This window comes from Candidatus Woesearchaeota archaeon (assembly GCA_016187565.1).
GTDB lineage: Archaea > Nanobdellota > Nanobdellia > Woesearchaeales > JACPJR01 > JACPJR01.
This window is the reverse complement of the sequence record JACPJR010000031.1, coordinates 57,672-173,014: the sequence shown is the minus strand read 5'-3', so window position 1 is coordinate 173,014 and position 115,343 is coordinate 57,672. Positions and strand designations below refer to the sequence as shown.

Annotated in this window: 111 protein-coding genes and 2 pseudogenes (2 of these 113 cut by a window edge); 52 read left to right on the top strand and 61 right to left on the bottom strand. The window is 39.3% G+C overall.

Translation table 11 applies throughout. The features are described from left to right. From HYW21_08550 to HYW21_08540, 3 genes are all read right to left on the bottom strand, one after another. A protein-coding gene (locus tag HYW21_08550) for a S8 family serine peptidase (protein ID MBI2549373.1) crosses the window boundary here: on the bottom strand, positions 1 to 6,406 show its 5' portion. It extends 4,970 nt beyond the left edge of the window; only the first 6,406 of its 11,376 coding nucleotides appear in the window; it begins with the start codon at positions 6,404 to 6,406; its stop codon lies beyond the left edge, outside the window. A gap of 10 nt (positions 6,407 to 6,416) precedes the next feature. Then, the gene (locus HYW21_08545) at positions 6,417 to 7,046 is read right to left on the bottom strand and encodes a hypothetical protein (protein ID MBI2549372.1); all 630 of its coding nucleotides are present in this window, start codon (positions 7,044 to 7,046) and stop codon (positions 6,417 to 6,419) included. Between the two features lie 108 nt (positions 7,047 to 7,154). Next, on the bottom strand, positions 7,155 to 8,330 hold the full coding sequence (locus HYW21_08540) for a methionine adenosyltransferase (GenBank protein MBI2549371.1): 1,176 nt from the start codon (positions 8,328 to 8,330) through the stop codon (positions 7,155 to 7,157). Between the two features lie 243 nt (positions 8,331 to 8,573). Here HYW21_08540 and HYW21_08535 point away from each other — a divergent pair, with 243 nt between their 5' ends. After that, positions 8,574 to 9,713 carry a hypothetical protein gene (locus HYW21_08535; protein MBI2549370.1) on the top strand — a complete coding sequence of 380 codons (1,140 nt, stop codon included), beginning with the start codon at positions 8,574 to 8,576 and terminating at the stop codon, positions 9,711 to 9,713. Position 9,714: 1 nt separating this feature from the next. Here HYW21_08535 and HYW21_08530 read toward each other — a convergent pair whose 3' ends face one another. Further along, positions 9,715 to 11,022 carry an AIR carboxylase family protein gene (locus HYW21_08530; protein ID MBI2549369.1) on the bottom strand — a complete coding sequence of 436 codons (1,308 nt, stop codon included), beginning with the start codon at positions 11,020 to 11,022 and terminating at the stop codon, positions 9,715 to 9,717. Between the two features lie 254 nt (positions 11,023 to 11,276). On the opposite strand from HYW21_08530, the gene HYW21_08525 reads away from it, so the two are divergent. Next, positions 11,277 to 11,990 carry a hypothetical protein gene (locus HYW21_08525; GenBank protein MBI2549368.1) on the top strand — a complete coding sequence of 238 codons (714 nt, stop codon included), beginning with the start codon at positions 11,277 to 11,279 and terminating at the stop codon, positions 11,988 to 11,990. A gap of 1 nt (position 11,991) precedes the next feature. Here HYW21_08525 and HYW21_08520 read toward each other — a convergent pair whose 3' ends face one another. Next, entirely contained in the window at positions 11,992 to 12,885 is an 894-nt protein-coding gene (locus HYW21_08520) for a tRNA-dihydrouridine synthase family protein (GenBank protein MBI2549367.1), read from the bottom strand. A 191-nt stretch (positions 12,886 to 13,076) separates the two neighbouring features. On the opposite strand from HYW21_08520, the gene HYW21_08515 reads away from it, so the two are divergent. Then, positions 13,077 to 13,346, top strand: coding sequence for a hypothetical protein (locus tag HYW21_08515; protein MBI2549366.1), 270 nt, complete (start codon positions 13,077 to 13,079; stop codon positions 13,344 to 13,346). Then, positions 13,328 to 13,732 carry a putative toxin-antitoxin system toxin component, PIN family gene (locus HYW21_08510; protein ID MBI2549365.1) on the top strand — a complete coding sequence of 135 codons (405 nt, stop codon included), beginning with the start codon at positions 13,328 to 13,330 and terminating at the stop codon, positions 13,730 to 13,732. Before HYW21_08515 ends, HYW21_08510 begins: the two co-directional genes overlap by 19 nt. A gap of 187 nt (positions 13,733 to 13,919) precedes the next feature. Here HYW21_08510 and HYW21_08505 read toward each other — a convergent pair whose 3' ends face one another. Beyond that, positions 13,920 to 14,741 carry a hypothetical protein gene (locus tag HYW21_08505; protein ID MBI2549364.1) on the bottom strand — a complete coding sequence of 274 codons (822 nt, stop codon included), beginning with the start codon at positions 14,739 to 14,741 and terminating at the stop codon, positions 13,920 to 13,922. A 154-nt stretch (positions 14,742 to 14,895) separates the two neighbouring features. Beyond that, positions 14,896 to 15,660: a hypothetical protein gene (locus HYW21_08500; GenBank protein MBI2549363.1), complete on the bottom strand. Its 765-nt coding sequence runs from the start codon at positions 15,658 to 15,660 to the stop codon at positions 14,896 to 14,898. A gap of 99 nt (positions 15,661 to 15,759) precedes the next feature. Between HYW21_08500 and HYW21_08495 the strand changes: the two genes are divergently transcribed. The 4 genes from HYW21_08495 to HYW21_08480 are packed head-to-tail and all read left to right on the top strand — an operon-like array spanning position 15,760 to position 19,078. Next, on the top strand, positions 15,760 to 16,746 hold the full coding sequence (locus HYW21_08495; GenBank protein MBI2549362.1) for a hypothetical protein: 987 nt from the start codon (positions 15,760 to 15,762) through the stop codon (positions 16,744 to 16,746). After that, a complete protein-coding gene (locus HYW21_08490; GenBank protein MBI2549361.1) occupies positions 16,743 to 17,219 on the top strand; it encodes a hypothetical protein in 477 nt (158 codons plus the stop codon). Before HYW21_08495 ends, HYW21_08490 begins: the two co-directional genes overlap by 4 nt. Then, positions 17,204 to 17,977 carry a dihydrodipicolinate synthase family protein gene (locus HYW21_08485; GenBank protein ID MBI2549360.1) on the top strand — a complete coding sequence of 258 codons (774 nt, stop codon included), beginning with the start codon at positions 17,204 to 17,206 and terminating at the stop codon, positions 17,975 to 17,977. Before HYW21_08490 ends, HYW21_08485 begins: the two co-directional genes overlap by 16 nt. Then, positions 17,978 to 19,078 carry a Glu/Leu/Phe/Val dehydrogenase gene (locus HYW21_08480; GenBank protein MBI2549359.1) on the top strand — a complete coding sequence of 367 codons (1,101 nt, stop codon included), beginning with the start codon at positions 17,978 to 17,980 and terminating at the stop codon, positions 19,076 to 19,078. Here HYW21_08480 and mutS read toward each other — a convergent pair. From mutS to speB, 5 genes are all read right to left on the bottom strand, one after another. Continuing rightward, positions 19,057 to 21,627 (bottom strand): DNA mismatch repair protein MutS, encoded by a 2,571-nt coding sequence (gene mutS / locus HYW21_08475; GenBank protein MBI2549358.1) that lies wholly within the window; start codon positions 21,625 to 21,627, stop codon positions 19,057 to 19,059. The two genes, HYW21_08480 and mutS, sit on opposite strands and share 22 nt — an antisense overlap. Next, the gene (locus HYW21_08470; GenBank protein MBI2549357.1) at positions 21,624 to 22,127 is read right to left on the bottom strand and encodes a hypothetical protein; all 504 of its coding nucleotides are present in this window, start codon (positions 22,125 to 22,127) and stop codon (positions 21,624 to 21,626) included. Before HYW21_08470 ends, mutS begins: the two co-directional genes overlap by 4 nt. Positions 22,128 to 22,527: 400 nt before the next feature. Next, positions 22,528 to 23,826 (bottom strand): guanine deaminase, encoded by a 1,299-nt coding sequence (gene guaD / locus HYW21_08465; protein MBI2549356.1) that lies wholly within the window; start codon positions 23,824 to 23,826, stop codon positions 22,528 to 22,530. 43 nt (positions 23,827 to 23,869) lie between these two features. Continuing rightward, positions 23,870 to 24,877 carry a quinolinate synthase NadA gene (gene nadA, locus HYW21_08460; GenBank protein MBI2549355.1) on the bottom strand — a complete coding sequence of 336 codons (1,008 nt, stop codon included), beginning with the start codon at positions 24,875 to 24,877 and terminating at the stop codon, positions 23,870 to 23,872. A gap of 21 nt (positions 24,878 to 24,898) precedes the next feature. Further along, positions 24,899 to 25,786 (bottom strand): agmatinase, encoded by an 888-nt coding sequence (gene speB / locus HYW21_08455; GenBank protein ID MBI2549354.1) that lies wholly within the window; start codon positions 25,784 to 25,786, stop codon positions 24,899 to 24,901. Between the two features lie 110 nt (positions 25,787 to 25,896). On the opposite strand from speB, the gene HYW21_08450 reads away from it, so the two are divergent. The 7 genes and pseudogenes from HYW21_08450 (at position 25,897) to HYW21_08420 (ending at position 32,539) form a co-directional block, all read left to right on the top strand. After that, positions 25,897 to 26,727, top strand: a complete 831-nt coding sequence (locus tag HYW21_08450; protein ID MBI2549353.1) for a hypothetical protein — start codon at positions 25,897 to 25,899, stop codon at positions 26,725 to 26,727. Next, on the top strand, positions 26,711 to 27,466 hold the full coding sequence (locus HYW21_08445; GenBank protein ID MBI2549352.1) for a thymidylate kinase: 756 nt from the start codon (positions 26,711 to 26,713) through the stop codon (positions 27,464 to 27,466). The genes HYW21_08450 and HYW21_08445 overlap by 17 nt, the downstream gene beginning before the upstream one ends. Then, positions 27,418 to 27,861 carry a hypothetical protein gene (locus tag HYW21_08440; protein ID MBI2549351.1) on the top strand — a complete coding sequence of 148 codons (444 nt, stop codon included), beginning with the start codon at positions 27,418 to 27,420 and terminating at the stop codon, positions 27,859 to 27,861. The genes HYW21_08445 and HYW21_08440 overlap by 49 nt, the downstream gene beginning before the upstream one ends. An 85-nt stretch (positions 27,862 to 27,946) precedes the next feature. After that, positions 27,947 to 28,369: a hypothetical protein gene (locus HYW21_08435; GenBank protein ID MBI2549350.1), complete on the top strand. Its 423-nt coding sequence runs from the start codon at positions 27,947 to 27,949 to the stop codon at positions 28,367 to 28,369. Positions 28,370 to 28,372: 3 nt separating this feature from the next. Beyond that, positions 28,373 to 29,227 (top strand): annotated as a pseudogene (locus tag HYW21_08430) (AAA family ATPase). Next, positions 29,204 to 31,087 (top strand): annotated as a pseudogene (locus HYW21_08425) (AAA family ATPase). The pseudogenes HYW21_08430 and HYW21_08425 overlap by 24 nt, the downstream one beginning before the upstream one ends. A 78-nt stretch (positions 31,088 to 31,165) precedes the next feature. Beyond that, entirely contained in the window at positions 31,166 to 32,539 is a 1,374-nt protein-coding gene (locus HYW21_08420) for an AAA family ATPase (GenBank protein ID MBI2549349.1), read from the top strand. Positions 32,540 to 32,552: 13 nt separating this feature from the next. Here HYW21_08420 and HYW21_08415 read toward each other — a convergent pair whose 3' ends face one another. Continuing rightward, entirely contained in the window at positions 32,553 to 33,767 is a 1,215-nt protein-coding gene (locus tag HYW21_08415) for a radical SAM protein (GenBank protein ID MBI2549348.1), read from the bottom strand. A 236-nt stretch (positions 33,768 to 34,003) separates the two neighbouring features. On the opposite strand from HYW21_08415, the gene HYW21_08410 reads away from it, so the two are divergent. Both HYW21_08410 and HYW21_08405 read left to right on the top strand, forming a co-directional pair. Then, entirely contained in the window at positions 34,004 to 34,942 is a 939-nt protein-coding gene (locus HYW21_08410; GenBank protein ID MBI2549347.1) for a MoxR family ATPase, read from the top strand. A 4-nt stretch (positions 34,943 to 34,946) separates the two neighbouring features. After that, on the top strand, positions 34,947 to 36,338 hold the full coding sequence (locus tag HYW21_08405; GenBank protein ID MBI2549346.1) for a hypothetical protein: 1,392 nt from the start codon (positions 34,947 to 34,949) through the stop codon (positions 36,336 to 36,338). A gap of 13 nt (positions 36,339 to 36,351) precedes the next feature. On the opposite strand, the gene HYW21_08400 is transcribed toward HYW21_08405, so the two are convergent. Further along, the gene (locus HYW21_08400) at positions 36,352 to 37,146 is read right to left on the bottom strand and encodes a segregation/condensation protein A (protein ID MBI2549345.1); all 795 of its coding nucleotides are present in this window, start codon (positions 37,144 to 37,146) and stop codon (positions 36,352 to 36,354) included. 187 nt (positions 37,147 to 37,333) lie between these two features. Here HYW21_08400 and HYW21_08395 point away from each other — a divergent pair, with 187 nt between their 5' ends. From HYW21_08395 to HYW21_08385, 3 genes are all read left to right on the top strand, one after another. Beyond that, entirely contained in the window at positions 37,334 to 39,871 is a 2,538-nt protein-coding gene (locus tag HYW21_08395; GenBank protein MBI2549344.1) for a M1 family metallopeptidase, read from the top strand. A 54-nt stretch (positions 39,872 to 39,925) separates the two neighbouring features. Beyond that, positions 39,926 to 40,621, top strand: coding sequence for a hypothetical protein (locus HYW21_08390; protein ID MBI2549343.1), 696 nt, complete (start codon positions 39,926 to 39,928; stop codon positions 40,619 to 40,621). Between the two features lie 77 nt (positions 40,622 to 40,698). Continuing rightward, the gene (locus tag HYW21_08385; GenBank protein MBI2549342.1) at positions 40,699 to 41,352 is read left to right on the top strand and encodes a DedA family protein; all 654 of its coding nucleotides are present in this window, start codon (positions 40,699 to 40,701) and stop codon (positions 41,350 to 41,352) included. 80 nt (positions 41,353 to 41,432) lie between these two features. On the opposite strand, the gene HYW21_08380 is transcribed toward HYW21_08385, so the two are convergent. The 3 genes from HYW21_08380 to HYW21_08370 all read right to left on the bottom strand — a co-directional run bounded on the left by HYW21_08380 (position 41,433) and on the right by HYW21_08370 (position 45,085). Continuing rightward, complete coding sequence (locus HYW21_08380; protein ID MBI2549341.1) at positions 41,433 to 43,052, bottom strand: TCP-1/cpn60 chaperonin family protein; 1,620 nt, start codon at positions 43,050 to 43,052, stop codon at positions 41,433 to 41,435. A gap of 122 nt (positions 43,053 to 43,174) precedes the next feature. Next, positions 43,175 to 43,411: a hypothetical protein gene (locus tag HYW21_08375; GenBank protein MBI2549340.1), complete on the bottom strand. Its 237-nt coding sequence runs from the start codon at positions 43,409 to 43,411 to the stop codon at positions 43,175 to 43,177. Positions 43,412 to 43,798: 387 nt separating this feature from the next. After that, the gene (locus HYW21_08370) at positions 43,799 to 45,085 is read right to left on the bottom strand and encodes an ATP-binding protein (GenBank protein ID MBI2549339.1); all 1,287 of its coding nucleotides are present in this window, start codon (positions 45,083 to 45,085) and stop codon (positions 43,799 to 43,801) included. A gap of 119 nt (positions 45,086 to 45,204) precedes the next feature. Between HYW21_08370 and HYW21_08365 the strand changes: the two genes are divergently transcribed. The 3 genes from HYW21_08365 to HYW21_08355 all read left to right on the top strand — a co-directional run bounded on the left by HYW21_08365 (position 45,205) and on the right by HYW21_08355 (position 46,647). Beyond that, complete coding sequence (locus HYW21_08365) at positions 45,205 to 45,423, top strand: hypothetical protein (protein ID MBI2549338.1); 219 nt, start codon at positions 45,205 to 45,207, stop codon at positions 45,421 to 45,423. Next, on the top strand, positions 45,424 to 45,672 hold the full coding sequence (locus tag HYW21_08360) for a type II toxin-antitoxin system RelE/ParE family toxin (GenBank protein ID MBI2549337.1): 249 nt from the start codon (positions 45,424 to 45,426) through the stop codon (positions 45,670 to 45,672). Between the two features lie 168 nt (positions 45,673 to 45,840). After that, a complete protein-coding gene (locus HYW21_08355; GenBank protein MBI2549336.1) occupies positions 45,841 to 46,647 on the top strand; it encodes an NAD-dependent epimerase/dehydratase family protein in 807 nt (268 codons plus the stop codon). Positions 46,648 to 46,814: 167 nt separating this feature from the next. On the opposite strand, the gene HYW21_08350 is transcribed toward HYW21_08355, so the two are convergent. Both HYW21_08350 and HYW21_08345 read right to left on the bottom strand, forming a co-directional pair. Further along, a complete protein-coding gene (locus tag HYW21_08350; protein ID MBI2549335.1) occupies positions 46,815 to 47,276 on the bottom strand; it encodes an IS1 family transposase in 462 nt (153 codons plus the stop codon). A 26-nt stretch (positions 47,277 to 47,302) separates the two neighbouring features. Beyond that, entirely contained in the window at positions 47,303 to 47,794 is a 492-nt protein-coding gene (locus tag HYW21_08345) for an IS1 family transposase (protein MBI2549334.1), read from the bottom strand. A gap of 148 nt (positions 47,795 to 47,942) precedes the next feature. Between HYW21_08345 and HYW21_08340 the strand changes: the two genes are divergently transcribed. Continuing rightward, the gene (locus HYW21_08340) at positions 47,943 to 48,590 is read left to right on the top strand and encodes a hypothetical protein (protein ID MBI2549333.1); all 648 of its coding nucleotides are present in this window, start codon (positions 47,943 to 47,945) and stop codon (positions 48,588 to 48,590) included. A gap of 85 nt (positions 48,591 to 48,675) precedes the next feature. Here the strand turns inward: HYW21_08340 and HYW21_08335 are convergent, their stop codons facing one another. Beyond that, a complete protein-coding gene (locus HYW21_08335) occupies positions 48,676 to 49,851 on the bottom strand; it encodes a phosphoglycerate kinase (GenBank protein MBI2549332.1) in 1,176 nt (391 codons plus the stop codon). Positions 49,852 to 49,947: 96 nt separating this feature from the next. Beyond that, positions 49,948 to 51,429: a hypothetical protein gene (locus tag HYW21_08330; GenBank protein ID MBI2549331.1), complete on the bottom strand. Its 1,482-nt coding sequence runs from the start codon at positions 51,427 to 51,429 to the stop codon at positions 49,948 to 49,950. Between the two features lie 127 nt (positions 51,430 to 51,556). Here HYW21_08330 and HYW21_08325 point away from each other — a divergent pair, with 127 nt between their 5' ends. Further along, a complete protein-coding gene (locus tag HYW21_08325; protein ID MBI2549330.1) occupies positions 51,557 to 51,715 on the top strand; it encodes a hypothetical protein in 159 nt (52 codons plus the stop codon). 3 nt (positions 51,716 to 51,718) lie between these two features. Continuing rightward, positions 51,719 to 52,792, top strand: a complete 1,074-nt coding sequence (locus HYW21_08320) for an AAA family ATPase (protein MBI2549329.1) — start codon at positions 51,719 to 51,721, stop codon at positions 52,790 to 52,792. A gap of 49 nt (positions 52,793 to 52,841) precedes the next feature. On the opposite strand, the gene HYW21_08315 is transcribed toward HYW21_08320, so the two are convergent. Next, positions 52,842 to 53,132, bottom strand: a complete 291-nt coding sequence (locus HYW21_08315; protein MBI2549328.1) for an STAS-like domain-containing protein — start codon at positions 53,130 to 53,132, stop codon at positions 52,842 to 52,844. Next, the gene (locus tag HYW21_08310) at positions 53,129 to 54,094 is read right to left on the bottom strand and encodes an ATP-binding protein (GenBank protein MBI2549327.1); all 966 of its coding nucleotides are present in this window, start codon (positions 54,092 to 54,094) and stop codon (positions 53,129 to 53,131) included. The genes HYW21_08315 and HYW21_08310 overlap by 4 nt, the downstream gene beginning before the upstream one ends. Before the next feature lie 384 nt (positions 54,095 to 54,478). Here HYW21_08310 and HYW21_08305 point away from each other — a divergent pair, with 384 nt between their 5' ends. From HYW21_08305 to HYW21_08295, 3 genes are all read left to right on the top strand, one after another. Beyond that, entirely contained in the window at positions 54,479 to 54,646 is a 168-nt protein-coding gene (locus HYW21_08305; GenBank protein MBI2549326.1) for a hypothetical protein, read from the top strand. A gap of 89 nt (positions 54,647 to 54,735) precedes the next feature. Beyond that, positions 54,736 to 55,308: a threonylcarbamoyl-AMP synthase gene (locus tag HYW21_08300; GenBank protein MBI2549325.1), complete on the top strand. Its 573-nt coding sequence runs from the start codon at positions 54,736 to 54,738 to the stop codon at positions 55,306 to 55,308. 4 nt (positions 55,309 to 55,312) lie between these two features. After that, a complete protein-coding gene (locus tag HYW21_08295) occupies positions 55,313 to 55,915 on the top strand; it encodes a metallophosphoesterase (GenBank protein MBI2549324.1) in 603 nt (200 codons plus the stop codon). On the opposite strand, the gene HYW21_08290 is transcribed toward HYW21_08295, so the two are convergent. After that, complete coding sequence (locus HYW21_08290) at positions 55,902 to 56,240, bottom strand: hypothetical protein (protein ID MBI2549323.1); 339 nt, start codon at positions 56,238 to 56,240, stop codon at positions 55,902 to 55,904. The two genes, HYW21_08295 and HYW21_08290, sit on opposite strands and share 14 nt — an antisense overlap. A 354-nt stretch (positions 56,241 to 56,594) precedes the next feature. Between HYW21_08290 and HYW21_08285 the strand changes: the two genes are divergently transcribed. Further along, complete coding sequence (locus HYW21_08285; GenBank protein ID MBI2549322.1) at positions 56,595 to 57,056, top strand: class III signal peptide-containing protein; 462 nt, start codon at positions 56,595 to 56,597, stop codon at positions 57,054 to 57,056. A gap of 351 nt (positions 57,057 to 57,407) precedes the next feature. After that, positions 57,408 to 57,944 carry a CBS domain-containing protein gene (locus tag HYW21_08280; GenBank protein ID MBI2549321.1) on the top strand — a complete coding sequence of 179 codons (537 nt, stop codon included), beginning with the start codon at positions 57,408 to 57,410 and terminating at the stop codon, positions 57,942 to 57,944. 55 nt (positions 57,945 to 57,999) lie between these two features. On the opposite strand, the gene HYW21_08275 is transcribed toward HYW21_08280, so the two are convergent. From HYW21_08275 to HYW21_08265, 3 genes are all read right to left on the bottom strand, one after another. Continuing rightward, complete coding sequence (locus HYW21_08275; GenBank protein MBI2549320.1) at positions 58,000 to 58,227, bottom strand: hypothetical protein; 228 nt, start codon at positions 58,225 to 58,227, stop codon at positions 58,000 to 58,002. Between the two features lie 27 nt (positions 58,228 to 58,254). Beyond that, positions 58,255 to 58,428, bottom strand: a complete 174-nt coding sequence (locus tag HYW21_08270; protein MBI2549319.1) for a hypothetical protein — start codon at positions 58,426 to 58,428, stop codon at positions 58,255 to 58,257. A 196-nt stretch (positions 58,429 to 58,624) separates the two neighbouring features. Next, a complete protein-coding gene (locus tag HYW21_08265) occupies positions 58,625 to 58,975 on the bottom strand; it encodes a hypothetical protein (protein ID MBI2549318.1) in 351 nt (116 codons plus the stop codon). A gap of 235 nt (positions 58,976 to 59,210) precedes the next feature. Between HYW21_08265 and HYW21_08260 the strand changes: the two genes are divergently transcribed. Beyond that, positions 59,211 to 59,474: a co-chaperone GroES gene (locus HYW21_08260; protein MBI2549317.1), complete on the top strand. Its 264-nt coding sequence runs from the start codon at positions 59,211 to 59,213 to the stop codon at positions 59,472 to 59,474. 9 nt (positions 59,475 to 59,483) lie between these two features. Next, positions 59,484 to 61,115: a chaperonin GroEL gene (gene groL, locus HYW21_08255; protein ID MBI2549316.1), complete on the top strand. Its 1,632-nt coding sequence runs from the start codon at positions 59,484 to 59,486 to the stop codon at positions 61,113 to 61,115. A 96-nt stretch (positions 61,116 to 61,211) separates the two neighbouring features. Here groL and HYW21_08250 read toward each other — a convergent pair whose 3' ends face one another. Continuing rightward, entirely contained in the window at positions 61,212 to 62,618 is a 1,407-nt protein-coding gene (locus tag HYW21_08250; protein ID MBI2549315.1) for a sigma-54-dependent Fis family transcriptional regulator, read from the bottom strand. Positions 62,619 to 62,713: 95 nt separating this feature from the next. Here HYW21_08250 and HYW21_08245 point away from each other — a divergent pair, with 95 nt between their 5' ends. Further along, positions 62,714 to 65,209, top strand: coding sequence for an SMC family ATPase (locus HYW21_08245; protein MBI2549314.1), 2,496 nt, complete (start codon positions 62,714 to 62,716; stop codon positions 65,207 to 65,209). Positions 65,210 to 65,294: 85 nt separating this feature from the next. On the opposite strand, the gene HYW21_08240 is transcribed toward HYW21_08245, so the two are convergent. Continuing rightward, positions 65,295 to 66,281 carry an Lrp/AsnC family transcriptional regulator gene (locus tag HYW21_08240; protein ID MBI2549313.1) on the bottom strand — a complete coding sequence of 329 codons (987 nt, stop codon included), beginning with the start codon at positions 66,279 to 66,281 and terminating at the stop codon, positions 65,295 to 65,297. 173 nt (positions 66,282 to 66,454) lie between these two features. Here HYW21_08240 and HYW21_08235 point away from each other — a divergent pair, with 173 nt between their 5' ends. After that, entirely contained in the window at positions 66,455 to 67,531 is a 1,077-nt protein-coding gene (locus HYW21_08235; GenBank protein MBI2549312.1) for a hypothetical protein, read from the top strand. A gap of 28 nt (positions 67,532 to 67,559) precedes the next feature. Here the strand turns inward: HYW21_08235 and HYW21_08230 are convergent, their stop codons facing one another. Next, a complete protein-coding gene (locus HYW21_08230) occupies positions 67,560 to 68,372 on the bottom strand; it encodes a hypothetical protein (protein MBI2549311.1) in 813 nt (270 codons plus the stop codon). 251 nt (positions 68,373 to 68,623) lie between these two features. On the opposite strand from HYW21_08230, the gene HYW21_08225 reads away from it, so the two are divergent. Next, positions 68,624 to 69,205: a nucleotidyltransferase domain-containing protein gene (locus tag HYW21_08225; GenBank protein ID MBI2549310.1), complete on the top strand. Its 582-nt coding sequence runs from the start codon at positions 68,624 to 68,626 to the stop codon at positions 69,203 to 69,205. Continuing rightward, positions 69,202 to 69,597: a hypothetical protein gene (locus HYW21_08220; protein MBI2549309.1), complete on the top strand. Its 396-nt coding sequence runs from the start codon at positions 69,202 to 69,204 to the stop codon at positions 69,595 to 69,597. The genes HYW21_08225 and HYW21_08220 overlap by 4 nt, the downstream gene beginning before the upstream one ends. Before the next feature lie 44 nt (positions 69,598 to 69,641). On the opposite strand, the gene HYW21_08215 is transcribed toward HYW21_08220, so the two are convergent. Together HYW21_08215 and HYW21_08210 are read right to left on the bottom strand one after the other, a co-directional pair. After that, positions 69,642 to 70,127 carry a flavin reductase family protein gene (locus tag HYW21_08215; protein ID MBI2549308.1) on the bottom strand — a complete coding sequence of 162 codons (486 nt, stop codon included), beginning with the start codon at positions 70,125 to 70,127 and terminating at the stop codon, positions 69,642 to 69,644. Positions 70,128 to 70,131: 4 nt separating this feature from the next. Further along, positions 70,132 to 70,539, bottom strand: a complete 408-nt coding sequence (locus HYW21_08210) for a class I SAM-dependent methyltransferase (GenBank protein MBI2549307.1) — start codon at positions 70,537 to 70,539, stop codon at positions 70,132 to 70,134. A gap of 401 nt (positions 70,540 to 70,940) precedes the next feature. Here HYW21_08210 and HYW21_08205 point away from each other — a divergent pair, with 401 nt between their 5' ends. Both HYW21_08205 and HYW21_08200 read left to right on the top strand, forming a co-directional pair. After that, on the top strand, positions 70,941 to 71,213 hold the full coding sequence (locus HYW21_08205; protein MBI2549306.1) for a hypothetical protein: 273 nt from the start codon (positions 70,941 to 70,943) through the stop codon (positions 71,211 to 71,213). Between the two features lie 18 nt (positions 71,214 to 71,231). After that, positions 71,232 to 71,633, top strand: a complete 402-nt coding sequence (locus tag HYW21_08200; protein MBI2549305.1) for a hypothetical protein — start codon at positions 71,232 to 71,234, stop codon at positions 71,631 to 71,633. 32 nt (positions 71,634 to 71,665) lie between these two features. Here the strand turns inward: HYW21_08200 and HYW21_08195 are convergent, their stop codons facing one another. Further along, complete coding sequence (locus HYW21_08195; GenBank protein MBI2549304.1) at positions 71,666 to 72,724, bottom strand: hypothetical protein; 1,059 nt, start codon at positions 72,722 to 72,724, stop codon at positions 71,666 to 71,668. Between the two features lie 225 nt (positions 72,725 to 72,949). Between HYW21_08195 and HYW21_08190 the strand changes: the two genes are divergently transcribed. After that, complete coding sequence (locus HYW21_08190; protein ID MBI2549303.1) at positions 72,950 to 73,726, top strand: hypothetical protein; 777 nt, start codon at positions 72,950 to 72,952, stop codon at positions 73,724 to 73,726. 59 nt (positions 73,727 to 73,785) lie between these two features. Here the strand turns inward: HYW21_08190 and pyrG are convergent, their stop codons facing one another. Both pyrG and HYW21_08180 read right to left on the bottom strand, forming a co-directional pair. Next, on the bottom strand, positions 73,786 to 75,504 hold the full coding sequence (pyrG, locus tag HYW21_08185) for a CTP synthase (glutamine hydrolyzing) (GenBank protein MBI2549302.1): 1,719 nt from the start codon (positions 75,502 to 75,504) through the stop codon (positions 73,786 to 73,788). 134 nt (positions 75,505 to 75,638) lie between these two features. Beyond that, positions 75,639 to 76,421: a helix-turn-helix domain-containing protein gene (locus HYW21_08180; GenBank protein ID MBI2549301.1), complete on the bottom strand. Its 783-nt coding sequence runs from the start codon at positions 76,419 to 76,421 to the stop codon at positions 75,639 to 75,641. A 94-nt stretch (positions 76,422 to 76,515) separates the two neighbouring features. Between HYW21_08180 and HYW21_08175 the strand changes: the two genes are divergently transcribed. After that, complete coding sequence (locus HYW21_08175) at positions 76,516 to 77,169, top strand: hypothetical protein (GenBank protein MBI2549300.1); 654 nt, start codon at positions 76,516 to 76,518, stop codon at positions 77,167 to 77,169. Between the two features lie 49 nt (positions 77,170 to 77,218). On the opposite strand, the gene HYW21_08170 is transcribed toward HYW21_08175, so the two are convergent. The 6 genes from HYW21_08170 to HYW21_08145 all read right to left on the bottom strand — a co-directional run bounded on the left by HYW21_08170 (position 77,219) and on the right by HYW21_08145 (position 83,270). Next, the gene (locus HYW21_08170) at positions 77,219 to 78,010 is read right to left on the bottom strand and encodes a hypothetical protein (GenBank protein ID MBI2549299.1); all 792 of its coding nucleotides are present in this window, start codon (positions 78,008 to 78,010) and stop codon (positions 77,219 to 77,221) included. 77 nt (positions 78,011 to 78,087) lie between these two features. Next, positions 78,088 to 79,302, bottom strand: coding sequence for an ABC transporter permease (locus tag HYW21_08165; GenBank protein ID MBI2549298.1), 1,215 nt, complete (start codon positions 79,300 to 79,302; stop codon positions 78,088 to 78,090). Then, positions 79,299 to 80,516: an ABC transporter permease gene (locus tag HYW21_08160; GenBank protein MBI2549297.1), complete on the bottom strand. Its 1,218-nt coding sequence runs from the start codon at positions 80,514 to 80,516 to the stop codon at positions 79,299 to 79,301. Before HYW21_08160 ends, HYW21_08165 begins: the two co-directional genes overlap by 4 nt. A 63-nt stretch (positions 80,517 to 80,579) precedes the next feature. Next, a complete protein-coding gene (locus HYW21_08155; GenBank protein MBI2549296.1) occupies positions 80,580 to 81,317 on the bottom strand; it encodes an AAA family ATPase in 738 nt (245 codons plus the stop codon). A 17-nt stretch (positions 81,318 to 81,334) separates the two neighbouring features. Next, positions 81,335 to 81,931 (bottom strand): rhomboid family intramembrane serine protease, encoded by a 597-nt coding sequence (locus HYW21_08150; protein MBI2549295.1) that lies wholly within the window; start codon positions 81,929 to 81,931, stop codon positions 81,335 to 81,337. A 148-nt stretch (positions 81,932 to 82,079) separates the two neighbouring features. After that, positions 82,080 to 83,270 carry a hypothetical protein gene (locus HYW21_08145; protein ID MBI2549294.1) on the bottom strand — a complete coding sequence of 397 codons (1,191 nt, stop codon included), beginning with the start codon at positions 83,268 to 83,270 and terminating at the stop codon, positions 82,080 to 82,082. Positions 83,271 to 83,350: 80 nt separating this feature from the next. On the opposite strand from HYW21_08145, the gene HYW21_08140 reads away from it, so the two are divergent. Further along, on the top strand, positions 83,351 to 83,989 hold the full coding sequence (locus HYW21_08140) for a PIG-L family deacetylase (GenBank protein ID MBI2549293.1): 639 nt from the start codon (positions 83,351 to 83,353) through the stop codon (positions 83,987 to 83,989). A gap of 49 nt (positions 83,990 to 84,038) precedes the next feature. Continuing rightward, positions 84,039 to 85,157 carry a glycosyltransferase family 4 protein gene (locus tag HYW21_08135; protein MBI2549292.1) on the top strand — a complete coding sequence of 373 codons (1,119 nt, stop codon included), beginning with the start codon at positions 84,039 to 84,041 and terminating at the stop codon, positions 85,155 to 85,157. 42 nt (positions 85,158 to 85,199) lie between these two features. On the opposite strand, the gene HYW21_08130 is transcribed toward HYW21_08135, so the two are convergent. Continuing rightward, entirely contained in the window at positions 85,200 to 85,685 is a 486-nt protein-coding gene (locus HYW21_08130) for a hypothetical protein (GenBank protein MBI2549291.1), read from the bottom strand. Between the two features lie 105 nt (positions 85,686 to 85,790). Then, entirely contained in the window at positions 85,791 to 87,143 is a 1,353-nt protein-coding gene (locus tag HYW21_08125; protein MBI2549290.1) for a PGF-pre-PGF domain-containing protein, read from the bottom strand. Positions 87,144 to 87,365: 222 nt separating this feature from the next. On the opposite strand from HYW21_08125, the gene vanZ reads away from it, so the two are divergent. Beyond that, positions 87,366 to 87,857 carry a VanZ family protein gene (vanZ, locus tag HYW21_08120; GenBank protein MBI2549289.1) on the top strand — a complete coding sequence of 164 codons (492 nt, stop codon included), beginning with the start codon at positions 87,366 to 87,368 and terminating at the stop codon, positions 87,855 to 87,857. A 44-nt stretch (positions 87,858 to 87,901) separates the two neighbouring features. On the opposite strand, the gene HYW21_08115 is transcribed toward vanZ, so the two are convergent. The 3 genes from HYW21_08115 to HYW21_08105 form a co-directional block, all read right to left on the bottom strand. Further along, positions 87,902 to 88,315, bottom strand: coding sequence for a hypothetical protein (locus HYW21_08115; protein MBI2549288.1), 414 nt, complete (start codon positions 88,313 to 88,315; stop codon positions 87,902 to 87,904). 10 nt (positions 88,316 to 88,325) lie between these two features. Continuing rightward, entirely contained in the window at positions 88,326 to 89,627 is a 1,302-nt protein-coding gene (locus HYW21_08110) for a sugar transferase (GenBank protein MBI2549287.1), read from the bottom strand. 117 nt (positions 89,628 to 89,744) lie between these two features. Beyond that, complete coding sequence (locus HYW21_08105; GenBank protein MBI2549286.1) at positions 89,745 to 91,283, bottom strand: hypothetical protein; 1,539 nt, start codon at positions 91,281 to 91,283, stop codon at positions 89,745 to 89,747. Between the two features lie 73 nt (positions 91,284 to 91,356). Here HYW21_08105 and HYW21_08100 point away from each other — a divergent pair, with 73 nt between their 5' ends. Then, positions 91,357 to 92,754 (top strand): DUF4330 family protein, encoded by a 1,398-nt coding sequence (locus tag HYW21_08100; protein MBI2549285.1) that lies wholly within the window; start codon positions 91,357 to 91,359, stop codon positions 92,752 to 92,754. 9 nt (positions 92,755 to 92,763) lie between these two features. Here HYW21_08100 and HYW21_08095 read toward each other — a convergent pair whose 3' ends face one another. Genes HYW21_08095 through HYW21_08070 form a run of 6 tightly spaced genes read right to left on the bottom strand, consistent with a single transcriptional unit; the run spans position 92,764 to position 98,597 of the window. Beyond that, entirely contained in the window at positions 92,764 to 93,669 is a 906-nt protein-coding gene (locus HYW21_08095) for a glycosyltransferase family 2 protein (protein ID MBI2549284.1), read from the bottom strand. After that, on the bottom strand, positions 93,656 to 95,005 hold the full coding sequence (locus tag HYW21_08090; GenBank protein ID MBI2549283.1) for a hypothetical protein: 1,350 nt from the start codon (positions 95,003 to 95,005) through the stop codon (positions 93,656 to 93,658). The genes HYW21_08095 and HYW21_08090 overlap by 14 nt, the downstream gene beginning before the upstream one ends. After that, positions 95,002 to 95,820, bottom strand: a complete 819-nt coding sequence (locus tag HYW21_08085; GenBank protein ID MBI2549282.1) for a DUF3473 domain-containing protein — start codon at positions 95,818 to 95,820, stop codon at positions 95,002 to 95,004. Before HYW21_08085 ends, HYW21_08090 begins: the two co-directional genes overlap by 4 nt. 39 nt (positions 95,821 to 95,859) lie before the next feature. Continuing rightward, complete coding sequence (locus HYW21_08080; protein MBI2549281.1) at positions 95,860 to 96,879, bottom strand: FemAB family PEP-CTERM system-associated protein; 1,020 nt, start codon at positions 96,877 to 96,879, stop codon at positions 95,860 to 95,862. Positions 96,880 to 96,885: 6 nt separating this feature from the next. Beyond that, complete coding sequence (locus HYW21_08075; GenBank protein ID MBI2549280.1) at positions 96,886 to 97,683, bottom strand: class I SAM-dependent methyltransferase; 798 nt, start codon at positions 97,681 to 97,683, stop codon at positions 96,886 to 96,888. Between the two features lie 23 nt (positions 97,684 to 97,706). Further along, the gene (locus HYW21_08070) at positions 97,707 to 98,597 is read right to left on the bottom strand and encodes a glycosyltransferase family 2 protein (protein MBI2549279.1); all 891 of its coding nucleotides are present in this window, start codon (positions 98,595 to 98,597) and stop codon (positions 97,707 to 97,709) included. Between the two features lie 164 nt (positions 98,598 to 98,761). Here HYW21_08070 and HYW21_08065 point away from each other — a divergent pair, with 164 nt between their 5' ends. Genes HYW21_08065 through HYW21_08050 form a run of 4 tightly spaced genes read left to right on the top strand, consistent with a single transcriptional unit; the run spans position 98,762 to position 102,214 of the window. Then, the gene (locus HYW21_08065) at positions 98,762 to 99,568 is read left to right on the top strand and encodes a class I SAM-dependent methyltransferase (GenBank protein MBI2549278.1); all 807 of its coding nucleotides are present in this window, start codon (positions 98,762 to 98,764) and stop codon (positions 99,566 to 99,568) included. 20 nt (positions 99,569 to 99,588) lie between these two features. Next, positions 99,589 to 100,446: a glycosyltransferase family 2 protein gene (locus HYW21_08060; GenBank protein MBI2549277.1), complete on the top strand. Its 858-nt coding sequence runs from the start codon at positions 99,589 to 99,591 to the stop codon at positions 100,444 to 100,446. A 3-nt stretch (positions 100,447 to 100,449) separates the two neighbouring features. Continuing rightward, a complete protein-coding gene (locus tag HYW21_08055; protein MBI2549276.1) occupies positions 100,450 to 101,529 on the top strand; it encodes a peptidoglycan bridge formation glycyltransferase FemA/FemB family protein in 1,080 nt (359 codons plus the stop codon). A gap of 1 nt (position 101,530) precedes the next feature. Next, a complete protein-coding gene (locus tag HYW21_08050; protein ID MBI2549275.1) occupies positions 101,531 to 102,214 on the top strand; it encodes a class I SAM-dependent methyltransferase in 684 nt (227 codons plus the stop codon). On the opposite strand, the gene HYW21_08045 is transcribed toward HYW21_08050, so the two are convergent. The 5 genes from HYW21_08045 to HYW21_08025 all read right to left on the bottom strand — a co-directional run bounded on the left by HYW21_08045 (position 102,208) and on the right by HYW21_08025 (position 107,309). Then, positions 102,208 to 104,181: a hypothetical protein gene (locus HYW21_08045; GenBank protein MBI2549274.1), complete on the bottom strand. Its 1,974-nt coding sequence runs from the start codon at positions 104,179 to 104,181 to the stop codon at positions 102,208 to 102,210. The two genes, HYW21_08050 and HYW21_08045, sit on opposite strands and share 7 nt — an antisense overlap. Continuing rightward, the gene (locus HYW21_08040) at positions 104,178 to 105,158 is read right to left on the bottom strand and encodes a flippase-like domain-containing protein (protein MBI2549273.1); all 981 of its coding nucleotides are present in this window, start codon (positions 105,156 to 105,158) and stop codon (positions 104,178 to 104,180) included. The genes HYW21_08045 and HYW21_08040 overlap by 4 nt, the downstream gene beginning before the upstream one ends. An 81-nt stretch (positions 105,159 to 105,239) precedes the next feature. After that, positions 105,240 to 105,746, bottom strand: coding sequence for a hypothetical protein (locus tag HYW21_08035; protein MBI2549272.1), 507 nt, complete (start codon positions 105,744 to 105,746; stop codon positions 105,240 to 105,242). After that, the gene (locus HYW21_08030; protein ID MBI2549271.1) at positions 105,737 to 106,195 is read right to left on the bottom strand and encodes a glycosyltransferase; all 459 of its coding nucleotides are present in this window, start codon (positions 106,193 to 106,195) and stop codon (positions 105,737 to 105,739) included. Before HYW21_08030 ends, HYW21_08035 begins: the two co-directional genes overlap by 10 nt. Before the next feature lie 106 nt (positions 106,196 to 106,301). Next, entirely contained in the window at positions 106,302 to 107,309 is a 1,008-nt protein-coding gene (locus HYW21_08025; GenBank protein ID MBI2549270.1) for an NAD-dependent epimerase/dehydratase family protein, read from the bottom strand. A 193-nt stretch (positions 107,310 to 107,502) separates the two neighbouring features. Between HYW21_08025 and HYW21_08020 the strand changes: the two genes are divergently transcribed. Next, positions 107,503 to 108,372 carry a UbiA family prenyltransferase gene (locus HYW21_08020; GenBank protein MBI2549269.1) on the top strand — a complete coding sequence of 290 codons (870 nt, stop codon included), beginning with the start codon at positions 107,503 to 107,505 and terminating at the stop codon, positions 108,370 to 108,372. Between the two features lie 20 nt (positions 108,373 to 108,392). On the opposite strand, the gene HYW21_08015 is transcribed toward HYW21_08020, so the two are convergent. Further along, positions 108,393 to 109,439: an NAD-dependent epimerase/dehydratase family protein gene (locus tag HYW21_08015; GenBank protein MBI2549268.1), complete on the bottom strand. Its 1,047-nt coding sequence runs from the start codon at positions 109,437 to 109,439 to the stop codon at positions 108,393 to 108,395. 55 nt (positions 109,440 to 109,494) lie between these two features. Between HYW21_08015 and HYW21_08010 the strand changes: the two genes are divergently transcribed. Beyond that, a complete protein-coding gene (locus tag HYW21_08010; protein MBI2549267.1) occupies positions 109,495 to 109,962 on the top strand; it encodes a phosphatase PAP2 family protein in 468 nt (155 codons plus the stop codon). A 94-nt stretch (positions 109,963 to 110,056) separates the two neighbouring features. Continuing rightward, a complete protein-coding gene (locus tag HYW21_08005) occupies positions 110,057 to 112,108 on the top strand; it encodes a glycosyltransferase family 39 protein (protein ID MBI2549266.1) in 2,052 nt (683 codons plus the stop codon). Positions 112,109 to 112,123: 15 nt separating this feature from the next. Here the strand turns inward: HYW21_08005 and HYW21_08000 are convergent, their stop codons facing one another. The 3 genes in view from HYW21_08000 to HYW21_07990 are tightly spaced (at most 24 nt apart) and all read right to left on the bottom strand, a layout consistent with a single transcriptional unit that may run on beyond the window. After that, positions 112,124 to 113,527 (bottom strand): hypothetical protein, encoded by a 1,404-nt coding sequence (locus HYW21_08000; protein MBI2549265.1) that lies wholly within the window; start codon positions 113,525 to 113,527, stop codon positions 112,124 to 112,126. A 13-nt stretch (positions 113,528 to 113,540) separates the two neighbouring features. After that, the gene (locus tag HYW21_07995; GenBank protein ID MBI2549264.1) at positions 113,541 to 114,143 is read right to left on the bottom strand and encodes an acyltransferase; all 603 of its coding nucleotides are present in this window, start codon (positions 114,141 to 114,143) and stop codon (positions 113,541 to 113,543) included. A 24-nt stretch (positions 114,144 to 114,167) separates the two neighbouring features. After that, a protein-coding gene (locus tag HYW21_07990) for a UDP-N-acetylglucosamine 2-epimerase (protein MBI2549263.1) crosses the window boundary here: on the bottom strand, positions 114,168 to 115,343 show its 3' portion. 714 nt of this gene lie beyond the right edge of the window; 1,176 of the gene's 1,890 nt are visible here — the last part of the coding sequence; its start codon lies beyond the right edge, outside the window; the stop codon is at positions 114,168 to 114,170.

Below are 115,343 nucleotides of genomic sequence, written 5' to 3'. Positions count from 1 at the left end.
AGGTTACTTTGTCTTCTTTCTGCTGTCCTTTGATGTACTCTAATGAGTATTCATCATAGCGATCATTGTCTTTGCTCCTCACATACGCTATGTGCAGAATATCTTGTGCGTCAACACCGAGCTGTGGCTTTGCAAGGGTGAATGGATACTGCGGTCTTTTCTCTAAAGAGGTAACAAGACGTTGCTTGCCAACTTTTTCGGAGGTTACCTCATTATAAAACACCTTATCCTCACTCTCCCAAACCGTGTGAACCGTTCTTTTATCATCAATGTCCATACCAGGAACCCATGGCTCAGGAACATTCTCTGAAACCTTCTGCTGGAGATAAGGGTAATCACCACTCAGTTGTTTGTAGAACAATCGTTGAGGTGTATTTTGATTAAAAGTCCCTTCCGAAGTATCTTCGTATCGTCTATAGAGAACATGGGGCGTTCCTTCATTATCCAGTAACGCATTTGAGAAATCAAAGGTAACGCCGAGCGTAGAAGTCTCATCAATTGTTGTCCACTGCCAGTTCGGTGGACTTTTTTTTATAAGAGGTGCACCGGCACAGGTAGTAACACCAACAAGTGCACCGCTGTAGAGAGATGCTGACTCAGGAAATTTGTTTATATCACCTGGCCATTCTGGAAACCCCGAATATCCCTCACTACGTTTAATCAATTGAAGAGACTGTCCAGTAAATTTAGTCGATTTTGGTATTAATCCACTAAAAGAAGGATAGATGAAAAAGCCTCCAAAATAACCCATCAAAGCACTCGACATGGATCTTAAACCACTCTCGGTAAGACACACAGGATAAACATAACCAAAGTAAAAATTATCAGGATACTGCATGGCAACCCGCGCAGAGATAACTGGCTCATTGGTAAGAGGATCAATGGTAATGGTTGGATAGTTAAGACGGGTTTCCATATAGTCTTGCCATTTGTAGTAAATAGGCTCTCGCTTTGCTATACTGACGACTTCTTTGTCATCGACAATGTCAAATTTGAGCTTGAGATAGATCAAAAAACTGAATGCAATGTTCTTGCTTTCCTTCATATAAACAAGATGGGGGATATCGTTTGCATCTACTGCGATATCAACATAACGAGTAAGATAATAGAAAGATTCATCAACCGTGGTAAAGACAATAGACTTATCCTTACTCCAAGCAAACAAATCAGGATGTTCAAGATCGATTGTTGCTCGCTGTTCCTTAGGTATCTTGGCATAGAGAACCTGGGTGACAAACATACCCGATTCATCCTCTTTTACTACTTGACGACCTGCAACATGGAGATTTCCTTTGCTATCAACGGCAATTTTTTGTTCACGCACCGCATTGGTAACAACAAAACCATCGGGATCGTAGATATCTAATTCTGGATCAAAGATACCATATCCCGGTGTTTCTTTTTCATCCACATCAATAACAATTTCATATCCTCCCAATTCCTTTTTTGTTTGTGCCTTCCAAAGGTCGAGGGTTTTGGTAAAATCAGTTGATGGAGGAACTACCAAGGTTTCAACACTCTCAGAAACATCTTCAAGGGGTATTCCCGCTCTAATCACCGTAAATTGTTTAACAGTATAGACACGAACTTCTCCAGTATGTTTTTTGAATAGATGTAAATTCGCTGCAACTGCATTTGATTCTGCAAAGGCGTCGGTAGGTTCACCACCAGTAAAGGAGGATGCAATTGCTCCGCATATCTCTTCTTCAGGTTGGCACGTTATCTTAAATCCAGGATCAGAGCGTCCATCAATAACATCCATTTTTGGATCATAAATACCATTCTGATTCACATCAACAATAAGATCATAAAAGCCAACCTCTTTCCGGTCAATATCATCCCAGATTTCCACACCTAACTCTCCCTCATCTCCTATCGAAGCATCATCCACGAACCGAATCGAACCTTGGAGTGAGTCACCATTCTCCCAATTGCGATCTTTCATGACATAGAGATCAACCTTTGTTTTTGGCTCAAAGCCAACACCCATGGCAAAAATCTCTGATGATGTCCCCCATGAGAACTCATCATCAAAGTCATTAAAACCTCCATTTGGAGAGTGTGATGCACCTGCATAGCCAATACGAAAACCAACTGTTTTGTGATAATCAACCACATCCTCGTATCTCTTCCATGAATCTTTTTTCGTTACCTCATGGGTACGAGGATCTTTTTCCTTGACATCATAGGTAATAGAACCAAAATCAGGCTCAACAACCCCTTTTTTCTCACCAAAGTCAACAAAAACATTGAAATGTCCTTTTGCATCAAAAATTGCCTTTTGAAGTTTTGTGAGATCAGGAAAGATTCCAGGTGTATTGGGATCCCAAAGTAAGGTTTTTTTGGGAAGAGTTCCATTAACATTATCAGTTGTTGCTGTTTCTTCGTAGGTAAAAAGGGTAAAGCCATTCACCGCTTCATTCTTGTTTGACGATTCTGAAATAGTTTGAGTAGAATCCCACGCAAAATCATGACGGTTGGCGACAACAACCAACTGAAGAGGTGTTTCACTGGGAAGTCCCTGACCATAAGCATAAATCAGATTACCATACGGAAAGAAATTAGTGGCATTGTCAGTTTCATTTGCTGCATCAATCCCTCTCACACCACTGACGACAAGTGCAAAGTTCTGGCCATTGGGAGTAAAGGAAGGATTAACTGATTTTCCTTTAATAGTAATATTCCAGAATCCATCTTCTGGTTCTTTGAGGATTAACCGTTTGACATTACTTTTTACTTTTTCTGGCTCGTTACATCTTAATCTAAGTGGAGATGACGCAGATGCTTTGATGTTAAACATAACATGATCCTCATCAGTAATAGTGTCTTGATCTACATAAATGAGACGACAATAATCCTTAGCGGACTCATCAACTGACTCACCTTCCTCATTAAAGTTATTGAATGTGCTTTTGTACTTGATTCCTGTCGGAGAAGTCATCTCAAGCTCAAGTTCATTAACAAGACTCCTGGAGGTCAAAGAGGAATCTGGAGGGTCCATCCACGTAAACGTAATTCCCATGGCACGATCAGAAGAAAACCGGTAGGGAAAAATAACTTTTGTTTCAACAATCTCATTATCTTTATACCGTAAACACTGGTACGGCCAACACGGTTTGATAGAATTCGAGAAATTCACTTTCCCCCAACCTTCACGGAAATTAGGAATTGACCCTGTTTGACTATACAAATCCTGATAATCTGCCCCAAAAATGGGTCCTATCCCAATGAGTCTATTTGGTACATCTTGTGCTCCATTAATCACCGTTGCTTTCAAGAGCGCAGCACTTGGTTTTTCAACTGTTTGTTCCTTCTGATAGTATTCCCTAATCAGAGCACCAACTGCAGCAGCCGCAGGAGTCGCAAAACTGGTCCCATACGAAACACGATATTGTGGCCCAAAATGGTACTGAGCTGCTAAGTAGTAAGGGTCACCACCAAGTGTAGAAACATAATGCTTGCTAACCTCATCGTCCATTTGGCTAGATCTTACAATAAATCTTCCCGATGCTACAGTAACAACATCAGGTTTTAATCGCAAATCTGGAGTAGGTCCTCTGCTTGAGCCACCCCAGAGATCTGTGTCACTATCAACACGATGACAACTCTCAGCATCGTACATATCATCTCTCTCAAAAGCATTCTCTTTCTTAAACCACCTTACACCATCACACCCTTTTAATTCCTGCTCTAAGCCACCAACCGTCAGAACATTCTTCGCGACCCCAGGATTTGCAAGGTTTCCCCATCCAAATTCTTGAGAAGTTTCGTATACTGAACATTTAAATGCATTAAATAATAAAATATCGGTAAGAGGAATATAACTTAATGTGTCTTCAAAGTCTCTTCCTGTGTTTGAGGCTGCAAAAAATGGAAGAAAATCTTGTTTTTCAAAAACAAAACGATTTATCCGTACATCATAATTTCTAGGTTCAGTAAGTTTTTGCACACGTCTACAATAATAAAAGGTCGAAGGGCCAGTGGCAGTACCCCAACTATTCGTGTAAACTCTTGCTCCTCGTTCGTAAGAATTGTCAAATGCATAGATCACATCATCCTCAGGAAAACGCCCGGTAAATAATGTTCTTTGAAGTTCTTTGAGGACGTTTGCATTACAAACTTTTGTTGAATAGAGACTGGCAAGAGGTGCAATTCCTCTAATGGACTCCTGCTTATAATTCATTCCAGACACTCCTGCTCCGACAGCAACTCCTGCTGTAGCCGTTCCATGCCCAATAGGATCCTCACCATTATTCTTTTCCAAACCTCTTGGCTCCATATTCTTAGGTGCATTACAATCCCTTGAAAAAGGGATATCCTCGTTAGGAATAACACTCGCACCTAACTCAGCATGACTGGTGTCTGTTCCTGTATCTAAATGGCCAATGACTTGTCCATCACCTTCGTATCCATAAAAATTCTGATTCTTACCAATAACAGCACTCTTTCGGACACCAAGGGTAAGAGGGGTCTTAAATCCAAAGAACTCAATGGCGGGTAAAATGGTAACCGATGAAACATCAGGGATAAAGGAGATGTTCAAAATGTTCTTCACCTCAGTTTCAACACCAAGTGAATCATTGAGAACGTACTGAACCGTTGCTCCAAGCCCAGTGATGCTTTCATTAACTTCCTGAACATGCTGGAAGGTAAAGATGGTTAAATTAAGCGTCTCATTATCTTCAAGTAATGCCTCATTGATAATTCGGTAAAGTCCTGAACTCAACCGATCGGCAGGCTGGAAAATACCAAGGAAACGAACATAGGAAAGATTCTGGATTTGAGTTTTGATGAGCGGATCAAAAAACACAATATACCCATTGTCAGGAATATATTCTAAAAATTCTACACCAATTCCCTCAAGTTCTTCGCTCTGATTCTGCGTCAGAAAACCATAGAACTGAATAACATAATACCCGGTGTCCTCAGCTGTTAGAAACTGAGAAGAGATATTTGCTTCCTCAGTGAGCGGATCATACACAGAGTTCAATAAAAATAAATTCTGATCACACGCATCTCCTTTGTCATCAAGGTCTGCATCATCCTGGTCAGGATTATCATCAAAAGGACAATTGTCACATTCGTTACCTCTGCCATCATCATCACTATCGTTCTGATCAGGATTTGCTATGGTGGGACAAACGTCTTCTTCTTGTTGACCGCCTCGACATAAGAGCAAAGAGCTGTACAACTCAATCTCATTGATTCGCACATCATCATCATCAAAGTCATAATCAAGAAGAGTAAGTCGAAAAAACCGTGCAGGAGTGAGATTAAAGAAGATATCATTTCGTACATCCTCATTTTTAGAGACTGCTATGACCATGCTAAAGTTGCTGCCATCTTCACTAAGCGCAACCGTATAGTCATACAAGCGTGACAAAGAATCATTAAACACAATGACAAAACGGTCAAGAGGAATGATCTGACCAAGATCAATGGTTACATACTGAGGAGGCTCCCCAACGAGCGCAAGGAATGTGGTGTTATCCCCATCAACAGCAAACAGCGGAACATAAGGGTCTACAAAGGCTGAGGCATTAATCATTTTATCACGAGCAACATTCTCCGGGAGTGGCTCAGTAAGCGAGGGGCCAAAATCACAAATGCTATCATCATCTGCATCATAATCACAAACATCACCAATAGTGTCATTATCAAGGTCTCCTTGAAAGGGGTTGTAGTCCATGATACAATTATCGCAGACATCGCCAAGCCCATCATAATCACTATCAGACTGATTGGGATTAGCAACATTACAATTATCTACAAAGTCAAAAACAGCATCAAGGTCATTATCAGAGAACGGATCTTCTTCAAGCCAAAAAGGAATGCTCACATTTCCAGAAACAGATGCATTAATTACTGCAGAATCATTCGACCCAAACCAATTGTTTTGAGCCTCCAAGAGCACGCTTTCATTCGTATTCTCGATGTTAAAGGTATTATTGCGAAATGAGTTTAACTCAGCGTCAACATAAAAATAGCCACGGGTAAGTATACCGCGATTGGATTTTTCAAGTAATGTCGTTTCAACGCGGATAAACGACTCATAGACATCCAATCCTGTATCAAATTGCTCAAAAACACAGTTTTTGATGGTAACCAGAGAATTATTAAAAAATGAGACGCCCGTTCCAGTCCCATTTCCGGTAATTCTATGCAACTGACAATCCAAGGTAAGGTCATCGGCTGTTACGGTAAAACACGTTCCAGAAACAGTCATATCCTCCTCAAGGACATAGACCGTTGATTCATTCAGTACCTGACAGCCAGAAATAACGCTGTCACTACCCGCAGGATTACTCAACACTAAAAGCAAAAGAACCATCAGCATGACGTAGAGCGGTGTCACTATTCTGGGTACAAAAAATCTTCGCGATTCCCCCCTGCCAACCATAGTCACGTAGTAAAACCTACTCCAATGTTTTAAGATACTCCTGAACCAGTTTCTCTTGTTTCTCTCTGGTCAGTGTTCGTTGAACACGACCCTGAAGATATTCCTCCATATCAGGATCTATTTCGAGGATTTCAGCAAACTCACCTTGATGCTCTTCCATAAACTTATCAACGTCATGATCAGATGCCTTGACATCTGACAAATGCAACTCCTGCTCAAGCAACTGAGAAATGGCCAGGGCATCACTCAGTTCCTTACGATATCCTTCTAAGGTATAACCGTTATCAGTAAGAAATTGGCTGAACCCACGATCATCAAGTCCACTCATGGTTTTGATGTTGGTGACAAAACTATCAACCGTATCATTCGTCATAGTAATCTCCTGCTGTGCCACTTCATGAAGCAACAGCTCTCGACGCTCCTCTGGAGAATAAGATTCCTGAAGCTGAGATTCCTGGTTTAGTGTAGCTGTTCTGTCCGGCGTTGTCACGAGATTACTCTCAGGATTGGTAGAGGAAAGAGATTTTGTTTGGGTAACCAACGCAGAAGGCAAGGACTCTTTATGGTGATAAATATTATAGAAAACCCCAACGGTAAATAAAGCTAAGAATAGTACACAGACCACTATAACACTGTGCCGCTTCATAACACCCCCCACATTTCCTCTGTTACCTAGAAATATATAAAGATTTGGCTGCTGAAAAATATATCTTTAAAAGATACTGTTCAATCCAAAGGAACTCAACACCCCTTTTTAGGGTTCCTCAGATTGACCTGCATCTGCCTGTAACGCAGCAACCTTGTCTAATTTTTCCCAAGTAAAATCGGGATCATCTCTGCCAAAGTGGCCGTAAGCAGCAGTTTTTTTATAGATCGGTCGTAGCAAGTCAAGCGTTTCTATAATCCATCTCGGCGTCAGTTTAAAGTGCTTTTTTATAGCGTTAATAATCTTCTCTTCAGGAACCTTATTTGTACTAAACGTATCGATATTTATTGATGTCGGCTGCGCAACCCCAATTGCATAGCTTAACTGGACTTCACATTTGTCAGCCAATCCAGCAGCAACAACATTCTTTGCAACCCATCTTGCAGCATAAGCTCCTGATCTGTCAACCTTGCTAGGATCTTTCCCAGAAAAAGCCCCGCCGCCATGCCTGCCAATACCTCCATAGGTGTCAACAATTATTTTTCTGCCAGTAACACCAGTATCGCCTTGAGGGCCTCCAATAACAAATTTCCCTGTTGCATTAATGTATATTTTTGTGCTTTCATCCAGATAATCACTACACACCGGCTTTATGACCTTTTTTATGATTTCCTCTTTTAGCTTATCTTCAGATATATCATCCATATGTTGCTGGGCAATAACCACCGCGCTTAATCTTTTTGGCTTCCCATTATGGTATTCAACAGAAACCTGACTTTTTCCATCTGGGCCAAGCCCTTCGACAATGCCCTGCTTTCTAACATAAGCCAGTTTTCTTGTTAATTTATGTGCCAGCATAATAGGCAATGGCATTAGCTCCGGTGTCTCATTTGTAGCAAAGCCATACATCATTCCTTGGTCGCCGGCGCCTTGTTCCTTGAAAAGCCCCTGCCCTTCTGTCACACCTTGCGAAATGTCAGGGCTTTGGCCATGTACAGAAACCATAACTCCTGCATCTTCGCAGTCAATTCCGAATTCAGGATTTGTATATCCAATCTCCCTCAAGGTCTTTCTTACAACATCTTGTATCTCAACATATCCTTTTGTTGTTATTTCTCCTGCGACAACAACAAGCCCCGTTGTTGTCAGTGTCTCAACAGCGCATCGTGAATGAGGGTCTTGTTTCAGCAGTTCATCTAAAATTCCATCTGAAATCTGATCTGCGATTTTATCTGGGTGACCCTCAGTCACACTTTCCGATGTAAAGTATTCTATCTTTGTCATTTTGTTTTACCTCTAATTATATTTTTATATGGCACCTATTTTATAAATTGTCCTTCAGTAACACTTTCAGAAGTAAACAGGTATCGTTCTTCCATTATCATAACCTCCTTAACTCAGATGTTGTTCTGCAAAAACACAATAGATGCCGAACCTTTTTAGGCCTATTTAAAGGTTCATGCATAAATTATTCCAAAGAGAATTTTATGCCAAATCTTTTTAAAACCAATAGCATTTCCCAGCCATATGCGAGTTTGGCGAGTCATTGATAATACAAACAGCAACGGAAACCATACTGATGAACAAAGGAAATCACTGGAAAGGTTACTAAGACTATATACCAGTGACCGTGAATCAACAGTAGTACTTCCTACAACAAGCGTCGGAGAACAAGAAGAGATCATCAGGGATCTGTTAAAAGACTATGGAGATGATCTTTATCTTGTTTTTCATACCGGCGATGGGGGTGTGATGCAGGGCATTAATGTCATTGCGCAATCTGATGCACAACCGACAATCGTCCCACTCCATGCAGGGAGTTATAACATTATTTATGCACGGTACGCTGGATTCCATGGACATCCATTGAGAGATCTCCAGAAGGTACTTATGTCTATTGACACATTGCCCAGAAGGAATCTGCCGCTGCTCTGTATTGAGGATGACCAAAGAAAAAAAAGGTATGGTGGTGTGTTCGCCAATGGTAGTGTTGTCCGCCTGATTGATGATTATGAAAACGGTACAAGAGCTGATGCAGGAACGTTCAGATTAGGGGTAAAATTAGGAGTGGGCATACTGACACTGAACGAGTACCATCGACAATTATTCCAAAAAACACCCATGGGAATTAGCATGATTGCTGCACCTAATCACGAGCAGGGTGAAGCATTTCCACGGGAATATTCCTTCAATACATCCTTCTATGCTATTCTCGCTGGTATGTATCCGTATCTGATGAATAGCCAGTTTGTCCCGTTTTATCGAAAAAAGAGTCCTGAAAGGAAAGGCCAGCGTAATGGAGCGATTTGTCCACCTCAGGAAGAAGAAGATCGCTACAGTCATGTTATTTTAGAGGATATTGATCTTTCTCATCCATCACTCTCCACACGACTAAGAACAGTCTACGAAATGATTCAAGGGTTTCGACATGCACGAGCCATACCCAATCGTTTCGACGGGCTTTGTGAACGTATCTCGATTCATACAACCGAACCCTTTCCTTATACCCTTGATGGAGAGCGATCCGTGCCTCAAGAAACTTCTGGAAAAGCAACACCACTAGCAGCACGCTCAGTCACCATTTCAACAAGGGCGTTTATCCCTTGTGTTATGCTCAACAGAGCAAATACTGAGGAGTTAAAACAAAGATATCCACTGAGACTCTAAGTCAACAGTTCTCAGGCCTTGTTTTTATTTCTGGCTCTTCCACGGATTGTAATTCGTTGTACCGTTGTCGTAATCGTTCCTCATGAATGCCAAACATCTCTAATACTAAATAACCTGCCTTTTCTAGCCCTTGTTTACCGATTCCGGATAGAATAAGCGGACGCTCACCTGGCGTACTTGCTGAAGCGAGTAAGATATCCCTTGGCTCATACCCTTCTCCTGGTAATGGAACTGAAATAACAGGAATTTCTGGTCTCCAGGATTTAACAGCAAGCGGAAGATTTGGGACTAACCCAGCAACTGTAATAATAACACGTACATCATCCAGTCCTTTGCAGTAATCTCTTAAGGCTTCTGGATTTCGATCTGAGGAAATAATTGAATATTCATAGGTTATTCCTACAGTATCAAATAATTGCAGCAATCCTGAATCAACAACCATAGATTCGTCTTTTCTGCTTCCAAGAATTATAGCGACTCTTGTCTGATGAACTTCATTCTCAAGAGTTTTCTCTATTTCAGATAAATGTCTTGATTTTCTCACAGCTCGTCCAGAAATAGTATACATTTCTCCTCTTTCAACAACGTAATGCCGTAGATCTCCTTGAAAGTTCAGATTCTCAGCAACCTCCTCAGCCACGGTGTGAAGTTGCACATCATGGGGAGAACCATCTTTTGTTAAGACAGACAACGCTTTTACCTTCCCTAATCGCAACATTGTTGGAAGTTTCTGCGCCAATTCATGAATGTGAGATTTTTCAGCGCAAAAATAATACACATTTACTTTACCCTCGATATCACTCAGTAATCTATGAAGGTAGTGTGGTGCAACTTCATGAATATCAGATCCATAAAGAACCACGGTCCCTTGGACATTATTGGTGTGTGCTGTTGTGAAATATTCGCCAGGCGGAGATAAAAATGTTCCTAATACTCTTCTGAGCTCGCTAAAATCAGTAAACCAAGCATCTATATATTGTCTTGCTTCTTGAGAAAGTGGGTTTCCTTTATCCGTGAAGGCGTAAACCAAAATTTTGTTTTCTTTTGCTCGTCGTATTTCACGCAAGCTTCCATCAGAAGACCGAGGAAGATAAGCAACAAGAATATGACTCTGGTCTATAAGTGCTAAATCTTGTGCTATAAGCTCGTCAAGAGGAATACTCTCAATATCTTTTCCCAAGGTTGGATCAAGAACATGAAAACCTAAATGAGTAAATGCTTCACCGTAGGTCGTTCTCCATCTCAGAATCTCTTCTCTGCTTTGATGTACTTCTGCTCCTGCAAAAAAGAGTGATTTATATCTGTCCATGGATTTGAGATTCTCCTATGACTCCGCTGCTAAATATAATAGAAAACCTAAATTTTTAATATTATTTGTTAGGTTTTCTAGTATATACTAGAGGAAAAAACATATTAAATACTATTGTCCTCTATTATATCATGTTATCACTTAAGAAAAGTCTTAAGAGAAGGTTTAAATAATTTTGTTGTAGTATCACCACAACATTTAAATAAATCAGGATAATTAATCATTTTATTAGAGCATTCCTCAGAGAGAATAGCGTGAAAAACACAAGAACATTAGAGAGAATAGGATTGAGCAAAAAAGAAGCAAAGGTGTATATTTCTCTCCTGAAATTAAAATTAGCCCCAGTAACCAAAATCTCTGAAGACAGTGAAGTCGATAGAACGCAAACCTATGATCTTCTTCAAGGGTTGGTTAAAAGAGGACTTGCCGCTTATGTACTCAAAAACAACACCAAACATTTCAGCCCTGCAAATCCTGAGGTGATATTGCATGATCTTGAGGAAAGAGAAAAAGAATTTCGTGCAGCACTTCCAACTTTAAAGCAACTGTTTGCTCAACAATCTGAGAGAACATCAGTTGAGATATTTAGAGGAATTCAGGGGCTAAAAGCAGTTTACAAAAATCTTTTGAAAAGTAACAATGATTATCTTCTTCTGGGAACGCCACAACGATTCGAGAAAATTTTGCCCATTTTTTCAAAGCAGTTTCTTATGCAGGCAGAGAAAGCAGGTATTCAAGAAAAGATTATTTTCAGCAGTAAAGAAAAATTTACAAAACTCAAAAAGGGAAAATATAAGTACCTGAAGCAGGACATTTTTAATCCAACTGATGCATTAATCTATAATGGCCATGTTATTCTCTTTGTCTGGTTAGAACCTTACTATGCTATCATGATACAAAGCAAAGCTGTTGAAAAGACTTATCGAAAGTATTTTGATTTCTTGTGGCAGCATGCAAAATCATTGTAACTCAGTTTAATATGCTTGATGGAGAATGATATCCTCTATCACCCTGCATGCGTAACGTAAATATCTTTTGATGATAGTCGTAGATTTTTTTTTTAGTTCTATATTTGCTGGCAATTGCCACATAGATATTCCAGGCTTCCTTATAATCAGCTACTGTTCTCTCATCTTGAAGTTGTTTTCCAGTTTTCAAATAAGCATCAATCTCTTCAAAAATCCAAGGATTACCAACGGTGGCCCTGGCTAACATTACTGCACTGCATCCTAAATCTATCATTCGCTTCGCACTTGGCCCGTCAACCACTAGTCCATTTCCGATGATGGGAATTCTTGCCTTAGCAATAATCTCTTGTAAAGCCTTCGAGTCTATGGGGGCAGTAGAGGCATCTGCAGCGGTCTTAGGATGAACCGTCACATAATCTAAGCCAACTTCATTTACAATCTCAATTACTCGTAGATAGACTTTCTGATTTTTCTCTGCTTTGTTTAAACCCAGTCTTATTTTTATCCCGCAGGGAAGTGGAGATTCCTTTCGCAAGGTTGTTAATAATTCTTTCATCTTCACTGTTCGTTTGAGCAACGCTGGACCATGACCCTTATTGATAATCTCCGGAGAAGGACAACCAAAATTTAAGTCGATAACAGAAAGATGGGAAAATCGTCCATCTTTTTTCTCTATCCCTTCCCTGATCATAGCCAAGGCTTTTTGAAGAATCTCTTTTTTGCTCACCAAAAGCTGAATCCCAGTCTTGACGAAAGGAGTATAGCTATCTACCAAGCTTATCGTAGCTTTATTTCCTTGCACCAGAGCTGATGCTTGAATCATTTCCGTGAACGTCAGCGAAGCACCATGGTGATAACAAAGAGTTCTAAATCCAAGATCCGAAACGCTTTCCATAGGGGAAAGCCACAATCGGCCGAGAGGGAATGAATTCATGCTAGGAAGAAATTAGAAGTATTCTTAAATGTTATTATGAACAAAACTAGATTCCATGAAAACTGCCTGTGTCATAGTGTCGCTTAATCGCATAAGTTAAAAAACAGTAAGTTTATATAGTTTAACTGTTTAACTGTTCAACAGGTGATATTATGGAAACAGAATCTTTAGATCTTGTCAAGATGTCAGTGAAGGGACAGTTAGTTGTACCTCAGAATATTCGTGAAGCTGCACAACTACACCCAGGAGAACGATTTATTGCCTTTCCTGTTGATGAAGGTGTGTTATTTAAGAAGGTTGACATACCAAGAGTTAAACTTAACTTCAAGTCTCTTGCGACTGAAATTGAGGGCCAGTTTAAAAAGAATCGCTTGAGAAGAAGTGACCTTAAAGAGGCAATTAAATGGGCAAGAAAAAGATAGTTATTGATACTAATAATTATATTGCCGCTCTTGGATGGAAGGGAAAATCTCGGGAGCTTCTTGAACGGGTTATTGATGGGGAATATGAATTATACCTCTCTGTAAAGCAACTTCAAGAGATTAAAAGAGTAATCGAGTATCCTAAGTTTACGTTTAGTCTTGATCAGAAAAAGAGATTTCTGAAGCTTCTCGAGGAGTTTACAAGACTCATTGATACGAGGTTAAAGCTAAATGTTGTAAAGGATGATCCGGATGATAATATAATCATTGAATGTGCAATTGAAGCGAATGTTGATTATATTATCTCTGGTGATGTTCACCTAAAAAAATTAGCACACTACAAACATATTCCCATTATTCCAGTCAGTGAATTCTTACGGATGTGAAACGCTGTTAAGTCTCTTTTTCTGATTTTATGATATCGGTCGACAACTACACATGAAATTAAATGAAATAAGATTAAGACACAAAAACATTTTTATTTAGAAGAATGGAGCAAAAAAAGAGTTTGCTTACTTTTGATGATTGCATTGAGGAAGCAGAAGAAAATTGTAATAAAATTGTAGAATTATTTCAATGAGAGCGTTCTCTTGCATACAGTCGACTCTCTTTCCTATCAAATGTATCGTAACCTGTTTTATCATGCAATAAATGAAAAAAACCCAAGTAATTCCCTCGAGTATTGTATTTAACTAAATAAGCAATTCTTTCTCTTGGAAAAGATACAAAAACTTTAGCATGAGCATCTCCCCAATCTGAATCTCCATGTTGTAGAACATTCAGTGCATGCTCATCTAGGCCATCAGCCCTCAAGTCAGCAAATAAACGATCACGCTCTTCTTCTTTTTTAACTCTAAATAATTCTCTCCATCTTTCATGCCACTGTGTCTTCCAATCATAAGAATGACAAACAGAATCACAAATTATTCCTACTGCTTCTTCTAAAATAGGTTGCTGTGACCAATAGGGCTCAAGGTCAGCTTCACACTTTTCCTTTATTCTCCCCAAATTAGTTTTTATTCCATTTGAAGAACCATCTACTAAAACATCACCTTCACCTATTGACCTGATTCCTGTAGAAGAGATATAATGGTCAAACAATAAGTTAACCACATCAATAACTGTAGGCTTCCCTGTTGCTTTTACCCTAATGTACGCTTCCAAACCAATGAACATATCAACGGATACCACAGAAACAGTTACGTATCTCATATCCTCTCTTAATTGATAACTAGCTTCATAAAATTTCCATGTGTCTTCTTCTGTTCCTTTAATTGGCTCAGATCCATTAATAATTAAATCACCTAATTCTCTAACTTTGGCAAAAGCCTCTACATAAGTTCCATGTCTAATCAAATCTCTGTTTCCACTTAAAATACCGATAAATCTTTGCATCGATATTAAGAATGGAGGGTTATTTAACTATTTATACGAAAAAACATTAATTTTCGTAATAATTTGTATGTCTTTTCCTAATAAGCAAAGGACATAAAGTTACGGTTATTAGTGTCCTTTGCTATAATTGAAAATGTTGCAAGAGAACGCCCTTCTATTTTTTGTTAGTAAGTTTCTCCGATGCAATATTCCATAAATGTTCAAAATGATTTCTATAAGTCTCAGCAATGTCTTTATTTTTTATCATGACTGCTGTAACAGGAGTTCCCCATGTAACGATAACTACTTTGTTACCATAAACGAAGGTGTTTGTAGGATTAAATTGTTTTTCTTCAAGAAATCTGTAATTTGTAGTTCGGGCTAGTTCTTTTTCAAATAAAAAAACACCGAATGTTTTCATGGTAATAACTCTTTCTTTAATATTATTTTTTCTAAGATCCCTAAAATATTGTTTCATAAATATTGGAAGAGTATCTTGATATTTTTGGTCATCAATACCGGTAATGAGGACTTCTTGTTTTGTTTTAATGATATCTTTGAGGAAATATTTTAATCCCTCTTTTCCTTTAAAGACTTCCACAAAAGTGTCTTCTTTAGGGATTTTGGTCATAGCTTCTAATTCAGGAAGAATAGAATCTACCTCTTGTTCTTGTACTTCTAACGCTCTTTTTTTATCTTCAAGATAATGTTTAATTTTACTAGGAGGGGTGGCTTGGAAGTATTTTTTAGCTCCTCTATAGATATGAGTAACCAAGCCCTTGTCCATTAATTGTTCTAGCTTATCATAGACATGTACTCGATATATTCCTGTTTGCTTACCTATTTCATAGGCCGTACTTGAGCCTGATTTGAGCAGATTGAGGTATATCTTAATCTCGTTTGCTGTTAAGCCGATTTTTCGTAGTATAGCTGCATCCATTCTTTTAATTGAGATTAGCTACTATTTAAATATTTCGTACCAGATTAGTACGACATAAATTAATATATTTCTGGTATGACTACTCATTAGGGATAAATAATGCTAGACGGAAATGATAGTATTGCTTACAAAGTAAAATCAGCAATAAATCAAGATGGAGAGCAAACGAATAGGTTACTGTTAGTTCTGAGAACGCCTCCATGTGAGTACAATAAGTGTACTATGTGTGGTTTTGATAATAATGCTGGTTACAATATTAAGTTACAGAATATCCAGCGACAATATCAACAGGGTATTGAAGGAGTGGATTTCTCAGATGTCAGAAGGATAGATTTTCCAACAGCTGGCTCTTTTTACAATGATAGGGAGTTACCTCCAGAATCAAGAAATTATCTTTTTTCTCAAATAAGTAAGCTTCCTGTTGGATCCGTGATGGTTGAAACGAGAGTTAACTATCTTACCGAAGAAAAAGTCAGAGAATCTAAAAGCCATCTGAGAGATGATCAAACCCTCGAGCTAGCAATAGGACTAGAAAGTGCTGATAATACCATCAGGAACAGAGTACTTCGCAAGGGGTTAAGCAAAAAAGGTTTTGAACGTTTTGCAGATATTTGTAGAAATACTGATTCACGACTTCTGGCTTATATTTTGATTAAAGCTCCAACGTTGACTGAAGCAGAAGCAATAGAAGATGCTGTTCAGACTGCTGATTATGTCTACCGAGTTGCAAACGAAAGGGGAATAAAAGCAAGAGTAGCATTTAAGCCAATGTTCATTCCTAAAGGCACTGAACTTGAGGAGCAATTTCTTAGTGAAGAATACCAATTGCCTAAATTATGGACTACCGTTGAAGCAGTTAGGAGAACCACTCAATTAGCAAATTATCAGCCAAACTCAATTTTTGTAGGCATGTTTGATGAAGACTTATCAGAAGGCAGATTCTCGAGCAATTGTCATGAATGCAATGCAGAGGTAGTTGAAGCACTTAAGCGATTCAATGGAACTCAAGATCTTTCTGAACTTGAAAGATTAAGCTGTGAATGTAAAACAGAATGGGAACAAGAAGTAAGGGGTGAAACAAAATGAAGGAATACATAGACGCTTCTGTATTCTTAGGAATGCATAGCACTGATGAAAGAATAAGAGTTGCTTGTAAAAATTACTTTGTTAACCGGTTGAATGATCAAGTTGGAATGAGTTTAGAACAGGTAGGAAAATGCGATGACGTTATTTGGGAATATTCTAGAGAAGAACAAGACGCGTACTATCCGTTTATGGATAATCTTCATACAGTAATGGATATTCAAAGAATAGCTTATGATGAAAAAGATATCCGAGAAGCAACAACTAATCCAGATTTACAAGATTTGAGTATTGCAGACAGATTGACTGCTGGAATGGCAATTGCCAGAGGAGCAGAATTATATTCTGTGAATCCAAAATTAGCAGGAAGAGATTATGTTCGTTCTCCAGAAGCTGGTGAGGAACTTTCATTTCCACAGGAATTGGAAAAAATGTATCAGAAGTCTTTGGAGGTGAGAGTATGTACTCTGGAATAATTCCTCCATTAATCACTCCCGTAGATTATAAGGGACATGTATGTGAAAAAAGTGTAAAGAATCTCGTTGATTTTGTTGGACCATACGCCACTGCATTAATGCCAACACTTAGTTCAGGAGAGGGTTGGAGATTAAGCGATGAACAATGGGAAGCTATGGTTAAGTTGACTCTTAAGCATTCTTTAGGTTTGCCTGTTTTAGCAGGTGTAGAGTATAAAACAACTGAAGAAGCTGTAGAAAAGGCTAGAACGGCACAGCGATTAGGGGTTGATGCTGTTGTCGTTACCACACCATTTGGAAAAGAAACCACCCAAGGGGAAATCTACCAACACTTTGAACAAATAAAAAAAGTTGGTGTTCCTGTATTTATTTATAACGAAGAAGCAATCTCAGGAAATTCAATAGGATATGAAACAATCGAACGGATTTGTAGATTAGGAAACATTGTAGGAATAAAAGAAGCGAGTTGTTCTGCTGAATTTACAAAGAGATTAGTTGATTCAGGCCTCGAAGTTCCTGTATTTCAAGGATGGGAACATCTTTGCTATCAATCTAAAGGAGTTGCTGGGTATATTTTGCCGTTAGCTAATCTAGAGCCGAACGTATGCTCAGAGATGTTAAAAAATCCGACTGTTGAAAAGCAGAATGAAATTGATTTTCTTTGTAAGAGATACAATCTTCTAGGAGATTATTGGTATGTTTTTCTAAAAAAGGAACTGCACCGAAGAGGAATAATAGCAACCGAGAGAGCGATCTAAATGATAGAACAGCTTATGCAGCAAAATAATTGTAATGAATTGCATATTCACTATAATGCTGGCTCTGGTTGCACTTTTGTTATTGCTCTTAACACCAGTTATCGCAACAGAGGAAATGGCGGAACCAGAATGAAGAACTATTCTTCGGTAGATGAGGGAATAGCAGATGCTTTGAGATCTGCCAATGCTATGACTAAAAAATGCATCATCATTGGAGATAAAGACAATGGTGGTTATAGTGGAGCAAAAGGAGTAATCATTGGTGATCCAATAACCCAAAAAACTCCTGGAATGCTTAGGAATTATGGAAGATTTGTTCAATCTCTTAATGGCAGATTTCAAACCGGTTGTGATGTGAATATCTATCCGAGTGATCTGGAATATGTAGCAGAAGAAACTGATTTTGTTGATGGACTTTTATCTACTGGTTTGGGTAATGGGGGGGCTGCTACTGCATACGGAGTAGTTGTTGCGATGAAAACACTTTGTGAACAGAAGTATGGAACTGATAGCTTGAAAGATAGAGTTGTTGCTGTGCAAGGTGTTGGAAGTGTTGGATCTGATTTGGTTAGAAGATTAAAAGAAGAAGATGCTGATATTGTTATAACTGATCTCGATTCTGCGAAACTAGCGTGCATTGCTCAAAAGTATAAGGTAAGAACGATTAGCCCTGAGGATATATATGGAACAGAATGCGAAATCTTCTCACCTAACGCTTGCGGAGATATTTTAACACCAGAGAACATCGGGAAGTTGCATGGTAAACTGGTCATTGGTGCAGCTAATAATCCCCTAACCAATGCTTTGCAATCTGCAAAAGAAATGCAAGAGAGAGGAATTATTTTTGCTCCAGATTATGTGGTAAATATAGGTGCACTGGTTTTTTCTATATGCGAAGGAGAAGGAAAAAGTTTCCAATATGCCATCAATAAGATTCAAGAGATTGTTCGGAAAAGACTTCATCAAGTTGTTTTAGACGCTGACAAACATGGTGAAACATGGTATGAAGCTTCTGAGAAAATAGTACATCAAGAACTATGGAGGCTTTTGAAAGAGCACCAAGAGAGATCAAGAAAAAATTATTCCGAAGAGAAGAAATGAAGCAGATCGTTGTTTGGGATTTTCTGTGGAGCTGGTTTCTTCTTTTGAGATGGGGATGATAATTTTTCTTGCGCTTTGTCTGGTAAATTCTCCACATTCTTCTCCAACTTCAAGGGTTGATGAATGCGTTCAGCAATCTGGTCATTCATATCTAGTCTTCCCATAATTTCTTTTGCACGCTGAATAACCGCTAAAGGAATGCCTGCCAGTTTTGCCGCATGAATGCCGTAACTTTTATCCGTCCCTCCTTCGACAATTTTACGCAGAAAAATAATGTCATCCTCTTTTTCCTGGACAGCAATATTGTAATTCTTTATGTTTGCACATTTCTCTTCCAGGCTATTGAGCTGATGAAAATGTGTGGCAAAGAGCGTCTTTGCCTGAAGATGGCCATGGATATACTCGACGATTGCCCAGGCTAGACTAATACCATCGAAAGTGCTCGTCCCTCGACCGATTTCATCAAGAATAATCAAACTATTGCTGGTTGCATTATTCAGGATGTTCGCTGTTTCCGTCATTTCCATCATAAATGTGCTCTGACCAGAACTCACATCATCAGAAGCGCCAACTCTGGTAAAAATACGATCGACAATGCCAAGAGAGGCTGTTCGTGCAGGAACAAAACTTCCTATTTGGGCCATCAGAACAATAAGGCAAACCTGTCGCATAAAAACACTTTTCCCTGCCATGTTTGGCCCAGTAATGATATGAATCTGTTTCTCTCGATCAAACAAAACATCATTGGGAACAAAGTGTGGTTCGACATCCTCAACCATAGGGTGCCTTCCTCCGGTTATGGTAAGGTTATATCCTTCGTGAATAACAGGTTTAACATAATTACGAGTTGCAGCAACTTCAGCAAGCGCGATGAGCACATCAAGAAGGGCAATTTTCTGGGCAGCTTCCTGCATCGGTTGCGTAAAGGGCTTAATCTGTTCAAGAACAGCAACAAAAAGTTCATACTCAAGCTGGATTATTTTTTCCTCTGCACCTAATACTTGTTGCTCATATTCCTTGAGCTCTTCGGTAATATAACGCTCTGCATTGACCTGGGTTTGTTTTCTCAAATAATGGGAAGGAACTAATTGGAGATTTGCTTTAGTAACCTCAATATAATACCCAAAAACTCTATTAAATCCTACTTTCAATGATTTTATGCCTGTACGTTCTCGCTCCTGTTGTTCAAGCTTCGCAATAAATTCCTTACCTCCTGAAGCAAGTGATCGTAAATTATCCAGCTCCTGATGATACCCTTTCTTGATCACATTTCCCTCCCTTACCGTAGCCGGTGGATCGTCTTGAATGGCTCGCTGGATAAGATCAACAACCTCTGGAGAGGGAGTCATCTCATGGATGTGCCTGAGTAGTGAAGCATGACTATTCGTTAAGGTCTTGCAGAGTTCAGGAATAACCAGTAAGGATTTTTGGAGTGCAAGAAGATCTCGTGCATGAGCATTCCCACAATGTATTCTACTGACCAAGCGTTCAATGTCTGAAACCTGATCAAGCATACTGCGAAGTTCATGACGGAGCAGAATATTACTAAAAAGTTCTTCTACACCCTCAAGTCGCTCATCAATCGTAACCTTACCACGAAGTGGCTTTACCAGCCATTGCCGCAACAATCGTGCACCTAACGAGGTTACGGTCTTATCAAGAATATGGAGCAAGGTATGTTCAGCACTTCCATGACGAATATTAGAGAGAATCTCAAGGTTTTTTCGCGTTGTTTCATCCATCAGCATGAATCCATGAGGATTATAGACCATGACTTTGGTGATATGAGCAATATTTGTTCTCTGTGTTTCTTTCAAATAACAGAGCAAGGCTCCGCTGGCCATGATCATAAGCTCCTCTTCCTGATGTTTTTCTCCAAGACCAAAACTTCCCAATGAATGTACCTGAAAGTGGTTCTGTAAGCTCTGATTGGCCGTCTCAGAGAGAAAAAATCGGTCATCATACGGGCTAAGGAACATATACTTCTTCAGAAGCGTCATCAAAGCATTATTCTCCAGAGAAGAAGATGGAATAATCACTTCTGCTGGAGTAAATCGAGTAATTTCATCGATGAGTTCTTCGTTAGTTGCACAGGTAGTGGTAAGAAATTCACCAGTAGAAATGTCAACAAAACTAACGCCAAACATGGATTTATAGGGAAGAATTGCCATGAGATAGTTGTTCGTTCGTTCCTGGAGAAGTGCAGACTCAATAACTGTTCCCGGAGTAACAATGCGGGTAACGCCTCTTTTCACCAGCCCCTTGGCTTGTTTTGGATCCTCTAGTTGCTCAACAATGCAGACTTTATACCCTTTTTTAACCAGCTTTGCAAGATAGGGCTCAAGGGCATGATAAGGAATTCCTGCTAACGGAGCCTTTTTTTCTCCCTTTCCTCGTGAGGTTAAGGTAATTTCCAATTCACGTGCTGCAGTCTTTGCATCTTCATAAAAGGTCTCATAGAAATCTCCCATACGAAACAAAACTAAGCAATCAGGATGTTGGTTCTTAACCTGTACATACTGACGCATACCAGGAGTAAGATCAGTCATAGCAGCGTGCCTCCGAAGAGAACATACCCCAAAAGGGCAACAAGGACATAGCATCCAAGAGGAACAAGAAGAGAATGGAACAAGGGAGCATACTGTTTTGGTTGATGTTCTTTCTGTGTTCTCTTGAACCGTACAACAATTATTGTTCCTGTGGGCAATCCATACACAAAAATAAGGGAAGAGGTGAGCAGAAAGAGTTGAACATCTCGGGAACTAAGCGACAACAAAAGTCCGAGGAAAGAAAAAAGTACCTTGGAGGAAAACGCTACAGGATAGAAACGGAGCAGCAATAATGGTAAAAGTACTAAGAGCACTCCGACAATGCTATGCAATCTTAATCCAAGAATAAAGAGAATAATAGCAAGTAGAAAAGCCTGGAAGAGTACAAAAAACTTATACCCTTGTTTGAGCTCGTATGGTGTGATGAATGCTAAAGCAGCACCACATCCAAAACCAAGTACGGTTATAGCTAACGAGAGGAAATAGACAGGAAAGGACATAAGTAAAGAGAATAACTACTATTATTTAAATGTCACTTTAGAAAAACGGAGGGAACACGTAACGAAAGGTTTATATATAAGTTGTATATTAGTATAATAAAGAGTATATCAGTAGTATAATCCAGTTACTTGTCACCTCACCACAAGGTAAGCCGAGGGATAGCTATGGACGACACAAAACAAACCTGTTATTGGTGTGGAACTGAGCATGATTTAGTCACAAAGTACCTTGTGGTGTGTTGTCATTCATGCCTCAAACGGGTTACTGCCAAAGGAGTATCATAATCCTCTTCCGCCAAATCTCTTTACAGAATTTTCTGAGGAAAGTTCTGTCAATTTCTCCATACCAACAGCATGGATGCGTATTCATCGTTATTCATGCTGATTGGTCTTGGTTAATTCATACTTCATTCTTACGATTGTTACGATTATAGACTTGTCTTCCCCTCACATATGTCTGATCGACAAATCCGTTTCCTTTTGAAGCAACTAATGTATCAAGAAATCTCGTACCTAATCCTCTCGATAAATCACCTCCAATAATACTCGAATCTATAACAATAAAATCTGCTTCTTTTCCTGATTGAAGATTACCGGTAACATCATCAATACCTAAAACCTTTGCTCCTCCGAGTGTTGCAAGATAAAATGCCTCTGTTGCGCTCATACGTCTACCTTCACGGTGTTGTTCGTGAGAAAAGGTTATAGCCTTACCCATTTGCTCTGGCATGGAAAGAGAAGGACCACCAGCGATGTCTGTTCCCAATCCAATGGTTAAGCCTTGATCCTTCCATCGAAAATAAGGCATGATACCACTTCTCAAGTTTTCATTTGAATAGGGACAATAAGCAACCCTTGTGTCGGTCTCAGTCATTAACCTTACTTCGCTGTTACCAAGATGGATACAATGTGCCATAATAACCCTTTTACCCAAGATACCAAAGCGTTCATAGACTTGTGTATAATTCAGACCAGGATACAAGCTCTCCATCCACGTAATCTCGCCTCTATTTTCACTGAGGTGTGTCTGTGCATAAACACCATCTGAACGAACTAATCTTCCAACTTCTCTGAGTAAGTCATCGGTACAGGTAGGAGCAAATCTTGGGGTGAAAACGTATCGTAATCTTCCCTTATCTCTCTTATCCCATGTAGTTAATAATCGCAAGCTCGCATCTACTGATTGGGATGTGTCTTCAGTAAGTGCTGGAGGCGAATTTCTATCCATCATGACCTTACCGATAAATGCCCTTATGCCTATGTCATCTGCTACTTCAAATGCTTTGTCAGTAGCCTTCTCATGGATAGTTACATAAACGCTTGCTGTCGTTGTACCATGGGCAAGAAGATCACCAAAGAAAGCACGTGCTACTGCTTCGGCTAGTTGAACGTCACTAAATTGTGATTCAGCAGGAAAGGTATATGTTTCTAACCAGGGTAACAATTCAACTCCTAAACCCTTCCCTAAGAATTGATACTGAGGTAAATGAAGATGGACGTCAATAAAACCAGGTGTTATGACCTTATCCTCTAAAGATATCAAGCGGTCACCATCATGTATCTCGGGTTGGTTTTGCTGTAATGCAACAATCATTCCAGAATGGTTAACACGAAGATACCCACCTTCGACTGTTTCAGCACGATCTTCTGAGACAGGATTCACAAAGTTGGATTTAATAATGGTAGTCGCTGTATTCATGTTTCGTTAGAAATGTTAAGCGTAGAATGTTTTTTCACCAATGTCACACGGTTAAAGAAAACATACGCTGCAGCGAGCGTTCTGCACGCTGACGGATTGCTTCAGGGATGATGATCTCGGGCTTTTCTTCCTGTAATGCCTTCAGGGTATTTTGAAGCGAATTTTTCTTCATGTATGGACAGACATTACATGGCCCGATAATAGTACTCTCAGGAAATTCTGCCTTGATAGTAGAGGCAAGACCACATTCAGTGGCAATAAAATAGGCAGGTGCAGGATGTTCTCGGACATACTTTCTCATATCACTCGTGGCACCGTGCATGTCTGCCTGAGCAAGAACAGATTCATCACATTCGTAATGGGCTAAGATCTTTATTCCCGGATACTGGGTACGGTATTCGGCAAAATGGAGTGGCGCAAAAACCTCATGAACAACACAAGCACCATCCCAGATAATAATTTCCTTTTCGGGTAACTCATTCTGTAAGTTTTTTCCCATGTACTTGTCAGGCATAAACACAATTTGCTTTTCCGGAAGTCGGGCAACAACTTTAGGTGCATTTGCAGAAGTTACACAAACATCACATTCTGCCTTGATATCTGCCAAGGTATTCACATAGGTTACAAAAGCAGCATGAGGATACTGTTTACGGAGAGCCTTAACATCCTCAACATTAATGCTCTCTGCCAATGAGCAGCCAGCCTCAAGATCAGGAAGCAGGACTTTCTTTTGGGGATTTACAATTTTTGCTGTTTCTGCCATAAACAAGACGCCACAGAAAACAATGATATCTGCCGTTGTTTCCACTGCTGCTTTACTCAGATCAAGAGAATCTCCAATATAATCTGCAATCCCGAATTTAATCGCATCACGCATGTAGTAATGGGCTAAAATAACGGCATTCTTTTGTTTCTTGAGTTCATTGATCTGCTGAATAAGTGCAATAGTTTGGTCTATCTCTGCTGTACCCATCCCCTGTTCGTCAAAAAAATGGCGAAGCTGATCTGCAGAAAGAAGTGTATTTTTTATGGCTATGGTTATCCACCCCAACACAGAAAGCGAAAGTGCTATTTAAACTTTTTTAATATAACCAAAGAGTTTATAGCAAAGCCGTGTAACCGTGAAATCAGATGCTCGACTATAAGGATGAGGAGTTAACTCCACAAGGTCAAAACCAACAATATGTTTGTGCCGGGCAACTTCACGGAGGATGGTCAACACCTGTTCCCAATATAACCCGCCTGGCTCTGGCGTCCCTGTTGCAGGGATAATGCTTGGATCAAAAACATCCACATCTATGCTTAGGTAAACCGTATCTGAAAGCGAAGCAAGCATTGATTGGAGTAAGTGGTTCTCTTTTCCTGAACGAAAGGATCCAAGAACCTGAGAGGCAGAAAATACCGGAGAGGAATGAGAGGTCAAAAATTCATGTTCTGTAGCAGAGAGGCTACGGATGCCAACCGCAACAACAGGAACGTGCTCGCGAACGCGACGCATGACGCAGAAATGACTCTGAGGAGTACCATCATAACTATCCTCGACATCTGCATGTGCATCCAGTTGCAGAACACTCAGTTTCGGAAAAAGTGGAGCAAATCCCCGAATAAGAGGGGCAGTAATGGCATGATTCCCCCCAAAACTACAGAACACTGTTCCTTGGTTGATTCGAGGCGCATGTTCTGAAACCGTAGATGTTATCCTAGAGAAAATAGTATCTGTATCATCATCAATTTCCAAAGAAGGCAGGGTAAAAATTCCCTCACTAATAGGACTCTGGAGAAGTTCCTCATCAAAATGTTGGAGCTGTTGTGATGCTTCAAGAATAGCTTTCGGAGCACGGTATGCCCCGAGTCCATAACTACTATGTCCTTCATAAGGAAGTGGTAAAATAAGCAGTTTTGCTTTCTCATAAGCCACATTACAGGACATAAAGGACAGTTCATTTGGTTTGAAGGTCATCGGAAACAAGAAAAAGAGTTCCTTTTTAAAGGTTTGTGCTCGTTTGTGCTTATCATGGAAGAGAAAAAATCGTTAAGTATTTAAGTCATGAGTATGATAAAGGAAACAGTATGAAATTTACCGTTGACTACCACTTCCATCCGAATCTACCCAGAAATGAGGAACGGGCTATCCGCAAGTGCAAACTGTGGTGGCGTGCGCTTAAAGAACATCATATTAACACGGTTGTTGTTACCGAACATGTTTATCGAAATCCTCAACGAGCTTATCAATTGATGAAAAAAACAAAGCCACGAACAAGCTTTGTTTTTCCTGGGATGGAGTACCTTACCCAAGAAGGAGCAGACATCATTATTTTCGACCAAACACCGAAGATTTATAGTCTTGCTCAGCTGCAACCCTATCGAATGACTCTCGAACAAACAATCGTTTTTGTCAAGCTCCAAGGATTAGCTGCATTTGTCCCCCATCCCTACACCCCAGGAGCTACGTCAATTATCAAAAAAAAAGGAGAGGTATTTTATCATCAGGCAACAGATTTCCTTGGTGCCATTGAGATAACCAACACCTGCTTTACTGATGTGGAAAAAATCCTCAGCAAATTACCCAAAAAAGTGCTTGCACGCAAACGCACACAAATGGAAAAGGTCAATAACCTTCCGAAGCAAGATTACCCTCATCAGATTAAGTTTCTCGCTGCAGGAAGCGATGCACATCACCGAGAAGCTCTTGGAGTCCATATAGCAATTACCTGTCCTCCCGAGAAACTCTATAGGTCGATAATCTCTAATACCAACCCTCATCTTGTTATTCCACCCATCGAAAAAACTCATTACTGGCTTGTCTGCAAAGAAAGCATAACCTCAATACACGAATTCCTCATTAAAAATGTGGTCAGAGTAAAACAACGGGTGAGAGGCAACAATGACTTCCCAGAGTAATGTAACCAATAAGGAAATGAAGCCTTCCCGTATACATGGCAAACAAGGAAAATTGATCGTCATTTGTGGGATTGATGGGTCGGGAAAATCGACACAAGCACGTCTGCTTGTTGAACGGCTTGAAAAAGAAGGCTATGCTACGGCATCGGTAACCTTTCCTCGTTACCATCAAACCTTTTTCTCAGAATTAGTCATTCGTTATCTTAACGGTGAATTCGGCAATGCAGCTGAGGTTAATCCGTATTTGGCCTCTCTCCTCTATGCAGGAGATCGATGGGAAACAAAGCCGTTGCTAGAACGATATCTCCACGAAGGCAAAATCATTATCTGCGATCGCTATGTATCAGCAAGTTTAGGTCATCAAATGGGAAAAATTAAAACAAAGGAAGAGCAGAAACAATTTGCAACCTGGCTCGAAACCTTAGAATATACCGTGTTTGGCATTCCCAGACCAGATCTTACGGTATTCCTTCATGTTCCTGTTGCTGTGGCACAAGAACTCCTCCAGCAGAGAGACGATAAAGAATATATCAAGAATAAACGCAAAGATATCCATGAGGCAGATGAGAAACACTTACAAAACACTGAACAGGCATATCTCCTCTGCGCTACGACCTTGCCCGGATGGGTAACGGTTACCTGTACGCAGAAAGGAAAAATTTTAAATAAACAAACAGTTCATGAAGAACTATGGTCTATACTCAACACCCGAGTACTCTCCAAAAAGAGTCAAAAATAACAACGATTAAAGGAATTTGGTTTATTGCTGTAGGTATTTTAGTTTTGGTCATCTCGCTCTTTCTGAAGATGCGCTTGTTTACTATTCTTGCCTTTGGGTTTATCTTTTTTGGAGCATTTAAATGGTGGCGAGAGAAGGAAGATCAAGAGATTGAAAGGATCCGACGTTCAGATCCAGATCTTAGAGAAAGGGATCTGAGGATGCAACAACCACAACGAGTACACCATGAGCACCAGCAACAACTAAGACCACAACCGACAACGCCTTCACCAGAGAACCATCATCAGGTACACCATGGTCAGCAGCTTCGCTATACTACGAAATATTGTCCACGATGTAAGGCAACGCTCGAGGGCAGAGATCATTACTGTTTCAACTGTGGTATGCGGGTCTAGACAGCGAAGAGTTCTCATCATTTAGCAGTCGACAAACACCAAAACGAAACCAATACATTTAAATACTATTTCCGATTCCTGTTTCATGGTGATATCTATGACCGTTATCGGTATAAATCTCGTGAAAATTAACGCAGAACGCAGCAAACCTCTTTCCGGAAAAATCAATATTGAAAACAACATTGCCGTGAAGGACGTGCAAAACGCAAATCTCTCACTGGGAAAGGCAAAAGAATCTGGGTTAAAGTTTACTTTTGTCTTTACCACAATGTACAGTGAAGGTGTCGGAAAGATAGAATTTACTGGTGAACTTTTGTACTTAGGTTCAGAAAAAGTCATTAAAGAGACACTGGAATCCTGGAAAAAGGACAAAAAAGTGCCTAAAGAAGTTATGAATGAAGTGCTTAATTCTTCACTCAACAAATGTCACCTTGAAGCACTCATGCTTAGCAATGAGATAAATCTACCACCGCCTATTCAGTTGCCTCGTATTAAAGTTGCCGATTAAGCTATGGTAAAGATCATCAAGCTCAAAGTTGCAGAAGCTATCCAGGATGATGTTAACAAGGGAATTGTCCGTATAGATTCAAGCTACATGCATGAGATAGGTGTACGTCCGGGGGATATAGTTTCTATAACCGGAGAAAGAGAAACTGTTGGCATTGTTGATAGAGCTTACCCTGGAGATATTGGATTGAACATCATCCGCATGGACGGTCTTATCAGAAGAAATGGGAAAACCGGTATTGGTGAAGTTGTTAACGTCTATAAGGCAGATGTTAAAGAGGCCAAAAAGATAATTATTGCACCATCAAAGAAGGGCATTATGATTCGAGCATCTCCCATGCTCTTCAAGCAAGGGCTGTTAGGGAGAGCGCTCCTTAAAGGGGACATTGTCTCGCTTGGTGGACAGCAGAGAAGAAGATCAACCATGTCTCAGAGTCCATTTTTCAATGATGTCTTCAACATTCTCGATGAAAGCATGATGGGCTTTGGCTTTGGGGATCTTAAATTTATTGTTGTAGACACCAATCCGAAACAAGCAGTTATTGTATCAGAATTAACCGAAGTTGTTTTTAACCCTGAACCGGTAGAGAGTGTTGAGGAGAAATCCTTAGAAGTAACCTATGAAGATATTGGTGGTCTTAACGAAGAAATTAAAAAAGTACGAGAGATGGTAGAGCTTCCTCTGAAACATCCTGAGATTTTTGAACGGCTGGGGATTGAAGCGCCAAAAGGAGTACTCCTCCATGGTCCTCCGGGTACAGGAAAAACACTCCTCGCAAAAGCAGTGGCTAATGAAACCAATGCGAACTTTATCCTGATTAATGGTCCTGAGATTATGAGTAAATTTTACGGACAATCCTTACCAGGAGATGAAAAAATCCTTATCTCTGAGAATAACATGCTCAAACGTGTTCCTATTGGAGAGGTCGTTGATCAAGGAAGACAAAACATTCAGGTAGCCTGTTTTGATGACAAGGGCAAAATCGTCCTAAGTCCAGTTACCGGTCTCATCAAGCATAAAACACAGGGAAAAGTGTACAAGGTTAAAACACGTTCGGGAAGGTCTATTAGGGTAACGAATTATCATTCGCTCTTTACATTGGGAAATACAGGTATTGCAGAGATAAAGACTTCTGATCTCAAAGTCAACGAATCTTTTATTGCAATTCCAAAAAAGATTCCGCTACCCTCCCATCCTCTAGAGGAACTTGATCTACTTGAAGCTTTACGAGAAGAAGACTATAGCATACGAATAGCCAATGGACAGAGGTATCTTTCTGAAGCAATACATAAGCTTGGTATTAGAGAAGTAGCAAAGATCCTTAACGTTAAGGAAAAATATGTGTATGACCTCAAAAATAAAAATATCGGCATTCCGGTTAGTAGCTTCATGAAGCTGGTTAATCATACAAATATCACCATCAATAAAGATCTCTTACAAATCAGGACTAAAGGGAAGGTCTTCCCAGCAACATTAAAGTTTTCAGAAGAGTTATGGACATTTTTCGGATTATGGATGGCTGAAGGATCCTACACAACCAAAAATGAGGTACGATTATCTATCCATAGAGATGAAGAAAAGGTAGTTGCCCAACTCTGCCAAAGACTATTTGGACAAGTCCTTGTGTATCATAAGCCGAACTCACAGGGGACTGACATTTTCATCTGTTCTGGGATTCTTGGAAAAATAATGAAACATGTCCTGAGATTTTCCTCGGGTGCAAGGAAGAAAAGCGTTCCTCAGCTAGTGTATAATCTCAATAAAAAGAATCTCAGTGCTTTTTTGCGTGGCTATTTTAGTGGTGATGGACACCTCAACACAAAGACTCCTGCATTAATGGTGGAAGTCTGTACAGAAAGCCCTGACCTTGCTGATGATATCGCCTATCTCCTGTTGAGTTTTGGTATTATTGCAAAGATCTATGAAAGAAAAAACAGGCCACAGCGAAGAATCTGCTTTGCAGATTACGATAATCTTGAAATATTTAAGGAGATAGGTTTCTTGGATAGCCAAAGAAATGCTACTATCTATGAATATTGCTTACAAAAGAAATTTTCACGGAGAGATCAAATCCCTCTGACAACAGACGTTCAAGAGATTTTGAGAAAGAACAATATGACTGCATGGAAACATTCGAAAAGTGTAGGAAAAAATGTTCTTCAGAAACTTGAGAGCCCTATCCTCCACCAAATTATCGAAAGCGATATATCCTGGGATAAGGTAGTTGAGATTCAAGAAGCTGATGCTCCTGAGTTTGTCTACGATATTTCCGTCAACCCAACACAAAACTTTATTGCAGGATTTGGAGGGATCTTTGCCCATAATTCTGAAGAAAACCTTAGAAAGAAATTCGAAGACGCGGAGAAAAATGCACCGTCTATTATCTTTATCGATGAAATTGATGCTATTGCTGCAAAACGTGAGGAAGTGCAGGGTGAAGTCGAGCGTCGTGTTGTTGCCCAGCTGCTGGCAATCATGGATGGCTTAAAGTCTCGTGGAAAAGTGGTGGTTATCGCAGCATCAAACATACCCAATGCATTGGACCCCGCATTACGAAGACCAGGACGGTTTGACCGAGAAATTGAGATAGGGGTACCACGCAAAGAGGGCAGATTGAAAATTCTGAAGATTCATACCAGAAATATGCCCATTAATAATGATCCGACTACCTTAAATCCAGCATGGAAGCGAGAAGAAATAACCAAAGGATTTCAGGAATTCTTTGCAAAACTCCCGACAAAAGATCTGGTTAAGAGTATTCCTATCGAAGCAGAAAATATCACACTCCTCTCGGGGATGATTGAACCAAGGCTCAAGGTAGCGCTTGCAAAATATATTCCTGCAGACATCAAACGATCGGTGAAGGATTTTATGAGGATGTGTACTGACACCATCAGCAATGAAATCCTTGATGAATTAAAACAACATGCTGAAACAAATGAAAAAGGTGTTGTTCTTATCCAGCCTGATAAATGGATCAGTGAAAAAATCAGGGAAATCTCAAGAGAAGATCGTGTTGAGAATCTTATTTCAAGAAAAGTTACCGAACATCTCCTGACAGAGATCTCAGAGATAACGCATGGATTTGTCGGAGCAGATCTCTCTGCGCTCTCAAAGGAAGCAGCCATGATCGTGCTCAGAAAGATCTTGCCTGATCTCGAGCTACAAAAAGAAGAACCAATTCCGAAAGAATTATTATCAAAGTTACATATAACCAGAAATGACTTTTTTGAAGCATTAAAGGTTGTTCGTCCGAGTGCCATGCGTGAGGTTCTTGTTGAGATCCCTTCAGTGAAATGGGAACATATTGGAGGGCTGGAAAAGGTGCAACAAGAACTCATTGAAGCAGTAGAATGGCCGTTGAAGTATCCTGAAGTTTTCCATAGAATGGGAGTCAAACCTCCGAAAGGAATCTTGCTCTATGGTCCTCCGGGAACAGGAAAAACCTTGTTGGCAAAGGCGGTTGCTAATGAGTCTGAGGCAAATTTTATCCTCGTCAATGGCCCAGAGCTTATCAGTAAATGGGTGGGTGAGAGTGAACGAGGAATTCGTAAGATTTTCAACAAAGCACGACAAACCAGCCCAAGTATTATCTTCTTTGACGAGATTGACAGTATTGCACCTCGTCGAGGAGTGATGAGTGAAAACCACAGTGGCGAGCGTGTGGTAAATCAATTGTTAACAGAGATGGATGGACTTCAAGACCTCCATGATATTGTTATTATCGCAGCAACCAACAGACCAGATATTTTAGATACAGCCCTTCTACGACCTGGCAGATTTGATCGTATTATCTATGTACCTCCATCTGATCAAGCAGGACGAGAAGCCATCTTCCGTGTCCATACCCAAGGAATGCCCATCAAAAATGTTGATATTAAGAAACTTGCCGAGCAAACAGAGGGCTATGTTGGGGCTGATATCGAAGCAGTATGTCGTGAAGCAGCCATTATGGCCCTGCGACGAAAAATAGACAAAGGAAAGCGAGAGGATCATAAACCAGATATGAAAATCAAAGAAATTACCATGGATCACTTTGAGGAAGCATTAAAGAAAGTACGGCCTTCAGTAACCAAAGAGATTGAAGAAGCCTATCGAACCCTCGAAGAATTCTTCAGGTCTGCAAGGGGAAAGGAAATGAAGGAAGACAAGCCTTCCTATATGGGCTGATGAGTTCTGAGTGTTATCTGTTATTTCGGTGAGTATAGGGTACAAAGAGATGTCGGTTGCCGGTTCTTTCAGCTAATCTAGTTCGTGTTTTTTCATGAGCAACAATGGGACTACATATTTCGCATGCCTGGCAGGGCCCATCTTTCGGCAATAAGTCAGGAAACTCCTCGTGTAACATCCTATACCCTTCTTGCAACACGACGGCCATATCTGGGCGCACATAGTCACTTCTTCTTATGTTTCGGATAATATCTTCAAATGAATCAGTAAGAACGTTTCCAAATCCAAAATTCGCTTTCTTTTCAGCAGAGCAACATCGTGCAACATTTCCATCAGGATAAATAGTTAACATGCCACCTGCATGGTGTAATTCATAAAAAATAGGGCAGTGATAAAGGGATTTTTCCCAAGCCACTGGCCGTTGAGAAACCATTCCTTGAGCTCTTGCATTTCCGACACTGATAATGCAGGGGTCTTCTAAATGGATCTGTCTTTCATTCATACTAAAGATGTATTCTCCTTGTTGAAAGGGTTGTCCTAAAAATACTGCTCCTGCTTCTCTTAACTTCTGTGTAAATCTATTAGATTGCTCTACTGATTCTGTTCTTCCAACGTTTACATCCCAGGTGTTTTTAATACCCACACCAATCCCCTTTCTGGTAATTGCATCTACAATCCTCACCACGTTATCAACATAATCCATTACCGTAGATGGTGGTTTTGCGTGTTGATGAAACACGCTTAAAGAAGTGAGAAACTCTGCAATTCCTAATTTCCCAATTCTTGTTGCGTTTTCCTCTATTTGATCCACTGTATCTCCAAGATAAGAACTTTGTAAAAGAGCATGTAATCCTTTTTCTTTTACTCTCACAATTGCTCTAAATACCCTTTGGGGATCAATCATTGGCTCTCCGCCAGAGAAGAGAACAAAAGACATACCACTCTTGGCAGCAAAGTCTATTGCTCTATCTATTGCTTCATCGGATAATATTTCTTTTGAGTGAAGATTGCTATAGAAAAAGCAATGGCCGCAAGCAAAAACACAGTCATAGCGCATAACAATAACAAGCCCCTTTGGATCGTAGGGCTCAGTTCTCATTCTTGCAATATACCTCTGCCGCAGGGCTTCATTATCTTCAGCTATCTTTTTTTCAAAAAAACTCACTACTGATTCTAGATCAACACATGATCTCGCCGATTCCCTTACTCCACTTCTGTCTGATTCCATCCAAAGAGGAAACCAATAGTGTCTTTTAAATGTAATTATTTATAAATCTCACGATTGGTGCAGAACGAGGGAGGGTTCCTTAGGGGAAACCCGAGTAGCACAAAATTTTTGCTGAAATTTTGGGCGTCTGCACCTCTATTGTTGTTATTTTTAATTCAGGCGTTAGAAACCATTTTTGGATGAAGCCGATGAAACGTAAATCTTTTTAAAAGAAGGCTTATTCTTCCTTCAACACCATGGCACAAACGAATGGGATAGATCCGGGGATATTAACACAACTCAAAACATTTAAAGGAAGCGATCACTATTTGGCTGATAAAGAATTAGCACGAGCACTGTCTATAGCATACCTTCTTGGTAAGCCTCTTCTGGTCGAAGGAGAATCTGGCACAGGAAAAACGAAATTAGGTGAAGAGGCTGCAAGCGTTCTTGGTCTGGAACATATCTTAGCGCCAATAACCTCAGAAACAAAAGGCCTGGAACTGTGTTATACCTACGATGCTGTTTTAAGGCTTACGGATGCACAGTTGGTAGCAGCTGGTCAGGGTACAGAAAGAAGAAGAGTAGACCACATTGAGGATTATATTACCTATGGCCCAGTAGGAAGGGCATTTCTATCAGAAAAACCAGTGGTCCTAACCTTAGATGAAATAGATAAGGCAGAAAGAGAAGTTCCCAACAATCTTCTGGCCATTTTAGAACGGCGGGAGATATATGTCAAAGAAACCGGACAGACAATCCCTGCAACACATACACCAGTTATCGTCATAACCAGTAATGCAGAGAAAGAATTACCGAGTGCCTTTTTGGGGAGATGTGTTTACCATTATATTGATTTTCCGACGCAACAACGGATGTGGGAGATTATGAAGCTGCATTTTCCTACCATTAGCGACCAGGTGCTCCAGACAGCAATAGGTGTATTTTATGAGCTCAGAGAAAGAAGGTTAGAAAGAAGCCCGGCAACCCGTGAATTGCGGGATTGGGTGCAGTATCTTACTGCTAATGGTATTACTGATAGGAAAAGAATAGAGAAACTTGAAGGTGGACAGGCATTAATTAAACGAGGAGTTGATTGGGGAACTCTTAGAGAATATTGGCATGGAATGAAATCTGCTCTTGGGGGCGAGGACAGGAGAGATCAAAGACATTATCGAGAACAACCATATCGCTGATAACATGTTTGCTGGCTTTATACATGCACTGAAGAAGTATGGTGTTCCTGCAGATGTACGAACACTCCGAGAGTTGTATCTGCTAGCTGACCATGGCATGATCAGGAGTGTTTCTGAGTTGTATGATGCTGGACAAGTGTTAGTAGTAAAGTCTCCAAAACACCGCGGACCGTACACCAATGCCTTCTGTGATTATTTTTTTGGAATTGAAACGCCACAAGATGGTCATTTAGAAGATGCAATGTATGGCTCATCTCTTTTGAAAAGATGGTTTGAGGCGCAGATTCGGGATGACCCTCATTGGTCGGAGCGGCCTTTAGATCCAAAACTTTTACGAGATGCATTTCTCGATCACCTTTTTCAACGCCAGCCAACTGAAGTAAAAAGGACCGTAGATGGTGCTGCACTCTTGCAGCGAGATGATCCTACCTTGGAAGATCGGGTTGATCCAGCCGATCCAGAACAAACCAAGGGGAATAGTTTCAATGATGCAGCTGCTGATTTTCGTAGTGTTGCTATCGATGAGCTTCTTGAGAGGATGCAAGAGGTGGCAAAAAGACAACGGACAGAACATGCTGGCGGAGCACATTGGATAGGAACTGGTGGTATATCTCCCTATGGGCATTCCGGCAGAGGATACGGAGGTATACGGGTTGGTGGACAAGGTGGAGGATTATCTGCACGACGAGTATTGGATGATCCACGATCGTATCCTGTTGATGTGAACACTCGTGTAAGCGATGATACGATGACAGCTGCTTTACGGGAACTCCGACAGCTTGCTCCTCTGGGAATTTCAGATGAGCTTGCTATAGAAAGAACGGTTTATGAAGCAGGCAAGACCGGAAGGGTTGAGCTCTATTTCGAGAAAAATACCCGTGATAAAATACGGGTTATTCTTATGATCGATAATGGTGGGTACTCGATGGATGCGTATGTAGGTATTGTCATGCAGTTATTTGCTAAAATGAACGATCGATTTAAAGAGGACTTAAAAACGTATTACTTTCACAACTGCTTTGATGAAACGGTTTATACTGATAAACGAAGGGAGAAACCATTTCCAACAGAAAGGTTATTGCGATTAGATCCTGCTCATCGGGTTTTCATAGTGGGAGATGCACGGATGTCGCCCTATGAGTTAAAGCCAGAGTGGTTACAACGAGTTGCTGACCGGTTTCAGCATGCAGTTTGGATTAACCCAAGATCTCAAGAGCAGTGGCATACTGCACATAATAATTGGGATGATGGATCAGAACCTTGCATTACTGTTGGTCAAATACAGCGGATATATCGCATGGTGCCGTTAACCTTAGGCGGCATACGAGATGCTGTTCGTTATATGAATGCAAAGGATAGTAACCATCTTACTGAGCATTACACCCAACAACCATAGCTGTTTTTTCCAACTATTGAACAACTTCTTCTTTTTCTGGTGTTGTCAACAGAATTTCAATCTCACCAAAATGTTGTTCCTGTTCTAAATCAATTTTTCTCTGATTGGTGAGATGGAGGAGTGGGATGAAGGTATATACTTTATCCTCTTTTTTTTGCGAGGGTAATAGTTGAGAAAAGGTTAATCGTTTGACTCGTTTGACCAAAAAATAATGCCTGACTTGGTGATAGACATCCTTAATAATCACGGTCATATCAGTCGTTTTCTCAGGTGCTTTTACCACCGGAGCTTCAGGAATAATACGGGTTGTTCTTCGTTGTTGGACCTCAAGGGCTTTTTCAAGCGCTTCGACTAAGTCAAAGACTGATACTTTTCGTTTTCGTGGTTGTGGTGTCCTTGGTAAGAGATGTGGCTCTTCAGCTAAAGGCTCATTCATGGATTGCTCCTGTTCAAGCTCTTCATAGAACTCATCCCCGGTTTGCTCGGTTGCTGCAATTAAACGATCAAGTTCCTGCATATCCTCTCCGACAAACTTGTCTGATTTCAAGCGAAGGAGAAGCGCAGCTGCTAAAAGCACTTTACCACTAATGCGAAAGTCTGCTTCCTTAAACTTCTTGAGCATAACCAGAAATTTCTTGGCTAACTCAGAGATATCAATATCCCAGGGGTCCATCTGTTCTGTTTTAATCAGTTCATAGATTATAGACTGCCAAGTGACTTCATCCTGATCTAGTAATAGAGAAAATACCTGTTGTTGCTGTTGTTGCATGAATTTTTTCCTCAATGGTGGTGGTGTAAGAATGGACATAAACTGTATACTACTATATAAACATTTCTGTTCTTCGACGAGAAGAAGGAAGAACAAGAAGAGACAAAACCGGGGACTACTTAACAGTGGCATCTAGAGAAACCTTTATATAACATACGTACATTTCTCGGCTACTTTATCTTAGTAGCATGAGAAAATATGCAGAATGTATTAGTGATAACCTACCATGACTATCCCTTCAATTGCTGAACAGGTAACACCCCATCATTATGATCTTCTGATAAAGCCTTCTCAGGGAGATTCTTTTCTAGGCTATCTTAATCTTGATCTTACGCTTGGAAGACCAAGCCAAAGGGTTGTGCTTCACGCTGACCACATGCAGATTTCTCAGGCACAAATAAACTTGCCTTCAGGCTCGCTTGCTGCTGAAATCCAGCCTCATCCAGAAAATCAAACCGTAACGCTTTTATTTCCCAAGACACTGCACGGTCGTGTTACTCTTCTTCTTGATTATACCGGTAACTACCAGGAAGGGTATGGCCTGTATCGTGTTCCCTCTAGAGATAGCGAGGGAGCAAACCGCTTCTTGCATACAACCCATCTTGAACCAACCTACGCACGACGTTTATTTCCTTGTATCGATGAACCTGGTGCTAAGGCAGAGTTTACCTTAACGGTTGAAACTACTGATCCAAGCCTTGAAACTATTATCTCCAATACACCTCCTGTTGCTACAGAAGTGCTTGCTGATGGAGGAAAACGAGTTCGTTTTGGAACAACGCCCCCTATGTCAACCTACTTGCTCTACCTTGGTGCAGGAGAGCTTGAAAGAAGAGAAACAAGCGTACGATCAACAACAGGACGTATAAGCCTTAGTGCCTTTACGGTTCCTGGAAAGATAGGTGAAACTGGCTTTATTCTTGATTTGGGTGCTCAATTATTATCCTACTTTGAAAACTATTTTGATGTTCCTTATCCTCTTAAAAAGCTAGACCTCATTGTTGTTCCTACATTACTTGCGTGCGGTATGGAGAACTTCGGTGCTATTACCCTTCATGAAACACTGGCGCTCTATGATCCTCAAAGAGACTCGGTTGAACACCAAAGGAAAGTTGCCAAACTCCTTGCCCATGAAATTGCCCATCAGTGGTTTGGTGATCTTGTTACCATGGGGGAATGGCAGGATCTCTGGCTCAAAGAGGGCTTTGCTGATTACATGGCTCTCAAAGCTGTTGATGCCTGCGCTCCAGCATTAGGTGGATGGGGTCGTTTTTTGAATTACCAGATTCCTGGAGCAATGCGCCGGGATACCTTGGCAAACCGTCATCCTATCCGTGTTTCTGCCCAGACTCCTGAAGAACTTCAGGGGCATTACGATGATATTACCTATGCGAAAGCTGCTATGATATTGCATATGGTCGAATCTTACCTTGGAGAACATAAATTTCAACAGGGTGTTCAGGCTTACCTTCAGACACATCAATTTGGTAGTACTGATGCTCGAGATCTTTGGAGTGCGTTGAGCTCAAGAAAAGATGTAGCGAAATTAGCAGAGGCGTGGGTTAGTCGTGCAGGCATACCCTGCGTTAGTGCCCATCGAACAGAAAATGGATTAAGGGTTTCTCAAAAGCAACTGGCCTATACTGATGAGGGTACAACACAATGGCCTATTCCTGTCCATGTTGTTGACAGCACCGGAAGAAGTGTCTCACGTTTACTTTCTGGTCGTTCGTTTACCTTTCCTTTCAAACCAGAAGGATATGTTCTTGTTAATCCTGGTCGAACAGGGTACTACCGAGTAAAGTATGAACCAACAGAACTGGGTTTACTTGGTGAAGCCATTGAAGCTGGTGGGATTTCTCCCCGAGATCGGTGGAGCATTCATACTGACCTAGCGGATTTTTGTTATACAGGAGATATTGCGGTTCGAGACTATTTGACGTTTTTGAAGCATTATCGGTATGAGACTGATGCAACCGTTGCTATCAACATTTTTGAAAGTCTGCTGTCACTGGAACAGTTATGTGGTGGTGAACCTCTTCTTCATGAATTTTCTGATGACATTCGACAAGCAAATCGTAGTATTGGTGAACCTATTTTTGCACGTATGGGCTGGGAAGAGCAAGCAGGAGAAACCCCTAATGATAGTGTCTTACGTAATGCTGCCCTGTATGCATTGGCAAAAACAGATCATCCAGGCGTAGTTGCTCGTACTACAGAAATGGCTGCAGGGCCTTTTGATGCGGTTCACCGAAATATCCGTCCGACATTCTACCGTCTTGCAGCATGGCATGGTGATCAAGCATTCCATACCCGCTTAACCGACGCTTACCTCAATACAGGAGATAAGAAAGAACAGGAAAGACTTGCCATTGCCCTTGGATTTTTTAGACAACCAGAACTATTAGAGCGAACCCTTGCATTTGCGTTAGACCAGAGAGTTGGCCATCGTGATAGTACCTATACGGTAGTCTCTGTTGCTTCCAATCCCTATGGAAAAAGGCTTGTCTGGCCATGGTTAAGAGATACCTGGGAGGGTATTGCGAGCAAATTTGCAGGCGATAATGCCACCTATCTCACCCATGTGGTACGCAATATGAAACATCTTGGTGATGAGAGGATTGCAGAGGAAGTGGCAACATTCTTTAGCGATAAGGGTGTGCCTGAGATGCCAGATGCGATAGAGCAGTTAAGGTTAGAGATGGCTGTTACTGCACGGCTTTTGGAGAACACACGAAGAAGCTTTGCACGAAAGAATGGATGAAAACTGAATTGATGAGCTATTAGGAGAGATGACACTCCAAGGAGGATGTTACACATGCCACAACGATTGATAATGACCGAGGGAATAGAAGCATTATGCGATGCACTCCATACAGTACAACCTCGGTGGGAGACTGCAGAACGGGTACTGGGAAGACAACGGAAACCACGATCATTGAACCTGTATGTTGACCTGGTTGCACAAGCCCATCTCAATGCCATGGTTCGTGGTGCACAGGCTCCCTTAGCTCTCCGGGGCTATACTCTCGTAGACCCCTTTGCGCATAACGGTTATCAGGGAAATGAGGTCCATTACTCTGCTTCTGATCATGCGTATGTTGTCCGTAGTGGCTCGGAAAGAAAACCAACGACTAACCGTGTGGTACTTATCGATAATGTGCCTGTTGGGCTTGATATCAAGATTGCCCGATGGTCGACAACCGTTGCCAGGGGTAAGGATCATGAACGGCGAAACAGTGTGAAGAATATTCTCCGGCCTGAGGTTTATCAGTTAAGATTGGCAAATATGTATGATCTCTTTCATGCTGATGAAATCGGTTATATTGTTGTTGTTCCGTATGATACCTGGCTAAAGCGCCAGCATTCATCACCCGGATCAGTCTATGGAGATTTCCTTGCCAGCCAGGGTTGTATTGTTCCCTTTTATGCAGACCGCCATAGATTTCGAACAGAAGTAGAAACCATGGTAAAAGACCTTGGTTTACCTCTGAAACGCCCCGGGACTAATTGACAAATGTTTTGTGGTTCTCGTGACACCATGCATACGTTACAAAAAAGCTTATTAAGGATGCTTTATTTCTGTGATTAATGGCATTCATTTTCCTTGATGTCCTCCTTCATTTAGACACATATTTACAGACCGTTGTTAATGAATATGCTGCATTTACCTATGTTATTCTCTTCCTTATTGTCTTTTTTGAGACTGGTGTTGTGGTTACTCCGTTTCTTCCCGGAGACAGTTTACTTTTTGCTGCGGGTGCATTAGCCGCAACCGGTTCATTAAGGATCGAATGGGTCATTTTCCTCTTATTTCTTGCCGCTGTTCTTGGAGATACAGTAAACTATCATATTGGAAAATTTGTTGGTCCTCAAGTATTCAAAAAAGAGAAATCCTTGCTCTTTAACAAAGATCATTTGGTACGGGCACAAGCATTTTATGAAAAACATGGAAAAAAGACCATACTTCTTGCACGGTTTATTCCGGTGATCAGGACATTTGCACCGTTTGTTGCAGGTATTGGGACCATGTCATACAGAAAATTTTTGAGTTACAACATCATTGGTGCTGCGGCATGGTGTATCTTGTTTATCATGGGAGGGTATTTCTTTGGAAATATTCCCTGGGTACAGGATCATTTTGGGATCATCATTCTCGCTATTATCTTTGTATCCTTCATTCCCCTGATAAAGGATATCATCACCCAGATCATTGAACAACGAAAGAACAAGCTACAGTCATAAGGATACTATCGTGGTGATTACTTTTCACATTATAGTGTTCATAGTATCACTCATAGCACCTTAGTAACGTTATGACTCTTTTATTCTGGCATTGGTGGTGGTGCTTGATTGCCCTTTTCACTGGGACCTGCAGCAATCATGTCATCAATGCGTAAGATCATGGTAGCTACCTCGGTTGCTGAACTCACTGCCTGAACTTTAATCTTCAATGGTTCAATAACCCCTTCCTTCCAGGCATCCATGGTTTTTCCGGTAAAGACATTAACACCAGCCCATTTCTTGCCATTATCGTGTGCTGATTTTAGCTCCGTAAGAATATCGATGGGGTCAAGACCAGCGTTTTCTGCCAAGGTTCGTGGAATGATTTCCATAGCTTCGGCAAATGCGAGTACCGCTAACTGTTCTCTTCCTGACAATGATTCTGCAAAATGCCGTAAGTTTCGTGCTACCTCAATCTCAGGAGCCCCTGCACCGCCGACAACTTTCCCGTCGCGAAGTGAAGCAGCAACATCACCAATAGCGTCTTCCATAGCACGTTTAATCTCATCAATAACATGCTCTGTACCACCGCGGATCAAGATAGAAACTGACTTTGGATGCTTGCATTCCTTGACAAAGGTCATTGCTTCGTCTCCTACCTTTTTTTCTTCAACCATTCCTGCATGACCCAAGTCATCTTTGGTTAAGTCAGTAATCTTTGTAACAATGACTCCTCCAGTTGCTTTGGCTAATTTTTCCATATCTGATTTTTTTACCCTTCTGCAAGCATAGATGCCTTGCTTGGCAAGGAAATGTTGGGCAATATCATCAATCCCTTTTTGGCATAAAACAACGGTTGCGCCTGCTCCGATAAGATGATCAACCATCCGCTTAAGGATCCGTTCTTCTTGATCAATAAATGCCTGGAGTTGTTCAGGATCAGTAATCTGAATCTTTGCGTCTACTTCAGTACTTTTGATCTCAAGCGCAGAATCAAGTAATGCAACTTTAGCGTTGACTATACGTTTTGGCATACCCGGATGTACTCGCTCCTTGTCCAGCACAATCCCTTCAATGAGTTCAGAATCTTCAACACTGCCACCGACTTTTTTCTCGATGGTTACGTCTTCTATATCAATGCTCAGGCCTTCAGGAGTTTCTTCCATTACTTTTTTACATCCACGGACTGCAAGATCAGCAAGTTTTTCTTTTGCCTGTTCTGCGCCCTTACCGGTCATTGCAGTAACCGCAATCTTTTGCAGAAGATCTGTATTCGTTGGCGTTACTTTTTCACACATATTTTTTAAGATAATTAATGCTTTGTCTGCTGCAATACGGTATCCCTTTGCAATAACCGTGGGATGTATTTCCATCTCCAGAAGCCCTTCAGCCTTCTTGAGAAGTTCTCCTGCCAAAACTACGGCAGTTGTTGTTCCATCACCAACCTCATTTTCTTGAGTTTTTGCAATCTCAACAATCATCTTGGCTGAGGGATGATCAATGCTCATCTCTTCGAGAATTGTTACCCCATCATTGGTAATGATGACCTCACCCATGCTATCAACCAGCATCTTGTCCATTCCCTTTGGTCCTAAGGTTGTTCTGACGGTCTCGGCAACAGCTTTGGCTGCCATAATATTCATATGCTGTGCACTCTTCCCTTGTGTTCGTTGTGTTCCTTCAGGTAAAATGAATATCGGTTGAACATTCTGCTGAGTCATAGTTTCACCTTCTCAGAATTCTCAATGCTTACCCCTTTTTTTTAGGTTCTTGAATAACTCTTCCTGTGTTGGAAGTGGGAAAATAGTTTTTCTATATAAAACTATACTCTCATCAACGTTTTCTATCGGCAATAGGTACCGTTTTCTGGATTCCCACATCCACAGATGCATGTATTTGATTCGCAAATCCCATAAAACCGCGGTAGTTGATTTTGGTACTCAGAACAATCCACTGTTTTACAATCCTCATCAGACTGACAGGAAATGTCGTTCTTAATGGTATTACTTTCCACGGTGGAACATCCGCTCATCACCATCAATAACACTCCTAAGACCAATAACAAGGGAATGTGTTTCATAAGAGGAATTTAGATAACATACCCCTATATAATCTTTATTATTAGAGTTCTGCGGGTTGAGCAAAGATGAAACTATAGTAAAGAAAAAAAAAGATGGGGTCTCTTGATAGTGATAAAGTTGGCGGCGTCTATGTTTTAGTATTCAAGAAAAAAGTTACTTATGAAATTTAAGGTATAGTCGATGCAATAAATGTAATAATATTATTAAAATAGAACCATACATAATCATTCCGGTAAAAACAAAATGAGTTGGAGGAGTATTTAAGACCACTCCTACCGTAAAAAGAAAGATTGTAACTGTTATTTTTTCTTCTTCAATCCAAGTTAAAACTCTCTTCATAGAGCAAGTCTATAAATCAGACTATATATTTCTTTCTATTAAGCAGGTTACCTTTCGGTTAATAGCCACTTCCATAATGGTATAAATACAATGCCTTTTTCTTTTTTCTCAGTGTCTTTGGTCAAAAGAAGCAGGTCTTTTGCTTTCTTGAATTTCTTCTTAAACTCTAATAATGATTTTATTTCTCGGTCATCAATCTCATCAGTATAAGACACATTTATTGCTGCAAGGCTTTGGTTTTTGGCTTTTAATATAAAATCAACTTCACCGTTGTTCTTCCAATAATAACACTTATTTCCTCTTCTTGTAAGCTCTACAAAAACGAGATTCTCTACGAGCTTTCCATCGTCCTTGGAAAATTTGAAGCTGACAGCATTTCTTAGCCCATTATCTATACAGTAAATCTTTGAAGCCAATGTTTTTTGCTCTTTAAAAGAATATGAAAAATGATCCAGTGTAAAAAATAAAAATGCCTCTTTATAGTAAGAAAGATAGTCTTTAACCGTATCGTATGAGAGCTTAAGAGAGTTTCGTACATTTCTCAGTGAAACCAAACCTGCAAGATTCGTTGTAAAAAATAACGCAAGGTCTTTTGCTTTTTGAGAGTTTAGATTATATCTGTCTATAATATCCTTGTATAAAATATCATCAAAGTACTGCTCAAGAACCCTCATCTTATAATCTTCTGGCTTAAAGGCTATCTCTGGAAACCCACCAAGATTGAGATATTCTTTTAAATTTTTAAAAATAACCCATTTTGTTTTTTCAAGTATTATATTTTTTTTAATGTTTTCTTTATCAATGGTTATATCTTTAAATAATAAAAATTCTTCGAAACTTAAAGGGAATACTTCAAAAGTCAGGTTTCTTCCGGTTAATAATGTTGAGTATTCTTTTTTTAAGAGATAAGAGCATGAGCCTGAAATGATGAATTTATCATTGGCTTTTTGGTCATATCTCTTTCTTATCCACGATTCCCATCCTTCCTTTCTATGACCCTCGTCAAGGAAGATGTATGCTTTTTTATCGAGGTTAATATTCTCCCTGTAGCATTGGTATATGCTGTCTAATGACTCATGGGTCAACCGTTTATCCTCCAAATTGACGAATAATATCTGTTTAGAGTCAACACTTTTTTTCAGGAGATTACTAATCATCTGATACATCAACGTGCTTTTGCCTGACCTTCTCACTCCGGTGATGATAGTTATCTCTTTAATGTCAACAGAATTAACCAAATAATCGTAATAAGGCCGGTGTTTGCCTTTTAAGCCTTCAACTGATTCTTTGCTTTCCCACCAAGGATTCCATTCGTTTAATGAGGATAGTTCCATGTTACAGCAGAATGTAACAATTGATATATAAATGTTACGTTCTTGTGTAGCCTATGGCATACATAGAGATTAAATTGAAACACGAAAAGTTTATATACTATAGGAGATTATAGTTCGCTATGGCAACAACCATTCAAATAAGTCCGGTGCTCCAAGAAGAGCTTAACAAGAGGAAATTCTTTGATAGAGAGACTTACGAAGAAGTAATATGGGATTTGATAGAAGACACCATGGAAATGAATGAAACGACAAAAAAAGAACTTGCAGAAGCAAGAGCAGAAATTAAAGCAGGCAAAGTCCATACTCTTGAACAAATTAAAAAGGAGCTCAGACTTTAAATGTACGAAATCATTTTTTCCGATAGTGCTAAAAAGCAGTTAGAAAAGCTAGATCGGCTAACTCAAGATAGAATTATCAAAGCACTAGAGAGAATAAGAATACGACCAGAAGCATATGTTACAACATTAGTAGGTGATAGAGGTTACAAGTTCAGAGTTGGTGATTATAGATTAATTCTTGATGTTGATACAGGATTTTTGAGAATTCTTATCATTAAAGTAGGACATCGCAAGAACATCTACAATTAAGGGGCACACTGAAACTCTTCAATTTTACTTCGTAAAAAATTATAGGAAAGGGTGTTAAGAGAGTCTGAGAGTCTTTTTCTGCGAAAAAGAAGTATTCAGCAAATTCAACCGATAAATTCAGATAATGAAATCAATATTCTCATACATAAAGGCAAATGGCATCCATTTTTGGACGGACTAAACATTAATGTTTTTTATGGAGATATAAGACCTAAAAATGATGTGATTAAGGCAATGCAAGGATGTGATGGGGTAAGGAATATACTTGAAGTTGCAAAAGAACTTAAAGTAAAAAAAGTGGTTGTTACAGCTTCCACAGCAGGCATTGGTATCCCTGATGACAAAAATTCTCCTCTCAATGAAGAATCTCCATTTGATTTTAAAAGATATCAAAAAGTGATGTATATGTATTCAAAGTATTTAACTATAAAAACATGTGAAGAATTTGCTCGTCAAGGACTTAATGTTTCAATCATATCTCCAACAACAATTTATGGAGCAGGAGATGTCAGCATGCATATTGGAAAAGTAGTTAAAAAAATCAAAGAAGAAAAAATGAAATATGCACCACCTGGTGGCAATGCTGTTGTTTCCATAGAGGATACTATAACTGCCCATCTGTTAATAATGGAAAAAGGTGAGAAAGGAGAAAACTACATTATTGCAAATGAGTTTATTCCTTATATTGAAATGTTTAATAAAATAGCTTTTATGCTTAAATCAAAAAAAATAAAAAAGACTTTACCAACCTGGATTTTACCACCATGCAATATAGGATTTGGCTTAATGGAAAATATACTATTTACTTTTGGTAAAAAACCTCTTTTATCTCCATCTTCAATCAATTTTAGCTTTAAACATAGGTATTTTGATTCTTCTAAAATAAGACATAAACTGGGTTGGAAGCCACAAGTTAGTTTTGAAGAAACAATGAAAAGGGCAATAGAATTCTATGAAAAACATAATATGATATAAGATTAATCTCTCTTATCATATGCATCGCTGTTAGTTGCCCACGAATACTTGGAGTGGTTGATTTTTAGTGCAACGATGCCGAGGCAAAAAATCAGAGTTTGAGAGCCCGAGCTTCTTATCCAATTCTGCAGAGCAGACAATAGTTTAGGGGTGCGGGAGTGGGTTAGTTAACGATACATAAAAAAATCCATCCACTGCCATTTTTTAGCAGTTAAGTCTTCTTTCATGCAAGGAGTTTTGCCATCATTATCTTCTTTCATTGTGTTATTGTACGCTTGAAAGATATCTAAGCGTTTCTCAAACTTGCTTCTCTGTTTTGAGAAGCATTTTGTTCTTCTCACCAAACAACCAATCCGTTCTCTGAGAATGCTATTGTAACTTTCGATATTGACCGTATCAATATCGTTGTAATTAGGATTACCAAAGATTTTCTTTTTGAACTTGTACACAAAGCGTTTGTTTTTCTTCTTTTTGACAAGCTGTCCGTACAGCATGCAGTCCTTTCTGAAATGAGTAAGCAGTGCTGTAATGTACTGCTTATTTCCGTCAGTATAAACCTCTAATTTGTACGTAAAAGTGGGCAGTTGCAAAATGGTACTTAATTTCCAGACGATATGCTCAGCAATCAAGTCTATTCTTTTACCGACGGCGTGGGCTAGGTGTAAATTTGTTTCTCTTTTGATTGCGATATAAGCATAGCAATCTCCTTGTTGATAGTTTGGATAGTCTTTTTCTTCAACTTTTTTTTGTTTTTTTTGATGAACGTCCACAGTTCATCAATTTCTATTGGACTGAGTTTAACATCTTTGAGCAAAAACTCATTCACTTGTTTGCATTTATCAGCCAGACGGTCAGTAAATCTGAGAATTGTATTTCTATTCCTTTCTATGACTCTTCCTACACTTCGTATGCCATTTTTCTCAACAAGTAAATTAGCAATTTGCTTTGCTTCTTTTCGTTTGATTCTGCTTCTATAGAAAATTGTTCCAACTGTTCTAACGAATGTTCTACCGCAGAATGTGCATGTGTAGTTTAGGTTGCCGTTTTTCTTTCTGCCTCTTTTTACTATGTTTTTCATGCCTTTTTTACCAAAAAGGTTGCATGCCTCGTTTGGGCATGCTACATCTAATTTACGCCTCTTTTTCATAAAAATCACCGAATACAAATAATGATAGAACTAGTATTTATATGTATCTTTAATTAAGACATTACCAGGGGTGCCCGCTAATCTTATTATTAATTATTCAGTAGTTACATAGAGAAAGTTTTAAAAAGCTACTCTATATTCTCTTATTATGACATTAATTGCTGTATTTCAAGGAAAAAAATGTGCACTTTTGGCATCAGATTTGCAAGTAAGATTTGCAGAGGAAAATCAACTTGCATTGCCAGTAGAACTGCGTACTTATAAAACTCTAATCTCAGAAAAGTTTAGAAAACTTCCAAACGGAGATTATTTGGCTTTTAATGGTAGATTAAACTTACAAGAATATTCTGTACTTGCATCAAAAAGTCTTGATGAATTGCTATCTGTTCCTCTGGTACATGAACCATCGATAAGGAATGATCAAGATTTAGTAATATTCTATGCGTCAATCCCTGATGCTCAACTTTATGCTGCTCATTTTACACAACCACTTACGGCGGCGCAACGAGGTCAGCCATTTGCGGGAGCAGATGAAATACAGCATGCGCATAATCTTATGGACATTACGGAAAAATTCAGAAGAGGTAAAAAATTTGACAAAGAGTTTTTAAGACAATTATCTGCAAAATATGAAAGATACTTTTTAGATGCTGAGAGAAATACGGATAGTTTCGGCGGATTTACAAGTTATATTGTTTCTCCAAGAAAGATAAGACCCTTAACGAGAAATCTAGGGAAGTTAGAAGGTTGTCAAGAAGCTTATTTGGATACAGAGGGAAATTTTTCTATTGATTAGCTTTTTGAAAAAAAGACTATCTGTTGCGTAAGCAACTGCGGGCACCCCGTTTATGCGAGGGCTCTCAAATTGTAACTAACAACGATTACGCCTTATACTTGAGTACCTCAAGAGCAGGTAAGGTGTTGCCCTCAACTAAGGTGAGAGAAGCACCGCCTCCGGTTGAGACCAAAGTCATTTTGTCCTCGAGGCCTAAAGAATGTACAGCATTGGCAGAATCACCCCCACCAATGATGGAGGTTACCTTCAGCTGGGCAATGGTTTGCGCAATTTCCCTTGTACCCTGAGCAAACTTCTCCATTTCAAACACACCAATAGGACCAAACCAGAGAATAGTTTTTGCGGTTTTCAACTGCTCTTGATACAATTGTACCGTCTGTGGACCAATATCTAATGCCATCCAGCCTGGTTCAATACCTTGGATAGGAACAGTCTTACTCTTTGCTTGAGCATCGAATTTATCAGCAACAACTGCATCGAGAGGCAAGAGCACCTTTGGATTATTCATTACTTCTGCAACAATATCCTTGAGTTCCTCTAACCCTTCAACGTCCACTTTAGAATTACCAACCTCATAACCAGATGCCTTCAAGAGCGTAAAGGCCAATGCCCCTCCGACCACGATTTTATCAGCAATCCCAAGTAAATGTTTCATGGCATTTAACTTGTCTGCCTTCAAACCACCAATAACTGCAACAACAGGTTTTTGGGGATGCTCTAAACACGATTCAATAAGACGAACTTCTTTTGCCACACTTGCACCAATACAGCCATGAATATATTTCGGGACCGAGGTCATAGAGGCATGGTCACGATGGCAATTAGAGAAGGCATCATTCACATAGCGGTCTGCCAGACTTGCCAATTGCTTGCCAAAGGCATCTCTTTCCTCAGGATTTTTACTCTTTTCACCGGGATGGAATCGTAAATTTTCAAGAAACACGACACGTTTGTCTGGCAAACCATGCTCACCCCAATCATCAACCTTGACAACCTCCCTATCCAAGAGTTCACGTAATCGTTCAGCTACCTTATCTGTCCGCAGATGAGGTTCTTTGTTTTTAGGTCTTCCCAGATGACACATCAAAACCAGTTGCTTTGCACCATGATCCAGGACATAGTTAATCGATGGTAATGATACCTGTATCCGTTTATCATCGGTAATGTTTCCGTGTTCATCTAAGGGCAGGTCAAAGCCAACACGCATCAGCACACGCTTGTCAGTAAAGTCTCGGTCTGTTAAGGTAGGTACGTCCATCATCCATCCCCCTCTACTCATTTACTTCTACACCTTCTGAAGAAATCCGGTGTTAGCTGTTCAGTGATGTATGCTACGAATTATGATTATCCCTTTTCATTACCCCTTTAACTGGTAGCGATTTGATTTCACAATGAGTTGCCTTCTGCCCTTTCTAAACTTAATGATGGCTGAAGGGAGATTAAAGCCCCCCAAAATACTTAAGGTTGAATGAATCGTGTAGGTAATAATACGCTCTTCATACGGCTCAAGACTTTCCAGTTCCCAGATTAAGAGGGTCCCCTTAGCTCCACCACGTCGATTAATACTCGTTGGTGGAATGGTTCCTAACTGGATTTCCTTGCCAACCTCAACAAGATGAGGAACTCGGTCAATGACTTTGACGTATTCAACCTCTTTCCCTGTTCTATTCTTGACATGGAGCAAAACCTTTATCTCAGAGATTCCGCCTTCAGTACGTACTTTCTTGGTTATTCCTTTTTTGACAACAACAGGACTTCGAAGCACAAAATACAGAAGAACGACAACAATAAAGACGATGCCCAGATAAAACAATGGCCGATAATCATTCGTTATGTCAATAATAAAAGTTTCATCAGGCTGAAGAGATATCTCCCATTTGAGGTATTTCTTTCCATCCTCGGTTACTCGTACAGGATCAGGAGTTGCTAACGTAAAAAGGGTTTTTAAAAAAAAAGTTTCTTTCTTCATGACTGCATCTTTGACATAATTACCCCTGTTCACAATGGTAATGGTTTCATGGGTATAGAGAAATCCTTCTTCTTTGACACTATCCTTATCAAGGGTAGAGTAGGTTCCAATCTCAAATTCAACAGGTGTTCCTTCAACCGTAAAGGTTCTATTTGCACTGAGAATAGTAAGTTTCGATGTCAGCGAATAGGTTGCAGGTTCTTCCAAAGGATCAAGCTCAACACTAAAGTCCTCTTCTTTTTCCTCAAGAGGTGCGAGAGAAACAACCCGTTCTCTGGTAAAAAGTGGTGATGCCACACTGATGGTCATTTCCTCAATTTCAAGAGGATTACGATTTTTAAGAAATACCTTGACGGTGAACTCGTCACGTGGATCAACTTTGTCAGGCATACGAATATCCAAGGTTACTGAAGGAAGATATTCTTTAATGACCCCTTCCTGTGATTTAATGTTGATATCAAGAGTATCTTTAACAACCTCGCCTGTTTCTTTTGATTTCAGAAACACTTCCAAGAGGTATAAACCAACAGGCATGGTCTGGGTTGGCCTAATCATAACCCTTGTTTGATGTGTTTTTCCTTCAAGAACAGTAACACCACTGATATAATCTACTAAAGGCCAAGTCTGGATACTCCATCGTGGATCATTGGTAAAGGACAAGGTAAAGGCTTCTGCATCTGGATCCTCATTCGTTATCGTGAGGAGGAACTCAGCAGTTTCATTTTGGTAAATGTTGTTTTTGGTAGCCTGGTGGTCTATGCTAAAGGATTGGGCAGAGCTTTGATAAGAAAGCATGAGGAGAAAAAACAGACCCAGCATCACACGTAACATTTGATGCGTAGCAGAGGAGTTTCCTTTATTCGGTTGCACGATTCAGACCCCTTTTCGGTTCTGTACTCGGGAGTCGTACTTCTATATAAATGTTTTGTATGATTTTGTATGGGCATCAGCTTCATCCAAAAAAAGGGTTAGCAGCCTCAAGTCAAAGTCCCATCAAATGATTGAATCCAACCGACAAGGGGGATGTCCCTTACGGGGAATGTCGGCGGTCATACACAAGATACAGGACTTTGAAGCTGCTAACTTGAGCGTTAGCGAATTGTTGGATGAAGCTATGGGCATCGAAACCATTAAAAAGATGCCATTCCTTCTTTAGGGTATGTCACTCTTCAAAGATACGCTTTCCTCAGACCAAACATTGTTTAAGAATCCGGTTGCGCTTGATTATGACTATATGCCTAAGGCCATTCCGTACCGAGAGAACCAACAACAGGCCATTGCTTCCTGTATAAAGCCCTTGTTCCAACGGAGGAATGGAAGGAATATAGTTATTACCGGAAAGCCAGGTATTGGGAAGACCGTTGCAACCAAGCATATTTTCCAGGAACTTAATGAAGAAACAGACGAGATTTATCCATTGTTCATCAACTGCTGGCAGCGCAATACCAGTTATAAAATACTTTTAGAGATGTGTGAACAGATGGGCTATCGATTGACCCATAACAAGAAAACAGAGGAACTCTTTGCCGTTGTCAAGCAATACATCAACAAACAATCTGCAGTCTTTTGCTTTGATGAAATTGACAAGGTTGAGGATTTTGATTTCCTCTACATGATTCTTGAAGAAATTTACCGGAAATCTATACTGCTGATTACCAATTATCATAGCTTTATTTCTCAACTTGACCATCGCATTCTTTCTCGCCTTAATCCTGAGCATTTAGTTTTTGAACCGTATACCGCAGAGGAAACAAAAGGGATCTTACAACAACGCTTAGAATATGCATTCCATCCTAATGTCTGGGAAGACGCAGCATTTTCTCTGGTTGTCCAAAAAACCGTTGCTCTTGAAGACATCCGAACTGGACTCTATTTGCTTCGCGAAGCAGGAACCATTGCAGAAGATAAAAGCACAAAAAAGGTAGGAGTACAACACGCACAGGGCGCTCTTGGAAAACTCAGTAATTTTTCCATTAATAACCCTGACCAACTTGAGGATGACACTCGCTTTATTCTGGAGATTATTAAAGAACATTCTGGAACAAAGATCGGAGAGATCTACAAGGCCTACCAAGAAAAGGGTGGGGCACAGAGTTATAAAACATTTTATCGAAGAGTCAAGAAACTTGAGGATGGCAAATATATCTCAGTAAAAACCATCTCAGGCGGAAGTGAAGGTACCACATCCTTTATCACGTATCAGAACAAAGAGAAAAAGCTTACGGATTTCTAAAAATAAAAATATAAAACATTTGAAACAGTTTTATCTAGGTTACGGGAATTCAATCGCTTTCTTGCATATAATCTACTACAATACCTATTATCTTTCTCACAATTTCATTACAATTCTTGAAAGAGATTTTATCTAACACGCCAGGACCATATTTTCTGATTACCTCACTTATCAAGGCATGAATGAAGGATTGAGTTGCACCTTCTACTCCTTCAAAATCGATTATGATCTCTTGATCTTTTTCTAATGCTGGAACTATCTTCGTGAGTCTGATATCCCTTGCCAAATCTTTATTTTCTGCAAATGAGCCAGTTACGGTTATTATTTTTATTTCGATCATATAAACCTCGGTTTTCTGTATCTCTCTTTTTTTCGTTCTTTTATTGTTTTAATATACACGTCGCTGATGAGATCTAAAAGGAGTGAAAATTCTTTAGTTTTACTCAAGGAAATATCAACTCCAACAACAGTCCCTTCCCAATGAGGGTAATCCTCTCCTGTCGAGTGCCGATCTTCAAAGGGGTCTCCGTGAAGCTTAACATGTTTCATCTCTGGCTTACTTTTTAATAATTTATACATGGCATTGCCGCTATAGATGATAAAGAACTCTCGATTTATCTGTGCTATTGACTTAATAAAAAAAAGACCAGCTCCAGCATTATATTCAGTCCCTCCTATCCTTTGCGTCGTTCCTGTAATACCTGGTGTTAACGCTAATCGAATAGCCTCAAGATGAGTTTCTGCAGGATAAGCGTTATTTATGGTTTTTTTAATGCCAACACCTCTATCCACAATTCCTATCCTGATGGTGTTGCTTTTCTTGTAATATTGAGCTGATACAATGGCTCCTTGTTCAGACCTTGAGTGCTCAAGAACATTCCTAATCAGTTCACTGATAACATATTTTATTGAATCAGTATGCTCCGGGTCTAAGTGAAGTAATGGTATAATGTCAGTAATAAATCTCGTTAGCTCTTGAGAATCATTGATCCTTGTCAGAGGTATAAATCTACCGGCAGGTTCGTGTTCAATGATACTGATGTCTGTTTTAATCTTGAGGAATTTAAATAAACCCATTCTCTCTAAGTAGTGTTTGGATTTCGCTTCCAGTTTCTCACACTTAATCTCCTCAGGTTTAACATTGAGACCTAATGCAGCCACCATACAGAGTGCTACAGGATGTATTGAAATCCATTTTTTATTTGCGGTGATCCTTAACAGGGTAGGATCAGAGAGGACTATGTTCTTTAAAAAAGGGTCAATATTTCCTAAAAAAGCACTATTTGGTAGGTATATCTCCATATCTCCCGGGAATTCATGCAAGTATTTAAATATTTCTTTTTTAACCGGGAATCCCGGTAAATCTAAGAAAACCAAAAATCCTGGAAAAAAGGCTCGTACCTGTATCTTCGCACACGACAAGCTCTGTCCTGTGTTGTAAGCCCTTGATACACCCCCTAAACATATACTTTAGCCATTCTGGTTCTTTGCACAGGACACCTAGGCGGATGAGCTATTTAAATGGACATCACCTCAATAGAGATAACATCGTGAGGAGGTGATCCTTATGAACTATGCAGATACCAGCCACCCAACCATTGAAGCCTTGTTTTTCAGGCAGATCCGTCACCTGACGGTCCAAAGCCTTACCAAGGATACGTATGCATTTATGCCGAGGTGTTCCTTATGATTACCAATATCCGTGCACAAAAAGCTACCATTGTGTGGCGCTTTCCCCATGATGACGACGATGATCCAGACATCTATGGCGAGGATACGGTTCTTGACTTCTGTGAAGACGACATGATCTCGGATAGCGAAGAGGGATTTATGCAAGGATATCTTAGCTCGTAATCCGGTAACTTTCTTTTTCTTTTATTTCTTACCTTGAAAGGATCACTTTTCCATAATCTTTTTAAAGAAAGCTAACCTATAGTTGCTCCATGGAGATCCTTACAAAAGAAGAAGTCTTTTTACGGGATGCAGAACTCGGTGAACGTATCCGTAAAGGAGCATTATTTATTTATCCCACGGATACGATTTATGGTATTGGATGCTCTGCGCTCCATGAAGCAGCAGTAAAGAAAGTCAGGGCTGCAAAATTACGCTACGACCGTCCTTTTTCCATCATTCCGCCAACTAAAGATTGGATTGTAGAACATTGTTCTATAACGACAAAAAGGAAATCCTGGCTTGCAAAACTCCCCGGTCCTTATACCTTAATCCTTCCCCTGAAAGATACTGAAGCCATTGCTCCCTCAGTCAACAATGGTTTAAACACTCTGGGGATTCGTATTCCGAAACATTGGATTACTTCCTTTGTCACTAAACTAGGCATACCTATTATTACTACCTCTGCCAATCAAAGTGGAGGCAACTTCATGACCTCTCTCGATGATCTTCATCCAAAGATCAAAGCAAAGATGGACTTCATCATCTATGAAGAAGAGTTGCAAGGAAAGCCAAGTACGGTTGTGGACCTGAGCACCCCTACGGTAGAAATGAGGACGAGGTAAGACCATGAAAATCCTTGCATCTGGTGATATCCACGGAGATACGGGATTAGCGAAACGGCTTGCAGAACGGGCTGAAAAGGAAAATGTCGATTTAGTTATCCTCTGTGGTGACTTAACCTTACATGAGCAAAGCACCGATCATATTGTCGGACCATTTGTCCAGAAGGGAAAAAAGGTTGTCCTTATTCCCGGAAATCATGAAACCGTTGCAACGGTTGATTTTCTTGCCGAAGTGTACAAAGCAATTAACCTTCATGGTTACTCTATTACCATGAATGATGTTGGCTTTTTTGGGTGTGGAGGAGCAAATATTGGCTTGTTCAGGTTGTCAGAAGAAGAGATTTATGAACTGTTAGCAAAAAGCCATAACTACATCAAAGAAAGTCCGAAAAAAGTGATGGTAAGTCATGTTCATCCTTCAGGAACAAAGATCGAAAAGTTTACTTCTATTTTCCCGGGAAGTGATGGCCTCAGACGAGCAATTGATGCCTTTAAACCCGATATTGTTCTCTGTTCTCATGTCCATGAAGCAGAGGGCATTGAGGAGATGATTGGGAACACAAAAGTAATTAATGTGGGAAAATCAGGAAAGGTTATTGATATCTGATGCCTGTCCCTTTCACCGTGGTTGCAACCACATAGTTTGTTCCTACGCGAAGTACTGATTGGGTCATGGTATAGAGCAGACCTCCTAAGACCATGAGAGATGCACGTGCGATGTCTCCCTGACTGGTGCTTGCTTGAACATATATTTTCCTATAAAGTGGCGTGTTCCCTTCATCACCAGGCTCGCGAGGAATGCGAGAAATAAGGAGGTCAATTTGTGTATCAAGAAAAGCGAAGTCCGGTCTCTCGGGAGAGCAGATTCGTGCATCAAGATCTATACTAGCCGTGTTTCTCTTATCAGGTGGTTCTTCGGTGGTTAACGTCATGGTTATCTACCGAGCAATCGACGTACTCTTTATAAACGTTTAGCTCTTACAGGCTTCATCCAAAAAAAGGTTAGCAGCCTCAAATCAAAGTCCCATCACATTATTGAATCCAACCGACAAGGGGGATGTCCCTTACGGGGAATGTCGGCGATCATAGACAACAGAGAGGACTTTGAAGCTGCTAACTTGAACGTTACAGAACTGTTGGATGAAGCTGCTCTTACAAAGTCAAACATTTTTTCGAAGCGAAACGTTTAAATAACAGTATTCCTGTAGCTTACCATAGCACCGTAAAACATTAGGTGTTACGGTCGTTCAGATCAATATCATAGTGAAAAAATGAGGTGGTTTTAGATGATGAAAAAGGCACAGACAGCAACTGAGTATCTTATCATTCTTGCCGTTGTTATTATCATTGCCCTGATTGTCGTTGGTGTAATGGGAGGTATTCCTGGGATAGGAAGCAGCGCAGGTTCTCGAGCAAGTGCTGCGTATTGGGAAACTGCGGATATTGCTATTCCTCAATATGCTGCCTTTAAGATCGCTGAAGATTTTAATGTCACCATCAAAAATAATCTCAGAAACAGTGTTACCATTACTGCCTTTACTGTTGGTGGGAATACCCAAACCTGTGCTTCGACAAGCTTAGCACCTGGTCAAAGTACTACCTGTAGTAACACTACATGGTCTGGCTGTTCAGCAGCAGGAGATTCCTTTAGTCATAGTGTCAGCGTAACCTACACTGATGATGAAACCGGTGGGAGCTACACCTTTAGCGGCGATGGCAACAAACTAGAAGGGAAGTGTGCCAATTAGCTGAACATTCGGATCATAAATTGCACGCCACCACTGTGGCGGCTGACGGGCTGCTTGCGAGCAGCCCTACGCAACACCCCGGAGGGGACCCGTTGCGTCAGCGCCCAACTGGTTACGCTCAGTTGACACGCAAGGGAGAGCATGAAGCTCTCCGACGCGGCTATACTGGCAGAACGCGGGCCGCGGTGTGTAACTTCAGGTTACACCCATTTGATCAAACTTTGGTAAAGTTTGCGTGGCGTGCACGAGCGGAGGGATGACTCCTCCGGAGTCGCTCGTAGGACATTTTACAACGTAAAATGTCCGTAGCACCGCCTCAAGTGGCGCTGCGAAAGTAATTTACTTTACACTATGAAAACCGGCTATAAAGTCTGCGATGTGATGACCAGTAAACCCATTGTCGTAGCTCAGACGCTATCGCTTGAAGCATGTGCTCAGATGATGGCCAAACATCATGTAAGCACCTTAGTGGTGAAGGACAGCCACAAGGCCCTTGGCATTATCACTGAACAAGACGTTGTGAGAAAGGTCGTGGCAAAAAAGATTTCGCCAAAAGAAGCAGTTAAAAAGTTTATGGAAACAAAGTTGATTACCATTACACCAGAGCAAGACATCTACGAAGCACTCTTGCTGATGAAGGATCACAATATCCGCCACCTGCCAGTTATGGATGGCAAAAAAATGATCGGTCTTTTAACCCTTAAGGATGTTCTCCGTATTCAACCGCAGTTGTTTGATCTTCTGGTAGAGAAGTTTGAGCTCCGCGAGGCAGACACAAAGTTGTCCTTGATTCCTGAAACCGAGGGAATCTGCCAGCTCTGCGGCAGCTATGCAAGAGATCTTTCTGTGCAGGATAGTGTCCGTGTGTGTAGCATGTGCAGAAGATAAATACATTTTTGCTGTTGCCGTAAAGAGAAACTAAAGAGCGGGTTTGATCAGACACTTAATCTACAAAACCAACTATTAAAAAACCAGTCAAGAAAATCGGTACTCCTAAGCCAAAGGTTATGAGCATTACGTCAGTAAAAGTGATCACTATCTCATTAGCATTTTCTATTCTTTGCTTTATAGAGGGATCATCACTCAAACCATTTATTTTATTGATTATGTAAAATGCAGTAAAAATTAAAAGAAGAATGAAAATTCCAGTTATAATTGGATTATCACTCATGGTAGATCCTATATGTTTTTCAAAGGCTTAAAGATTTTTCCTTATAACCTTTCTTTGAATTCGATTTTGAGCACTCATTAGATCAAAACATCTTCTAATGTTCTGCCCCGCTTTCGGTGCCGCAGCTACTGCCCCCACACCCAAACAAAATGTGGTAAATAAACCCTCTTTCGCTTCTAAATTATTTTTGTTTTTTTCCATTTTTGTCACCTAATCCGTCGGTTGTTAAGTTTGCTATCTGATAATTATACATCTCAATTTTAGCAAGATGATCTCTTAGAAGGCGACTAGGGAACAGAGGCAACTGTATCCTTAGCCACCTCTTTCTTCCCATTTGGGTTTTACTTATGGAAGGGTTTTGACCTTTATTAATCTATCGAAACTTATAATTAAGCAGTTATAAAGTCTTAAAGTACCTGGATCTTGATTTAAAAGCCACTAATTTTTTCTGGCTAAATTTCCTAGTAGATTTCTTGATTCTTGGGTCATATACATCCCCATTATCCAAGTTTAACTTCTCACCAGTCTCAAGATTGTGTGCATGCCGCGAGCCATGCATTGAGTCTTGGTCATATTGGTTTATCTGCCAACGCTCTCCTTCAAAGGAGATTCTTTCTTTTAATTCAACAGGCCTTTTGTAGCAAGAAGGAATCATTAATACTGAGCAGACACCACAGCGTCTATTAAGTATGTCATAATCTTTAGTTTCATAACCCCTATGACATTTTGGGCATTTGTAGATTGTCATAAAGGTCGTTAGTGTCCACGAATATATAAACCGATTTGATTTTTTGGTAAATTGAAAGTACAAAATAAACTTTAGGCTCAACGCCAAAACTTTCCAAAAGCTTTATATAGGAGGAGAGATTACCTAAGCTTGACCTTGTTGATCTAAGATCAACGTTCCTCTGCGTAGGGGTAAACGGGGAGAGGATAAAGACAATTCAACGACGTACTATTGAGATAAACAGCGGGGTGAAACCATGCAGGTAAAACCATTAAAAAACAAAGTGCTCATTAAACCAACAGGAGAATCGGAAAAAACAAAGGGAGGAATCTACATTCCAGATTCTGCCAAAGAAAAGACTCAGGAAGGAAAAGTCATTGCTGTTGGCGAAGGGGATGAGGTTTTTGTAAAGGCTGGTGATACAGTTGTGTACGAATCCTACAGTGGCACTGAAATTAAAATCAGTGGAGAAAAATATTTGATCGTTAAGGGCAAGGATATTCTTGCAATAATTGAATAAGGTGAGAACATGGCTGCAAAAGAAATTATCTATGATGAAGAAGCACGAAAAAAGCTTGTGGATGGTGTGAATAAACTTGCCAATGTGGTGAAGATTACGCTCGGTCCAAAGGGAAGAAATGTTGTGTTGGCGAGCAGTTTTGGAAGTCCTACCATTACCAATGATGGTGTATCCATTGCCAAGGAAATAGATTTAGAAGATCCTTACGAAAACATGGGTGCACAACTGGTCAAGGAAGTTGCAACAAAAACCCAGGATATTGCGGGAGATGGAACAACGACAGCAACGCTTTTGGCACAGGCCATTATACGAGAAGGAATGAAAAACATTGCAGCCGGAGCAAACCCCATTGAAGTCAAACGGGGTATTGACAAGGCTGTAGTAAAGGTTGTTGAGGTTGTTAAATCACGGAGCGTTGAAGTAAATACCCGTGAAAAAATAGCACAGGTTGCCACTATTTCTGCTAACAATGACGAGGAAGTTGGAAATCTTATTGCAGATGCCATGGAAAAGGTTGGTCACAAAGGAGTTATTACCGTAGAGGAAGCCAAGTCAATGGAAACCAGCCTCGATGTCGTGGAAGGAATGCAGTTTGATCGTGGTTATCTCTCCCCATACATGGTAACGAATGCTGAAAAGATGATTGCAGAACTTGAAGATGCCTACATCTTACTGTATGACAAGAAGATTACCTCGATGAAAGAGCTTGTACCGCTCTTAGAGCAGGTTGCCCAGCGAAGTGCGCCATTATTGATCATTGCTGAAGATGTTGAAGGAGAAGCATTAGCTACTATTGTCTTAAACCTTCTTCGCGGAGCGTTGCGTGTTGTTGCGGTAAAGGCACCTGGATTTGGTGATGACCAAAAGGCAATGCTCGAAGATATTGCTGTTTTAACCGGAGGAAAAGTCATTAGTGAGGAAAAGGGAATGAACCTTGACCGAGTCTCTCTTGAACACCTAGGACAGGCAAAAAAGATTAACATTACCAAAGAAACCACAACACTTGTCGATGGTGCTGGCAATGCAAAGACCATCAAAGCACGAGTTGTACAGATCGAGCAGCAGATTAAAACAACGGATTCAAAATATGATCTTGAAGATCTCCAAAAAAGATTAGCACGACTTTCTGGCGGTGTTGCCGTTATTAAGGTTGGTGCACCTACAGAAACTGAAATGAAGGAGAAAAAGGCTCGTGTTGAGGATGCACTGCATGCAACAAGAGCTGCCGTTGAAGAGGGCGTTGTTCCTGGTGGAGGTTTGACCTTGTTAAAAGCAATTCCACATCTCAAGAAGATGAAACTTGACGAGGACCAACAGGTTGGCCTTGAAATTGTACTGAGAGCAATTGAAGAACCAGTACGACAAATTGCATCAAATGCAGGTGCAGAAGGTTCTATTATTGTTGAAAGATTAAAACAGGAGTCAGAGCACAGCAGTGTAGGCTATAATGCAAAAACAGGAGTGTACGAAGACATGATGAAGGCAGGTATCATTGACCCTACCAAAGTAACCCGATCTGCACTCCAGAATGCAGGGTCTGTTGCAGGTATGCTCTTAACAACCGAAGCACTCGTCGCTGAAAAACCTGAGAAGGAAGAAAAACATCCTCCTATGCCCGGCGGCATGCCCGGTATGATGTAAGATCCTTCTTTTTTATTTTATTATTCTTTTTGGATTTCCTTTTTCTTTATTTTTTTTCTCAAATAACTTTTCGTTTTTGTGGTTAGCGTTTAGGCTTCAGTTCGCACGACTCGGATGCCATGCCTGAAATCGTTGATATGCTGTACGAATTTCTGCTTGTAATGCCTCAACCTGCTGTGGTTGTGCGAAATAATGAGCATGAGCTTCGGCAATAAAAACAGCTCTTAATCCTCGTTTTCCTTTTCCGCGTATTTGATAGGCATTTGCTTGGGCAATAGCTTCCTGAAGAAGTGGAAAAGAGTTGATAACATGAGGATGGGTCAAGAGCTCTATAAACGAAAAAGCCTTGAATGGTCTTTCTGCAAAGTCATTAAAAGAATTCTCTGCCACAATCCCCTGGAACTCCTCATCTTGTCTCGAAGAGTTTCTAAAAAAATGGTGAAGGTTGTCTGGGGTGAGGTACAAAACAACAGCAGTTCTTTGCCCAACAGGGAGACGATCAGCATAAACATAATTTCGTTGGAGTACATAATGCATGAACGTGCGTGACACTACCCCCTCATAAGCTGACAGGCTTCCTGGCATTATCGGTAAGACACCATCTTCATACCAGCGTCGGGATGGCTCTCCCTTATGCACTCCGTGTGACTGGACAACACTTGCTACGAATCTATGAGGCATATCACCATTGAAAAAAAGATCTGCGTCAGTCATGCGTCCTTCTCGTCGGTAAATAAAGGCACGCTCAATGACATTTTCCATCTCCCGAACATTTCCTTTCCATTCAGCCCGTTCAAGAGCTCGTGCAGCTTCCGGAGTAAGGCCTTCAATATAAGCATTGTATTTTGGATTCATAGTACGAATGAGATGCTCGGCAATAAGAGGAATGTCGCTTCTTCGTTCAGTTAATGGGGGGACGGCAATAGGTATAACATTGAGACGATAGTAGAGATCTTTCCGAAATTTTCCGTCTTCAACAAGCTGCTCAAGGTTTCTGTTAGTTGCTGCAACAACACGAACATCAACATGTTCTGTCCTATTGCTTCCAACTTTGGTGATCTCTTTATCCTGAAGAGCTCGAAGAATCTTTGCCTGAAGGCTTGGATTCATATCACCTATTTCATCTAAAAATATAGTTCCTCCGCTTGCATGCTGAAACTTACCTTCAGTATCCCGGTAAGCTCCGGTATATGATCCTTTAACATGCCCAAAGAGCTCACTCTCAAGAAGCTCTGCAGGAATGCCTGCGCAATTGACAGGAACAAAATGAGATCCATTTCGTCCTTCACTATTATAATGCAAAGCTCGAGCAAAGAGCTCTTTTCCCGTTCCTGTTTCTCCTCGCAATAACACGGTTGTTGGCAAATCAGCAAGATGATTCAGAAGTTCAAACAACTCAATCATAACAGGAGATCGACCAACAATGACCCCGTGATAATCATGAGTACCGTGATCACCACCAATCCGATAACAAGGATCCACATAATGAGCAAGATCGGTCATGTTGAGCTCGGGAAGTAATATTTCTTTAAAAAAGTATCTTCGGAATCGTCCATTAACCACAATATTTTTAACTAGACTCAGATTCTACCCTCATCATGATTCTCAGACGATTGGAACTCCAGAACATTCGTAGTTATCTTCATGAGTTCATTGTATTTCCCGAAGGTTCAGTACTGCTTAGCGGAGATATTGGAACCGGCAAATCAACCATTCTCCTGGCCATTGAGTTCGCTCTGTTTGGCATTCAACGTGGTGAACTTTCTGGAGAAGAATTACTACGACACGGCAAGAATGAAGGCTCAGTCACCTTAACCTTCTCATCTGAAGGAAAAAACATCATCATCAAGCGAAGCCTCAAACGAGCAAAAGAGAGTATCAAACAGGAAAGCGGCTATATCATTGTCGACAATCAAAAAATGGAAGGAACACCAGTTGAACTCAAGGCAAAAATTTTGGAATGGTTAGGTTATCCTAAAGAGATGCTTACAAAAAAAGGGCTGATCTATAGGTACACCGTCTATACACCACAGGAAGAAATGAAACGAATTCTCCTTGATGAAAAAGATGCTCGCTTAGATACGCTGAGAAAGATATTTGGCATTGACCGTTATCAACGTATCAGAGAAAATGCTCAAATCTATCTAAGGGATAACAAACAACATCGTTTACGGTTAGAAGCATTTATCAAAGATCTTCCTGAAAAAGAGCAACAGAAAAAAAGTAAAATCGATGAGGAAAGAATTGTTCGCAAAAACCTAGATGAGTTAGAACCGCTGCTTAACAAGCAGAAGCATGATCTCCAAAAATACAACGAAGGACTTCAACATCTGGAAAAGGAACGAGAAAGATATGCAACGCTCAAACAAAAAAGTGCTGCACGAAAAGCAGAACAGCATGCAAAACAGGCAGAAACAAATGCGCTCATCATCCAACAACAGAAAATAACTGAAGAAATCAGCATTCTCAAGAAACAGCTCGCAGAGTTAACCGAAGAACAAGAACCAGAAAAAAAAGAAGATATACTTGAACAGGAAATCGAAAGACAAATAAAAAAAATGCAGGAGATGCGAGAAGAGATTGCTAAAAATAGAGAAAAACTGAAGAATCTGGCAAATGAAATAATAAAAAAAGAACAGGAGATTCTCGAAAAAGTAAAGGTTGTCAAACAATCTCAGGAAAACGAAGAAAAGATAACAGCGCTCCATGCATCCCTCTCGGAAAGATCAACAGTGGAACAACAAAAAAAAATGCACGAGCAGGAACTCAAGGAATGTCAACAAAAAATGCAAACCTTAGAGGCATATATCCGACAGGCAGCATCACTGAAAGTACGGATAACGCGTATGGAAACATGCCCCACCTGTCTTCAATCCGTCGCAGAATCGCATAAGAAAAAAATGGTACAACAACAGGATATCATGATCGATGAACATCAGCAATTACTCGTCAAAGAAAAAGACATGCATGCAAAATTCGAGAATGCCTATACACTTCTCCAAGAAAAAATTACTGAATTCATTGAGAAAGAGAAAGAACTTGCTAGTTTGAAGGCAATAGCGCTTTATGGAAAGCAATTTACTGAGAAGATTCTTCATGATAGAGAACAGCTTGAAGAGCTAAAAGAGCTACAAGAAAAAATAATCAACAGAGACAAGGAAAAAAATACAGGGGCATTACAACAAGAAGAATTAATCCTTATAAAAACAAAACTAGAACTCACGGTTGCACGAACGTATGCCTTCAAACAGCGAGAAAGAGAACATCTTATGAAAATAATAAAGGAAAAGGAAAAGATGCATGCAACGTTTGCTTTGCGTGAATCTACCCTTCAAAAAGAGATGATGATCATTCAGGAAGAACTGGAAAGCTATGCTCCGTTGATCAAAGGATTGGAAAAATGTGAGGAGATGTATGTAAACATACGTCAAGAACAAGAAGCCTGTCGTGAAAAATGTCACAAGCAAGAACTACAAAAAGTTTCTCTTGAAAAGGAACAAGAGGGGATACAAAAGATTCTCATGATTCTGGAGAATGACATTCGTGAGAAACAACAGAAAAAAAAAGAAAGCATAAGGCTTGGACAGTTACATCAGTGGCTAGAAGATTATTTCTTACCACTCATGCAAACCATGGAACAACATATCATGGTTCATATTCATAAGGAATTTAATGAGCTCTTTCAATCGTGGTTTTCATTATTAATTGAAGACAATATTTTGAGCGTGCGTCTTGATGAGCATTTTACCCCGCTTGTTGAGCAAAATGGCTATGAGACAGACATGCTCAGTCTTTCTGGTGGAGAAAAAACAAGCCTTTCCTTAGCATACCGTTTAAGTCTTACGAAGGTCATTAATGATGTGGTGAGCACGATTAAAACAAAGGATATCATTATTTTAGATGAGCCAACTGATGGATTCTCCTCAGAGCAGCTTGATAAAGTACGAGATGTTCTTGCAGAATTGAATGTCAAGCAAACAATCCTTGTCAGTCACGAGTCAAAGATCGAAAGTTTTGTAGACCATGTTATCCGTATTGAAAAGAACGAGCATGTAAGTAAAGTTATTTCCGAAGGTGCAGAGCAGAACAGTTAAAGCACGACTTAGATACGAAGAGGTTTATTTCCGGGATAATAAATGCCAGAGACCCGATAAAAATCCGTAATATACAATAAGACACTTAAAAAACTCCTTCTGGTAAATAGTTAGGAAGGAGTTCCTCATAGAAGAGCGCAACATCTTTAACACGGATATGTTCTGGATAACGTGTTCGCAACTGTAACATAAAATCTCGCAGTTCTCCTGGGGTTTTTACAAAGACCCCGAACTCAATATCCCATAACGAAATTGGTTTGTAGATATAGGAAACAGATGGATGATTCTCTAAATAATGGATTATGCTGATTTCCTTGTCGTTTCTGATGTTCTCTAGGGTTATTTGAATATTATAATGCTGAAATCCCAGTTTTGTTAAATCTGGAAAGATATAACACTGCCTTATAATACCATACTTTTTCAGTCTCTTTATCCGTTTACTTATTGCCTCAGGAGTAAGTCTGACTTTTCTGGAGAGCATCACGTAATCGGCACGAGCATTATTTCTCAAAATTCTCAGAAGAGATAAATCAATGGCATCAAGATTTCCTTCTTTAGGGTTTCCTTCTCTTGGATCCCTTTCTTCTTGTTTTTTCTCTTTAAATATTTCTTTTTTTGTGAAAAATTTAGAATGAAAATAATGATAGTGTTCCAAAGTAACTATTTCATGTTCACCAAAATAGATACCAAATTCCTGCTTCAACTCTTTGATTAATTGGCTAAGGTGCTGCGTGCTCTTCGCATGAAGGTCAAAAATAACGCTCCATTTTCCTGTAGAAGTTACAATCCAACTAATAAATGTATGATTCTTCAGAAATGTGAAAATTGTTTCCTCTTTCTCTTTGTCCACATTTTTGAGTTCTAAATAAATAACATGCTTTGTATATCCTAATACGTGAAGATCAACATCTACACAGAACGATTTTATGACGCCAGTTTTTATCAGCTTTTTTACTCTATAATCTGCAACTTCGCGTGAGACTCTTACAACTTTAGCTATTTGTGTCAATGAGATTCTACAATTTTTGGAAAGTGTTGCCAAAATCTTCCAGTCCTTTACATCAAGGGTCATTATTCTATGATAACTAACTATTATTATATAAATATTTTGTTTTTGTAAAAATATTAAAAACAAATTTTATATTAATCATAACTGTCACTACTTTTTATGAGTAGAATAGGAGAGTAGAATCTCTTACAAATATCTTACAAAGAGAAATCTTAGTAAAGCACGAATGAGTAAACATGGAAAAACGACATGAGATTTTACGAACAGGATTAGGAGATTTCAGTAGAGAGAGATTTGATGCACTAACCCATGTGCGCGAAGTTGCTTTAGACGGATTAAGGGAAATCCTAAAGTATAAGGGATACAGAGAAGTAACAACGGCAACATTAGTAAATATTGCAGGATCATGTGAAAATCCGTATGCTTCCTTCAGACTAAACTATTATGGAAAACTCGCACACCTATCACAAAGTTCGCAAATTCAATTGGAGAACTTGGTTCTTGGTTTACGAAGAGGATTTTTCACCATCAATAATAGTTTTCGAGAAGAAAACTATACTGATCCTGAAGCAGAAGGGAGGAGATTATCAGAGTTTACTCTTGTCGAAGCTGAAAAACCATACGAACAGAGTACACCAGATCAAGTCTTAGATAGTATTATCGAAGAGGAAACAGAAGTAATAAAATATGCAACTCAAAAAGTAGTTGAACAGTGTTTCCCGAGTGTTAAAATGCTTGGTGGAGATACAGATTATTTAAGAAGAGTAATTCTAAGACGGTTTGAGAGAATACGCTATGATGAAGCATTGGCATTACTGAAACAAGTAGGGAGAGAATATGAGTTTGGAGAAGATTTAGAAGCGGGAGAAGAACAAGCAATTCTAAGACATTTTGATAACATTCCTACTTTCGTGACCCATTATCCTGCATCAATCAAGTTCTTTAACATGAAAAGAACACCAAATGGAGAAAGAGTTTACAACGTAGATTTGCTTATGCCGAGATTAGGCGAGACAATAGGAGGAGCAGTAAGAGAAGAAAATGGAGAAATGATAAAACAACATCTCAGAGAATCAAAAATTGCAAAATATCTGAAAGAACAAGCAGAAGAAACAAAGGAACAAGATTCAGAACATACAACAGGGTTGGTTGATCCAGTAGTTCAATTTCCAGATTACTTTACGATGTTAGAGCAGGCAAAGCCGACAGTAAGAGGAGGATATGGAATCGGATTTGAGCGATTCGTAGGATTCTTGTTACATGCAAATGATATCTTAGACACTGTAGCATACAGAACACTTCATCCACAATAAGTTTTGAGAACTATTTAGAATAACGTTATTATTTCTTACCAAAGCCAAAGAATCTTTTTAAACTCCACGACCATTTTTCTGATGATTTTTCTTCGACAGGTTTTTCTTCAGGATGTTGTGTTGAAGTAGTGTCATCGTCAGGAATCTCAAAGTCCGCTGGTTTAAGGTCTTCAGGCATTGGATCTTGTAATTTTTCCTGGGGAGATATTTCCTTCGAAGTATTTTCAGAAGAAGGAATGTCCTCGCTTACAGCATTGTGTACTGAGCTTGCCTTTTGGGAGGGATCAATACGATCAATCCCCTCAAGAGGATCCAAGGTTAATTGGGTTCCTTCATGCTCTTCAATGTCTGACACAGCAGAGAGTAAGGGATATTCTTCTGATTCAAGAGAACTATTATCATCAGAGGTAACAACTTCTTCCTCAACATGCAAAGAGCCTTCCTGCGTAAGGAGATCCTCAGGAGGTAAGGGAGTAGTCTCCAACGCATCTGAAGAAGGAAATTCCTGCACAAGTGTTGTCTGTGCTGTATTATCGGGCTCAGTGAGAAGCTCAGGGTCCTGAGAGTTTTCATGCGTTTCTATCTTTTTACTTTCAGGTAGCTCTCCATCGCTTTTTTCAGGTACCTGATGATCTATGTCCTGATCTCTTGCAAACAATGGTTCTTCAAATAATGCACGAGTTGCAGAAGCTGATCGTTTTTCTCCTGATTCATCCTTGAGGAGGATTCGCTTTGCCATATCTGTAGCTTCTTCCATGTTGGCAGCCAAGCCATTCTGCTTTAAGGATTGGGCAAGTTTGCCAACCTTCTCCGCCAAATGAGGGTCTATTGCTTCTATCATCATTAACTCCTTAAACACTAAACCATTAAATCCATGGAGAAAAGGAGGAGAAAAACACTATTTAAACCTTTTGTTCTTGGTTACTAAAAAGTAACGAACACAAACAAGTGCTTTTCATCATTATCAAGGAAAGGATATAGGCAGTTCTCGTCAATTTTCAGCGTTACTGGTTTCAAAGAAAACCTATTGATCTTTTAAAAAACCGATCGGTTTCAGAAAAGTTTATATAGTTTCAAAGAAAACCAGTAGCCATGAAACCGGTAAAATTCAAAAAAACAGAACTCATAGAATTAAACGAAGCATACAAGAAGACTCTTTACTGGTTTTTCTCTTATCCAACAAAAGAAGTGAGCCTTAACGACTTAACAAAAAGAGTAAATATTTCAAAAACAACGGCAAATACCGTGGTACGCCAGCTTGCAACAGAAGGGTTTCTAAAGATTAACAAACTTGGAAATATTTGGCGCATAACCTGCGATCAACAACATCCCTACAACATGACAAAAAAAATAGCGTACAACTTAGAACTCATTTATGAGGCAGGAATAATCGAAGCAATTCTTTCTTTATTTGAAAATCCCGTTTCAATAGCCCTTTTTGGGAGTTACCGGAAAGGAGACGACACTGACCAGTCAGATATAGACATTGCAGTAGAAACATTGGATAATGAAGAGCCAACCGTCATTAAAATAGGTACCATCCAGCAATTTGGGTATAGAAAGAATGTTAACGTTAACATTCTAAAATTTTCTAGAAATAAAATTGACATCAACTTATTTGCAAATCTTGTCAATGGGATAGTGTTGTATGGGTTTTTGGAGGCTAGAGTGTGACATACAAGCGACCAGATAAAAAAAATGCGTTAAGTATTCTTGAATCCGCGAAAAAAACAATGGATTATACGCTTACCTTAGATATTAATGAAGTTTCAGCCACCACCATTACCAGAAATATCTATGAATGTTTCAGAATGCTTGGTGATGCAATTCTCGTAGGTAAAGGGATTCAATCAGAAGATCACATTCAACCAATAAAAGAAATAACCTCGCTCAATATTACTACAGACAGGCCGATTGGTCTTGTTAATAACCTGAGGACATTGAGGCACAATGTGAATTATTATGGATACAATCCAAAAATAACTGAAGTAAATGATGCAGTATCACTTGCAAAAGCATGTTTTTATAAGGCATATGAAAAAATAAAAAAAGATGTTATCATTTGAGCAACAGATAAAAAGAATATGATTTTATTACCCCACACCGGATCTTACAACTCGGCAAAAACATCCCCACGAACATGAAACAAACGCTTACCCTCTTTCAGAGTAACGGCTTTCAGGACTTTACCAATAAAAACAACACATTCTCCAAGATTAAAAGACTGAAGAACTTCACACTCAAGATACGCTAATGCCTCCTGAATACAAGGACAATCAATCTTCTCTGCCTCTTTCTTAGTAAATCCACAATGAGCAAATTTGTCGACATGCAATCCTGAATGACGACCACAAAACAGTGCATGCTCGCTGAATGATCCGGGAATGAAATGGACAACAAAGACATTGCTCTGCTGAATAAGGGTAACTGAGAGTGTGGTTTTTTTGAGAGCAATGGCATAATGAAAAGGTTCGAAAGAACAGGGCATGTGCCATTCTACTGTTGCAATAGTATCATGAGATGCTGTTGCTTTTCTCTCAAGACTTCCTCGACTGGTAACCAACACAACCTGACGTGGATTAGTAAATGCAAACATATACTCACCGTTTCCTTACATTAAAAATAACATCATGGTCTTCTTTGATCTCTTCTTTGATCTGAAAAACAGAAACAAGATCACGAACAAGCGCATCATATCGTGGAGATGCCCTCAGGATACTGATGAAAATTCCGGTTTTTGCAACACGGTTTATCTCGGTAAAAGCCTTGAGAGGATCATCAAAATGATGGACTGCAGTTACTGAGATCACGAGGTCAAAGGCATTATCAGCAAAGGGCAATGCCTCAGCTCTTCCGACAACATGAGAAACTGGACAATGCTGGAGCATTTCACTACATGGATCTATACCAATAACTATGCAAGGAAACAACGGAAGATAAAAACCAGTACCACAACCAACATCCAAAAGTCTGGTATGCGGATGAAGCAAGTGATCATGGAGAATCATGTTCTTGATAATTTGGACTTTATGCAACTGTTCCTGTGCATGCAATGCCGTATAACCCTGATGCAACCACCGATAATCAATACCTGCCATCATTATAAAAGAAACCTACAGATTTATAAATCTTGACAAAATCCGCCGAAAACGGTCTGTTTACCATGTTTCGTGATAAAAACTAAAAAACACAGAGGAAAAAATGCTCACCTGGGAAGAACACATGGGTTTTCTTGAAATAGTAACTATTTTCCTTCTCTTCATTACCGTAGTTATGATTATTCTGCGTGTCATATTTTAAAGCAATTGAGAGGAAAGTTGGGTAAAAATGAGGTAAAAAGAAAACCATTCTTTCCAACGATTTGAGAAGATTTATATAGAATAACCCTTTGCGTAGAATTGGTGAAAACATGGGAAAAGTGCTCGTTATCATTCTGCTATTTCTGTTCATAGGTGGTATTATTATCTATACGAGTCTTGAACTGAGTATGCGTAATCCTTATGATCAAAAAACATTTTTAGGGGCATTTGGCGCATGGCTATGGCATCTTGGAGGAAATACGAAAGATCTTATCGGTATGGCTATTAAACAGGACTGGCTCCCAGAACCCAATAAAACCAATATAACAAACCAATCAACCTATAAAACATATATCATTGAAGAAAAAGAAAACAAGGAATAAAAAAATAAGGTGATGATCATGAAACTACAGGAACCAACATCTATGGATGAAATGGTGTACTTTACCCGAAGAAGTGTAGGAACAGGTAATATTGTCGCATGGGCTCACCGTAAATTATGTCCAAAGTGTAGTAAAGCACTCATGGGCAAGCCAGTGGGTGCAAAAGGTTCAGTCAAAATACGAGCAAAGGAATACCAATGTCCAGCGTGTAACTATACCGTAGAGCAAAAAGCATATGAGGAAAGTTTAACCTGTAGTTGCATCTATACCTGTCCCTCCTGTGGCCACAAGGGAGAAATAGAAGTTCCGTTTAAGCGCAAAAAAATCGAAGGTGTTGAGACCATACGCTTTCAGTGTGCCAAATGTCATAGTAATATTGACATCACGAAAAAGATGAAACAAAAAGGAAGCAAAGAGTAAGCTGCTAAAAACAAACAAAAGAGACATCACGCTTATGCCGCTTTTGCAAGATCCAGGTCATGTTCTGCATCCCTTACCAGATTACGAAGAATGGTAGCAATACTATGAGCAGCTGTATCCATTTTTCCCTTGGGACTCTTGAGATAGACCTCAAGTTCAGCAAGCATTGACGCTGGCTCATGTCCTGCCCTAACAAACTCCTCATTTTCCTGATGAAGCTTCTTCAAATGATTATCAACCAAGAGAAAAAAGAGGATGTCCATCTTCACCAGTTCATACTGGGTAAAAAAAGCTTTTCGTGCATCATCACGTGCTAATTTTTCTGCATTGTCTCTTATTTCATGGAGACTCAAGGTATACCGTCGATGCTCACTTTCCACCTCTTTTTCATGGATACCTTTTTTTGAAAGAGTATCAAGTGTTCTGAGAACGCTTGCACATTCTCTTTCTAAATTACTAATCTCTCGAAATGCACGACTCAATTCTTGACGCAAAACACTTAAGCGCCTTCGATTAATCACCTGCTGAAGAACATCAACCTCGTCTGTTTTGATAAGAGATCTTACCTTTGTCATGAGCGTATTATGGTCAAGTTTATGAATGTCATTTATTATGTTGAGAAGATCTTTATACTCGTCACGAAGTTCCTTATCAACAGAATCCATAAGTTTAACAAAGTTCTCATGGACAACCTGTCGGGCAGCATGAAGTTCTGTAAGGAGTTGATGGTGGAGTGGATGGGTTGAAGGTAAACGCCTTATTCTCACTTCTGCCTCAGCAAAGGTCTTATGAAGCCGTTGTAACAACACAAAGAGTTTCCTGAATCCTGTATCTTCGTTTAAGGCTAATTCGACAAAGAGCTCATGGATGGTATTAATCTCATCTGCAGCCAGTTTAGTTGCCCTCCTATTAAGCTTGCTTCCTTCTACAAGATTATGGAGTTCTTGAAATGCTCTAGGAATCTCTTTTCGAACAAGATGAAGTGTTTTTCGTTCATCACCGTAGATATGGTTAAGATTTCCACGCTCCATCAATGAGGCCCAAAGAAGATTTCTAAAGCGTAAGATTCCAGTGAACTTATAAATTTCCATAAAATCACCTGCGCTCCTTTTATAACCTTATTCAATAGTCCATTCCTAAGGAAAAATAATCACTTCTGGAGAGCTATGGAATAGGGTATTATTTAAATCTTTCCATCTTTTTATGACGGAGAAAATCCTGAAAGACGATGGTAAAACCCAAAAGTTTATATAACTCAAAAAAACCCAAGTTATGTCTCTCGTTAATGATGACTGGGACAAACAAAAGGTGACCGTATGCAGACTCAGGAAGATATCAGCTATGGAAGTAAGAGTCCTGATAATAAAAGAACCATTATCACTATTGTTGTTGCATTGCTTCTGATACTCCTCGTGGGGTGGGCGAGTTATGCCTTCATTACTGCACGAGGACAGGCAGCATTGACTGGAGAGGTTGTCCGTAACAATGGAGAAGGGCAAGAAAAGGCAAGTGATAACAAAGAAAGTACGCTTGGCGAGCTCGACGCACAAACAGCATCAACCGGCAATATAAGCAAAGAGAGCCTTATTGGGGTTAGTGGATCATTAAGTATGGCTTCGTATAAGATTCCCTTACTCGATAAAGACATCCAAATTCTTGCAGAGCAGATCTCTTTAGAGAATCCTCAGGTTGATTTGCAATATACCATTAATGATCGAATGATGCTCAAAGGCTTTACTGGTGATCTTATCTGGTCTGGATCTCAGATCTTTTTAAAAGGAGAAGTACGAGAAACCTCCAGTCAAGGGTTAAATATTAACTGGAAAAACACCAAAGATATTACTATCCGCATTGGCGATGGAACTATGCTCATTGATAAGGTACGTTTAGCAGAATTACAAGGCATTGCATCTGGCGAACTGATGTTCAATGCAAAGATGAAACTGTCCTTAGAGAACGAAGAAGTAACGATCAAAGGGTATGAAGGGAACCTTGAATCAAAGGTTGCTGCAAATAAGAATACCCTCCAGTTAAGCGGCAAGGTACAGAGCTTTACTTCAGCAACGAATAGCTTTACCGTTGATGTTTCTTAGATAAGAATAAGTATAGTATCTATCAGCACCCTGTGCTGAAGCATAAAACAGCAAAAAACTTACTGCTTCTTGGCTTTAAGTGCAGCCACAAATCCTGAGAATAAGGGATGTGGACTCAAGGGTCGTGAGGTAAATTCAGGATGATACTGAGTACCAACAAAAAATGGATGCGTCGGAATTTCAAGGATCTGCATGATAGGATACTTTGGTGCTTTTCCTGAAAAAACCATGCCACGTTGCTCAAGAAGGGAAATGTAGTCTGGATCAACCTCATAGCGGTGTCTGAATCTCTCCCGAATAAGTTTCTTCTGTCCATAGAGTTCATAGGCCTTTGTCCCTTCTTTTAATTCAACATCTTGGCCACCAAGACGCATATTCCCCCCTAAACCTTCAATTTTCTTTTGTTCAGGCAAAACATCAATAACAGGCTCTTTTGTCTTGGGATCGATTTCAGTAGAATGTGCATGTTTAAGCCCACAGATATGGCGTGCATATTCAATAACTGCCATCTGAAAACCATAACATAACCCTAAGTACGGGAGGTTATTTTCTCGTGCATATTGAACACAAAGGATTTTACCTTCTGCACCGCGTGCACCAAACCCTCCTGGAACAATAATACCATCAACATCGGCCAATACATTATCTACTTTCAACGTGCCATCTTCTATTTCTGTTGTTTCAATCCATTGGATACGAACCTTAACGTCATGTTCTGTGCCTGCATGGTACAATGCCTCAATGATACTTGCATAACTATCCCGTAGTCCTGTATACTTCCCGGTAATTCCCACAACAACTTCCTGAGTAGCAGCCTCACGTCGCTCAATAAAATTGACCCATTCCTGAATCATCTTCTGCTGTTTTGCAGAGGAAATGCGTGGCCGTAATTGTAAGATTTCCATAACCGAATCATCAAGTTGTGCATCCTTGAGTAAAAGGGGGATACTATAGATATTCTTGACATCATGACAGCTAATTACCCGTTCCATAGGAACATTTGAATGAATACTGATCTTCTCCCTGACTTTCTCGCTGACGGGTTGCTCACATCGACAGGCAATGATATCAGGTTGAATGCCAGATTCAAGAAGTGCCTTAATACCAAGTTGTGCTGCTTTGCTCTTTTGTTCCCGCAATGTGCCTGGTTGGAGAACATAGGTTAAGGCAGCAAAGCAAACATTCTCTTTACCCTCTTCATAGGCTAATTGGCGCATGGCTTCAATATAGTGAGCATTTTCAATTTCTCCAACAGTTCCGCCAATCTCAACGAGAATAACATCAACATTTGTTTTTACTGCTAATTCTCTCAGATGATTTTTGATTTCTCCAGTAACATGAGGCAAGAACTGGACGTCTCTTCCTAAATAGTTTCCCTGTCGCTCTTTATCAAGGACTTTGCGTAAGATCTGTCCATTCGTGAGGAAATTATCCTTTGTTAACTGTTGATTAAGAAATCGCTCATACGTCCCCAAATCCATATCGCATTCCATACCATCATCAAGAACAAAGACCTCTCCATGGCGAAAGGGATTTAAGGTACCTGAGTCAATATTGAGATAGCCCTCAATTTTTATTTGCGTAACCGATAAGCCACGGAACTGTAAGAGTTTTGCGAGCGAGGAACCAAAAATACCCTTCCCAAGGCCAGAGATAACCGTACCCATAGTAACAATATATTTTGTCTTGCCCGGTTTATAGTTTTTAGGGACTGGCGTGTAGAATTCATGTTCATCTGTTTGGTTTGCAATACTTGCCAATAATTCATACCCAACCATTGGTTCACCCTTTTCCAGGAAACAGAGTCCTTGTTCTTTATTTAAACTTTGTGGTAGCTTGTCCTATAGATCAAAAAACCAAAATAAAAGATAACTATTAAATTGAAGTTAATAACTAGTAACCTGTTGATTGCTTATTTCATTGATATCTTCTTTTTTGGTTCTCGAGCAATCCTCCAGAGAAGGGAGAAATACTTGCGAAAACTCATGGCAATAGCATCACTTTCCATAAGAATAGCAAGTGGTTGTTCTTGGAGAAGGATCATGATAATAGTTCTATTACGATAAATCTGAATGGCTGTGGGCATGGCAAATGACTTTGGTAAGAAACGAATCTCTGTTCGTGCCAAATGCTTCCGCTGCTCGTACAGGCTGGAATAGTGTTCATTAAGTAAGAGTTTATAGACAATGCCCTTGGCTGCACGTTCATGTTGTTTTTTATTAAAATAGATCTCCCATATTTTCGGCTGCTCAGTTAAACCCATATCCAGCCATTCTTCACCTTTGTTCAAGGAATGGAGAATATCTTCATTTGCTGTTTTAAGGCCTTCAAAGCCCATAAACACTTTTACGGTACTTGACCGAGCTTGTTTTGACTGGAGCAATAATGCAGGGACAATACGTTGTACCTGTAATTTCTCTTCTTGAATGGACTTTACTCTTTCTTCAAGATAATCTAGAAGTCGTTCAGGGCTTGTTGCTTCATAACGATGAACACCATTTAAAAGAACCGTGCTCACGAGCCCTTTTTTCATAAGACGATCAAGGACCTCATACATCTTAGAGCCAGAGATTCCTGAGGATTTAATCAACGGTCCAGTAGTGGTTGATCCAAGAGTAAGGAGGGCAAGATACACTTTTCGTTCTCCTTTGGTTAAGCCAATAGCTTGGAGTGTTGTTTCAATGGGAGCAATCATTAGCAAAGACATGCAACGATTATTTAAAAACTTTTATCTTTTACCGTATGTAGGGGGGAAGAATATTAATAAAGATGCAAAAATTTCTCGACGCATGAACAACCTCCAAAGAATTTTAACGACTATTGGCATAAGCACCATAAGTAGTTTTGGCATCACTCAGGGAAATCCACGACACGCAAACGCTGAAACACGCGTGGAATGCATGGGAGGAAATGCGACAACAACTCTCGACCTTAAACTTGTCGAAGAGCCTTGGGGAAATACACTTTTTATTCCACGGGAAAGAACAACAATAGGTTATGGAACAAACGGTAGTCCAACCAGCGTGGATCATTTTACTTCTTTTCTCGGTGGATACCAATGCATAAAAGGATGGTATCTTGATGCAGAGGTCCAGTTTACTTCTGAAGAGGGTGTTGTACCAAAACTAGGTATAGAACATTCTCATCAGTTCGGGAAAAAAGCTCTGCTTGACATACTGACAACAGGAAGTATACGGCACGATCCCGTACTAGAGATAACGGTACATATTTCATATGAACCACCTGAAGGAAAACGAGGAATGATGGCAACCGTCGAAGCAGTTACCAATTGGGAAAATAGCGGACATAACTTTAACATTCAACGGTTACGTTTTGGTAGAGAACAAAGACAGTATCAAGCAGGCATAGCTGCTGACGTACTGCAAGACAATAACGCAAGCGTATCATATTCTGTAGGTTTATTTATTGCAAAGAGTTTTTAAGAAAAGAATTTCTAAAATCTTAGTGTACATGAAATCAAAATGACAAAAATTAACAATTAACCCTTGCAGTATAAAGTCGTAATAAGGTCTCTAGTCCAACCCGTATCTGAGCGTCCTCAACAGTTTCTTTTCGCTTCAAAAATTCAGTTCCATCAACATGAGGAGTAGAGGCCATCACATTATCACTGATAACCAATAATTCTCCTGCGCGAATATTTCGGCCATCATGTTGATTATACCAGTCTCGCAAAGCAAAAATAACACTCGCTTCCATAGAAACCGCTAGAGCACCATCTGGATCTCTTGTTTTGCTTGCACGTGCATCCCAATAGATATCATCGGTTACACGAGTTTTACCGGCATACACTTGTTGAAAGTCTGCTTTCACCGAACGAGCAACTGTAAGAAGAGTATCTGTTAGGTCTTGACTTGCTACGGCCTCATACCCTGGCCCCATAATTTTATCACTCGTACTCTCCGCTCGCTGAACCGTAGTCGTAATCACAAAGTCTCCAATATTAAGATAGGGTTGAAGTCCTCCTGCGGTACCCAGTCGCAAAATAACCATAGAGTCAGCATCGCAGGCTTCAATAACCTCTGGCATTGTAATAGAGACACTCGCAGGACCCATACCCGTAGAAAACGCAGTAATCGGTAGAGACCTATATCTACCATGTACGGTTAATCCCCGGTCGCTCTCGATGAGCTCTGGGCTGTCTAAATAACGAGCTATTTTTCGTATACGCCCAGGATTTCCCGCCGTGAGAATAGAGGGATGAGCAGAAGTAATCTCAAGGTGATACGTCATTTCCCCGGTATCAAACGTCATAACTCTTCTCATACTCAATTCCTCACCACAAAGGAGACGACGTGAGATATAAAAACCTTTCTTAGTTTTAGGCTTTGCATGCTCTATTATTACTCATATCTCAAGGCATCAACAGGATTGAGGTTTGATGCTCGCAAAGCAGGCATAAGTCCGGCAATAGCTCCCACTAAGAAAGAAAACAGTAAACAGCCAAGGGTAAGCCAGAGTGGAAATGCAGGCTGTAAAAAACTAAGACCATAATAAACTGCTATAGAGGCACCAAAACGTGAAATTAAATAACCAAAAAAAATGCCAAATATTCCACCAAGTAATCCCAAAACACCTGACTCCATCACAAACAAGAACAAAATCATTCCTCGCTGAGCGCCAACTGCTTTCATAATACCAATTTCTTTAGTACGTTCAAGAACAGCGGTGTACATCGTATTCATAATATTGACCCCTGCAACAACAACGGAGATTAATGCAATCAGAAATAAAATAACATTGAGGACCAAAATGACATTCCCAAAGGTTGCCACAATATCCTCAAAGGTCTCAACAAAGAAATCTTCCTCTCCTTCTTTAACACCTCGATAATTCATGAGTTTGTCCTGTACCTTTGTTGCTAGATCTCTCGGAACTTGTCCTGGCGCAGTCCGCATGATAACCCAATTGTATTCATCCTTTACATCAAAAATGTCTTCTGCTGTCTCCCACGAGACATAGATATTACGATCGTCTTCAGGATTTCCAACAGTTCCATAAAATCCAACGACCTCTACCTCCACATTATTAATGGTAAGCGTATCACCGAGTTCTACCTGTTTTTTGAATACCTTCTCAGGAAACTGGTAATTGTATCCAACAACAGCCTTAAACTTATCATTCCTGCGTAGTTCTCTGCCACGTTCAACCTGCACAGTAAAAAGTTCTTCAATAAGATCGCTGCGTTCATCAGTGGGCATGCCCATAACATACACATAGCGTGGTTTTTCACCTTGAGTAAACTGAACAATGGTGTTTTCAATCATCATAGCGGATACTTCATCAATGCCGTTAATGCCCTCTACGAAATTGAGATCTTTTTGGCTAAAGGTAGCTGTTCCTGATCCAGGTGGACCAAATCCTTTTGCCTGGAGAACCAATTTATCAGAACCCAGCTCCTTAAAGGTCTGGTCCATATACGTTCGTAATCCTTGACCAAAGCTTACCAAGGCAAAGATAGCGGTAATACCTATGAGGATAGAAACAATCGTTAAAAAGCTCCGTAATTTACGATGCCAAAGATTGTTCAAAACATAGGCAGAGAGTTCTTTGATCATTTTGCATACCGTAAGCTATCCACTGGATTTTTATGTGCTGCCTGCAGGGCAGGAAGGATTCCTGCAAGGGTACCAATCAGAAAAGAAAATAACAGTGCGCCGATAAAAAGCCATGGTTCCACATGTGCGCTTATCAGATCAGTACCCAAGGCTACACGACTAATACTTGCAGCTCCATAGGCCATAAGCGTACCGAGTGATGCACCAACGAAGCCACCAAAAGAGCCGAGGAAACCAGCTTCAAGAAAAAACAAAGTAAAGATAGTACTATTTTTAGCACCAACTGCTTTCATAATACCAATCTCTTTGGTGCGTTCAAGCACGGCTGTGTACATTGCATTTGTTATGCCGATACCACCAACAAGAAGAGAGATACCAGCAATAATATACACAAAGATCTGAATACCAAGAAGTGTATTGTTCAGACTTTTAATAATGGCCTGAGGTGATTCTACACTAAAGTCTTCTTCACCCTTCTTCACCTTTCGCTGCTGACGCATGACATATTCTATATCTTCAGTAAGTTTATTGACATCGCTTCCTGGTGCTACTTTTACTCCAATAAAATCATACTCGTCTGAACGGTTATACCGAGATCGCATGACTTCCTCATTAGCAATAATTGAAGCATCGATAAAAAAGCTTCCCTTCTCTTCGAGAAATCCAATAATCGTGAAGGAAGTTCCATCAATCGTTATTTTCTCTCCCACACGAAGTTGTTTATCAAAATGCTCCTCTTCAAAAAAATGAGCTCCTAAAACGACAGCATTTCGATCTCCATCCTTCAATAATCTTCCTTTGTCTGCTTCAAAATTAAAGATCTCTTCCATAACGGTACGATCTTTTCCAGCAGGCATACTCAACATCATACCTGCTACTGATTGCCCATTCGACGTCATGGTAACGCTCTGAAAGATTCTACCAACAGCCGCTTCAACACTATTAACATTCTTAATTCGATGCAAATCACTTTCAGTGAGTGGATTGACAACACTAAAGCCAGGCGGACCTGCAGAAGAGGATGCACTAACCCGTAATACATCAGCGCCAGCAATATTAAATTGGGCCATAATTGCTGCTCGTAATCCCTCACCTAACCCAATCAAAGAAACAATTGCAGCAATACCGATAACAATGCCTATCATTGTTAGCCAGCTACGCAATCGTTTATGTCTCAGATTTTCAAAGCTTAACCAGAGGTATTCTGTAATCATGGCAAATCACGAAGAGGAAAACAGAACGACACATAAAAACGTTCCAAAATAATAATAATCCAATTACAACCGTCCACCCAATACTTCATGCATTGGTTCTCTATCAGGATACACCTGTATGCCGGTATTGGTGATCTGGAGATAGCTGACTTTATTGGAATGATTAATACCACGCATCTTCAGCACAGACACGCCACGTTCATAGATATTACCAAAGGGTAACCGATAGAGCATGACAACACCATCAACAACAAACTCCTCAAAACCATGCCAGCTTACTCCTTTGTGACCCTCTTTTACTTCACAGGTAAAAATGGTCGTACACCCGATCTTATCAAGAATAGAAACTAAAGCCGAGAGGGCTTTACGTCGTTCAATTTCTTCTTCACAGAGCATGGTAAAGAGGTTGACAGAATCAAGAACAACACGCTGTGCTTTTGCTTTAGTGGTAACTTCTTCAATTTCTCCAATAATATCATTCATCTCTGCGCGAGTTCTCTCTTTAAAAAGTCTTACTTTTCCTAATGAGCCACCAATAAGTGTTAATTTCCCCAAACGTTCCATCTGAGCTAAATCAATACCAATTGTTTTCATATCCTCAATCAGCTTGTGCTTACTTTGCTCAAGCGTAATCATAACCGCGGGTTCATTATTCCGCAAACCTTCCATCAAAAATTGACAACCAAAGATAGTCTTTCCTGCTCCACTATTACCCGAAACAAGAATCGTTCTTCCTTTAGGAAATCCTTCATTTCCTAAAAGTTCATCCATGCCTTGAACGCCAGTTTTGATCTGTTCCATAATTTCACCTCAGAGGACTAATCATCATCACTATATAAAAATGCCACTTTCCGCTCCTTCATTCCTTTGATCATAACACAAATGATCATTCCTGTGCCAAATCCAAAAAAATGAAACAATGCTTGATTCACTGTTTCTTGGGTAATACAACTCTGACAAGTGTAAAGATCATATAAAAGTTTCGAAAAAATTGAAAATATTAACAAGGGGATCATAAGTTTTTTTGGCAGGAACTTATCTCCCTTCAGCACCAATGTACCAAGCACTGCGTATATTCCTAACGATGTGCCTGCAAGGATGATCGCCGGAAAAAAAAGAAGATCAGCAAACGCAAGAAGAAGGCCAGCACCAAAAAACACAAGAAGAAAGTCAAAACCATGAAAATGAAGCTCATAGGCAAGTAAGGCAATAACACTCAAGGCAACAATGTTCTCGACCAAATGAAAGAGATTTTCGTGAGAGAAAGGGAAGGTAACCAAACGGTAGAGTTCTCCACGCAGAAATGCCTCTCCGGAAAATGCAAGCGTATTTACAGAATTAGGAATCAGGAGATAAACAAGTGAGCTTATGACAATAATAAATACCGTAATAACAACAATGACTGCTTTTCTCATGTTTTGTTTGGAAATTCAAAAAAACTTTTCCAGTTCTTCGTTTCTGAGGACAAATCGTCTCATACGTTTTTTTTTGAAGAGAATATATATCAGAAGAAAAATAATCAGCACGATACTTGTCATACTGACACCAAGGAAGAGTAAAGGATTATTCATGTTCTACGTGTTTTTTGGACACTATACGTAAGGTAAATAATACCAAAATAAAAGAGATAACAAGAACCATGGCACTCATTCCTAAGGGTACGACTTCCTCAACAACATTAAAGGTAGCTTGTTGTTCATCAGTTACCGTATCTTCATAGTACACTTGAGTCACAACACGATAGGTTCCTACCTGTTGGGGCGTATACATTAAATGAACGGTCTTTGTATCTCCGAGAGGCACATAAAACTCCTCACTCTCAAGAGTAAATACTTCCACATTATCACGATAAATCGTTGCTCGAAGTATCCCATTAAGCGAGGTTTCTCCATTATTTTTAAAATACCCTGCAATAGTAATAGGATTTCCAACAGTATTTTGCTCATTAACATCTACGGCAAGAAGATTTCCTTTCTTCAGAAGCGTTCCTTGGGAAAATACCTCAAACGATCGAGATTCTTGTTGTACAAGGGTATGGTTCGCTAAGAACAGGAGTTCGGTTATGTATTTTCCTGGGGGAGATTCAAAAGGAAATGCAAGATTGAGGCGTTTCTTGTTCAAGGGTGGAATGCTTGTCGTATAATCATTCACTGCCACAACCCTCTCACCATCCTTTACTTTGATCGTTACTACAGGATTAGCTTCAAGGTTTCCTTCGTTAGCCAGAACAAGAGCAAGGTCAAGTGGTCTGCCAACTTCAGTGTCAAACACCGTAACATTTTCTACGACAAAACCCTCATGCTCGGTTGCAGAAAGCTGAATACGGATGGCAATGGTATGATACGTCTCTCTTTCGACACTAATCGTTGGAAGATACCGACTGGAGAAAAAAATAGTCAACTGTGCATCATAACTCCCGGGAGAAACATCCTGAGGAGGGGTTAAAACAACATCAAAAATAACCGGGGAATCTTTTCGAACACTAAGATCGGTTTTTGGTTCAATAGTTATCCAGTCTTTGGCTTGCCCGCTGACACTACTATTAACATCGACTATCTGCTCACTATCAGAGGTAATGATAATGGTCTTTGAAGAATATCCCCCAAGATACGCATCCTGAAATGAGAGCGCTTTTGGTTCAACAGTTAAGGTTATTGCTCGTGCTGATGGCAAGAAAAAAACCAGAGCAAACAAACATGCAAAAGTCACTAAACAATACCATACTTTCCTCTTTTTCAGCCGGCAATAATCCATACAGAATTATAAGCTGAACTCCTATATAAAACGTTCGATTTGAGGCAAACTATATTAATAACCTGTTCTTGAAAGAGTGTATGGCAGATACAATTATCACGTTTTGTGCCCATAACGACGACCAAATTCTCGGAGCTGGGGGAACATTAGCAAAATATGCCAGGCAAGGGTATGAGGTGTACACCTATATCTTTTCCTATGGTGAGCAAAGCCATCCTTGGTTGAAGGGTGAGATTACGGCTGAGATGCGAATAAAAGAGGCACATGCATCTGACAAAGTTCTGGGCGGGAAGGATATCTTCTTTTTTGGTTTAAAAGAAGGACATTTTCGCGAAGAAATTCAAGAGAAAGGGATCAAAGAACAGATGGAAGCTATTATTGCAGAGAAGCAACCCAAAAAGATCTTTACTCATTCTCTTGATGATCCTCATCCTGATCATCGTGTAGTTTATGAAACCGTGCTCGAAATAACACAAAAGATAGACTGTGAGGTGTATAGCTTTAATGTATGGAATCTCTTTAACTTCAAGGAACGAGACCTTCCAAAGCTGGTGGTTGATATCTCAGATACTTTTTCACTTAAACTCGATTCTTTCGCACGCCATAAAAGCCAAAAAATGACCATGATCAGTCTCCTCTGGAAGGTTTATCTCCAAGCAATTATCAATGGATTACGACATCATGCAAAATATGCTGAGGTATTTTATAAAATAAAGTAACAAGTGATGTGAAGAATAATCCCTCATAAAGCAGCAGGCAAGAGAAACCATGAAAAAGCTGTTAATAACATCAGACTGTTTTTTACCACGCTGGGATGGCATTGCCCGATTTCTCTCAGAGATGGTTCCACGGTTAAAGGAAAAATACGATATTACCCTTATTGTTCCTGACTTTCCTGGAGAAAAAAAAGACATAGAAAACGTAACTATCGTGAGAATTCCCCTCTCTCCTTTTGCGGTTTCAGACATTCCTTTGACAAAGATCCCCCAGAAAACAGTAAAGGCGTATGTGACAAAGGCCGATATAGTTTTTAACCAGACATTAGGGCCTATAGGTATCGCTGCGATCAATGCAGCACATTATGCAAAAGTACCAGTCATCTCCTACATTCATTCAATTGAATGGGAATTGTTTACGAAAAGCGTTGGCAAATTTAAATTCTTGATCAGAATCTTTGCAAAGGCCCTTGCAAGAAATCTGTACAGAAAGTGTGACCTTTTACTCGTTCCTTCGCTTGAAGTTTCTGAATTATTCATGCATGAGAAGATTGAAACAAAAAAGGTCATCATCCAACTTGGAACAGACACGAATAAATTCAAACCCACAACAGACAAAGCAATGGCAAAACAAAAGATAGGGATTGATCCAAGCTACAAGGTGATAGGGTTTTCAGGAAGGATTGGCCGAGAAAAGGATCTTATTACCCTCTATCGAGCGTTTGTTCGACTGAGAACCAAGCGTAAGGACGTAAAGCTTTTGATTGTTGGTTCTGGGATCAAAGAATATGAAGAAATATCCAGCAAAAGAGCAGATATCCTCTTTGTTGGTAGTCAAAATAAGGTTGTACCATATCTCCAAGCTATGGACATCTATGTACTCCCTTCATTAACAGAGACCTCATCATTGGCAACCATGGAAGCTATGGCCTGTGGGCTTCCGGTGCTTGTCACTCCTATTGGTAATATGAAAGAGTACATTATCGAGAAGGAAAATGGATGCTTTTTCCCAAAAAAGAATCCGTTTGTCTTATCCCTTAAATTAAACTGGCTGCTGGATGATGAGCAGCTGAGAAATAAAGTAGGGGAAAATGCACGCAAAACTGTCGGAGAACGATTTTCATGGGAAGAAACGGTTCAAGAGATACAAAGTGTTCTTGATGAATTTTAAGATACGGAATTTCGTGTTGCAGCATAGCCAAACTAACGAAAATCAATTAGCATTGCCACGGATACTGCCAGCGATTTTATGGGTTAAACCCGTCTCATAATTGTTGTATGTGAAGGTAATATCTGTTCGAAAAGGCCCTTCACTAATGTCACCACAATCAATATTCATGATAAACTGATCATTATTTGTTACATTCAAAGGAAGAGTTTTTGGAACACCATCAATAGTAAGATTAGCACTGGCCACTGTATTACAATCATCGGTTCCATCAATATCGTTCTGAATTTCTATATCAAAACCAAGGTTATTCTTTAACGCTAGTTTCATTACGCCATTACTCGTGTCAAGGGCTGGCTTATCAAGACAGTCCAAGCCAACAGGGAAGTTACATCGCTCTGGCAAAAATCGTGAAAGATCAAGAACACCAAAATAGGAGAGTGCAGCAATAGCGGTTAAAACAATGAGAATTGCCCAACCATAGGTCATTAAGAACTCCATCGCTACTTGGGCTTTACGGCGACGCTGCATGATCTTACCTCTTTTTACAACTACAAATGTACAACAAACTTACGACTGAAAAATAAGTGACTTAAAGGTTAAAATAAAATATAAAAAAGTAAAAAAGGCAAAAGCTTATGCTTTTGACTTTGGCCGGTAGTAGGTGAAATAGTAGTATGCTCCTCCAGCAACAACGAGCACAATCACTATCATCCACCAGAGCCATGCCAAGCTTCGTGATTCCTTTTCTCCTTCAGGTCCGGTTTCAGGCTCTGTTGTAGGCCCGGTCTCAGTTTCAGGCTGTTCTTCAGGTCCTGTCTCAGGTCCGGTTTCAGGCTCAGTTTCAGTTGGTGGTACTGCAACAACCTTCTGACCAATGGCAAAGTAGCTGAACCCAGGGGATGTTGCTGAGTAATAAACATAGGTTGCATCATCGCTTGCTTTGGTTGTTGGAAGCTCTGTCCAGTCACCCTTGTAACGATAGAGCGCAACATCATCATAACCAATGTTATTTAAGGATAACCATGCCTTAGTTACTCTAAAGTCAATAGTTGCTGAACTGACGTCGCCCTCAACAAGATTGGTAACGATCTCTAAATACTGGAAGATCGTTCCTCCTGCAAAGGCCGGAATCTTCGTTGGTCTATCTGAATAAGCAATGACATCCATGGTAACATCGCTCACATCTCTGTTGAGCGTGAAGAGGATCTTTCTCACACCAATCTTTTCATCAACGATAGTCATCGTGGTTTCGGTACCAACGGTGACTTTGTTCCAGGCTTTTGATTCCTTGTATTCAGTAACCTCATCAGTTGTTGTTCCACCACCACCACTACCACCACTACCACCGCTCGGACTGGTGCTATCTGCAACATCCTGAACTTGGAGGGTTGCTGCTGTTGAATTTAAATATTGGACAACAGCGTTAGTTGTTTCAGCAGTAAAGGAAACAGTATAATTTGTATTGCTACTTACCGAGGGGGTTGTCCACGAAACATTGTAAAAGAGTTCTGAACCATTGCTATTATCATAACCATACCCCTCGAGATACCCATATCCATACCCATATCCAAAGGATGTATTTCCTGAAACTGTTTGCCCAGTACTATAGATATACCCATAACCATATCCCCACATGTACCCATAACCATAGTTGACTTGATTAAGTTTGGTAATGGTTAATCCAGAACACGCACTGAGATTTGTTCCTGCAGTGTTGAAGGTACAGGTATAGTTGGTTAACCCACCGATATTAGTTAAGGCTACCGTCATGTTCTCAATAGGAACATTTTCTCCTTGATAGGTTAAATCAACATAGACTTGAAATGTAACCGCTGAGCTCTCATTTGGCGTGGTATCACTGATATTCGTTACACCTACTTGGATACCAGAAACTGGTCCAGAAAGCAACAACATAAATATAATACTCAATGTCAAGAATAAACTGAACAGATTTTGCCTCTTTAATCGTCGCGTCTTTAACTTCATTAGATACCACCTTTTTTATTAATATGGATAAGATTTGAAGTCATATGGATGAGCGTGTATGGAAATACAAGAGTCTGTAGTAGTATGTTATTTAAATACTTTTTGGTTTTGTTAGGCTAGTTTAGGACGAAAAGAATGTTATTGGGAAGTAGAAACGAATTTGTTGTCCATCTTAAATGCCGAATGAGATTACGCAAATTTATTAATACCCACGTAATTCTTATGAGCATGAAGACCTCACGATTTTTTGGATGGTATATTCTTCCGGTAATAACCTATTGTGTGTTTATCCTCTATCTTTCTTCGGTGAGTCCACTTTTAGATGCGAGTAAAGAGCAAGGTTTTGACCAGAAAATAACAGAAGTTTCACAAGAGGTTATCAGTTTTAAGGTCTACAATCTTGATAATGAGAATCCGTTTAACAGCTACCTCAAACACCTTGTTGAGTATTTCATTCTTGGTTACTTGCTGTTCAGATTACTTCAAAAAACAAGGTATGCACGCTACAGCTTTGTCATGGTGATCCTCTTTGGATTACTCTTTGGATTCCTGGATGAAACACTTCAGTCTTTTATTCCAGGAAGGATGGTTGAATGGCAGGATATCCTTGCTGATGTTTTGGGTACAACACTTGTTGTCTATGTTGCTCTTCTCCAAGAGGTTTTCCGTGAGGTCTATTCTCCAGTAAACGGGCTCAAAAGTGCTAGGAAATAACGATTTACGATATCCTTTCAGTGTTTCATTCGAGCTTAGCTATACTATTTCGCCGCGGCTTCCACTAACGAAGTACTTTTCTTTCTGAACAAAAACATAATGATCATAACACCAAAAAGTAAAACAATGCTTATCCAGGAAACAAACGGAATGCGAAGAAGCTGACTGGTAAACATAAACAGAAAAATAATAATGACCATACTTATAGCAAAGCTTAATCCAAAACGTTCTGGCCATCGAAGGTTATGGTATGACAAATAACAATAAACAAAAACATAACCCGGAAGAAGCGTTGCATAGATGAAAGCTAATGATGCCCGAAAAACATGCCACCAACTAAAGGAAGGATAGGCTATTTTAATGAGCAATCCAAGAACTAAACTAATGAGGGTAAATAGCACGACGTGAAGTGCTATGCCTTTAGGCTTTACCTGTTGAAGTGTTATCTGAGGGTTCATCGTAACGGTATTAACGTAGCAATTTTAAGATCTGGATAAAAACAATCTCAAGATCAAGCATGAAAGACTGATGATTAATATAATAGAGATCATATTTTATTTTTTCTGCTGGTGTTAGCCCAGTGACATCATTGATTTGGGCCAATCCTGTTAAGCCTGGCTTTACATATACCCGTCGTGTCCATCCATTGATCTCTTTTTCAAATTTTTCATTTAAGGCAGGCCGTTCTGGTCGTGGACCAACTACCGACATCTGACCGAATAAAATTAAAAACAATTGGGGGATCTCGTCCAAGTGAGTTTTTCGGAGAATTCTTCCAAGACGAGTAATACGGGGATCCTGCTCATTATCAGAGATCATAACACCGGTTTTTTTTTCTGCTCCTGTTACCATGGTTCTAAACTTGTAGATATAGAAGGGTCTATTAAACTGTGCTGCTCTTCTCTGGCGATAGAGAATGGGTCCTTCAGAATCAAGCTTTATCATGATAGGAATGATCATTAGGAAAGGTAAAGAGAAAAGGATACCGATGCATGAAAACAGAAGGTCAAAACACCGCTTTGCAAGCTGATGTAGTGTAGGTATGGGACGAAGGCTCAGATCAATAAGGTGACTAAAAGGGGAGCTTCGTGTAAGGACATAGTCATATAAGGTTGGTACTGCTTTTACGGTTACCTCACTTTGTTGACAACGAAGGAGAATATCCATAATAACGTCACGTTCTTTAGGATCAAGGGAAATAATAACCATTCCTACATTGTGAGATACCATCACCTTGGGAAGGTCCTTTATTCTTCCAAGATAGGGCAGAGTTTCGTCTTTGAACGACTTATCGCTGAGTACCCCAATAAGGTGAAACTCTTTTTGAATGTACTCCTTAAGTTGCTTGTTCCTCCCCAGATGACCCAGCAGAATAGCACGCTGATTTTGCTCTCTTTCTGGTCGTATTGCCATATGCCAAAGAATTAAAAAAAACGTATTCACCAAAAAAAGCAAAACAAGCAGAAGTCTCGGCAAACGAAATGTCCAATCAAAATAAGCAATAGTAGCCATCAGTAATAGAGCAAGAACTCCACTTCGGCTGGTCTTAGTGAGAATGGCAAAGGAACTATACCGTTTGTACGTGAAGAGATCGAGCAAAGCAATACTATACACAACGGTTACCATTGCTGCAAAAAGGAAATATGGATAGGGAAATGCTAAAGAGAACTCTTGAAAGGGCTTTAGTACGGTAAAGATAAAGAAGGTAAGGTTAACCAGAATCAGATCTCCCAAAATGAGCTTCAGATAATAAAGGTATTTCTCCCCCATGAATTGAGAGAAAGAGGTAATCTATTTAAAGATAACGCTAAATAAAATGATGGTAAGAAGAGGAAGTCAATGCAATGGCTGAAGCATCAGTGAGGCGGAATATTTTCTGTGCTGTTTTCAGTTCAGGGTAGTAGTTTCTGGCTTCTGTGGAGGCGTGATATTACCTATACTCCGGTTGTACTGATAAATGTACAGATTACTGTACTCCGCGACAGGAAAAAATTGAGACGCATGAAAGATATCATAATAATAAACAAAATTGTAGCTCGTGTTTTTGGCAAATACTGACGCAATAGTGTCACCATCCCGGTTAATATAGGGAAAAAAAAGGGTATTGAAACTGCTGCTATCACCAACATGGAAAGGACTAATCATAATTGGCTTAAGGTTATAATAAGGCAAGGAAAACGCTTCAAGATGATCAGTCAAAACATAGGAGCCGGGGTACTGCTCACCAAAGGTTTTAAACAACTCATGTTCCTCTGGTCCAACCCAAATCATCGAAGGATGTGCATTCATGTTGATAGAAATAGCCTTAGGAACCAAGATAAGCAGGAGAGGAACAAAAAGGATACGAGAGTAGTGTATAATTCTTGTCAATGTATTTGGTGTAATCAGAAGAAAAGTTCGAGAAACAAGGTCAACCACTTTAAACAAGCCATAGGATACAAAAAGTGGCATGAAGAGAAACAATGCAAAAAGTACGCGTCGATAAGGAAGAATATATCCTGTTTCAGTAGACCAAAAGAGGTATAAATCCAATGCTAACAAGGTTATCAAGGGAATAATGATTTTTAATGCTTTTTTTTCAGCAACACAAATAAAAAAGAGCCCAACAGCAATGAAAAAGAAAAAAATAGAGGTTAATTGTATTGAAAAATTAATAAAGGGTTTCTCAAGTGGGTAAATAAAAAGATAGGTAAAAAAAACAGAGACCTGCTGGAAAAACAATGCAAAAAATTGTCCTGAAAATAGTTGCGAGAAGGCAGTAATACGCAGACTCAAAAACCCAAATAACGCAATAAGAAAAAAGAAAAATAAGTAAAGTATGTGCTTTCGGTGGTGGGTTAAGAGAAAGTAAAAGAGCAAAACAATGGTTGCAAGAATTGCTGTGCTGAGATGCGTAAGTGCAATGGAAAAGTAAACGAACAATGCTAACAAAAGACGATCTGCAGCAAGAAGGTACAAAAAAAGGAGAAACAAAACAACACCGAAGCTTATAGGTACCAGATAAAATGGCCCCAGCATTGCCATATTACTGATAACCAAAAGGGTAAAAAAGAGCGAGAGCACGGCAATAATGCGATTTTGAAAAAGCCGTAAAGCAAGTGCATACTGAAGAAGCCCAATAACAACAAAAATCACTCCCGGAAGGAGCTGTTCCACCTGAAGTTCATCTAACCCCGTCAACATCGTTATAAGAGCAACATATACATACGATCCTTTTGGATATGAAGAAACCGTATCAGTAAATGGCTCTCGATTGCTTACCCATTCTCCCTGGATGATCTGTCTAACGCTGCTCAGCAGGATCCAAGAATCTACGTGTTGCGGCATTTGATTCTGATGAGGAAGAAAAATAACGAGGAAAAGCATGCTTACACCAAAGACGACAAGGACCATCTCCAGAAGAGAAACGACTTTAGAGTAGTACATGGTCAACTAGAGACCCGTGTTAATTTATATTATTTTCGCAATACATAAATACCCTAACAGATTCCTCGCCTATATGCAGGAGCAAACAAGAACAACAACAAAATTTAATATATTTGATATTTTCGTGATCCTCTTCCTTGTCTTTGTTCTTGCTGTTGTCATAAAATTCGCTTTCTTTGGGAAGGAAGCCCAATGGGTGTATGTAGAATTTGAAACCAAAGCAATGCCAAGCTGGCTAGCACAACAGATCTCCATTGGAGATGCTGAATATGTAAGAGGCGTAATGCTTGCAAACCTCACTGATGTTTATCATTATGCAACATCAAATATTGAACATAAGGCATTAATTCGTGCAAAGCTTAGGGTAGAGGAAAAAGATGACAAACTCTTTTTTAAAAGTGGAGAGCTCAGAGTAGGAGGCACCATACAAATCAAGACAGAACAACTAACGCTTGATGGACTTATCTCCAAGATAGATCTCGTTGAGGAGTCATCTATTAAAAGAAATGCGGTATTAACCTATGTAACCTTCATTGCTCGGAACCAGCCTATCCGCATCACCGAAGCACTCGCTAATGCTGGCATTGAAAAAAACAACAAAGGGCAAACCCTTGCAGAGATTTTTGATTTTACCACCTTTGAAGGGGACGAAGAGGGTGATGTTATTATTGACGCAAAAATACTTGTGGAAGATGTGAATGGAGAACTCTTTTTTAAGAATAGCCCGATCAAAGCAAAAGCTCCGATCTTTCTTAATCTTCAAAATGTAGTACTCGAAGGAGAAGTACTTGCAGTAAACGATCAACGAAGAAATCTCAGTAATAAAACAATTGTTGATATTAGAATAACGAATGTTCCTTTGGAAGTTATCAAAGCAATTGAAACTAATGATGTCATGACCAGTTATCTTGGAGAAGAGATTGCACGCATTATTGATTTCGAGACCTCTCCGCTGCCTGGCGTCAACAAAAACGTCTTTATGACGGTTGCACTCCAAACACGAAAGATCGGAAATGATCTCTATTTTCTTGACGAACGATTGAAGCTTGGATCAACGCTTCATATTATCACGCAACAAATCGACCTCAGCGGAAAGGTTGTTACTATTCATCCACAATCCAAAAAACTAGTCGAAAAAGAAATTCTCTTAGGTGTGTACAATGTTGCTCCTTGGGTTGCAGAAAGCATCAATATAGGGGATAAAGAACTTAACAATGAGAAAAGAGTAACTGCAGAAATCATAAACAAAGATATACGACCTGCAAAGATGGTTGTCATTACAGACAGTGGAGAAGTGTATGAGAAACAAAATCCAATTAATCGAGATATTATTCTAACCGTAAAGATCTGGTCAGAGGATGTTGGCTCTGATCTTTTGTTTCACAACAATAAGGTAAAAATTGACGAGGAAATTCTTCTCGACCTTACAAGCATTGATCTCCAGGGCAAAATTATTGGATTCGCTGAATGAGTTTTTTAGCTAGAGGTGACTGGTGAGGAACTGCTTTGGTTGGTAGATGTTGTGGAATGCAAGTCTTGCATACATGCTTGCTAGAATAACAAGTCGGATAGTTGACGTCAGAAAAACATTAGAATGGTAATGTTTTTGATAAAAGAGAACCATTGCTTCATGGAAGCATCGAATGTACAAAAGCTTGTTCTTTTTACTGCTCTCACCTTTATAATGGATTATCTGGGCCTTAGGATTATAGTAGATGCCGTATCCTTTTTTTAAGAACCGATAACACCAATCCAAATCCTCTCCGTACATAAAAAAGCGCTCATCGAGCATACCTACCTCATCTACCACACTTTTCCGGACAAACATAAAAGAGCCAGAGATAGCCTCAACTGCTGAACCTTCGTCTGGATCAAGATAGCCAACATTATATCGTGAAAATATTTTGCTTTTCGGAAAAAGAGAACTTAATCCTACAACCTTATAAAACGCTATGCGTGGATTTGGGATTGATCTTCTGCACGCTGGCTGTAATGTTCCATCGATATTCAAGATTTTACAACCAGCCATTCCTATAGGGGAATTTTTATCCATAAAAGAAACCATTTCGGGTAAACAACCCGGTAAGACCCGTGTATCAGGATTAAGCAACAGAAGGTACTTACCTCTAGCCATGCGTATAGCTTGATTGTTTGCAGTGGCAAATCCAACATTATGGTGATTAGTAATAGTGATTACGTCAGGGAATTCACGGTTCAGCATGGAAAGTGAATCATCCTTCGAATTGTTATCAACCACAATAATTTCAATGTTCATGTTTTTAGTATCAGCAAGGATAGAGTAGATACAATCACGTAAAAGGTACTTTACATTATAATTCACAATAATAATTGAAAGGATCGGGATGCTAGTGCTACGAGAGTGCATGTTCATTCCTCCCTCGGAAAAAAAAGGTGCCAAGCGCAGCAAGATACCAAAAGGTATAGGCAATTTTTGATGAGATAAAGGCATCAGTAAAAAGAGCATTTACCATAACAGCAATGGTTGCAAGAAAAAAGCCGAAAAAAAGGCTCTTGAGCAGTGGATCTTGGTGATGGAACGAGGCCATAGCGTGCGTGGTAGCAAGCGAAATAAGGAAAAGAAGGAATAACAACAAACCAATGATACCACCCTCTCCCAAAACCCGGACATAATTACCATCAATGCCAAACCCTACTGAGGACAGTCCACTTCCAATAAAAACATTCTTTTGGAAAGCATGATAGGCCTTTGGCCAATTTACTTCAAAACGTTGCCGGAGTGTTTCAGATAAACGGATCTTTTGTTCATAAAAGAAACTTGCTTCTCCTTTTTGTTCTTCTCGCTGATAAAATACATAAAATATAGGAAGGATAACCAGTAATAAAACAAAACCTAGCACAAGAAGCTTATGTTGTCTGAAAATACCAAAAAGCAGAAGAACAATGGCCATACTCACATAAGGCATAAATGCCTGTGCAGCAATAAGAACGTAAAGACCAAGAAAAAAAACAACTATTATTAGCTTCTGAGGAATGCCTATGTCATATTTTTTTCGATCAAAAATAATATTCAAAAGGATTGCCAGCGAGATAACAAGATACAGGCCAAGATCGTAATTCCCATCAAACGTACTCGAAAGCTCGTGCTTGTAGTAATCAGACTGCGTATAATCATTGCGTTGCGTGTACTGAAACATCCAATCTAAAGCACCAAGTTGCTGTAATATGGCTAAAACGCTGACAAGCATTACTGCAATAACCAAGAGGCGGGCAAAGAAAAGCAGATCGTCTCTGTCACGTACCACACTTCGAACAATAAAGAAGATAAGGACATACTCAACCTGTCGAAGAAAAAAAAGTATGCCAAAGAGCCATGAAATTGTCTCTTGGTTTGCATTGTAAACCGTTGTCAGCAACATAAACCCTAGATAAAGCGAGACAAGTACCGCTATTTTCCCCTTTACTGTTTTTGCGAGATGCATCCGTAGAGGCTTATACGTAAAACACGTGAAAAGCCACCAAATAACAATAAGCACAAGAAGAAAATCTTCAAGACGAACAGGCGTTGGTGAATTCGTAACACGAATAAGCGGAATCTTAGGAAGTAAAGGAATGAATAAAACCACAAAAAGAGTCACTAGCTGAAAGAAGCGATTCGGAAAATAACTTGATGTTTTTTTATCTGACTTTTGACCTGACATTTTGACTGTTTCTGTTGTTTTTGTTGTGCTCTTTTTACTCATAGATGAAGAACCCCACGCATTGAAGAAAAGGTAAATTCCCTCAAGAGTTCACGCAATTTTTTTTTGGTGTGAGCCAAGCCTGTATACTGCCTAAATTCCCTCCACAAACTCATAGAAACGCGTGGCTGGCCATGATCAACCTCCCATGGATGTAAATAAAAAACAGCTGCATGACCTTTCTTATTCGTAGTATTGATAATTTGTTTGCTTACCCACAACGGCAGTATACGAAAGTATGCACCACCCAAGGGGATATTGATGAGGCCAATACGAGTAAAAGAAACAGGGAACTCTATTAATGTTTTTTTAATAAGGTACGGATAACGATAAGATTCACGAAAACTTGCATACGGTTTGTACATTGGAAGAACACTACAATCATATTTAATACCTTGTGCAATAAGCTCGTCAACTGCCCAGAGCGTCTCAGGAGTAAGCGAGTAGTTAGGTGCTCGATAGCCAATGACCGGTGTTCCTGTTATTTTCTGGAGCAGAAGAAGTGATCGCTTTATATCTTCTTTGAACTCTTTTGGTGTCAACTCAAAGAGAGACTGATGGTGATAACCATGGCTTGCAATTTCGTGGCCTCGCTGATGAATCTCTTTAATAAGCTGTGGTTTACGTTCGGCAACCCATCCAACAACAAAAAAGGTTGCTTTTGTGTTGTGTTGATCAAGAAGGTCAAGGATCTCATGAGTACTCTGTTCAACACGTAATGTATAGTTATCCCATTGATGAATAGGGATTCTCATTCGTAAGTTTTGAACCTGAAACCAATCTTCAAGATCAAAGGTGAGCGCATTTGTTATTTTCATAGGTAATCGTTCATTCTTTTTTCGTGCATTATCTCGTTTCTAGGGAAATCGTTCCCGAAATATCGGCCCTAGTTTATTTGCAACAGAAAGGGGCAGTTGTTTCCAGAACATTGCAAATACCTTCCGCTTGATATTTCGCTTGGTAACATCCATAACAGACCCTTTTATGACGTGATAATGATAATGAAGCTGGACAGGCTTCGCCCCAAAATGCTCCTTAAACTTAAAAGTCCCATCATTCCAAAGACTTCTGCCAAAATCAAAAGTTTTTATCCCTAGTTTACATGCGTATTGTATCGCTTCCCAGTACGCAAGATTATTTGGACAGAGATGAAAATATTCCCGCAATGAAGAAGCCCATTCGGATTTTACCGTGTCTTTGTAGAAAAAAAGCATTATCCCTCCAATGTATTGTTCTCCTTTAAAGACACCAACAATTTTTACATCCTCAGGAAAGGCCTTGACAATATTAGCAAAAAAAACAAAACGATCTACCGGAGTACCAAGATCTCGCATATTTATCGCAAAAACCTTATAAAATTGCTCAATAAGCACTGGAGCATTGACTATTTGAACACGCAAACCTTCATGCATAGCCTTTCTGGTTGAATTCCGTACTTTTTTGTTGAATTTTCGCCAAACAAGCTCGGGATCAGAATGCAACTCAAGGAGTAAGGTATAGTAAACAGCACGGGAAGTCCACGGCAAAAGAGGATTTGCCAGATGACGCAATTCAACATAGTTTACCGTATGCTGACGAGCAAGCGTAAGTGCCTGTTTGAGTAAATTGTTCTTTGCCTCTTCATCATCATAGAGCATTCCTGCTTGTGTTGAGAACGGAAGTGAAAGAAGCTTTGTTCCTGTTACCTTATCCTTTACTAAAAAAAGTGGTAGCACACCAGTAAGTGTACCATCCTTAATTGCCCTAAGATAAAATGGTGTGTATGAAAAAGTCTGCTGCAGAACTTCTTTCCATTTGAGCTGATGGAAAAAACAGGATTGAGGATGAGCTTTAATGTACAAATCCCATTCTTTCTCAGTAATGGCATCAGCTTTCATTTTTGTTTATTTTTGCATGGCAACTGCCTTGACAACCAATAAGGGAGCAATAAGCTTAACAGGAAATCCAACAGGAACTGCCTTTGCCATTTTCCAGTTATGGGCATGAAAGAAGTTTTGAATAGTGCTATAAGAATAACATTTATGCGGAAAAGCTTCCTGATCGTAGACATGGTACTTATACCAGAGCACAGGGTTCATACTGTTTTTAAACTCAACAATGATTGCACCGGATGGCTTACAGACACGTACCATCTCTTGAATACTTACCTTCACATCATGAGCAGAAGGTAGATTATGGAGAACATCAACACAAACAATGACGTCAAAGGTATGGTCTGCAAAAGGAAGTTTTTGTAAGATACCTTCATGGAGTTCATAGCGATCTTTAAAGCCCTGTTCCTTAAGCCGTTCATCTGCTTCTTGGAGCATGGATTTTGAGAAATCGAGTCCGATAACTCGGGCAGAGGGATGACACAAAAGCTTCAGCATGAGAAGACCATTGCCGCAACCAACATCTAAAATATGGGATTGAGACTTAGTTTTCGTCACGAGTTCGTCAAAGATAAGTTCATGAGCTACTTTCCTTCTGAGATTTTGCAATCGCATATTTCCTTTATCTTTTCCCTCTACCCCATAGACCTTTGCCATAGCATCAAAAACATTAATGATGTTATGCATCTCTCTATCTTCGTTTTTATGCATAACTTTATCTACCTGTTTGTTCATATCTGCGTGATCTTTTTTATCTGCTGCTGCTCTCTTATTCTCAGTTGCAATGCTTGTTGGCTTGTTGCTCATCATCTGTACCTCTTCCATTAATCTTTTCAAACACGTTTTTCTTTTCTCAGGACATTTCCTGCAAGTGCAACAAACATCAGAAAATGAATTACTGCTGAACGAGTTGCATAACCAAGCATGTTAGTCCTATAGAACTTATTATGATATAACTGCATAGAACGGTAAAATTCTTTAATCATCGGATAACTCATCTTTTTACTACTTTCACCACCATAATGGATAACTGACGTATGGGGATAATAGACTACCTTATAGCCTTTTCTTTTTAAGCGATAGCAGAGGTCAACATCCTCGCCATACATAAAATAACGTTCATCAAGAAGGCCAACATTGTTTAATACATCTGCTCGCGTTAAAAAAAAAGCACCGGCAATTTTATCAACTGATTGAGGAGAGTGATGATTCAAGTCAAGAAGGTAGTACGAAACCAAAGACTTATTCCGTGGAAAAAAACGCTGAAGTCCTGTAGCTTTTAAAAAGGCAACCGTAAATGCACGTTTTGGCGTTAATTCTCCACGACAAGTTAAGTCAAGTTGTCCGTTTGGTTTCATAAGTTTAACGGTTAATGCTCCTATCTCCTGATGCTGTTGCATAAAAGCAACTGCTTTATCAATAGCATGATCACGGATTTCAGTATCCGGGTTAAGTAAGAGAATGTATGAACCTTTAGCAATGTTAATTCCCTGATTATTTGCTCTAGCAAATCCACTATTAATGGTGTTTTGAATAATCCTTACCTGAGGAAAGCGCTCTTGAATAGCTGCAACAGAACCATCATATGATGCATTATCAACAACAATAATTTCATGAGGAAAAGAAGTTTCTTTCTTAATAGATTCAAGGCATTGGAGAACTAAATCCTTTACCTTAAAATTTACGATTATAATAGATAACTGAATTTGCTTTTTTAGATTCATAGTAGTAATAACCCCTCCAGTAAAGGACGACAATAAATCCGAAGTAAAAGGGTAAAGTTCTTAAATGTTTTGTCTATCTACCTACAGAAGGAGGACATTCTTTACGAAAATACGAGATATAAAAAAGACTAATCACTGGTACGTCCCAAGGAGCATCAAGCATAATGAAACTACCACAGGATTCTCTTCGGCAAAAAAAACATTTTTCAGATAAGAAGTATGTCGATCAGTATATAGGGTCTCGAACACAAGTCCAGTTTACAAAAACCTATCTTATGCTTCGCTATAGGGATTTCCGAAAAAAAGTTCTTACAGAGATAAACCGCCCGCAAGAAAAAATGGGTTTAGACTTGATGTGTGGTCATGGGGCACTTACAGAGCTTTTTTCACAAAAAACCAGAAAAATGTATGGTGTTGATATTTCTTCACAAATGCTTGATCATTTTCCAAAGAAACATTGGACACCAAAGCAGGGGGATGCGTATGCTATCCCTTTCTCAAAAGAAACATTCGATTTTGTGGTGATCTACGGATCCCTGCATCATTGTAAAGACATTGTTAACGTATTTTTTGAGGTTAATCGAGTACTTAAGCCAAAAGGTCTTTTTATCTTTGATGAGCCGTGTGATGATTTTTTTATCATTCGATTCATGAGAACGTTTATTTATACAGTTTCATCAAAATTTGACGAGAAAACAGAACGGGGTTTTCAAACAAAAGAGCTTATCCAAGCGCTAAAAAAGACCGGATTTTCTATTAAGAGCATTGAAAAAGACGCCTTTTATTCACAGTTGTTCCACAGCGATGTTATCCCTTGCATCAAACATGCAGACAAAATTCCTGGGATTAACACCGTTGTTCATGCAATGTACAGATTTGAGAAAATTCTTGGAAAAGTTCCATTGATGAGCTATTTCTCCTCAAACATACGGATTATTGCGAAAAGTAAAAAGACAACGAAACCATTTTAAATGGAAAGGTGATTCTTTCGGTGGGGGTTTTTGTGATAAGTGTTGTCATTCCGGCATATAACGAAGAAAATACAATTCACCGCGTCTTAGAAGAAACACTCAGCATACTGAAAAGTCTTAAGATTGCTTTTGAAATCCTCGTGATAAATGATGGTTCCTCAGATAAAACCGTAGAAGTCGTTGCAAGTTTTCCAAAGGTAAAACTTATTTCTCATCAGTTTAACCGAGGATATGGTGCTGCTTTAAAAACAGGTATTCGCCAAGCAAAAGGTGAATATCTTCTGATCATGGATGCAGACGGACAACACTACGCGGAAGATATCCCTCGACTACTGAGAGAAAAAGAACAGTATGACATGATAGTTGGTAAAAGAACAAAAACTACTTCTTTAGTAAGAAAACCAACAAAGATGGCTATTGAGATGTTCGCGAATTATATCGCTGAAACAAAGATTCCTGACCTCAATTCTGGATTTAGGCTCATTCGAAAGAGTGTTGCAGAACGTTTCCTAGGAATATTACCAAACAGCTTCTCCTTTACAACAACAATAACATTAGCCTGTTTCAAAGAGGGATATCAAGTAAAGTACATTCCTATTCACATTAAAGAAAGAAAAAGAGGAAAAAGTACGATCCACCCTCTCAAAGACACAGTAAGATTTTTTGTTCTTATACTCCGTATGACCATGCTGTTCAGCCCTTTGAAAGTGTTGCTTCCGGTAAGTATATTGACTTTTGTCGTGGCCCTTAGCTGGCTAATTCATGATATTATGCTAAGCAATCTTTCAGATCCTACAGTTCTTCTCTTTATTGTATCATTTCTTGTCTTTTTCTTCGGCCTCATTGCTGATCAGCTTTCTCTTCTGGGGAGGCAGTAAACAATGCCTTTCATCATTGAAAGCCTGAATGCAAACAATGTACATGATTGGCAAGAGTTTGTTGCTGAGCAAAAGCATGCGACCGTATTCCATAGCCTTGAGTGGAAGGAAATAATAGAAAAAACATTTGCGCATATTCCAGAATATCTAATGGCAAGAGAAAAAGAAACAAGAAAAGTCGTCGCTCTATTTCCTGCGTTTTTGGTTAAATCGTTTATCTTCAAGAATAGAATAATTTCACTCCCTTTTTCTGATTATGGAGGTATATGTTTTGCTTCACAGCTTAACCAAGAGGAAAAAGAAAAAATCATGCCACAGATACTCTCATTACTCGATTCCACTGCAAAAAAAAATAATTGTTCCGCTATAGAAATAAGAGGGCAACAAATGAATGATCCTCTTTCTAAAGGAGTGCTTCAACACAATAACTTCATACATACTGCTCCCTATGTTACGTTTATTATCCCGCTTCAGGAAAAAAAAGAAATTAGTTTAAGATCTCCGTCAGTACAACGCATAGTGAAAAAAAATGTTAGTCGACTCTTACTGAAGGAGGTAGAAGAGAAAGAGATGAAAACATTTTACAATCTTTATTTACAGACCATGAGACGCTTTTGCTCCCCACCCTATCCCAAAAAATTTTTTGCTTTGCAAAAAAAAATTCTTGGAGAACATTACCATATACTCGGGGCATATTATAATGAACGATTGATTAGTGCATTGGTTTTTGTCTGCTGGAAAAAAACAGTTTATTATCTCTATGGGGTTTCAGATCCAAAATACAATTCATTAAGTCCACACTATAGCATCCATGATGCAATGATTACGTATGCAAAAAACAAAGGAATGGAAACATTTGATTTGTGCAGGACCCGAAAGAACAGTGGTGTTTATATCTATAAGAAAAAATGGGGGGGTGAGGAGAAAGAAGTTGATTATCTCTTTAAGATATACAAAAAAGTAGATCTCAACCTTGACCCGGAAAACAGGAAGTTTTATGTGGCACAAAAGATTATATCAATATTCCCTCTCGAAGCCCTTCGCATTATTGGACCACCATTAAGAAAACACATTGGAAAATAAAATGAATGAAATAAAACAAAGACACAAGATTATTAGTGCATACGATAACATTGCTCAGAAAAAAAAAGGGTTACACTCTTTGCCAGGGTCTATTTCTTACTATTTTCAACAGAAAATGAAAACAAGAATAAATAGCATGGTCAGCAAGGAAAGCAGTACCATTGCGGACATTGGTTGTGGGCGTGGAGATCTCAGCATAATGATGGCACAAACACATCCTCACACCAGAGTATACGGTCTTGATGCATCCATATGGATGATACAACGTGCACAAGAGCTAAAAAAAATAACAAAAACAGAGAATGTCTCTTTCTCTGTGCATGACATTCATTTTCCTTTGCAGAACAAGTATGATACTACAGTAATGTTAGGGGTTCTCCTCTACATTAGCCCATCAGCACTCAAGAAAGTTATTACTAATATTTGTATTGGAACAAAAAAAGAAATAATCATAGAAATAAAGAACAAACATTGCCCGTACTATCCAATTAAAGTTTTTAAACACCGACTCCTCATTCCAGACGTGAAGATGTATGGGCATACTATTACAGAAATGAAGCGGTTGTTCTCTCAACAAGGACTTTTCCTGATGAAAATAAACCCTCTCTTCGGCATTTCTTTACTATCACCAACGATAATTCTAAAATTCGCGAGACAAAAACTATTACAGAAAAAAGCTTATTGATTCATCTGAAAAATCATCTTGCCATCTTTGCTGTAGACCTCCCTGAAATGGAGAGGCGATACAACGAATTTTTGTGGATCATCTTTTTCTGTATTCACATAAATGTAGGTAATGTTATAGGTTTGAAGAGACATAAGTGTATCGTTAATACTTGTGGAAGAATTGAAAATGATATTCATCGCTTGCACACGCTCCGTAAGGTTAAGTGACGGAAGATGTCCACCATAAATAGTAAGTACAAAGACAGGTACTCGAGAACTAATCGCAAGATTCGCAATGACATCACTCGAAGTAAGCGTACTTCCTGGTGTAAGGGTTTCTTGCATAAATAATTCAGTAGGTTTTAAGGAGAATGGTTGCTTTGTTTTCCATGCCTGAATGCTTCCCTTTGTAAGATTTGCAGAGGCTGGAACGAGAAGGAGTAGAGCACCAAAGAGAATTAAAGGAACGATCAGAAATACAATCGTTTTTTTTCGTTGACTGAAAAAAGAATGGGTAGTAATAAAGGAAAGGAAGATGAATAATCCATATGCCAAGAGGTAAACAAGTGGCATAAGATAGTCCATTTTAACAAGCAGGCGAATGGAAAGGATAGTAGAGAGAAACGTTATTAATGGGGGAGTAAATAGAACAATAAGGGGAAAGAAAAAGAGAGATACAAGAAACACTGACCAGATTTTTTCTCGTTTGAAGAAAAAAAGAGGAACGCAAACAAACAGCGAGAGAATAACGGGCATTTTTAGATAAGAAATTGGGTTGATAAGAAAGAGAGTTTTAGATAGAAATAGCTGAGTAGGATACGTTGGAGGAATTCCTCCAGCGCCATAGTTAAAAAATTTGACAAGAATAGTGGGTGTGCTCAAGAGAAAAGATAGGAAAAATAATAGAACAATTCGGTGAAAATGGGATTGAGAAGAAAAAACATCATGAAAACTCTTTGAAAAGAGTATCACTCCTAGAGCAAAAAATACGAGCGCAAGAAAAAAAAGAAAGAGTACCATCGAGTGAAACCATGAAAAAAGAGAAACTGTAATTGCAATTATAAACCGCAGAGAAGTAGTCGGCCGGGAGAGATATTCAAAAGTGAGGTAGAATAGGAATGGCATAATAAAAAAAAGCATGATATATCGCTGAAAGCCCGAATAATAAATGTAGTCAAGGAATGGCTGAATTACAAGAAAGAGAAACCCAAGGATAGCGGAAAGATATCCCATTGTCTGGTTATTCTCAAACAATCGCATACCAAATGCAAAAAAGGCAACAAGAAAAAAAGGAAGTACAAGGAAAGAAAGATGAGTATTAAAGAATACTGGATCAACGCCAGATAGTTTAACCATAAGGGAAGTCATAACATACCAAGTGTTAAGACCGTAGGCGGGGTCTATTTCAGGAATATTAAGAATGGGGATAAAAGGAGAAATAGCATCAAGGATAACCATCTCTCGGTTCACAGCCATATTATACCAAATATCACCTGTATCAGGAGCAGGATGCGTGTAGCCAACAAATGAAATGAAGAGCATTAAAAAAAGGATAATAAGCACAGGAAAAATAGAAGAAGAAGTTTCAGAGAAAGTGGGAAGAGAAAATCGAAGCGAAGATATATAAGGGAGCAAAACAATCAAAAGAGTGAGAATAAAAGTAAGAGCGATAACAAGAAAAAAAATAAAGGTAAGAGAAGTCTGAAATACATAGCCTATCAGTGAGAATACACTCAAAAACAAAAGGCCTGAGGCAAAAGAAAAAAACAGATGGAGAAGTGCTGTTCTTCTCATGGTGTGAAAAAGAAGTAAAGACAGAAGGTGTCCTGGAAAGAGAATAAACACGTAAAAGGAGAGGAACATTTTTGCTGGAAGTGGAAATGCAAGAAAAGCAGAAAAAAGAGAGAAAAAATAAAAGAAAAGTGGAATAACAAGAGTAAAGATGATGTTACGAAGAGAAAGTCCTTGATTTGTTTTGAAATTCATTCGAGATCACCATGGGAAATGTGTTTTTTAGCAAAAAAGGAAAAAAAGAAGAGGAGACTATAAGGAACAATGACAACAAAAATCGTACTTGCTAAAATAAGGGTTGAGTATGCAAGCGCAAGCTCCCAAGAGATTCCATACATACCAAAAAGAAGAATAACAAGAGAATCTCTGGTTCCAATACCGAGAATGCTAATGGGTAATAAATCAACAATCGTATAAGCAGCAGTGACAACGAGAATAATAAGAACAGGAAGGTTTATTTCTAGTGACCGTGCCAAAAAGACTGTAGCAAGAAAAGAAAGACTCCAACAAAACAGAGAAAAAAGCATCAACGAAAAGATGTTTCTCAATGAAAGATGTGCTTTTTTCTCTAGAGAAGCATTGAAGCTAGGTGACTGAACAGATGAAGATGTAGATAATTTTTTATGATATATTTTTTGAGCGAGCTTAAAAAGGAATAGTGGGATATTTTGAAACAAAAGAAGAATCCCAAACAGAACAACCATCAGCAGAACTATAGCAATGAAAAGTGCTTGCTCAGGTATGACATCATACACAAAAAAAAGTCCAGGAAGACCAATGCTTAACAGAATCAAGAAATCAGATAGTCGATCAAGAAAAATGCTCATGAACACAGGAAATAAGGCGTATTTTCTGAGTGGGATCATCTTGGTGAATTCTCCAAGTTTTGCTGGTGAGATCATACCAAGCGAAGCTCCCATAATGTAATAAGTAAAGGTCTTTCGAAAAGGCAGTGAAATACCATAGATAGAAAGAACCCAATGCCATTTTAAGGCACGGAAAACAACCAGAACCAAGGAAACCAACAGTCCTAGCGCAATAAGATGAAGTTTTGCTTGGGCAAAAATAGCGAGAACCTCTTGGAGATCAACTTGTGTTATAATAAAAAATAAAAGAATAAAGCCGATCAAATAGAATATCCATCGGTATGTTGTTCGTATTGTTGATGTCATGATCATTAAAAACAGATTATAGAAAGCGGGTAAACGTGCATAGTATATTAAATTATTCTGTTGGGGATATTGTTAAACAACTTATATCTTCAAAAGTCGAAAAAAGACCGCAATACTCTCATTGAGGCTTGCAATGATGTTGTTCTGCATCAACCATTTATCTGAATATTTCCGTCGCTGTTGTACGGTCTTTCGTTGTTGCAATACTCTTGGTAGTTTCATAAGAAATGCGATGTTTCCTTTATGCAAAGCAAGCCATCGAGAAAATCGGAGGTAGCGTAAAAAATAAGCACTTTTCACGAGGTCATACAGTAATGAAAGAAGGCTTCCTTTAAAAACAGTAAACGGTTCTGCATTCTTCCAAAGATTACTTAAACGATTGATTTGGCCGAGGTAAACACTTCTGCTGGATTTATTAAAACCCCCAAAATATCCTCCATACTTATGATACACAACAGACATGGGCACATAAACCACCTTATACCCATAGAGCCATGCACGCCAGGCAAGATCAACATCCTCAAAATAGATAACGTACGAGGGATCAAATCCTCCAATATCAAGAAAAAGATATCTTTTCACAAGCATTGCTCCGCCACAGGCAAGACCTGAGTTATTTTACCACCAGCATAATTGAGATGAGCCGGTTTATCATAAAAATACATTTTACTCCCACACACAGCAATAGTACTATCTTCAAGCATGGGCTTTATTGCCTCTTTCAAAAAATTCTTGTCAACCTTTGTATCATTGTTCAGAAAATAAAGGTATTCACTAGTGATAGAATTAACTGCACGGTTATATCCCTCAGCAAAGGCATAGTTCTTGTCAAACGCAAGGATTTTTACCCAAGGAAATGTTTTCTGAGCATAAGTAACAGAGTCATCAGTTGAGGCATTATCCATTAAAAAAACCTCATAGTCTGGATAATCAACTGATTCTAATGATTCAAAACAGTCTTTAAGAAAACCAATACCATTATAATTAATAACAATTACTGAGATTTTAGGAAATTTAGGAAAATTTGAAGCGTGCATGCTATGAAAAGTGGATAAGAAGTATATAAATTACATCGATAAGTGGCTGGTAGATGATCAATAAAACAATAAAGCAATAAAACGATCACGCTGAAATGAAGTAAAGTCAGAACATTCTATCTTTCCATGTTTTCGGTGTACGTTCATTAACAATTTCAAGATCAAGATGGTACTTAAAAGGCTTGGGGCCTCGTCCTTTAATATACATAATCATCTCTTGAAGTCCTTGCCTAAGGGCATATTTTGTTTGATAACCAAGGAGCTTTCTTGCTTTATTTGCAGAACAGGTTGCAAGTTTTACTTCCTGTGGCCGATCAGGCATGTACATGGGATGTAATTTAAAATTAAGAAGTTCAGCAATAATCTTTGCAAGCTCATTAATAGTGATAACTTCTTCATCTGGACCAATATTTATAATTTCTCCAGAAATATTCTTCTCAAAAGCTAATTTTTCTAAACATTGAATGCAATCCTGAACAAATGAAAAGCAGCGTTTTTGTTCGCCATCTCCATAGATAATAGGCTGTCTTCCCTGGAGCATCATATTAATCATAATCGAAGCAACATTTCGATAAGGATCATCATATTTTTGCCGTGGCCCTATGATATTGTGAGGAACTGCAATAACATATTCCATGTTGTGGGTTTGGGCAACGTTTCTAACCAATAATTCTGAAGCATATTTTCCAATACCATAAGGATCTTGAGGTTTTGGTTCCATATCCTCAGTAAAAGGAACCTTATTCTCCCCATATCGTGCCATACTTGAGCAAAGAACAAAACGTTTAACATTCGTTGCAACTGCTGCAGAAACAACAGAGGCTGTACACTGATACACATTTTTAGTTACTAGATACGGAGAGAAAACGCTTAACCCTTCATAGGCTGTTGCTGCACAATGGTAAACTATATCAACATCCTTCATAATCTTTTTCATCGAATTGAGATAATTGCAATCATATTGATAGAATTCAACCTGACTTGGCACATTATCCAGATAGCCACCAATTAAGCTATCACAACCAATAACATGATGACCTTTTGCAATCATGGTATCAGCGAGATGACTTCCGAGAAATCCTGCGACGCCAGTAATAAAAATTCGTTGTTTCATGCGATCATCCTAGAACAGTTGACATACTAACCCTAAGCAGGGTAAAAAACAACCTATATAAATGTTTTTATTAAGCGGATTAATGTGGGATGAAGTATTTTTTCGAACATTTTTTATATCCAGAAGCTAAACCACTCAGTCTAAAGCCTAATATAAAGATGCACTCGGTTATGATCTCCTCCTAACAAATCAAATGACAAAACTCTCTGTTTATGTTGATCTTATAAGAGTACGACAGTGGTACAAGAATTTAGTTGTTTTCTTAGCACTGTTCTTTATAGGACAATTATTCGATCTTCATTCGCTTTTCTTAACGCTCCTCGCCTTCTTATCTCTTTCGTTTATCTCTTCATCAAACTATATCATTAATGATCTTGTTGACGTAGAAAAAGATCGTCTCCATCCTGAGAAAAAATTAAGGTCACTTCCTAGTGGGAGAATGAAGGTAAGTACTGCAATAGTAATAGCAGTTGCACTCCTTGGTTTTGGGTTTTACTTAGGTTTCTTGCTCGGTTCTCTGTTTTTTGTAGGCCTAGTTCTGTTTTTTCTGTTTTCTCAAATATATACCTTTTTCCTAAAGCATATTCTTTGTGCTGACATCTTGACTATTGCTACGCTTTTTGTGACCCGTGCTCTTTTGGGAGCTTTTGCTATTAACGTTACGGTATCTCCTTGGCTAATCCTTTGTCCATTTTTCTTGTCCTTATTTATGTCGATAGGAAAACGTCATGGTGAGGTACTCTTTCTCAAAGAGAAGGCAGTGGAAACAAGAAAAGTGTTAGATAGCTACAGCCTTGGATTAACCAACGCGCTTATGAACATTTCAACTGCTTTATTAGTCATCTCCTATGCTTTATACTCTTTTTTAAGCAACTATACAAAACTAATTTACACCCTTCCTCTTGCACTTTTTGTTATTTTTCGCTACTTCTACCTTATTCATAGCGGATCGATTATCGCCAGACATCCAGAAAAAGTAATTACTGACAAAGAGATGGTTATTGGAATTGCCTTATGGACTCTCTTAACTCTCGTTATCATGTATTCAGGACTTTTTAACTGAGGGGGATAAAACGAGAAGATTCAAAAAAAATGCTTTATTACTCCTAAAATCCCCTGCTTCCAAGGAACCCTATGAGTAACTCCTGTTCTGTTCTGGTACTCACTATAGTTCTTCAAGTACCACTCATAATTTCGAATCAATGCTTGCTTATTGGAATACTTTGGTACAAAACCAAGAACTTTTTCTGCTTTCTCAATAGAAACAAATGAATCTTCTGGAGCAGTCTCATAAACCCATTTGTACAATGGAGAAAGATGCAAGAACTCTAAGAACCTCAATGTCCAAATAAGGGGCTTCGCAGGTACTGGAACAATCTTTTTGCCATATCCCGCATATTTAAGAACAGCGCCAAAATCTTCCTTCATAGTAGTGTATTCTTTTGCGCCAATGTTAAAAGTATCATTTACTATTTGTCTTGGCTTGATTGCACAAAGGTATATTGCTTCGCACAGATCTTCTACATCAAGCAATTGGTAACGATTTTTTCCAGAACCAACAATCGGAACACTTTTTCCGCTTTTTATCCAGTCATAATAAATCGCAAAAACTCCCAGTCGTTCTGGTCCAATAAATGATTTGGGTCGTAAAATAGGCACACACATTCCCTGTTCTCTATATCCAAGACATATTTTTTCGGCAAGTATCTTTGCTTTGCCGTAATTCCCAACTCCATCTAATGTATCATCTTCATACAACGGATGATGGTCAGGGATGCCATAGACTGCAGTACTTGAGATGTGAATAACCCGCTTAACATTATTTTCTTTCGCAGCATCAAGAACATTTTTAGTACCTTTAACATCGGTAGAGAAGATTTCTTTTTTTGTATATAAAGGGAGGGCAGCTGCAGTGTGTATCACTACATCAACCCCTTTCATTGCCTTTTTAAGCATGCTAAGGTTTCGAATATCTCCATTGACAACCTCGACTTTCCGTATCATATCAGGGTAATCAAAGGGTTGGATATCAACAGAAATAACCATATGACCTTTCTGAATCAAAAAGCGAACAAGATTAATCCCCAAGAAGCCGGCACCGCCAGTTACCAAAAAAGTCTTTGATTTCATGTCGTAGTAAGAAATGATGATAAATTTATAAAGTTGTCGATATATACTTACTTGTATGGTTGTAATGAGAAACCAGTTCAAAGAGCTAATTCAATCACTCTTTAGAGACATTACCACCCTTGGCGGCTCTTTTTTCTATGGGATTATGATGCTTTTTGTTTTAGGAATTGGTGAGTTAGAACTTTTTTACCAACTCCTGTTAGGATTTATTGCAACTACAGGTTTCGTGGTTCTTATCCGAACCTTTTATTTTAAGGACAGACCAAACAAACAACACTATTCAGGCTTTTTGGAGAGAATTGACGCGTCATCCTTTCCAAGTCTTCATGCAACGAGGGTTGTTTTCTATTCCTTAGTGTTTATTAATTTCTTCAGTAACAGTTTTATTACTGCTTGGTTCTTCATCCTCATGATTTTAGTAGTGTATTCAAGAATCTACCTTAAGAAGCATGATTGGATTGACATTATTGGTGGAATTCTACTCGGCCTTATGGTCTTTTGGATCTCAACAATACTTTTCTAAAAAATAAATCTCACACATAGAATAGTTTAAATAGTTGCAAAGAACTCTAAAACAGTAACCGTGAAAAAAGGATGTGGGTTGAGGGGAATCATCATTGACAAGAAGACTAAAACCATTTAATCATTTTTTTACTAAAAAGCACTTAGATTTCTTTAATAAGACTTCGCTCATTTTTGTCTTGATTCTTGCCTTTGGAATCTATTTACGGATCCAGTACCTTGATTTACCTCTTGTGGGAGATTATGCGTGGAGAGAAGGAGATGTTGCAGCAATTGCAAAGAACTTTTATCTTAATGGCTACAACATTTTCTATCCCCAAGTTGATTGGCGAGCAGACACACCCGGATATGTTCAGAGTGAATTCCCACTTTATTCCTATGTTATTGCGCTCTTTTATCCCATATTTGGTGTTCACATCATCATAGGGAGGATTACATCTCTACTATTATCTATTAGTTCATTGATTATCATGTACCATCTTGTTAAGCATTACGAAAACAAAAAAACAGCATTGTTTGCTATGTTCTTTCTTGCAATTGCTCCAGTCTTTGTTCATATGAGCAGAAATTTACAGCCAGAATCCATGGTAACTTTTTTTTCTTTAGCTTCTCTTTATTTTTTTTCCAAATGGTTAGATAAAGAAAATTCATGGCTGTATTTTGTGCTTGCAACAACCACAACTGCTTTTGCGTTTTTAGTTAAAATGCCTGTAGTATTATATTTACCATTTTCTCTACTTTTTTTAGGTGTTGTTAAATATAGGCTTCGAATATTCACTCGGTGGAAATTATGGCTTTTTCTTATACTTGTCCTAACTCCTTTTTATTACTGGTATTACATACACACTGTTTCTCTTTATGAAAAGACGGGTCTGTCTTTTGAATTATTTGATTTTAAAATGCAACAAACCCCTGACGAGGATCCTATGTGGGGCCCTATGGTATATCCCTTGTACAAAGAGATTGGATGGTACAAGACAGTGTTTATACGGAGAGTCTTTTTTGCACTTGGATTACTTGGGGGAATTTTAGCATTACTCGGAATATTTGTGAAACCAAAGAATCATTCAGGATACTTCACTCATTTCCTTTTTTTAGGCATTTCTGTCTTCTTAATTTTTGCAGCAAAACGAACCTTTATCCACCATTACTATATCCTACCAGTGGTGATACCGATGTCCATCTTTGCTGCAAGGAGCCTTAGTAGGATAACCGAGCTTCAGTTTCTTCGTGGAAGTAAAGAACGAAATTTCATCAGGTATGGAGTGGTAACTGGGATCCTACTGTATTCTTCAATCATGATCTTATTGCATAGCCCAATACCCCATAGATATGATCCCATTACCTTCGAGATGTTCTCAAAAATAGATCAGATTATTCCTGACAATGAGCTTGTTGTTACCGATATGATCAATCCTTCGTACATGTATTACGCCAACATACAAGGGTGGCGCATTCCACCTGAAGGTATGACCTTTGAGTTTATTGAATATGCTAAAGAAAGAGGAGCAAAATACGTTGTTCGTTTAGAAAGTTCTTTTTTATTTGAGAATAATTCTCTTTCAAAAGGGCTTTTAAATGCATCCTATGACATAGTACTTTATAAGGTTCCAGATCATTTTGTAATCATAAATTTGTCGAATCGAAGGGGATACACTCAACCGATTAAAGTCAGTTCAAATAAAAACGAAAGTATCTCCGAAGTATATAAGATAGAATCCCTTATTGATGGGAAAGTGGCAGATAATAGATATATAATTGCTGAGGTAACTGATAACCCTGAGAGATGTAATACAAAGAACATTTGCTCTGTTAATTTTACATTTACCAAAGAAATAGTTATCAACAGGATAGATGTAGTTCAAAACTACCAAAAAACAGCCTTTGCTGAAGATGTTCTCAAATCACCTAATTCATGGGCAGATTACAGCATTTCTTACTATGCATCAAATGGTGAACTTGTTGAAATTATTCCATACCAAAAGATTCCCTTATCAACAAAGTTAATAAAAACAACTCATAACCTTTCGACACCAATTCAAGCAAATATGATCCAAGTTAGGCTATTCAATCCTAACTTGCCAGGAGTATACTACGTCGCTTTAGGCGAAGTCTTGTTTTATACGTCAGACGGTGAAGTAATCTAACGAACAGAGATTTATTTAACTTAGTTCATGGGCTTCATTATGCAGCCACATGAGAATACCTACGAAAAGCCAGAAATACATGGCTATTTTTGAGGATTCAAGAATATCGATGAATGTGGCATCAACCAAAATGCCAATAATTCCTAAGAAGATTCCGAGCGCAGTTGTTTGTAGGAGTGGATTTATTTTTTTGTTGGTAAAGATATGCATGCCAACCCGAATAAAAGCAAAAATTATCCAAAAAAAAGCAAGAATCCCTAGAATGCCAGTTTCAGCGAGTATCCTAAAGTAATTCCCGTCAACAGCCGTGCCTACTGAAGATAAACCTGAACCAAAAACTGGATTTTTTCGAAAAGCTTCTAATGCCCGTGGCCATTGAACCGTAAATCGAAGTCCTAAGCTCGCATCTAAAATCTCTGAACCGCCTCCTTTTAATGTTGCAATAGCATCAAGAATCTTTTTTTGTTGCTGTTTATCCAAGAGAAAAGGAAAAACAAAAAGCAGTGGAATAAGATAATAAAATAAACGACTTTCACGAATAATAACAAAAAGCATAATAACAACAATCATGGCAACAAGTGGTGTTCTTGCCTCTGCTGCAATAAAAATAAAAAGATCAGAAAGGAGAATAATAAACAAAAGCCATCTTGGTAGATACCGATCGTGATGTTCGGCAAACAATAGGCAGAGAATAAGGGGAATGATCAATAAAAAATACGCAGCAAGATCATAATTCCCTGCAAAGGTACTCACGAGTTCATATTTATAGAATTCTGGACCATATTCAGTACCTGCTTGGGTGTACTGGTAAAGAGGACCAGTTATATCCAGCAATTGCAGAATCCCAAAGATTGCGACTACCCAAGAAACAAGAATAATCGTTCTCATAACCAGCGGGAAGGAAGATCGTTTAAGTGTGCTTATAGCGATAAAAAAGGCAAAAAGATATTCTATTTTTCGAGCAAAGTAAAAAAAGGCTACTAATGGTTGGAGCTCATTATTCAAAACACCAATTAGCGTGGAGATCAATGAAATACTCAGAAAAACAAAGATAGGGATATGAAGGGGTGTAACAGGGATTTCCTGTTTGTTTACGATAAGATAGACTAGCCAGGCACTAACTAGAACAAGCAAAAGTATGTCATCAAGACGAATACCAACAGGAGAGCCAGGAACACCGAAAAGAGGTATTTTAGGAAGCAAGGGAATAAAAATAACAAGAGACAGAAGTAAAGGCGTAGGTCCTTTAGTAAGAATTCTAAGAAGAGCTATGAAGAGAACCATGCCTATACAACCAAGCAACAGATAACGAAAAGGAACCAGTGCACTAAGTATTCCAAAAATAATGCCCAAGACTGCAATGGTAAGGGTTATAATCCACGATTTTAGAACAAAAGGTTTCTTCCCTAATAATTTCATAGTGTCCTATCACCTAAACGTGTATCCATGTTCCTGTGGCGTGATCGTATTGCTGTATAACCCGAGCAGGAATGCCAACTGCTACTGAATACGCAGGAATATCCTTTGTAACAACGCTGTTAGATCCAATAACACAATGCTTGCCAATATGCACATCCTTAAGAATAACACAACCTACACCTAACCAACAACCATCGCCGATTTCAGTAACACCATCTCTACTCAAGGGTTGATGAAGAATGGGTTGATGAATCTCTTTATAGGCATGGTCGTGATCACCTATAAACACACGCTCAGCAAACATAACATTACTGCCAATACGTACCTTGTTGACACAGGTAATATGAGCAAATCTTCCGATGGTCGTATGATGCCCTATTTCTAATAAAGGGTTATATTTTTCTCCTTTCCACGAAGCAACAGCCATGACATTACAGTACGCATCAATATAGACATGATCTCCTATGATAATATGGTGAGGATCATTTGTTTGAAATCCGGGACCAATTTTTACTCTAGTTCCCATTTTTTTTACAAGGAGTGAGAAGTAAAATGCTCGCAGCCGAAATGATATATGACGAAACGCTCGGTAGATAAAATAGAGTAGATCATTCATAGTTCTGTCCTCCACAGAAAATAACTACAAAAGGGATGTATCCATAGTATGGGTACGGTGTTGAACCATTTTTTGCATAAGATCCATAACACGATCAGTTGCTTTTCCATCAGCAAAGGCATATTCTTTTAAAAATGTTTTTCTCTTTGTTGCCAAGGTATGTTTACGATCAGGAGATGTTATCAACTGGTTGATGAGGGAAGCAATATCCTTTTTTTGATGAGCAACAAGAACAATCCCTCGTTCTTCAAAATCCTCGGTTTTGTCACCACTGAGGTCACTCACGATGACGTCTTTGTTAAGAAGAACGGCCTCAAGAACTACGCTCGAATACATAGAAAGAATGAGATCAGAAGCCTTGAGAAGAGAAAAGGTATCAAAATGGCGAATTATAGGAATGTTGGGAAATTCACCAGCATCTTTAGAAAGAGCAAAACGCTTGGCAAAAATATGGAGGATAATTTTATGAAGTGAAACATCCTCTTCAGGATGGGCCTTAATAAGAATTTGCATACCCGGAAGATGAATTGCTGCATCAAGTGCTGCTAGTAAGAATTCAGTATTCAATGCTTTTGGAAAGGGACTTGTGAGTATAAGTAACAACGGTTTTTTGAGATCAATGTGAAAAATACGGCATACCTCATCGCGGTCATACATAACCTTTCCCTGGACGAGTGAATCATAACGAGGCTGACCAGTGATTACTAATCGCTTGGGATCTGCACCTTTAGCAACAAGCTTATCCAGGTTTGCTTTATCCCAAACTGCCATGTAATCTGCAGAGAGAGGAAGCATAAGTTCAGTGTAACCTACAGTCCCATGCTGGATATTCAACGAAGGGATATTGTATTTTTTTGCGTAATGGATACAAGATTTTTCTTGAAGATGCGTGTCAGTTCCGACAACAAGAATCTTTGGATTATATCGGCCGATAAATTCCTTTGAAGCAAGAACACATTCTGCAGCTTGTACCATACGAATGAAAAAAATCTCTTTCAAAAGGGTAAGTACCTGAGATTTAGGTATTCCCCATCCAACTATTAATGTGGTAAATGAATCATTCTGGAGAAGATTATTCCATGCATGTTCTATGTTATGACGAAGACGTGCAATTAATTGAGGAGAATTTTTCGGAAGAAAATCAGAAAAAAGCATGAAGGGGATGGTTGTTTTTCGCAACAATGATTGGACTTTAGCATT

What these genes read in the sequence shown, in the direction of transcription:
- HYW21_08410 (MBI2549347.1), top strand. Translation starts at nt 34,004, where the DNA reads ATGGCACAAACGAATGGGATAGATCCGGGGATATTAACACAACTCAAA.
- HYW21_08015 (MBI2549268.1), bottom strand. Translation starts at nt 109,439, where the DNA reads ATGAAATCAAAGACTTTTTTGGTAACTGGCGGTGCCGGCTTCTTGGGG.
- HYW21_08165 (MBI2549298.1), bottom strand. Translation starts at nt 79,302, where the DNA reads ATGATCAAAGAACTCTCTGCCTATGTTTTGAACAATCTTTGGCATCGT.
- HYW21_07995 (MBI2549264.1), bottom strand. Translation starts at nt 114,143, where the DNA reads ATGAATGATCTACTCTATTTTATCTACCGAGCGTTTCGTCATATATCA.
- HYW21_08055 (MBI2549276.1), top strand. Translation starts at nt 100,450, where the DNA reads ATGCCTTTCATCATTGAAAGCCTGAATGCAAACAATGTACATGATTGG.
- HYW21_08365 (MBI2549338.1), top strand. Translation starts at nt 45,205, where the DNA reads ATGGCAACAACCATTCAAATAAGTCCGGTGCTCCAAGAAGAGCTTAAC.
- HYW21_08470 (MBI2549357.1), bottom strand. Translation starts at nt 22,127, where the DNA reads ATGTCCTTTCCTGTCTATTTCCTCTCGTTAGCTATAACCGTACTTGGT.
- HYW21_08030 (MBI2549271.1), bottom strand. Translation starts at nt 106,195, where the DNA reads ATGCACGCTTCAAATTTTCCTAAATTTCCTAAAATCTCAGTAATTGTT.
- HYW21_08025 (MBI2549270.1), bottom strand. Translation starts at nt 107,309, where the DNA reads ATGAAACAACGAATTTTTATTACTGGCGTCGCAGGATTTCTCGGAAGT.
- HYW21_08540 (MBI2549371.1), bottom strand. Translation starts at nt 8,330, where the DNA reads ATGACAAAGATAGAATACTTTACATCGGAAAGTGTGACTGAGGGTCAC.
- HYW21_08230 (MBI2549311.1), bottom strand. Translation starts at nt 68,372, where the DNA reads ATGATAGAAGCAATAGACCCTCATTTGGCGGAGAAGGTTGGCAAACTT.
- HYW21_08175 (MBI2549300.1), top strand. Translation starts at nt 76,516, where the DNA reads ATGAACAACCTCCAAAGAATTTTAACGACTATTGGCATAAGCACCATA.
- HYW21_08445 (MBI2549352.1), top strand. Translation starts at nt 26,711, where the DNA reads ATGACTTCCCAGAGTAATGTAACCAATAAGGAAATGAAGCCTTCCCGT.
- HYW21_08195 (MBI2549304.1), bottom strand. Translation starts at nt 72,724, where the DNA reads ATGGAAATTTATAAGTTCACTGGAATCTTACGCTTTAGAAATCTTCTT.
- HYW21_08505 (MBI2549364.1), bottom strand. Translation starts at nt 14,741, where the DNA reads ATGCAAAGATTTATCGGTATTTTAAGTGGAAACAGAGATTTGATTAGA.
- HYW21_08305 (MBI2549326.1), top strand. Translation starts at nt 54,479, where the DNA reads ATGATTACCAATATCCGTGCACAAAAAGCTACCATTGTGTGGCGCTTT.
- HYW21_08490 (MBI2549361.1), top strand. Translation starts at nt 16,743, where the DNA reads ATGAAGGAATACATAGACGCTTCTGTATTCTTAGGAATGCATAGCACT.
- HYW21_08300 (MBI2549325.1), top strand. Translation starts at nt 54,736, where the DNA reads ATGGAGATCCTTACAAAAGAAGAAGTCTTTTTACGGGATGCAGAACTC.
- HYW21_08320 (MBI2549329.1), top strand. Translation starts at nt 51,719, where the DNA reads ATGTCACTCTTCAAAGATACGCTTTCCTCAGACCAAACATTGTTTAAG.
- vanZ (MBI2549289.1), top strand. Translation starts at nt 87,366, where the DNA reads ATGAGCATGAAGACCTCACGATTTTTTGGATGGTATATTCTTCCGGTA.
- HYW21_08420 (MBI2549349.1), top strand. Translation starts at nt 31,166, where the DNA reads ATGATTGAACCAAGGCTCAAGGTAGCGCTTGCAAAATATATTCCTGCA.
- speB (MBI2549354.1), bottom strand. Translation starts at nt 25,786, where the DNA reads ATGACCTTCAAACCAAATGAACTGTCCTTTATGTCCTGTAATGTGGCT.
- HYW21_08085 (MBI2549282.1), bottom strand. Translation starts at nt 95,820, where the DNA reads ATGAAAATAACAAATGCGCTCACCTTTGATCTTGAAGATTGGTTTCAG.
- HYW21_08380 (MBI2549341.1), bottom strand. Translation starts at nt 43,052, where the DNA reads ATGACTCAGCAGAATGTTCAACCGATATTCATTTTACCTGAAGGAACA.
- HYW21_08140 (MBI2549293.1), top strand. Translation starts at nt 83,351, where the DNA reads ATGGCAGATACAATTATCACGTTTTGTGCCCATAACGACGACCAAATT.
- HYW21_08390 (MBI2549343.1), top strand. Translation starts at nt 39,926, where the DNA reads ATGCCACAACGATTGATAATGACCGAGGGAATAGAAGCATTATGCGAT.
- HYW21_08400 (MBI2549345.1), bottom strand. Translation starts at nt 37,146, where the DNA reads ATGTCCATTCTTACACCACCACCATTGAGGAAAAAATTCATGCAACAA.
- HYW21_08020 (MBI2549269.1), top strand. Translation starts at nt 107,503, where the DNA reads ATGACAAAACTCTCTGTTTATGTTGATCTTATAAGAGTACGACAGTGG.
- HYW21_08215 (MBI2549308.1), bottom strand. Translation starts at nt 70,127, where the DNA reads ATGTTTGCATTTACTAATCCACGTCAGGTTGTGTTGGTTACCAGTCGA.
- HYW21_08225 (MBI2549310.1), top strand. Translation starts at nt 68,624, where the DNA reads ATGAAACCGGTAAAATTCAAAAAAACAGAACTCATAGAATTAAACGAA.
- HYW21_08135 (MBI2549292.1), top strand. Translation starts at nt 84,039, where the DNA reads ATGAAAAAGCTGTTAATAACATCAGACTGTTTTTTACCACGCTGGGAT.
- HYW21_08530 (MBI2549369.1), bottom strand. Translation starts at nt 11,022, where the DNA reads ATGGACAGATATAAATCACTCTTTTTTGCAGGAGCAGAAGTACATCAA.
- HYW21_08145 (MBI2549294.1), bottom strand. Translation starts at nt 83,270, where the DNA reads ATGGATTATTGCCGGCTGAAAAAGAGGAAAGTATGGTATTGTTTAGTG.
- HYW21_08205 (MBI2549306.1), top strand. Translation starts at nt 70,941, where the DNA reads ATGGGAAAAGTGCTCGTTATCATTCTGCTATTTCTGTTCATAGGTGGT.
- HYW21_08325 (MBI2549330.1), top strand. Translation starts at nt 51,557, where the DNA reads ATGATTGAATCCAACCGACAAGGGGGATGTCCCTTACGGGGAATGTCG.
- HYW21_08515 (MBI2549366.1), top strand. Translation starts at nt 13,077, where the DNA reads ATGGAAACAGAATCTTTAGATCTTGTCAAGATGTCAGTGAAGGGACAG.
- HYW21_08010 (MBI2549267.1), top strand. Translation starts at nt 109,495, where the DNA reads ATGGTTGTAATGAGAAACCAGTTCAAAGAGCTAATTCAATCACTCTTT.
- HYW21_08435 (MBI2549350.1), top strand. Translation starts at nt 27,947, where the DNA reads ATGGTGATATCTATGACCGTTATCGGTATAAATCTCGTGAAAATTAAC.
- HYW21_08415 (MBI2549348.1), bottom strand. Translation starts at nt 33,767, where the DNA reads ATGGAATCAGACAGAAGTGGAGTAAGGGAATCGGCGAGATCATGTGTT.
- HYW21_08130 (MBI2549291.1), bottom strand. Translation starts at nt 85,685, where the DNA reads ATGCAGCGTCGCCGTAAAGCCCAAGTAGCGATGGAGTTCTTAATGACC.
- HYW21_08310 (MBI2549327.1), bottom strand. Translation starts at nt 54,094, where the DNA reads ATGGAGATATACCTACCAAATAGTGCTTTTTTAGGAAATATTGACCCT.
- HYW21_08335 (MBI2549332.1), bottom strand. Translation starts at nt 49,851, where the DNA reads ATGATGGACGTACCTACCTTAACAGACCGAGACTTTACTGACAAGCGT.
- pyrG (MBI2549302.1), bottom strand. Translation starts at nt 75,504, where the DNA reads ATGGTTGGGTATGAATTATTGGCAAGTATTGCAAACCAAACAGATGAA.
- HYW21_08095 (MBI2549284.1), bottom strand. Translation starts at nt 93,669, where the DNA reads ATGCACTCTCGTAGCACTAGCATCCCGATCCTTTCAATTATTATTGTG.
- HYW21_08155 (MBI2549296.1), bottom strand. Translation starts at nt 81,317, where the DNA reads ATGGAACAGATCAAAACTGGCGTTCAAGGCATGGATGAACTTTTAGGA.
- HYW21_08495 (MBI2549362.1), top strand. Translation starts at nt 15,760, where the DNA reads ATGCTAGACGGAAATGATAGTATTGCTTACAAAGTAAAATCAGCAATA.
- HYW21_08545 (MBI2549372.1), bottom strand. Translation starts at nt 7,046, where the DNA reads ATGAAGCGGCACAGTGTTATAGTGGTCTGTGTACTATTCTTAGCTTTA.
- HYW21_08180 (MBI2549301.1), bottom strand. Translation starts at nt 76,421, where the DNA reads ATGATTGCTCCCATTGAAACAACACTCCAAGCTATTGGCTTAACCAAA.
- HYW21_08520 (MBI2549367.1), bottom strand. Translation starts at nt 12,885, where the DNA reads ATGGAAAGCGTTTCGGATCTTGGATTTAGAACTCTTTGTTATCACCAT.
- HYW21_08210 (MBI2549307.1), bottom strand. Translation starts at nt 70,539, where the DNA reads ATGATTCTCCATGATCACTTGCTTCATCCGCATACCAGACTTTTGGAT.
- HYW21_08275 (MBI2549320.1), bottom strand. Translation starts at nt 58,227, where the DNA reads ATGAGTGATAATCCAATTATAACTGGAATTTTCATTCTTCTTTTAATT.
- HYW21_08045 (MBI2549274.1), bottom strand. Translation starts at nt 104,181, where the DNA reads ATGAATTTCAAAACAAATCAAGGACTTTCTCTTCGTAACATCATCTTT.
- HYW21_08270 (MBI2549319.1), bottom strand. Translation starts at nt 58,428, where the DNA reads ATGGAAAAAAACAAAAATAATTTAGAAGCGAAAGAGGGTTTATTTACC.
- HYW21_08280 (MBI2549321.1), top strand. Translation starts at nt 57,408, where the DNA reads ATGAAAACCGGCTATAAAGTCTGCGATGTGATGACCAGTAAACCCATT.
- HYW21_08480 (MBI2549359.1), top strand. Translation starts at nt 17,978, where the DNA reads ATGATAGAACAGCTTATGCAGCAAAATAATTGTAATGAATTGCATATT.
- HYW21_08315 (MBI2549328.1), bottom strand. Translation starts at nt 53,132, where the DNA reads ATGATCGAAATAAAAATAATAACCGTAACTGGCTCATTTGCAGAAAAT.
- HYW21_08080 (MBI2549281.1), bottom strand. Translation starts at nt 96,879, where the DNA reads ATGAAAGCTGATGCCATTACTGAGAAAGAATGGGATTTGTACATTAAA.
- HYW21_08290 (MBI2549323.1), bottom strand. Translation starts at nt 56,240, where the DNA reads ATGACGTTAACCACCGAAGAACCACCTGATAAGAGAAACACGGCTAGT.
- HYW21_08405 (MBI2549346.1), top strand. Translation starts at nt 34,947, where the DNA reads ATGTTTGCTGGCTTTATACATGCACTGAAGAAGTATGGTGTTCCTGCA.
- HYW21_08200 (MBI2549305.1), top strand. Translation starts at nt 71,232, where the DNA reads ATGAAACTACAGGAACCAACATCTATGGATGAAATGGTGTACTTTACC.
- HYW21_08040 (MBI2549273.1), bottom strand. Translation starts at nt 105,158, where the DNA reads ATGACATCAACAATACGAACAACATACCGATGGATATTCTATTTGATC.
- groL (MBI2549316.1), top strand. Translation starts at nt 59,484, where the DNA reads ATGGCTGCAAAAGAAATTATCTATGATGAAGAAGCACGAAAAAAGCTT.
- HYW21_08160 (MBI2549297.1), bottom strand. Translation starts at nt 80,516, where the DNA reads ATGATTACAGAATACCTCTGGTTAAGCTTTGAAAATCTGAGACATAAA.
- HYW21_08150 (MBI2549295.1), bottom strand. Translation starts at nt 81,931, where the DNA reads ATGAGAAAAGCAGTCATTGTTGTTATTACGGTATTTATTATTGTCATA.
- HYW21_08450 (MBI2549353.1), top strand. Translation starts at nt 25,897, where the DNA reads ATGAAATTTACCGTTGACTACCACTTCCATCCGAATCTACCCAGAAAT.
- HYW21_08065 (MBI2549278.1), top strand. Translation starts at nt 98,762, where the DNA reads ATGAAACTACCACAGGATTCTCTTCGGCAAAAAAAACATTTTTCAGAT.
- HYW21_08260 (MBI2549317.1), top strand. Translation starts at nt 59,211, where the DNA reads ATGCAGGTAAAACCATTAAAAAACAAAGTGCTCATTAAACCAACAGGA.
- HYW21_08105 (MBI2549286.1), bottom strand. Translation starts at nt 91,283, where the DNA reads ATGTACTACTCTAAAGTCGTTTCTCTTCTGGAGATGGTCCTTGTCGTC.
- HYW21_08395 (MBI2549344.1), top strand. Translation starts at nt 37,334, where the DNA reads ATGACTATCCCTTCAATTGCTGAACAGGTAACACCCCATCATTATGAT.
- HYW21_08345 (MBI2549334.1), bottom strand. Translation starts at nt 47,794, where the DNA reads ATGAAAAAGAGGCGTAAATTAGATGTAGCATGCCCAAACGAGGCATGC.
- HYW21_08075 (MBI2549280.1), bottom strand. Translation starts at nt 97,683, where the DNA reads ATGATGAGCAACAAGCCAACAAGCATTGCAACTGAGAATAAGAGAGCA.
- HYW21_08500 (MBI2549363.1), bottom strand. Translation starts at nt 15,660, where the DNA reads ATGGATGCAGCTATACTACGAAAAATCGGCTTAACAGCAAACGAGATT.
- HYW21_08035 (MBI2549272.1), bottom strand. Translation starts at nt 105,746, where the DNA reads ATGCTTGTGAAAAGATATCTTTTTCTTGATATTGGAGGATTTGATCCC.
- HYW21_08190 (MBI2549303.1), top strand. Translation starts at nt 72,950, where the DNA reads ATGCAGACTCAGGAAGATATCAGCTATGGAAGTAAGAGTCCTGATAAT.
- HYW21_08125 (MBI2549290.1), bottom strand. Translation starts at nt 87,143, where the DNA reads ATGAAGTTAAAGACGCGACGATTAAAGAGGCAAAATCTGTTCAGTTTA.
- HYW21_08250 (MBI2549315.1), bottom strand. Translation starts at nt 62,618, where the DNA reads ATGACCGATCTTGCTCATTATGTGGATCCTTGTTATCGGATTGGTGGT.
- HYW21_08440 (MBI2549351.1), top strand. Translation starts at nt 27,418, where the DNA reads ATGGTCTATACTCAACACCCGAGTACTCTCCAAAAAGAGTCAAAAATA.
- HYW21_08240 (MBI2549313.1), bottom strand. Translation starts at nt 66,281, where the DNA reads ATGACCCTTGATGTAAAGGACTGGAAGATTTTGGCAACACTTTCCAAA.
- HYW21_08000 (MBI2549265.1), bottom strand. Translation starts at nt 113,527, where the DNA reads ATGAAATTATTAGGGAAGAAACCTTTTGTTCTAAAATCGTGGATTATA.
- HYW21_08295 (MBI2549324.1), top strand. Translation starts at nt 55,313, where the DNA reads ATGAAAATCCTTGCATCTGGTGATATCCACGGAGATACGGGATTAGCG.
- HYW21_08265 (MBI2549318.1), bottom strand. Translation starts at nt 58,975, where the DNA reads ATGACAATCTACAAATGCCCAAAATGTCATAGGGGTTATGAAACTAAA.
- HYW21_08385 (MBI2549342.1), top strand. Translation starts at nt 40,699, where the DNA reads ATGGCATTCATTTTCCTTGATGTCCTCCTTCATTTAGACACATATTTA.
- HYW21_08370 (MBI2549339.1), bottom strand. Translation starts at nt 45,085, where the DNA reads ATGGAACTATCCTCATTAAACGAATGGAATCCTTGGTGGGAAAGCAAA.
- guaD (MBI2549356.1), bottom strand. Translation starts at nt 23,826, where the DNA reads ATGAATACAGCGACTACCATTATTAAATCCAACTTTGTGAATCCTGTC.
- HYW21_08360 (MBI2549337.1), top strand. Translation starts at nt 45,424, where the DNA reads ATGTACGAAATCATTTTTTCCGATAGTGCTAAAAAGCAGTTAGAAAAG.
- HYW21_08090 (MBI2549283.1), bottom strand. Translation starts at nt 95,005, where the DNA reads ATGAGTAAAAAGAGCACAACAAAAACAACAGAAACAGTCAAAATGTCA.
- HYW21_08170 (MBI2549299.1), bottom strand. Translation starts at nt 78,010, where the DNA reads ATGAGAAGAGTTATGACGTTTGATACCGGGGAAATGACGTATCACCTT.
- HYW21_08115 (MBI2549288.1), bottom strand. Translation starts at nt 88,315, where the DNA reads ATGAACCCTCAGATAACACTTCAACAGGTAAAGCCTAAAGGCATAGCA.
- HYW21_08340 (MBI2549333.1), top strand. Translation starts at nt 47,943, where the DNA reads ATGACATTAATTGCTGTATTTCAAGGAAAAAAATGTGCACTTTTGGCA.
- HYW21_08070 (MBI2549279.1), bottom strand. Translation starts at nt 98,597, where the DNA reads ATGAATCTAAAAAAGCAAATTCAGTTATCTATTATAATCGTAAATTTT.
- HYW21_08510 (MBI2549365.1), top strand. Translation starts at nt 13,328, where the DNA reads ATGGGCAAGAAAAAGATAGTTATTGATACTAATAATTATATTGCCGCT.
- HYW21_08285 (MBI2549322.1), top strand. Translation starts at nt 56,595, where the DNA reads ATGATGAAAAAGGCACAGACAGCAACTGAGTATCTTATCATTCTTGCC.
- HYW21_08375 (MBI2549340.1), bottom strand. Translation starts at nt 43,411, where the DNA reads ATGAAACACATTCCCTTGTTATTGGTCTTAGGAGTGTTATTGATGGTG.
- HYW21_08110 (MBI2549287.1), bottom strand. Translation starts at nt 89,627, where the DNA reads ATGGGGGAGAAATACCTTTATTATCTGAAGCTCATTTTGGGAGATCTG.
- mutS (MBI2549358.1), bottom strand. Translation starts at nt 21,627, where the DNA reads ATGACTGATCTTACTCCTGGTATGCGTCAGTATGTACAGGTTAAGAAC.
- HYW21_08485 (MBI2549360.1), top strand. Translation starts at nt 17,204, where the DNA reads ATGTACTCTGGAATAATTCCTCCATTAATCACTCCCGTAGATTATAAG.
- HYW21_08100 (MBI2549285.1), top strand. Translation starts at nt 91,357, where the DNA reads ATGCAGGAGCAAACAAGAACAACAACAAAATTTAATATATTTGATATT.
- HYW21_08050 (MBI2549275.1), top strand. Translation starts at nt 101,531, where the DNA reads ATGAATGAAATAAAACAAAGACACAAGATTATTAGTGCATACGATAAC.
- HYW21_08235 (MBI2549312.1), top strand. Translation starts at nt 66,455, where the DNA reads ATGGAAAAACGACATGAGATTTTACGAACAGGATTAGGAGATTTCAGT.
- HYW21_08535 (MBI2549370.1), top strand. Translation starts at nt 8,574, where the DNA reads ATGCGAGTTTGGCGAGTCATTGATAATACAAACAGCAACGGAAACCAT.
- HYW21_08245 (MBI2549314.1), top strand. Translation starts at nt 62,714, where the DNA reads ATGATTCTCAGACGATTGGAACTCCAGAACATTCGTAGTTATCTTCAT.